General features: G+C 38.7%; 107 protein-coding genes and 3 tRNA genes (2 of these 110 cut by a window edge). 66 read left to right on the top strand and 44 right to left on the bottom strand.

The window, feature by feature from the left end; translation table 11 throughout:
* From AB657_RS08655 to AB657_RS08630, 6 genes are all read left to right on the top strand, one after another.
* On the top strand, positions 1 to 551 hold the final stretch of the coding sequence (locus tag AB657_RS08655) for a tetratricopeptide repeat-containing sensor histidine kinase (protein WP_047246130.1). The gene continues 1,453 nt to the left of window position 1, outside the view; the window shows 551 of its 2,004 coding nt (coding positions 1,454-2,004); its start codon lies off the left edge, out of view; it ends in the stop codon at positions 549 to 551.
* On the top strand, positions 541 to 1,176 hold the full coding sequence (locus tag AB657_RS08650; protein ID WP_047246129.1) for a response regulator: 636 nt from the start codon (positions 541 to 543) through the stop codon (positions 1,174 to 1,176). The genes AB657_RS08655 and AB657_RS08650 overlap by 11 nt, the downstream gene beginning before the upstream one ends.
* 298 nt (positions 1,177 to 1,474) lie before the next feature.
* Positions 1,475 to 2,560, top strand: coding sequence for an efflux RND transporter periplasmic adaptor subunit (locus AB657_RS08645; RefSeq protein ID WP_047246128.1), 1,086 nt, complete (start codon positions 1,475 to 1,477; stop codon positions 2,558 to 2,560).
* Entirely contained in the window at positions 2,557 to 3,816 is a 1,260-nt protein-coding gene (locus AB657_RS08640; RefSeq protein ID WP_047246127.1) for an ABC transporter permease, read from the top strand. Before AB657_RS08645 ends, AB657_RS08640 begins: the two co-directional genes overlap by 4 nt.
* Entirely contained in the window at positions 3,816 to 4,496 is a 681-nt protein-coding gene (locus AB657_RS08635; RefSeq protein WP_047246126.1) for an ABC transporter ATP-binding protein, read from the top strand. The genes AB657_RS08640 and AB657_RS08635 overlap by 1 nt, the downstream gene beginning before the upstream one ends.
* Before the next feature lie 318 nt (positions 4,497 to 4,814).
* Positions 4,815 to 7,436, top strand: a complete 2,622-nt coding sequence (locus AB657_RS08630) for an MGH1-like glycoside hydrolase domain-containing protein (RefSeq protein WP_047246125.1) — start codon at positions 4,815 to 4,817, stop codon at positions 7,434 to 7,436.
* Positions 7,437 to 7,466: 30 nt separating this feature from the next.
* Here the strand turns inward: AB657_RS08630 and AB657_RS08625 are convergent, their stop codons facing one another.
* Both AB657_RS08625 and AB657_RS08620 read right to left on the bottom strand, forming a co-directional pair.
* Positions 7,467 to 10,094, bottom strand: a complete 2,628-nt coding sequence (locus AB657_RS08625; RefSeq protein WP_047246124.1) for an MGH1-like glycoside hydrolase domain-containing protein — start codon at positions 10,092 to 10,094, stop codon at positions 7,467 to 7,469.
* A 60-nt stretch (positions 10,095 to 10,154) separates the two neighbouring features.
* Positions 10,155 to 10,838: a cell division ATP-binding protein FtsE gene (locus AB657_RS08620; protein WP_047246123.1), complete on the bottom strand. Its 684-nt coding sequence runs from the start codon at positions 10,836 to 10,838 to the stop codon at positions 10,155 to 10,157.
* A 159-nt stretch (positions 10,839 to 10,997) separates the two neighbouring features.
* Between AB657_RS08620 and AB657_RS08615 the strand changes: the two genes are divergently transcribed.
* The 3 genes from AB657_RS08615 to AB657_RS08605 are packed head-to-tail and all read left to right on the top strand — an operon-like array spanning position 10,998 to position 16,982.
* Positions 10,998 to 14,015, top strand: a complete 3,018-nt coding sequence (locus AB657_RS08615; RefSeq protein WP_047246122.1) for a tetratricopeptide repeat protein — start codon at positions 10,998 to 11,000, stop codon at positions 14,013 to 14,015.
* A gap of 29 nt (positions 14,016 to 14,044) precedes the next feature.
* Positions 14,045 to 15,802: a TonB-dependent receptor gene (locus AB657_RS08610; RefSeq protein ID WP_047246121.1), complete on the top strand. Its 1,758-nt coding sequence runs from the start codon at positions 14,045 to 14,047 to the stop codon at positions 15,800 to 15,802.
* 52 nt (positions 15,803 to 15,854) lie between these two features.
* Positions 15,855 to 16,982 (top strand): OmpA family protein, encoded by a 1,128-nt coding sequence (locus tag AB657_RS08605; RefSeq protein WP_232304866.1) that lies wholly within the window; start codon positions 15,855 to 15,857, stop codon positions 16,980 to 16,982.
* Position 16,983: 1 nt separating this feature from the next.
* Here AB657_RS08605 and AB657_RS08600 read toward each other — a convergent pair whose 3' ends face one another.
* Positions 16,984 to 17,772, bottom strand: a complete 789-nt coding sequence (locus tag AB657_RS08600; protein WP_047246120.1) for an NIPSNAP family protein — start codon at positions 17,770 to 17,772, stop codon at positions 16,984 to 16,986.
* Positions 17,773 to 17,957: 185 nt separating this feature from the next.
* On the opposite strand from AB657_RS08600, the gene AB657_RS08595 reads away from it, so the two are divergent.
* From AB657_RS08595 to AB657_RS08580, 4 genes are all read left to right on the top strand, one after another.
* A complete protein-coding gene (locus AB657_RS08595; RefSeq protein WP_232304865.1) occupies positions 17,958 to 19,283 on the top strand; it encodes an MFS transporter in 1,326 nt (441 codons plus the stop codon).
* A 91-nt stretch (positions 19,284 to 19,374) separates the two neighbouring features.
* The gene (locus tag AB657_RS08590; RefSeq protein WP_047246118.1) at positions 19,375 to 20,136 is read left to right on the top strand and encodes an NYN domain-containing protein; all 762 of its coding nucleotides are present in this window, start codon (positions 19,375 to 19,377) and stop codon (positions 20,134 to 20,136) included.
* 175 nt (positions 20,137 to 20,311) lie between these two features.
* On the top strand, positions 20,312 to 20,737 hold the full coding sequence (locus tag AB657_RS08585) for a hypothetical protein (protein ID WP_047246117.1): 426 nt from the start codon (positions 20,312 to 20,314) through the stop codon (positions 20,735 to 20,737).
* A gap of 70 nt (positions 20,738 to 20,807) precedes the next feature.
* Positions 20,808 to 22,436 carry an amidohydrolase gene (locus tag AB657_RS08580; RefSeq protein ID WP_047246116.1) on the top strand — a complete coding sequence of 543 codons (1,629 nt, stop codon included), beginning with the start codon at positions 20,808 to 20,810 and terminating at the stop codon, positions 22,434 to 22,436.
* A 52-nt stretch (positions 22,437 to 22,488) separates the two neighbouring features.
* Here the strand turns inward: AB657_RS08580 and AB657_RS08575 are convergent, their stop codons facing one another.
* Positions 22,489 to 23,028 carry a DUF2911 domain-containing protein gene (locus tag AB657_RS08575; protein ID WP_047246115.1) on the bottom strand — a complete coding sequence of 180 codons (540 nt, stop codon included), beginning with the start codon at positions 23,026 to 23,028 and terminating at the stop codon, positions 22,489 to 22,491.
* 244 nt (positions 23,029 to 23,272) lie between these two features.
* Between AB657_RS08575 and asnB the strand changes: the two genes are divergently transcribed.
* The 3 genes from asnB (at position 23,273) to AB657_RS08560 (ending at position 28,287) form a co-directional block, all read left to right on the top strand.
* Complete coding sequence (gene asnB / locus AB657_RS08570; protein WP_047246114.1) at positions 23,273 to 24,943, top strand: asparagine synthase B; 1,671 nt, start codon at positions 23,273 to 23,275, stop codon at positions 24,941 to 24,943.
* 315 nt (positions 24,944 to 25,258) lie between these two features.
* Positions 25,259 to 27,199: a DNA topoisomerase (ATP-hydrolyzing) subunit B gene (gene gyrB, locus AB657_RS08565; RefSeq protein WP_047246113.1), complete on the top strand. Its 1,941-nt coding sequence runs from the start codon at positions 25,259 to 25,261 to the stop codon at positions 27,197 to 27,199.
* A gap of 71 nt (positions 27,200 to 27,270) precedes the next feature.
* Positions 27,271 to 28,287: a DUF6588 family protein gene (locus AB657_RS08560; protein WP_047246112.1), complete on the top strand. Its 1,017-nt coding sequence runs from the start codon at positions 27,271 to 27,273 to the stop codon at positions 28,285 to 28,287.
* A gap of 91 nt (positions 28,288 to 28,378) precedes the next feature.
* Here the strand turns inward: AB657_RS08560 and AB657_RS08555 are convergent, their stop codons facing one another.
* Positions 28,379 to 28,753, bottom strand: a complete 375-nt coding sequence (locus tag AB657_RS08555) for a hypothetical protein (RefSeq protein ID WP_047246111.1) — start codon at positions 28,751 to 28,753, stop codon at positions 28,379 to 28,381.
* A 287-nt stretch (positions 28,754 to 29,040) separates the two neighbouring features.
* Between AB657_RS08555 and mdh the strand changes: the two genes are divergently transcribed.
* The 3 genes from mdh to secDF all read left to right on the top strand — a co-directional run bounded on the left by mdh (position 29,041) and on the right by secDF (position 33,806).
* Positions 29,041 to 29,967, top strand: coding sequence for a malate dehydrogenase (gene mdh / locus AB657_RS08550; RefSeq protein WP_047246110.1), 927 nt, complete (start codon positions 29,041 to 29,043; stop codon positions 29,965 to 29,967).
* A gap of 137 nt (positions 29,968 to 30,104) precedes the next feature.
* Positions 30,105 to 30,710, top strand: a complete 606-nt coding sequence (locus tag AB657_RS08545) for a hypothetical protein (protein WP_047246109.1) — start codon at positions 30,105 to 30,107, stop codon at positions 30,708 to 30,710.
* A gap of 126 nt (positions 30,711 to 30,836) precedes the next feature.
* Positions 30,837 to 33,806 carry a protein translocase subunit SecDF gene (secDF, locus tag AB657_RS08540; RefSeq protein WP_047246108.1) on the top strand — a complete coding sequence of 990 codons (2,970 nt, stop codon included), beginning with the start codon at positions 30,837 to 30,839 and terminating at the stop codon, positions 33,804 to 33,806.
* A gap of 74 nt (positions 33,807 to 33,880) precedes the next feature.
* On the opposite strand, the gene AB657_RS08535 is transcribed toward secDF, so the two are convergent.
* From AB657_RS08535 to exaC, 7 genes are all read right to left on the bottom strand, one after another.
* Positions 33,881 to 35,110 (bottom strand): ATP-binding cassette domain-containing protein, encoded by a 1,230-nt coding sequence (locus AB657_RS08535; RefSeq protein WP_047246107.1) that lies wholly within the window; start codon positions 35,108 to 35,110, stop codon positions 33,881 to 33,883.
* 4 nt (positions 35,111 to 35,114) lie between these two features.
* On the bottom strand, positions 35,115 to 35,633 hold the full coding sequence (locus AB657_RS08530) for a GNAT family N-acetyltransferase (RefSeq protein ID WP_047246106.1): 519 nt from the start codon (positions 35,631 to 35,633) through the stop codon (positions 35,115 to 35,117).
* Between the two features lie 4 nt (positions 35,634 to 35,637).
* Positions 35,638 to 36,129 carry a DUF192 domain-containing protein gene (locus AB657_RS08525; protein ID WP_047246105.1) on the bottom strand — a complete coding sequence of 164 codons (492 nt, stop codon included), beginning with the start codon at positions 36,127 to 36,129 and terminating at the stop codon, positions 35,638 to 35,640.
* Between the two features lie 12 nt (positions 36,130 to 36,141).
* Positions 36,142 to 37,101, bottom strand: coding sequence for a prolipoprotein diacylglyceryl transferase (lgt, locus tag AB657_RS08520; protein WP_047246104.1), 960 nt, complete (start codon positions 37,099 to 37,101; stop codon positions 36,142 to 36,144).
* 88 nt (positions 37,102 to 37,189) lie between these two features.
* Positions 37,190 to 37,423, bottom strand: coding sequence for a membrane protein insertion efficiency factor YidD (gene yidD, locus AB657_RS08515; protein ID WP_047247888.1), 234 nt, complete (start codon positions 37,421 to 37,423; stop codon positions 37,190 to 37,192).
* A gap of 107 nt (positions 37,424 to 37,530) precedes the next feature.
* The gene (locus tag AB657_RS08510) at positions 37,531 to 37,905 is read right to left on the bottom strand and encodes a DUF779 domain-containing protein (protein ID WP_047246103.1); all 375 of its coding nucleotides are present in this window, start codon (positions 37,903 to 37,905) and stop codon (positions 37,531 to 37,533) included.
* Positions 37,906 to 37,918: 13 nt separating this feature from the next.
* Positions 37,919 to 39,442 carry an acetaldehyde dehydrogenase ExaC gene (gene exaC / locus AB657_RS08505; protein ID WP_047246102.1) on the bottom strand — a complete coding sequence of 508 codons (1,524 nt, stop codon included), beginning with the start codon at positions 39,440 to 39,442 and terminating at the stop codon, positions 37,919 to 37,921.
* Positions 39,443 to 39,647: 205 nt separating this feature from the next.
* Between exaC and AB657_RS08500 the strand changes: the two genes are divergently transcribed.
* On the top strand, positions 39,648 to 40,571 hold the full coding sequence (locus tag AB657_RS08500; RefSeq protein WP_047246101.1) for an AraC family transcriptional regulator: 924 nt from the start codon (positions 39,648 to 39,650) through the stop codon (positions 40,569 to 40,571).
* Here AB657_RS08500 and cysS read toward each other — a convergent pair whose 3' ends face one another.
* Both cysS and folE read right to left on the bottom strand, forming a co-directional pair.
* Positions 40,572 to 42,050 carry a cysteine--tRNA ligase gene (gene cysS, locus AB657_RS08495; protein ID WP_047246100.1) on the bottom strand — a complete coding sequence of 493 codons (1,479 nt, stop codon included), beginning with the start codon at positions 42,048 to 42,050 and terminating at the stop codon, positions 40,572 to 40,574. It lies immediately after the preceding gene.
* A gap of 14 nt (positions 42,051 to 42,064) precedes the next feature.
* Positions 42,065 to 42,745, bottom strand: a complete 681-nt coding sequence (gene folE, locus AB657_RS08490; RefSeq protein ID WP_047246099.1) for a GTP cyclohydrolase I FolE — start codon at positions 42,743 to 42,745, stop codon at positions 42,065 to 42,067.
* Between the two features lie 135 nt (positions 42,746 to 42,880).
* Here folE and AB657_RS08485 point away from each other — a divergent pair, with 135 nt between their 5' ends.
* Both AB657_RS08485 and AB657_RS08480 read left to right on the top strand, forming a co-directional pair.
* The gene (locus AB657_RS08485; RefSeq protein WP_047246098.1) at positions 42,881 to 44,680 is read left to right on the top strand and encodes a T9SS type B sorting domain-containing protein; all 1,800 of its coding nucleotides are present in this window, start codon (positions 42,881 to 42,883) and stop codon (positions 44,678 to 44,680) included.
* A gap of 115 nt (positions 44,681 to 44,795) precedes the next feature.
* Positions 44,796 to 46,262 (top strand): T9SS type B sorting domain-containing protein, encoded by a 1,467-nt coding sequence (locus tag AB657_RS08480; RefSeq protein WP_047246097.1) that lies wholly within the window; start codon positions 44,796 to 44,798, stop codon positions 46,260 to 46,262.
* 48 nt (positions 46,263 to 46,310) lie between these two features.
* On the opposite strand, the gene AB657_RS08475 is transcribed toward AB657_RS08480, so the two are convergent.
* Positions 46,311 to 47,816: an OmpP1/FadL family transporter gene (locus tag AB657_RS08475; protein WP_047246096.1), complete on the bottom strand. Its 1,506-nt coding sequence runs from the start codon at positions 47,814 to 47,816 to the stop codon at positions 46,311 to 46,313.
* Between the two features lie 37 nt (positions 47,817 to 47,853).
* Positions 47,854 to 49,044, bottom strand: a complete 1,191-nt coding sequence (locus AB657_RS08470; RefSeq protein ID WP_047246095.1) for a hypothetical protein — start codon at positions 49,042 to 49,044, stop codon at positions 47,854 to 47,856.
* A gap of 95 nt (positions 49,045 to 49,139) precedes the next feature.
* Here AB657_RS08470 and proS point away from each other — a divergent pair, with 95 nt between their 5' ends.
* From proS to rpsT, 4 genes are all read left to right on the top strand, one after another.
* Positions 49,140 to 50,615, top strand: coding sequence for a proline--tRNA ligase (gene proS, locus AB657_RS08465; protein ID WP_047246094.1), 1,476 nt, complete (start codon positions 49,140 to 49,142; stop codon positions 50,613 to 50,615).
* Positions 50,616 to 50,695: 80 nt separating this feature from the next.
* Positions 50,696 to 50,767: transfer RNA gene (locus AB657_RS08460), tRNA-Glu, on the top strand.
* 37 nt (positions 50,768 to 50,804) lie between these two features.
* Positions 50,805 to 50,876 (top strand) — tRNA-Glu (locus tag AB657_RS08455).
* Positions 50,877 to 50,926: 50 nt separating this feature from the next.
* Positions 50,927 to 51,178: a 30S ribosomal protein S20 gene (gene rpsT / locus AB657_RS08450; RefSeq protein WP_047246093.1), complete on the top strand. Its 252-nt coding sequence runs from the start codon at positions 50,927 to 50,929 to the stop codon at positions 51,176 to 51,178.
* A 93-nt stretch (positions 51,179 to 51,271) separates the two neighbouring features.
* Here the strand turns inward: rpsT and AB657_RS08445 are convergent, their stop codons facing one another.
* The 3 genes from AB657_RS08445 to rho form a co-directional block, all read right to left on the bottom strand.
* Positions 51,272 to 51,955, bottom strand: coding sequence for a hypothetical protein (locus tag AB657_RS08445; protein ID WP_157491632.1), 684 nt, complete (start codon positions 51,953 to 51,955; stop codon positions 51,272 to 51,274).
* Between the two features lie 11 nt (positions 51,956 to 51,966).
* Positions 51,967 to 52,638: a hypothetical protein gene (locus AB657_RS08440; protein ID WP_157491630.1), complete on the bottom strand. Its 672-nt coding sequence runs from the start codon at positions 52,636 to 52,638 to the stop codon at positions 51,967 to 51,969.
* A gap of 196 nt (positions 52,639 to 52,834) precedes the next feature.
* On the bottom strand, positions 52,835 to 54,457 hold the full coding sequence (rho, locus tag AB657_RS08435; protein ID WP_047246090.1) for a transcription termination factor Rho: 1,623 nt from the start codon (positions 54,455 to 54,457) through the stop codon (positions 52,835 to 52,837).
* Between the two features lie 196 nt (positions 54,458 to 54,653).
* Between rho and AB657_RS08430 the strand changes: the two genes are divergently transcribed.
* Positions 54,654 to 55,064, top strand: a complete 411-nt coding sequence (locus AB657_RS08430) for a DUF4293 domain-containing protein (RefSeq protein ID WP_047246089.1) — start codon at positions 54,654 to 54,656, stop codon at positions 55,062 to 55,064.
* 62 nt (positions 55,065 to 55,126) lie between these two features.
* Here the strand turns inward: AB657_RS08430 and AB657_RS08425 are convergent, their stop codons facing one another.
* On the bottom strand, positions 55,127 to 55,621 hold the full coding sequence (locus tag AB657_RS08425) for a metallophosphoesterase family protein (RefSeq protein WP_047246088.1): 495 nt from the start codon (positions 55,619 to 55,621) through the stop codon (positions 55,127 to 55,129).
* 82 nt (positions 55,622 to 55,703) lie between these two features.
* On the opposite strand from AB657_RS08425, the gene truA reads away from it, so the two are divergent.
* On the top strand, positions 55,704 to 56,456 hold the full coding sequence (gene truA, locus AB657_RS08420) for a tRNA pseudouridine(38-40) synthase TruA (protein ID WP_047246087.1): 753 nt from the start codon (positions 55,704 to 55,706) through the stop codon (positions 56,454 to 56,456).
* On the top strand, positions 56,446 to 58,212 hold the full coding sequence (locus tag AB657_RS08415; RefSeq protein ID WP_047246086.1) for an ABC transporter ATP-binding protein: 1,767 nt from the start codon (positions 56,446 to 56,448) through the stop codon (positions 58,210 to 58,212). Before truA ends, AB657_RS08415 begins: the two co-directional genes overlap by 11 nt.
* Positions 58,213 to 58,218: 6 nt before the next feature.
* On the opposite strand, the gene AB657_RS08410 is transcribed toward AB657_RS08415, so the two are convergent.
* The 3 genes from AB657_RS08410 to folP are packed head-to-tail and all read right to left on the bottom strand — an operon-like array spanning position 58,219 to position 60,664.
* Positions 58,219 to 58,998, bottom strand: a complete 780-nt coding sequence (locus AB657_RS08410) for a DUF3667 domain-containing protein (RefSeq protein WP_047246085.1) — start codon at positions 58,996 to 58,998, stop codon at positions 58,219 to 58,221.
* A complete protein-coding gene (cdaA, locus tag AB657_RS08405; RefSeq protein WP_047246084.1) occupies positions 58,998 to 59,783 on the bottom strand; it encodes a diadenylate cyclase CdaA in 786 nt (261 codons plus the stop codon). The genes AB657_RS08410 and cdaA overlap by 1 nt, the downstream gene beginning before the upstream one ends.
* A gap of 56 nt (positions 59,784 to 59,839) precedes the next feature.
* Positions 59,840 to 60,664, bottom strand: a complete 825-nt coding sequence (folP, locus tag AB657_RS08400; protein WP_047246083.1) for a dihydropteroate synthase — start codon at positions 60,662 to 60,664, stop codon at positions 59,840 to 59,842.
* Positions 60,665 to 60,766: 102 nt separating this feature from the next.
* Between folP and AB657_RS08395 the strand changes: the two genes are divergently transcribed.
* The 5 genes from AB657_RS08395 to AB657_RS08375 all read left to right on the top strand — a co-directional run bounded on the left by AB657_RS08395 (position 60,767) and on the right by AB657_RS08375 (position 64,429).
* Positions 60,767 to 61,315, top strand: coding sequence for a DUF1599 domain-containing protein (locus tag AB657_RS08395; protein WP_047246082.1), 549 nt, complete (start codon positions 60,767 to 60,769; stop codon positions 61,313 to 61,315).
* Between the two features lie 6 nt (positions 61,316 to 61,321).
* Positions 61,322 to 62,419: a BT_3928 family protein gene (locus tag AB657_RS08390; RefSeq protein ID WP_047246081.1), complete on the top strand. Its 1,098-nt coding sequence runs from the start codon at positions 61,322 to 61,324 to the stop codon at positions 62,417 to 62,419.
* Between the two features lie 48 nt (positions 62,420 to 62,467).
* Positions 62,468 to 63,217 carry a triose-phosphate isomerase gene (gene tpiA, locus AB657_RS08385; protein ID WP_047246080.1) on the top strand — a complete coding sequence of 250 codons (750 nt, stop codon included), beginning with the start codon at positions 62,468 to 62,470 and terminating at the stop codon, positions 63,215 to 63,217.
* A 79-nt stretch (positions 63,218 to 63,296) separates the two neighbouring features.
* Positions 63,297 to 64,133, top strand: a complete 837-nt coding sequence (gene prmA / locus AB657_RS08380) for a 50S ribosomal protein L11 methyltransferase (RefSeq protein WP_047246079.1) — start codon at positions 63,297 to 63,299, stop codon at positions 64,131 to 64,133.
* Positions 64,134 to 64,153: 20 nt separating this feature from the next.
* Complete coding sequence (locus AB657_RS08375) at positions 64,154 to 64,429, top strand: ATP-dependent Clp protease adaptor ClpS (RefSeq protein WP_047247887.1); 276 nt, start codon at positions 64,154 to 64,156, stop codon at positions 64,427 to 64,429.
* A gap of 424 nt (positions 64,430 to 64,853) precedes the next feature.
* Here the strand turns inward: AB657_RS08375 and AB657_RS08365 are convergent, their stop codons facing one another.
* Together AB657_RS08365 and AB657_RS08360 are read right to left on the bottom strand one after the other, a co-directional pair.
* Positions 64,854 to 65,075 (bottom strand): hypothetical protein, encoded by a 222-nt coding sequence (locus tag AB657_RS08365; RefSeq protein WP_047246077.1) that lies wholly within the window; start codon positions 65,073 to 65,075, stop codon positions 64,854 to 64,856.
* 255 nt (positions 65,076 to 65,330) lie between these two features.
* Positions 65,331 to 66,023 (bottom strand): NUDIX hydrolase, encoded by a 693-nt coding sequence (locus tag AB657_RS08360; protein ID WP_047246076.1) that lies wholly within the window; start codon positions 66,021 to 66,023, stop codon positions 65,331 to 65,333.
* A 1,327-nt stretch (positions 66,024 to 67,350) separates the two neighbouring features.
* Here AB657_RS08360 and AB657_RS08355 point away from each other — a divergent pair.
* The 5 genes from AB657_RS08355 (at position 67,351) to AB657_RS08335 (ending at position 74,086) form a co-directional block, all read left to right on the top strand.
* Positions 67,351 to 69,027 (top strand): ribulokinase, encoded by a 1,677-nt coding sequence (locus AB657_RS08355; protein ID WP_047246075.1) that lies wholly within the window; start codon positions 67,351 to 67,353, stop codon positions 69,025 to 69,027.
* Between the two features lies 1 nt (position 69,028).
* Positions 69,029 to 69,739 carry an L-ribulose-5-phosphate 4-epimerase gene (locus tag AB657_RS08350; protein WP_047247886.1) on the top strand — a complete coding sequence of 237 codons (711 nt, stop codon included), beginning with the start codon at positions 69,029 to 69,031 and terminating at the stop codon, positions 69,737 to 69,739.
* A 19-nt stretch (positions 69,740 to 69,758) separates the two neighbouring features.
* A complete protein-coding gene (gene araA, locus AB657_RS08345; protein WP_047247885.1) occupies positions 69,759 to 71,258 on the top strand; it encodes an L-arabinose isomerase in 1,500 nt (499 codons plus the stop codon).
* Positions 71,259 to 71,350: 92 nt separating this feature from the next.
* Positions 71,351 to 72,457, top strand: coding sequence for an aldose epimerase family protein (locus tag AB657_RS08340; RefSeq protein WP_232304864.1), 1,107 nt, complete (start codon positions 71,351 to 71,353; stop codon positions 72,455 to 72,457).
* Between the two features lie 9 nt (positions 72,458 to 72,466).
* Positions 72,467 to 74,086: a sodium:solute symporter gene (locus AB657_RS08335; RefSeq protein WP_047246073.1), complete on the top strand. Its 1,620-nt coding sequence runs from the start codon at positions 72,467 to 72,469 to the stop codon at positions 74,084 to 74,086.
* Between the two features lie 234 nt (positions 74,087 to 74,320).
* On the opposite strand, the gene AB657_RS08330 is transcribed toward AB657_RS08335, so the two are convergent.
* A tRNA-Arg gene (locus tag AB657_RS08330) sits at positions 74,321 to 74,394 on the bottom strand.
* Between the two features lie 82 nt (positions 74,395 to 74,476).
* Between AB657_RS08330 and AB657_RS08325 the strand changes: the two genes are divergently transcribed.
* Positions 74,477 to 74,989, top strand: coding sequence for an adenine phosphoribosyltransferase (locus tag AB657_RS08325; protein WP_047246072.1), 513 nt, complete (start codon positions 74,477 to 74,479; stop codon positions 74,987 to 74,989).
* Here the strand turns inward: AB657_RS08325 and AB657_RS08320 are convergent.
* From AB657_RS08320 to AB657_RS08310, 3 genes are all read right to left on the bottom strand, one after another.
* Entirely contained in the window at positions 74,986 to 75,138 is a 153-nt protein-coding gene (locus AB657_RS08320; protein ID WP_047246071.1) for a hypothetical protein, read from the bottom strand. The two genes, AB657_RS08325 and AB657_RS08320, sit on opposite strands and share 4 nt — an antisense overlap.
* A gap of 586 nt (positions 75,139 to 75,724) precedes the next feature.
* Positions 75,725 to 77,383 (bottom strand): M56 family metallopeptidase, encoded by a 1,659-nt coding sequence (locus tag AB657_RS08315; protein WP_047246070.1) that lies wholly within the window; start codon positions 77,381 to 77,383, stop codon positions 75,725 to 75,727.
* Positions 77,384 to 77,743, bottom strand: a complete 360-nt coding sequence (locus AB657_RS08310; protein WP_047246069.1) for a BlaI/MecI/CopY family transcriptional regulator — start codon at positions 77,741 to 77,743, stop codon at positions 77,384 to 77,386.
* Positions 77,744 to 77,894: 151 nt separating this feature from the next.
* Here AB657_RS08310 and AB657_RS08305 point away from each other — a divergent pair, with 151 nt between their 5' ends.
* Positions 77,895 to 78,833, top strand: coding sequence for a calcium/sodium antiporter (locus AB657_RS08305; protein ID WP_047246068.1), 939 nt, complete (start codon positions 77,895 to 77,897; stop codon positions 78,831 to 78,833).
* Between the two features lie 77 nt (positions 78,834 to 78,910).
* Here the strand turns inward: AB657_RS08305 and AB657_RS08300 are convergent, their stop codons facing one another.
* Entirely contained in the window at positions 78,911 to 79,927 is a 1,017-nt protein-coding gene (locus AB657_RS08300) for a glutamine synthetase beta-grasp domain-containing protein (RefSeq protein ID WP_047247884.1), read from the bottom strand.
* 190 nt (positions 79,928 to 80,117) lie between these two features.
* Here AB657_RS08300 and AB657_RS08295 point away from each other — a divergent pair, with 190 nt between their 5' ends.
* The 6 genes from AB657_RS08295 (at position 80,118) to pyrF (ending at position 87,402) form a co-directional block, all read left to right on the top strand.
* Positions 80,118 to 82,304 carry a glutamine synthetase III family protein gene (locus AB657_RS08295; RefSeq protein WP_047246067.1) on the top strand — a complete coding sequence of 729 codons (2,187 nt, stop codon included), beginning with the start codon at positions 80,118 to 80,120 and terminating at the stop codon, positions 82,302 to 82,304.
* Positions 82,305 to 82,388: 84 nt separating this feature from the next.
* Positions 82,389 to 83,567: an AIR synthase related protein gene (locus AB657_RS08290; protein ID WP_047246066.1), complete on the top strand. Its 1,179-nt coding sequence runs from the start codon at positions 82,389 to 82,391 to the stop codon at positions 83,565 to 83,567.
* Between the two features lie 56 nt (positions 83,568 to 83,623).
* Positions 83,624 to 84,067, top strand: a complete 444-nt coding sequence (locus AB657_RS08285; RefSeq protein ID WP_047246065.1) for a QcrA and Rieske domain-containing protein — start codon at positions 83,624 to 83,626, stop codon at positions 84,065 to 84,067.
* Between the two features lie 152 nt (positions 84,068 to 84,219).
* Positions 84,220 to 85,218, top strand: coding sequence for an FAD:protein FMN transferase (locus tag AB657_RS08280; RefSeq protein ID WP_052958659.1), 999 nt, complete (start codon positions 84,220 to 84,222; stop codon positions 85,216 to 85,218).
* 215 nt (positions 85,219 to 85,433) lie between these two features.
* The gene (gene prfA / locus AB657_RS08275; protein WP_047246064.1) at positions 85,434 to 86,510 is read left to right on the top strand and encodes a peptide chain release factor 1; all 1,077 of its coding nucleotides are present in this window, start codon (positions 85,434 to 85,436) and stop codon (positions 86,508 to 86,510) included.
* Between the two features lie 70 nt (positions 86,511 to 86,580).
* Complete coding sequence (pyrF, locus tag AB657_RS08270; protein WP_047246063.1) at positions 86,581 to 87,402, top strand: orotidine-5'-phosphate decarboxylase; 822 nt, start codon at positions 86,581 to 86,583, stop codon at positions 87,400 to 87,402.
* A 1-nt stretch (position 87,403) separates the two neighbouring features.
* On the opposite strand, the gene AB657_RS08265 is transcribed toward pyrF, so the two are convergent.
* On the bottom strand, positions 87,404 to 87,598 hold the full coding sequence (locus AB657_RS08265; protein ID WP_047246062.1) for a hypothetical protein: 195 nt from the start codon (positions 87,596 to 87,598) through the stop codon (positions 87,404 to 87,406).
* A 230-nt stretch (positions 87,599 to 87,828) separates the two neighbouring features.
* Here AB657_RS08265 and AB657_RS08260 point away from each other — a divergent pair, with 230 nt between their 5' ends.
* The gene (locus AB657_RS08260) at positions 87,829 to 88,635 is read left to right on the top strand and encodes an alpha/beta fold hydrolase (RefSeq protein WP_047246061.1); all 807 of its coding nucleotides are present in this window, start codon (positions 87,829 to 87,831) and stop codon (positions 88,633 to 88,635) included.
* A 209-nt stretch (positions 88,636 to 88,844) separates the two neighbouring features.
* On the opposite strand, the gene AB657_RS08255 is transcribed toward AB657_RS08260, so the two are convergent.
* From AB657_RS08255 to AB657_RS18165, 3 genes are all read right to left on the bottom strand, one after another.
* Positions 88,845 to 89,549 carry a DUF4197 domain-containing protein gene (locus tag AB657_RS08255; protein ID WP_047246060.1) on the bottom strand — a complete coding sequence of 235 codons (705 nt, stop codon included), beginning with the start codon at positions 89,547 to 89,549 and terminating at the stop codon, positions 88,845 to 88,847.
* 30 nt (positions 89,550 to 89,579) lie between these two features.
* A complete protein-coding gene (gene purU / locus AB657_RS08250) occupies positions 89,580 to 90,431 on the bottom strand; it encodes a formyltetrahydrofolate deformylase (protein WP_047246059.1) in 852 nt (283 codons plus the stop codon).
* Positions 90,432 to 90,539: 108 nt separating this feature from the next.
* A complete protein-coding gene (locus tag AB657_RS18165; protein ID WP_232304863.1) occupies positions 90,540 to 90,788 on the bottom strand; it encodes a hypothetical protein in 249 nt (82 codons plus the stop codon).
* Positions 90,789 to 91,051: 263 nt separating this feature from the next.
* On the opposite strand from AB657_RS18165, the gene AB657_RS08240 reads away from it, so the two are divergent.
* The 3 genes from AB657_RS08240 (at position 91,052) to AB657_RS08230 (ending at position 93,812) form a co-directional block, all read left to right on the top strand.
* Entirely contained in the window at positions 91,052 to 91,510 is a 459-nt protein-coding gene (locus AB657_RS08240; RefSeq protein ID WP_047246057.1) for an Lrp/AsnC family transcriptional regulator, read from the top strand.
* A gap of 112 nt (positions 91,511 to 91,622) precedes the next feature.
* Positions 91,623 to 93,032 (top strand): hypothetical protein, encoded by a 1,410-nt coding sequence (locus AB657_RS08235; RefSeq protein WP_047246056.1) that lies wholly within the window; start codon positions 91,623 to 91,625, stop codon positions 93,030 to 93,032.
* A 120-nt stretch (positions 93,033 to 93,152) separates the two neighbouring features.
* The gene (locus AB657_RS08230; RefSeq protein ID WP_316933213.1) at positions 93,153 to 93,812 is read left to right on the top strand and encodes a DUF1684 domain-containing protein; all 660 of its coding nucleotides are present in this window, start codon (positions 93,153 to 93,155) and stop codon (positions 93,810 to 93,812) included.
* Between the two features lie 64 nt (positions 93,813 to 93,876).
* On the opposite strand, the gene AB657_RS08225 is transcribed toward AB657_RS08230, so the two are convergent.
* The 5 genes from AB657_RS08225 to AB657_RS17960 all read right to left on the bottom strand — a co-directional run bounded on the left by AB657_RS08225 (position 93,877) and on the right by AB657_RS17960 (position 97,566).
* On the bottom strand, positions 93,877 to 94,944 hold the full coding sequence (locus AB657_RS08225) for an outer membrane beta-barrel protein (protein WP_047246054.1): 1,068 nt from the start codon (positions 94,942 to 94,944) through the stop codon (positions 93,877 to 93,879).
* A gap of 110 nt (positions 94,945 to 95,054) precedes the next feature.
* On the bottom strand, positions 95,055 to 96,335 hold the full coding sequence (locus tag AB657_RS08220) for an ammonium transporter (protein ID WP_047246053.1): 1,281 nt from the start codon (positions 96,333 to 96,335) through the stop codon (positions 95,055 to 95,057).
* A 27-nt stretch (positions 96,336 to 96,362) separates the two neighbouring features.
* Positions 96,363 to 96,701 carry a P-II family nitrogen regulator gene (locus tag AB657_RS08215; RefSeq protein WP_047246052.1) on the bottom strand — a complete coding sequence of 113 codons (339 nt, stop codon included), beginning with the start codon at positions 96,699 to 96,701 and terminating at the stop codon, positions 96,363 to 96,365.
* A 294-nt stretch (positions 96,702 to 96,995) separates the two neighbouring features.
* Positions 96,996 to 97,367, bottom strand: coding sequence for a fluoride efflux transporter CrcB (gene crcB / locus AB657_RS08210; RefSeq protein ID WP_047246051.1), 372 nt, complete (start codon positions 97,365 to 97,367; stop codon positions 96,996 to 96,998).
* Between the two features lie 19 nt (positions 97,368 to 97,386).
* Entirely contained in the window at positions 97,387 to 97,566 is a 180-nt protein-coding gene (locus AB657_RS17960; RefSeq protein WP_047246050.1) for a hypothetical protein, read from the bottom strand.
* Between the two features lie 354 nt (positions 97,567 to 97,920).
* Here AB657_RS17960 and AB657_RS08195 point away from each other — a divergent pair, with 354 nt between their 5' ends.
* The gene (locus AB657_RS08195) at positions 97,921 to 98,307 is read left to right on the top strand and encodes a pyrophosphohydrolase domain-containing protein (RefSeq protein WP_047246048.1); all 387 of its coding nucleotides are present in this window, start codon (positions 97,921 to 97,923) and stop codon (positions 98,305 to 98,307) included.
* A gap of 28 nt (positions 98,308 to 98,335) precedes the next feature.
* On the opposite strand, the gene AB657_RS08190 is transcribed toward AB657_RS08195, so the two are convergent.
* Complete coding sequence (locus AB657_RS08190) at positions 98,336 to 99,406, bottom strand: branched-chain amino acid aminotransferase (RefSeq protein ID WP_047246047.1); 1,071 nt, start codon at positions 99,404 to 99,406, stop codon at positions 98,336 to 98,338.
* 158 nt (positions 99,407 to 99,564) lie between these two features.
* Between AB657_RS08190 and AB657_RS08185 the strand changes: the two genes are divergently transcribed.
* The 10 genes from AB657_RS08185 (at position 99,565) to AB657_RS08140 (ending at position 109,013) form a co-directional block, all read left to right on the top strand.
* On the top strand, positions 99,565 to 99,984 hold the full coding sequence (locus AB657_RS08185) for a DUF4920 domain-containing protein (RefSeq protein WP_232304862.1): 420 nt from the start codon (positions 99,565 to 99,567) through the stop codon (positions 99,982 to 99,984).
* A 1-nt stretch (position 99,985) separates the two neighbouring features.
* Positions 99,986 to 100,645: a tRNA (5-methylaminomethyl-2-thiouridine)(34)-methyltransferase MnmD gene (gene mnmD / locus AB657_RS08180; protein WP_047246045.1), complete on the top strand. Its 660-nt coding sequence runs from the start codon at positions 99,986 to 99,988 to the stop codon at positions 100,643 to 100,645.
* Between the two features lie 106 nt (positions 100,646 to 100,751).
* On the top strand, positions 100,752 to 101,708 hold the full coding sequence (locus AB657_RS08175; RefSeq protein WP_047246044.1) for a TIGR01777 family oxidoreductase: 957 nt from the start codon (positions 100,752 to 100,754) through the stop codon (positions 101,706 to 101,708).
* Between the two features lie 139 nt (positions 101,709 to 101,847).
* Positions 101,848 to 102,432 (top strand): nucleotide exchange factor GrpE, encoded by a 585-nt coding sequence (locus AB657_RS08170; protein ID WP_047246043.1) that lies wholly within the window; start codon positions 101,848 to 101,850, stop codon positions 102,430 to 102,432.
* Positions 102,433 to 102,441: 9 nt separating this feature from the next.
* Positions 102,442 to 103,557 (top strand): molecular chaperone DnaJ, encoded by a 1,116-nt coding sequence (dnaJ, locus tag AB657_RS08165; RefSeq protein WP_047246042.1) that lies wholly within the window; start codon positions 102,442 to 102,444, stop codon positions 103,555 to 103,557.
* A 218-nt stretch (positions 103,558 to 103,775) separates the two neighbouring features.
* Entirely contained in the window at positions 103,776 to 104,714 is a 939-nt protein-coding gene (locus tag AB657_RS08160; RefSeq protein ID WP_047246041.1) for an ABC transporter ATP-binding protein, read from the top strand.
* Complete coding sequence (locus AB657_RS08155; protein ID WP_047246040.1) at positions 104,707 to 106,044, top strand: ABC transporter permease; 1,338 nt, start codon at positions 104,707 to 104,709, stop codon at positions 106,042 to 106,044. The genes AB657_RS08160 and AB657_RS08155 overlap by 8 nt, the downstream gene beginning before the upstream one ends.
* A 2-nt stretch (positions 106,045 to 106,046) precedes the next feature.
* Positions 106,047 to 106,943 carry a mechanosensitive ion channel family protein gene (locus AB657_RS08150; RefSeq protein ID WP_047246039.1) on the top strand — a complete coding sequence of 299 codons (897 nt, stop codon included), beginning with the start codon at positions 106,047 to 106,049 and terminating at the stop codon, positions 106,941 to 106,943.
* 21 nt (positions 106,944 to 106,964) lie between these two features.
* The gene (locus AB657_RS08145; RefSeq protein ID WP_047246038.1) at positions 106,965 to 107,840 is read left to right on the top strand and encodes a DUF6268 family outer membrane beta-barrel protein; all 876 of its coding nucleotides are present in this window, start codon (positions 106,965 to 106,967) and stop codon (positions 107,838 to 107,840) included.
* A gap of 9 nt (positions 107,841 to 107,849) precedes the next feature.
* Positions 107,850 to 109,013 carry a sigma-54-dependent transcriptional regulator gene (locus AB657_RS08140; RefSeq protein ID WP_047246037.1) on the top strand — a complete coding sequence of 388 codons (1,164 nt, stop codon included), beginning with the start codon at positions 107,850 to 107,852 and terminating at the stop codon, positions 109,011 to 109,013.
* 18 nt (positions 109,014 to 109,031) lie between these two features.
* On the opposite strand, the gene AB657_RS08135 is transcribed toward AB657_RS08140, so the two are convergent.
* Positions 109,032 to 109,727, bottom strand: a complete 696-nt coding sequence (locus AB657_RS08135; protein ID WP_047246036.1) for a hypothetical protein — start codon at positions 109,725 to 109,727, stop codon at positions 109,032 to 109,034.
* 198 nt (positions 109,728 to 109,925) lie between these two features.
* On the opposite strand from AB657_RS08135, the gene AB657_RS08130 reads away from it, so the two are divergent.
* The 3 genes from AB657_RS08130 (at position 109,926) to AB657_RS08120 (ending at position 113,218) form a co-directional block, all read left to right on the top strand.
* Positions 109,926 to 110,813 carry a PPK2 family polyphosphate kinase gene (locus tag AB657_RS08130; RefSeq protein ID WP_047246035.1) on the top strand — a complete coding sequence of 296 codons (888 nt, stop codon included), beginning with the start codon at positions 109,926 to 109,928 and terminating at the stop codon, positions 110,811 to 110,813.
* On the top strand, positions 110,806 to 112,185 hold the full coding sequence (locus tag AB657_RS08125; RefSeq protein ID WP_047246034.1) for a M20/M25/M40 family metallo-hydrolase: 1,380 nt from the start codon (positions 110,806 to 110,808) through the stop codon (positions 112,183 to 112,185). Before AB657_RS08130 ends, AB657_RS08125 begins: the two co-directional genes overlap by 8 nt.
* Positions 112,186 to 112,285: 100 nt before the next feature.
* Positions 112,286 to 113,218 (top strand): peptidylprolyl isomerase, encoded by a 933-nt coding sequence (locus AB657_RS08120; protein WP_047246033.1) that lies wholly within the window; start codon positions 112,286 to 112,288, stop codon positions 113,216 to 113,218.
* A gap of 477 nt (positions 113,219 to 113,695) precedes the next feature.
* Here the strand turns inward: AB657_RS08120 and AB657_RS08115 are convergent, their stop codons facing one another.
* The gene (locus tag AB657_RS08115; RefSeq protein ID WP_013304911.1) at positions 113,696 to 113,890 is read right to left on the bottom strand and encodes a cold-shock protein; all 195 of its coding nucleotides are present in this window, start codon (positions 113,888 to 113,890) and stop codon (positions 113,696 to 113,698) included.
* 126 nt (positions 113,891 to 114,016) lie between these two features.
* Positions 114,017 to 114,655, bottom strand: coding sequence for a peroxiredoxin (locus tag AB657_RS08110; RefSeq protein ID WP_047246032.1), 639 nt, complete (start codon positions 114,653 to 114,655; stop codon positions 114,017 to 114,019).
* Positions 114,656 to 114,752: 97 nt separating this feature from the next.
* Here AB657_RS08110 and AB657_RS08105 point away from each other — a divergent pair, with 97 nt between their 5' ends.
* Positions 114,753 to 115,289, top strand: a complete 537-nt coding sequence (locus AB657_RS08105; protein ID WP_047246031.1) for a YfiT family bacillithiol transferase — start codon at positions 114,753 to 114,755, stop codon at positions 115,287 to 115,289.
* A gap of 1 nt (position 115,290) precedes the next feature.
* Here AB657_RS08105 and AB657_RS08100 read toward each other — a convergent pair whose 3' ends face one another.
* A protein-coding gene (locus AB657_RS08100) for a thioredoxin family protein (protein WP_047246030.1) crosses the window boundary here: on the bottom strand, positions 115,291 to 115,343 show its 3' end. The gene runs 508 nt beyond the window's last position; the window shows 53 of its 561 coding nt (coding positions 509-561); the start codon falls outside the window, past its right edge; it ends in the stop codon at positions 115,291 to 115,293.

Genomic DNA, 115,343 nt, shown 5'->3' with positions numbered 1-115,343 from the left:
TGTCCGGTATTAGTCTAAACCTCTCTAAACTAAATAAGGACGAGCCGAAAGAATACCCGAAAGCACAATTACAAAAAGTGATGAAGGATCTTGATGATTCTTTGGCAGAGCTACGCTCCATAGCTCGTAATATGATGCCGGAAACCTTGGTGAAATTTGGGTTGCAGGCAGCTCTTAAGGATTATTGTAGTAGCATGACCGGTAGTGGTACCAAAGTAACCTTACAGTTCTATGGAACGGAAGAAGGTATTAGCCTAAACCAACAAGTTACCATGTACCGCGTTATTCAGGAGTTGATCAACAACGCCGTTAAACACGCCAAAGCTTCTGAAGTATTGGTGCAATATATGAGAGATGGCAATAAGGTAGATATCACCGTAGAGGATAACGGTGTGGGCTTTAAAAAAGAAGATATTAAGGACAAGGAAGGTGGTATGGGGTTATTAAACCTTAAGACAAGGGTAGCCTATTTAAAAGGCGATCTAGAATTTCAGTCAGAAGAAAATGAAGGAACCACAGTGAATGTTCAAATTAAACTAGATGCAGCATAAACCGATACAGATATTAATAGTCGATGACCATCCTATGGTGATCGAAGGCCTAAAAACCTTGCTGGGCGATGATGACCGTGTGGCCGTCAAGTGCCATTTTATGAACGGTACCGATACACTTTCGTTTTTAGAAAAGGACACGGTCGATGTTATTTTGTTAGATGTAAACCTACCCGATATCAACGGGGTAGAAATGGTGCCCAAAATATTGAATATTAGGGCCAACATCGGCATTATAGGACTTAGTACCTATAGCGAACCCAGTATCATCAACCAGATGATAAAAAACGGGGTAAAGGGATATTTGCTAAAAAATGCCACGGCCGATGAGTTGGTAAATGCCATTTCGCATGTGCACCAAGGTAATTTCTATTTTGGGAGCGAGGTTCAAAAAATATTGGTCGATTCGGTAGCGCAAGAGGGCAACGAGCTGCCAAAGCTTACCCGAAGGGAAAAACATGTACTTACCTTAATTGCCGACGGAAAAACCACCAACAACATAGCCGAAGAACTGTTTATTAGTCCACTTACCGTAGAGACCCACAGGCGAAACCTGATGCAGAAATTGGAAGTTTCCAATGCGGCATCACTTATCAAAGTAGCTGTAGAAAAGAAATTAATATAGTGGCCGTTAGTTTTAAAAATGCCTTTGCCGATATAGGTTTTTTCTATCCCTAGGGGGGCTAAAAATACATGCTGTAATGATGTTTTAATACGGGGGAAGTAAGGTCACATACCTTCCCCCTGGGTATGATATTGGTCATTTTAAGCAACATAGTATTACGTTACATTTGATACGCTCGGTATGGCGCCATATAGGGAGTAGCTACAATAGCTAGGTGCTGTGATGCTATGTGGCGTATATTTTTATTGAAAACAGACCGTCTCTATAAGTAGAATAAATTCTATAAAACAAGACCTGAATGTATAGTAAAGTAATTTTTCCTTTATCATTATTGTTTTTTCTGCTCTTGTCCTGTAATCAAAAGGATGCATCCGTAACCCCTGAGATTAGGGATATAACCGAAAGCGTTTATGCATCGGGCTTTGTAAAGAGCAAGAACCAATATGAGGTGTTCGGCAAATACAATGGGGTTATAGAAAAGATTTTGGTAGAAGAGGGGGCACATGTGAAAAAAGGACAGGCCCTTTTTCAATTAGACAATGAGAACACTAAAATAATGACCGAAAATGCCAGGCTTTCTTCCATAGCATCCGATTTTAAGGTAAATGCCGATAAATTGGAAGAATTGGAAAACAATATTGTACTGGCAAGGCAAAAGCTTGCCAACGACTCATCGATGTATGTTCGTCAAAAAAGGTTATGGGCCAATAAAATTGGTAGTCAGGTAGATCTTGAACAAAGAGAATTAAATTATCAAAATTCGAAACTTGCCTTAAAAAATGCCAAGATCAGGTACGATGATTTAAAGCGCCAGCTGAAACTAACATCTAGCCAAAGCAAAAACAATCTACAGATAGCCAAATTACAAGAAGATGATTATGTGATACGGAGCGAAATGGATGGGGTGGTATATAAAATAGATAAAGAAGTAGGGGAGCTGGTAAATGGCCAACAGCCTATTGCGGTCATAGGTTCCGATGAATTTATTGTTGAGTTGACCGTTGATGAGTTGGATGTGGTAAAAATAAAGCAAGGACAGCAGGTTATAATTAGAATGGACAGTTACGGATCAGAGGTGTTCGAAGGTCATATTACCGCTATTGATCCCATGATGGATGAAAGAACACGTTCGTTCAATGCAGAGGCCATTTTTGATAAAAAGCCGACGGTACTATATCCCAATCTTACGGCAGAGGCCAATATCGTAGTGCAAACAAAAGAAGATGTATTGACCATACCAAGAAATTATTTGGTAAACGATAGTACCGTATTGTTAGAAAATGGGGATGTAAGAAAGGTAGAAACAGGCTTAATGGACTATAGCCTGGTGGAGATAAAAAATGGTATTGACGAGAATACCAGAATAGTGTTACCAGAGCAGTGAAAACAAGGCATATAACAGAAATTGCAGGGGCACTTTTGCTCGCTCGGTGGAAACAGACGTTGGTGGCCGCCGTGGGAGTAACCTTTAGTATTGCCCTTTTTATAACCTTGTTGGGCTTTATGGAGGGGTTGAATCAATTGTTGGACGGTCTGGTGTTGAACCGTACGCCCCATATTCGTTTGTATAATGATATTAGGCCTTCTGACCATCAACCCATTGATCTATCTGACAAATACAAAGAATATTACAACTTTGTAGGCTCTATAAAACCGACAAATTCGCGTGAAGAGATTCATAATGCACAACGGATCATCGAAAATTTAAGAAAAGATCCATTGGTATTGGGGGTAGCACCAAAGATAACGGCACAGGTTTTTTACAATCTGGGCAATGTAGATGTTAACGGTATTATCAACGGTGTGGATGTAGAACAAGAGACCAAGCTGTTTTTCTTTAGTGATTATGTAACAGAAGGTAATTATTATGACCTTAAGAACGTGGCCAATAGTATTGTTCTTGGAATAGGTGCGGCCAAGACCATGATGGCGAAGGTAGGAGACGTTATTACCGTAACCACTACCGAAGGAGAACAGTTTACACTAAAGGTGGTCGGGTTTTTTCAGTCGGGCATTTCAGAATTCGATAAGACCCAAAGCTATGCCAGTGTAGCCACCACACAGAAATTATTGGGGGAAAGCAGCAACTATATTACAGATATTCAGGTAAAACTAAAAAATATGGACCTAGCACCCTCTTTAGCGCCACAGTACAAACAGGTATATGGGGTGGATGCCGAAGATATACAAACGGCCAATGCCCAGTTTGAGACCGGTAGCAGCGTGCGTTCCATTATCTCCTATGCCGTAGGGCTTACATTGCTGATCGTATCCGGTTTTGGGATCTATAATATTCTGAACATGTTGATTTATGAAAAAATGGATACCATCGCCATTCTAAAGGCTACGGGGTTTGCAGGTTCTGACGTTAAGAAAATATTCACCGCCATATCATTAAGTATCGGTGTTTTCGGTGCATTGGCAGGGGCGGTTTTCGGATTCATCTTTTCAAAGATCATAGATGCCATTCCGTTTAATACAGATTCGTTGCCTACGGTAGAGACCTATCCCATAGATTATGGTGCACGGTATTATATAATTGCAGTGTTGTTTGCCTTGGTCACTACCTATTTGGCAGGATGGTTTCCTGCAAGAAAAGCCAGTAAAATAGATCCTGTAGAGATCATTAGAGGAAAATAATGGAGAACAATATAGTTTTAGAGGCACGTGCCATATATAAATCGTTCAACGACCCCGTTAAAATAGATGTGCTAAAAGATATTTCGTTTAATATAAAAAGGGGAGAATTTGTGTCGGTCATAGGAAAATCCGGATGCGGAAAATCTACCCTGCTTTATATTCTCTCCACAATGGATACCGACTATCAGGGAGAGCTTCTTATAGATAACATAAGTATGCACGGAAAATCTGAAAAGGAACTTGCCGCCATCAGAAATGAAAAAATAGGTTTTGTATTTCAGTTTCATTATCTGCTAAATGAATTTACGGTATTAAAGAACGTGATGCTGCCCGGTTTTAAGCTCAACAAATACAATGAGGCCGAGTTAGAAAGCAGGGCGCTCTCTTTATTGAAAGATTTGGGCATAGAGCATTTGGCTCATAAAATGGCCCATAGAATATCTGGTGGTGAAAAACAACGGGTCTCCATTGCCCGGGCCATGATAAACGATCCCCTGATAATTATGTGCGACGAGCCAACGGGTAATTTGGACAATACGAATACAGATATGGTTTTCGATATCTTCAAAGAACTAACCGAGGTGTACCATAAAACATTGTTGGTGGTGACCCATGATATGACTTTCGCCCAAAATACAAAGCGTACCATTGAAATGGAGGATGGCAGAATATTACGATAAGGTTTTGGTCTAAAAAATGGTTCGTTTTTTAAATGGTTTCTTACGGTAGATAATGGTTAAAAGGCTAGTTTTTTTAACAAAATGGGTTCATTTAGGCTGTTGGTTTGGCAATTATCAGCGTTTTTTTTGATTAAATATAAATCGATGCCTACCAATAATATCAATACGGCAATTGTATTCTTCACCTTCTTCGATTGTACGAATAAGTACTATTTTTAAATTTAGTTCTTACCCATAAAGAGGGGCTTTTAAAGGATGTGACAGAGAATATGGCACATGGGTAGAACAATTTATTTTCAATAAACAGTATTAAAATATATGTCGCATAAAAATGCTGAAGAACAGCGTTTGGCCGTTCGGGATACCTATAGAAATTGGAAAAGATGGGGAGCTTATCTTGCCGAAAGGCAGTGGGGTACCGTTCGTGAAGATTATAGTCAAGACGGAAATGCATGGGGGTTTGTAGACCATGATAAGGCGCGGAGCAATGCCTATAGGTGGGGAGAGGAAGGTATTGGTGGTTTTTGTGATTCTAGGGAAATTCTTTGTCTGGCCCCTGCCTTTTGGAACGGCAAAGACCCCATTCTAAAAGAGCGTTTGTTCGGACTAACCAATAATGAGGGAAATCACGGGGAAGATGTTAAAGAACTATATTTTCACCAAGTGTCCACACCCACACATTCCTATGCAAAGTATTTGTACAAGTATCCCCAGAAAAAATTTCCTTATGCAGATCTGGTCAGAAAAAATAGGGCCCGTGGCAGAAATGAACCGGAATATGAGATACTGGATACCAAGGCTTTTAAGAACAATGCTTATTTTGATTGTTTTATAGAGTATGCAAAGGCAGATGTTGATGATGTGCTAATGAAGGTTACCGTTGCGAACAGAGGGTCGAAAACCGCTACGATCCATGTTCTTCCACATTTGTGGTTCCGTAATTTCTGGAAACACAACAAACGGTTTGATCGCCCCAATATAAAAAGTGTTTCAGATGACTGTGTACAGTCTAGAAGTGTAAGAAACGGCAGGTATTATCTATATCACCAAAAGGGAGAGCAACTATTTTGTGAAAATGAGACGAATAATAAACGAATCTATAATGTACCCAATGAAGTACCATTTGTAAAAGATGGTATCAATAACCATGTGGTAAATGGCGAGGCTACGGTAAACCCGGATAAGAACGGTTCAAAATTTGCCGTTTGGTACAAGTTACGTGTTAAGCCCGGGGAAGAGAAATCGGTAAAAATTCGACTCAGTAAGAAAAAGTTAAACGAGCCATGGGAAGAATTCGATGCGATTTTTGAAAACAGGATCAAGGAATGCGAAGAATTTTATGAAGATATTTTGTCTAAAAAGAAATTGTCGGAGGCCCATAAAGAAGTGGCTAAAAAGGCTTTTTCAGGGTTATTATGGACAAAGCAATTTTACTACTACGATGTGTTTAAATGGCTTTTTGGAGGACCGGGAGAACCAAAACCTTATCGTACGGATGCCAGAAACTATAGTTGGCAACATTTGACAAACCGACATGTGATCTCTATGCCCGATAAATGGGAATACCCTTGGTATGCTGCATGGGACCTTGCTTTTCATATGGTCTCTTTTGTAGAAATAGACCCTTATTTTGCCAAAGAACAATTGTTATTGGTGCTTGAAGAGAGCTATATGCATCCCAATGGGCAAATACCGGCCTATGAGTGGAATTTTAGCGATGTAAATCCTCCTGTTCATTCTTGGGCGGTTTGGAATGTTTATGAGAAGGATAAACAGCGTACGGGAGTTGGTGATACCTCGTTTTTAGAAAAATCTTTCCACAAATTATTGATCAATTTTACGTGGTGGGTAAATCAGAAAGACAAAAGCGGAACAGATCTGTTCGAAGGCGGTTTTTTAGGGCTGGACAATATTGGGGTCTTTGATCGTAACCATATGCCGCCGGGCATAAACAGGATGCAACAGGCGGATGCCACCAGTTGGATGGCCATGTTTACGCTAAACATGTTACGAATGTCTTTAGAATTGGCGGATACCAACAAAGTATATGAAGAGAATGTGGCCAAGTTTTTTAGACATTTTTTGAATATAGCTTGGGCCATGCACCACATTGGCAAAAAAGATATATCGCTTTGGGACGACGATGATAATTTTTATTACGACGTGGTCGAAATGTCCAGCGGAATTACAAATCGTTTAAAGGTGAGGTCTTTGGTAGGCATTATTCCTTTGTTCGCCGTTGAGATTCTTCATAAAGATCTGTTCGAGGAATTGAAGGACTTTAGGCAACGGGCGGCCGATATTGTTAGAACAAGACCTGATCTTGCTTCTTTGATATCCAATATAGAGGAAACGAACGAAGAGGGCAATTACCTTTTTTCCATTATGCGCGGATTTAGGTTAGAGCGTTTGTTGAGGCGTATGTTGGATGAAGATGAATTTCTTTCCGATTATGGAATACGTTCATTGTCCAAATACCACGAAGAGCATCCGTTTGTATTTAAACATCACGGGCATCATCAAATACAATATGAATCTGGTGAAAGCCGGTCTAGCATGTTCGGGGGCAACTCTAATTGGCGTGGACCTATTTGGATCCCTTTAAATTATATGATCATTCAATCGTTACGAAAATATTATACTTTTTACGGGGATACCTATACCTATGAGTTTCCCACGGGATCTGGTAATAAATTAAACCTCAAGGAAATTGCCAATGAGTTAAGCAAAAGATTGATAAAACTTTTTGAAAGAAATAAAGATGGAAGGTTTCAGTACCATGCTGATACCGAGGACACACTTTTTGCTACTGACAGGCATTTTAAGGACCAACATCTTTTTTACGAATTTTTTGACGGAGACCATGGCAAAGGCCTAGGTGCATCGCACCAAACAGGCTGGACGGCCCTTATTGCCAATATAATCATGGAAATGGACTAAGAAGAGAGGATGGTCAATTCTATTTTCGGCCTAGGAGACTTCTTCTATAAGGTTGGCTACCAAAGCGGTCCATCCCGTCTGATGTGATGCTCCCAATCCACGCCCGTTTTCACCATGAAAATACTCATAGAATAAAATCAGGTCCTTAAAATGGGGATTTTGATAATACTTCTCGTACAACCTGTTTATGGGCCTGTTTCCATGTTCGTCCAGGTCAAACAATTTTATAAGACGCTTACTGAGCTCTTTGCTCACTTGCATTAAATTCAACTGGTTGTCGGTACCGGTGGGGTATTCTACGGTCATGTTGCCATTGCTATATTCATAATACTCTTGTAGCGCCTTTATAAAAAGATAGTTCATGGGCATCCACACGGGGCCTCGCCAATTAGAGTTGCCACCGAACAACGAAACGGTAGATTCGGCCGGTTCGTAATTAATGGAATAATCTACACCGTCTATTTTAATTTGATAGGGTGTTTCATGTATTTTTGACAAAGAGCGAATTCCATACGGACTTAAAAATTCTTTCTCGTCCAAAAGACTTTTTAACAAGGGTCGCATGCGGTCTTTGGGTACCAGTGAAAGTAGTAGGTCTTCACCATCGGAGTATTCTTGTATCACTACATATTTTAAATTCTCCATTCTGTATTTCTTGAACCAAAGTACGCTGGCCTTAAATTTTGGAAATTTGTTAAGGGTGCTACTCTTTAGGTTTAGAACAGCGGCAATGGATAACATGCCCACAATAGATCTAACTTTAATGGTGGTAGATCTACCGTCTTCCATGACCAACCGGTCGTAGAAGAAGCCTTCTGCATTGTCCCATGTGTTTACCTTGTCAGAATCCATTTTGTTGAGGGCCTCGGCAATAAAGACAAAATGGCCAAAATATTTGGTCGCCATGTCTTCATACGAGCCATCCTCACTGGCAATTTCCAAGCTCATTTCTAGCATGTTCAAACAATAGAGGGCCATCCAGGCGGTACCATCTACCTGCTCTAAAGTACCGCCACCGGGTACACCATGGCTACGGTCAAAGACCCCAATGTTGTCCAAGCCCAAGAATCCACCCTGAAAAACATTGTTTTGATGGCGGTCCAAACGGTTTACCCACCAAGTAAAGTTCAAGGACAGTTTGTTGAACATACGTTTTAAAAACGTAATATCTCCCTTGCCATTTTTTTTACGGTCCGTCTTAAATATTTGTAGGGCGGCCCATGCCTGTACCGGAGGGTTTACATCGCTAAAATTCCACTCATAGGCCGGTATTTGTCCGTTGGGGGCCATGTACCATTCTTTGGTGAACAATAACAATTGGTCTTTGGCGAAATCGGGGTCTATCAATGCAAAAGAAGCGCAATGAAAGGCGGAGTCCCATGCAGCGTACCAAGGGTATTCCCATTTATCGGGCATTAATAGAACATCATGGTTGCGAAGGGTTTTCCAGCTACTATTTCTGCCCGTTAAGCGTTCTTTGGGTGGTACCGATGTTTTAGAATCTCCTTTCAGCCATCTTTCCACCTCATAATTGTAATACTGTTTGCTCCAAAGAAGACCGGCAAAGGCCTGGGTTAAAATTTTACGTTGTTCAGGGGTGGCTTTTGGGGCAATATGGTTATAAAAAAGAGCGCATTCTTGCTGGCGGTCTAGTAGTGTTTTATCAAATTCAGCTCCAAAAGCATTTGTTAGATCCAGTTCCGATAAGCGCAATTTTATAGAAATAGATTCACCGCCCTTTAGTTTTCTTTTGTAGAGTGGGGCAAATTTGGTGCCTTGGTCGTTTTGTGTAGCCAAGGTATAATCGCCGGAGATGACCGCTTTATGAAATAGGTCTTTCTTAAAGGGGTGTTTGTTTTTTTGGTTATAGACCGTTTCCCTATTGGTTTCGTTTTCGGTAAATAATAGATGGTCGGCATCTTGAAAATATAAATTGTAGTAACCCGTATAAGGATGGTCTATTTGTACATACGGGCCATTGTCCTTTATTTTTTTCTTGATAACGGGTTTTTTGGACATGTCTTTAAATGTCCAATGATTTCTCATGGTCAGGGTAGGCAACAAGTGAATGTCCGCCGCAGTTTTGTTTCTGTTGGTTATGGTAACCTGAATCAATAGGTCGTTATCATCGGCTTTGGCGTATTCGGTAAATACATCAAAATAGGCATCATTGTCAAAAACACCTGTATCCAATATTTCGTATTCAAGATCGTGTCTATTGCGTTTGCCATTTTCGTCTACCAACTCATTGTACGGAAATTTGTTTTGTGGGTATTTGTACAAGTGTTTCATGTACGAATGGGTAGGCGTATTCTCTAGGTAATAATACAATTCCTTTACATCCTCCCCATGGTTTCCCTGAGGGCCCGTTAACCCAAAAAGGCGCTCTTTTAGAATAGGGTCTTTGCCGTTCCAAAGCGCAATGTTAAAACATACGTTACAGTACCGGTCAGAGATACCTGCTATACCATCTTCTCCCCATCTATAGGCCCTACTTCTGGCATGGTCGTGCGGAAAATAGTTCCATGCGTCACCATGTGCACTATAGTCTTCACGTACGGTGCCCCATTGGCGTTCGCTGAGGTATGGCCCCCATTTTAGCCAATCTTTTTCTTCATTATGGTGTTGGGCCAAACGTTCTTTTTCAATATTTTTCATAGGGGTTTCAGATTTGAAAACGAAAAGAAGAGACTTTTCCTTTTGCCCGTAAACGGTAGCTTATACGGCTCTTTGTACGACTTCAAAAACGCGATTGGCATCGCATTTAATGGTTTTTGAAGGGTACTTCAATATTAATGCGTAGTCGTGTGTGGCCATTAATATGGTTCTGCCAGATTTGTTTATTTCTTGCAGTACTTTCATTACCTCTACACTGGTTTGCGGGTCTAGATTACCGGTCGGCTCATCTGCCAAGATCAGTTCGGGATCGTTCAATAAAGCGCGAGCAATGGCAATTCTTTGTTGTTCACCGCCCGACAATTCATGGGGAAACTTAAATCCTTTTGTTTTCATGCCCACTTTTTCCAGAACTTCCAAGACTTGGGCATCCATTTTTGATTGGTCCTTCCACCCGGTCGCTTTTAGGACAAACAGCATGTTTTCGTTAATGTTTCTATCAGGTAATAACTTAAAGTCTTGAAACACGATTCCTAGTTTTCTTCGTAAGAACGGAATGTCGTTTTCTTTGAGTGTCTTTAAATTAAAATCCACAATATGGCCTTCTCCTTTTTTTAAGGGTAGGTCACCATACAAAGTTTTCATAAAGCTACTTTTTCCACTTCCCGTCTTGCCGATAAGGTAAACAAACTCACCTTTGGTGACTTGTATGGTTACATCGCTGAGTACCAGGCTTTCTTTCTGAAAAATGGAAGCGTCCTTTAATTCTAAAACTGTCTCTTGCATAGTGTATTTGTTGATATAAAAGTAATAAGTTCCTTCCGATAACAAGGAAACGTTTATTAAATTCTTTTCTTTTGTAGTCGCAATTTACATACTTAGGTACAATATTTGCCGTTATGATGTTGTAATACTACGGTAATTAAAAAATAGTCAGAGAACGCTATGTATAAAAAAATCACCGCTTTTTTACCCATGTTAATGGGGGTAGTCTGTATAGGCATTGCTCAAGAATCCAAAATTTATACACACGAACAAAAAGACTTTCAAGATGCGCTTGCACTGTACAATAATGAGCAGTACCAAGCAGCACAAACAATCTTTAATAAGGTTAAATCCAGCACAAAAAATGAGGAAATAGCAGCAAATAGTGCTTACTATGCAGCGAATGCCGCAGTGCGATTGAACCAACGAGGGGCCGATCGGCTTATGGAAGACTTTGTGGAGAAATATCCGACGTCCACCAAGCGTAATTCGGCCTATGCCGATGTTGCCGAGTATTATTTTGAAACAGGTAAATATCCATATGCCCTAAAGTGGTACAACAAAGTGGACCAAAGTGCACTGTCTCGTGGTGAGATGGACAAGTTTAATTTTAATTATGGTTACTCGCTCTTTGCCTCTAAAAAAACAAAGGAAGCGGAACGCTATTTAGAAAAGGTGACCACCTCACCGGTATATGGGTCGCAGGCAAAATACTATCTGGGGTACATTGCATACCAAGAAGATGATTATGATGCGGCCAATGAACGTTTTGACCAAATAACCGATCAAAATGTTTTAGAGGAAAAGTTGAGCTATTACCAGGCCGATATGAACTTTAAACTGGGGAAATTCGAGGAGGCCATAGCTTTGGCAAAAAAGCAATTGCCCAAATCCAACAGAACGGAAGTTTCTGAGCTGAACAAGATTATAGGGGAGAGCTATTTTAATTTAAAGCAGTATGACAATGCCATCCCTTATTTAAAGGAATACAAAGGTAAAAGGGGAAAATGGAACAATACCGATTATTACCAATTGGGATACTGTTATTACAAACAGGAAGATTACGCAAATGCCATAGCCCAGTTCAATAAAATTATAGGGGGTACAAACAGTGTTTCGCAAAACGCATACTATCACTTGGCCGAATGTTACCTTAAGCAAGATAAAAAACAAGAGGCGCTGAACGCTTTTAGAAATGCCTCGCAAATGGATTTTAATGCCGAAATTCAAAAAGACGCTTTCTTAAACTATGCTCGTTTAAGTTATGAAGTAGGAAACGCATACGAACCGGTACCACAGGTGATCACCAATTATTTGGATGCGTATCCAAATGACGAACATCAAGAGGAAATGCAAACTTTATTGGTGGATTCTTATATCACTTCCAAAAATTTTGCGGGCGCCATGGAGCTCTTGGAAAAGAATAAGAACTACGCCAGTAAAGAAACGTATCAAAAAGTGGCCTACTATAGGGGGATAGAACTTTTTATGGAGACCGATTATGACGGTGCTTCCGAGAATTTAGCGAAATCGTTGAACAGTGCCGTGAACGAGACCTTTAAGGCAAAGGCCAGTTATTGGAAGGCGGAAGCCGATTATCTGCTGAACAGGTTCGATGAAGCGGTGGCCGGATTCAAGGCCTTTAAGCAGAGTGCCGTAGCCCCTTCTTTGGCAGAGTCCAAAGATGTGGATTATGATTTGGCATATGCCTATTTTAAACAAAAAGATTACAGCAATGCCATTACCTATTTTAGTGCTTTTACCAACTCTGGCAATGTTGAGGTAGAAAAACTGCACGATGGTTATTTAAGATTGGGCGACAGTTATTTTGCGACCAGTAAGTACTGGCCGGCCATAGAAACCTATAATAAGGCATTGGCACTTACCGGACCGGAGAAGGACTATGCTTCTTACCAAAAGGCGATGAGTTATGGTTTTGTAGGTAAATCGGATAGTAAGATAGAAAGCTTGGAGAATTTTGTATCACAGTACTCTAGATCTAGTTTTAAGGACGATGCCCTGTTTGAACTGGGTAATACCTATATTTCTCTGGGACAGGAAAATAAAGGTTTACAGGCTTATGATAGATTGATAAACGAATACAGGGGTAGCTCTTTGGTGCCCCAGGCCTTGATGCGTCAAGGGCTTGTACATTACAATGCCAGTAGAAATGATGCTGCATTGGCCAAGTTTAAAACGGTCGTAAGGGATTTTCCAAAAACACAAGAGGCTATACAGGCAGTGGCAACGGCAAAACTGGTATATGTAGACCTTGGCCGTGTAAACGAATATGCCGATTGGGTAAAAGACCTTGATTTTGTACAGGTGACGGATACGGAATTGGACAACGCCAATTTTGAATCTGCCCAAAAACAAAATATGGAAGGCAAGACCGAAGCCGCCATCAAAGGGTATAAAAACTACATTGCAGAGTTTCCGAACGGACTTCATGCTCTTGATGCGAACTTTAGTCTGGCCCAGCTTTATTTCGGAAAAGGTGATAAAGATGCCGCCTTGCCATATTATAAATACGTAGCGGATAGAACCACGAGCGAATATGCCGAACAGGCATTGACCAGGGTTTGTGAAGTGTATATAGGAAAACAGGATTATGACACCGCGTTGCCCTATTTGTTAAAGTTGGAAGATCAGGCGAATATTCAACAAAACAGAACTTTTGCGCAGTCCAATTTAATGAAAGGCTATTACGGGCAAAAGAATTATTCGAAAACGCTGGAGTATGCCGATAAGGTATTGGCTACTTCGAATATAGACGATCGTATAAAAAGTGATGCGCAGATTATGATCGCAAGGTCTGCTATTGCCACGGGCGACGAATCAAAGGCCAAATCGGCCTATGCCAAAGTATTGGGCATTGCCTCCGGGGCCACCGCGGCGGAGGCACTTTACTACGATGCCTACTTTAAGAACAAGGAAGGGGATTTTGAGTCTTCCAATATTTCTGTGCAAAAATTGGCAAAAGACTACGCTACTTATAAAAAATGGGGAGGTAAAGGTTTGGTACTCATGGCGAAGAACTTCTACGCTTTGGGAGACGCCTATCAGGCTACCTATATATTAGACAGTGTTATCGCCAATTTTGAGCAATATCCTGAAATAGTGGCAGAGGCAAAAGGTGAGTTGGCCATTATCAAATCAAAAGAATCGGAAAGCAACTCTTCAGTAGATCCAAATTAAAATTAATGTACCATAGTAATAGAACACGTATGTACAAAAACATAAAATTAGTATTAACGTTAGGAGCGTTTCTCATAAGTGCACAATTTGTGGTCGCACAAGAAGAAAAGGAAGATCTGGGAACAGAAACCGTTACCGTTACAAAGGCATATACACCTACGGTTTCCGATGCCTTTAAAATTAAATCGTTGCCCAATCTTAACGACTCTATCGTATTGAAAAAAAAGAAGATTACCTATAATATTTTCTCGGTACCGGTAGCCTCTACCTTTACTCCTTCAAAAGGAACGGCATCTAAGGTAGAAAGAATTCCACCACCAGAGTTGTTCAATTCCTATGCGTCTGCAGGTCTAGGTAATTATGGGAATACCACGGCCAAGTTTTATACCACTAGAGAACTGGATAGGGACGAAAATCTGGACATTGGTTTTAACCACAATTCTTCAAGAGGCGATATTGATGGTGTTGAGCTGGACAATATTTTTTCGGATACAAAATTGGATGCATCATATAGTAAACAAGATAGAGACCTTAGCTGGGGTGCCGCGGTCGGTCTACAGCATCAACTGTACAATTGGTATGGACTTCCAGAGGGCGTGTACGATGAGACTACCGTGAACTCTATTGACGAACGTCAAAATTACTATATGGCCGAAGTGGGTGGTCACATTAATGTAGAGGAGTCTTTCTTTAAAAGGGCCGACCTTAAATATAGAAGGTTTTGGGACGCAGTAAAATCCGGGGAAAATAGGGCTGTTTTAAACACGGCACTCGAATTACCTTTGAACGATGAGGTTCTTGGAATAAAAGCGAAGGTAGATTATGTGGGCGGCGATTTTGAGAACGCCAGTGTTAATAGTACCACAAATGATCAAGGAATAAAATACAGCAATTTGCAGGTAGGTATAAATCCAAGTTTAGTAATGTTAAGAGATGACCTGTCGTTGAACCTAGGTGTAAATATTGTGTACGGAATGGATCTGGAGAATAGTGAAAGTAACTTTTATATCTATCCGGCAGTAACGGCATCTTATAGGGTTATGGATGAAACTGTGATCGCTTATGGTGGTATAGAAGGCGAGTTGCGCCAAAATTCCTATTATGATTTTGTAGAGGAAAATACGTATGTCTCCCCAACTTTGAGCATTGCTCCTACAGATAGCCAATACAATGCCTATATAGGGTTAAAGGGGCAGTTGTTGCCAAACCTTAGTTATAATATAAAAGGTTCTTACACGGCAGAAAACAATAGTCCCTTGTTTACCTTGAATCCGCAGAACAATTTCAGGGACGATGAAAAGGGATATTATTATGGCAACTCCTTTGATGTTTTTTATGATGATATAAAGACCATTGGTGTATTTGGTGAGCTCAATGTGGATGTGAACAGAAACTTTACCTTGGGGGTAAATGCTGCCGTCTATGACTATAATACGGAGACCGATAACCCTGCGTGGAACTTGCCTAACCTAACAGGTTCGCTGTTTATGGATTACCAGATCGGTGAAAAGTGGTATGCGGGTGCCAATTTGTTCTATGTGGGAGAAAGGGACGATTTTTCTTCGGTAGCGGAAGTGGGTGTTACACCTTCCGAATTTCCTGCTACCATGATTACCTTGGACGGCTACTTTGATGCCAATGCACATGTGGGGTACCGGGTGGACAATCAATTGTCTATTTTTGTAAAGGCCGCCAATATCGCTAATAACAACTACCAACGTTGGGCAAATTACCCTGTACAAGGCTTTCAGATTCTGGCGGGGGCTACCTATAAGTTTAATTTTTAAGGTCTTTGTGATTACAGGGCTATAGCGTAGGTTATATTTTATTACTTTAGGGATGATGGGCGCATCCCTTGTAATATATGGTCGTTGTTTAAACCGATTGCTGGTTCTTGGGTTCTTGTTATTGAACCATATCGGCAATGCGCAGAACCTTATTAAAAATCCAAGTTTTGAAAATTACATACAATGCCCGCAGACGTTGGGCAATCTGCAAAAAGACCTTGTGGACTGGACTGTACCTACCCTAGGTTCTACCGACTATTTTAATGGTTGTAGCCAGGCAATGGGAACACCAAAGAATTTTAATGGTGAGCAGCCTGCAGATTTTGGCGTAGGTTATGTAGGCCTCTATTTGTATGCTCCTAATGATTATAGGGAGTATTTACAGGGGGTACTTACGAACACTTTAAAAAAGGATGAGGTGTATAGGCTTTCCTTTTATGTAAGTTTGGCCGAGCGGTCAGATTTTGCCATAAGGGAATTCGGTATTTGTTTTTCTGAAAACCCCATTCGGGTGCAGACCACAAAAACATTGTCTAAGATGCACCTGTCAAAGGTGTCGGGTGATGTGTCCAATTATCTGGAGATAAAATATGACGAATTTTATTCAGATGAAAAAGAATGGGTCAAGGTAGAAATGGAGTTTGTGGCAAAAGGAACGGAAAACTACATGATTATCGGAAATTTTAAGGACAATAAAAGAACTAGAAGGTTCAAGACCAAAAAATCGGGTACAAAAGGATCTTATTATTATTTGGACATGGTTTCTTTGTATGCGCCATCGGAGGGCAATGAAGATGAGCCTGTTTCTAATGCAAAAACATTTGAACTTAACAAGGAACATACATTTAAAAATGTACTTTTCGCTTTTGATGATCATAACCTATTGCCCAGTGCCGTGGACGAGTTAGGGGAAATATTGAGGTACCTTACCGTGAACACCGACTTAAAAATTAATATATCGGGGCATACCGATACTATAGGCAATGAAGCTTATAATCTTGTCCTATCGCAAAAAAGGGCAAGAGCCGTAGCTGCTTATCTTATGGATAAAGGAGTATCAAAAGAACGGATTTCTTATGAGGGATTAGGAAGTTCGCAACCTGTATCCACCAACAAAACTGCTATAGGGCGACATGAAAATAGACGGGTGGCCTTCGTTATTAGGGCTCAATTACATTAATTTAATAATCGGAATATGAAGTTGGGTACAGAAGAAAGATATCTGCTTTGTTCATGTTGTTTTTATAGTGCTCGTCATTTTTTAATTCCGTCCATTTTTCAGAAGCAAAAAACTTTTCCCATAAGGCATCTCGCTGTGCCATATCGGCATAGGTGGTCATATACATTAAATTAGGCATTTGTGAACCGGAAATAACTTCTGCGTAAAAAACGGCATTGGCACCAATACTTTCGAACAAGTCTACTTCGCCCCCTTCATTAAACATAGCTACTTTGTTTTTATAAGTAGCCTCGGTAGGCGATTCATAACTTCTTAGCTCGTAAACCCGTTCGGATCTAGGGGTAGATACTTGGCTGGGTCTCATATGGGGCATTCCTGAAAACGCTCGCATTAAGGTAGAACTTATTCTTTGGTAAGGCGGATCATTGTACTTTGCCGTTATATAATCTTTGCCGGAAGAGAGGTGTTCTTTGTCCACGGCAATGGAGGCTTCCAGTTTTTCGAACTGATCTAAAGAGGCAAATGGAATAAGTATATATATTTTATCTGCTTTTGTAAACTTGTTTGGTCGTACCTTAAAAACACCTATGTTCTTAATGCCTTGTCTTTTTAATGCCGGCAAATAGGCATTTTTTAGGTAATGGTCGACCCTGTTTTCTTGGTCTTCATTTTTTATGAGGTAGGTTTTTAATTCGTAAAATTCCCTTTTCGTTTCTTGGGCGTGGCCAATGCAGGTAAATAAGACGGTTACTATAATCAGTGCTCTGGTAAAGTTAAATGGCGTATTCATAAGACGGTTGGTTTTTAAAAAGAAAGAGGTAAGGTAACGATTCTTAATGAGCTTTCTCAACGAGCAAAATACATTTGTTCAAATATAGTATTAGGCCTGTTTTTCTATTATTTTTAAGATAAGATCAAGACTTTTGGAAAAAATGGAAGCTCTATTTTTTTAGGGCCGTTGGTTAAAACGTACTTTTGCAACTAGCGCATACCACAATGTCCAAACCTTCCGGTTATCATATTATAGATCCCGCAAAAAGTCCTATTTTTTATGGTTACGTTATTCTTGTAATAGGTACCATAGGTATTTACTTTAGTATTCCAGGGCAGACGATTGGGGTGTCGGTCTTTACGGATCCGGTAAAAGATGCCCTTGGTCTTTCTAGAAATCAATTTAGCAATGCCTATATGATAGGTACCATAGTTAGTTCTTTGGTCATAGGGCGTGCGGGTATTTGGTTTGATAGATATGGGGCCAGATATGTAGCTTTTTTTGCGGCCTTGGGGCTTGGGATCACTTTGTTTCTTTGCTCATGGTCGGCACACATGAGCGATTATATAAAAAGACTGTTATCGGTTGATACCTGGGTGGTTCCTTTTTCTGTAATGACCCTATTGTTTTTTATGCTGCGTTTTGCTGGGCAGGGGGTTTTGACCATGGCCTCTAGAAACGTAATCATGATTTGGTTCGATAAGAATAGGGGCAAGGTGAATGCCATTAGTAGTGTGGCCCTTTCTTTTGGTTTTTCATCCTCGCCCTTGTGGGTAAATGCATTGATAGACAATAATGGATGGCAGCGGACATGGCAGTATCTCGGCATTGGACTGTTGGTATTTAGTGTGTTTGTTTTTCTTTTTTATAAGATTTCTCCAGAGTCGCATGGTCTTTTGCCCGATGGGGCAAAAGCGGTTTCCTCAAAAGAGAAAAGTAAAAAAGAGGTTCGTAAACAGTTTACACTAAAGGAAGCAAAACGTACTAGGGCATTTTGGATGTACGGACTTACATTGGCTTTTAACAGTTTTTTTATAACAGGTCTGACCTTTCATGTGGTTTCGGTTTTCAAAAGCGAAGGTTTTCCTAAAGAAGATGCTATTTCTATTTTTCTTCCTGGTTCTGTAGTGGCCGTTACGGTATCTACGGTCTTTAATTTTTTAAGCGATTACCTGCCATTAAAATTGTACCTGTATTTAATGTTGCTCGGAGGGTTTTCTGCTTCCTTGGGTTTTTTGTTGTTATCCACGAGTGCAGGGGTGCCCATGCTTATCACGGGTTTTGGGGTTTTGGGAGGTTTTTTTGCCGTGTTGAACGCCGTAGCCTGGCCCCGTTTTTATGGTAGAAGACATTTGGGCAGTATTACAGGGAAGATCATGAGTTTTTTGATATTGGCAAGCGCATTGGCCCCAAGTGTCTTTAGTTTCTGTTTGTCAACCTTCGGTTCGTATAGGTTGGTAGGGTATATAGGATTGGTCTTCTTGTTGTTTTTGGCCATAGGCGCCATTAAAGCCGATAATCCCCAATAATATCAGGGGAGGTAAAATAGGGGTTTTAGATAATAAAAGGATTAAGTATATTTAAAAAATAGAAACAGGCTACCTTTACAAAAAAGATGTAATGGACTTAAATTTAGCGGTATTGATAGATGGAGATAATATTCCATCCGCGTATGTAAAAGAAATGATGGAGGAGATTGCAAAGTACGGCAATCCGACAATAAAACGTATTTATGGCGATTGGACCAATCCGAGATTGGGCAAATGGAAGAATGTGTTATTGGAAAATGCCATAACCCCTATTCAGCAATACGGATATACACAAGGTAAGAACGCTACCGACTCGGCAATGATCATTGATGCTATGGATATTTTGTATTCAGGTAAGGTAAATGGCTTTTGTCTTGTGAGCAGTGATAGCGACTTTACACGTTTGGCAACAAGGCTACGTGAGGCGGGTATGCAGGTATTTGGTATTGGGGAGCGCAAAACCCCCAATCCGTTTATTGTGGCCTGCGATAAGTTTATATATATAGAGATCTTAAAAAGCCAATCAGAAGAGGAAACCACGAGTAATAATGCTAATGTTGGTAATGCCAAGAACCAAGTAGACAAGATAACCCCAAAGGATATAAAATTTATAGCTACTACCATCGAAGATGTTGCCGATGATGACGGATGGGCATTTTTGGGCGATGTAGGTAGCCTCTTGCAAAAGAAACAACCGAATTTCGATGCACGTAATTACGGGTTCCAGAAATTAACGCCTTTGATCAATTCTATCCCCAATTTTGAAATCGATAGAAGGGAAGATTCTAAAGGAAGAAATAAATTGATCTATGTAAGAATCAAGGAAAAGAAAAATCATAAATCAAAAAAATAAAGGATTTATATTTTTCCGTCGGTCAATAAAGAACAGAGGTAAAGCTTTGTACGGCTACTTCTTTTTTTATGTAAGAACCAGCTGTTTAATGAAGTGCAATGTTGCGAATATCAAAGTTTTGGAACATTGTATATTCCGTATTTTTCTATCTTGTACGACAAAGCTAACCATTGTTATGAAAAAGAATCTTGTAAAAATTGTATGTGCACTAATACTGTTCTTGCCGATTTTTAATATTCGTGCGTCAGTAGAAATTGAAGCATTTTGTTTTATCGATAATTTTACGCAGTTAGGGCAAGGCCCAGTGGGTGTATGGGTCTATACCGTTTCTAATGCGGATCCAGAGTATAGTAACGGTGTGCTTTACATAGAGGAAAAAGAAAAAGGAATGTATACCGTTTCGGTACAATTAAAGAACGGAACTTTAACCGGGCAAGATGTGGAAGTGGATGGTAATACCATCAAATTCGGCATGAATATAGAAGGTGTAGAGCGTGTCTTGGTTGAGTTGAAGGTAGATGGAAACCTTATAAAAGGAGAGGTTTATACTTCTCAAGGGCCTTTAAAAATAGAAGGAAATAGAAAGTTACCCCCCAAATAGAAGTACAAGAACCCTCTAGAAAAATAATTAGTTTCCCAAGATCATTGTGTTTAAACTAAAATGTATTGTTTTGAAAAAATTACTTTTTTTATCCCTTATTTTATTGTGCAGTTGTGAGCTTTTTAAAGAAGAGGCAGATTTGATCGTTATAAATGCTACGGTGTATACGGTAGATGAAAATTTCTCGACAGCGGAAGCATTTGCGGTCAAGGACGGTAAGTTTTTGGCGGTTGGTACCACCGATGATATAAGAAGCACCTATACCGCAGATCAAATAATAGATGCGGACAAAAGAGCTATTACCCCGGGGTTGATAGATGCCCATTGTCACTTCTACGGTCTAGGGCTCAACCAGCAAGAGGTAGATTTGGTAGGTACCAAAAGTTTTGATGAGGTCTTGCAAAGGGTTATAGATTTTCAGGCCACTACCCCAAAACAATTTATTACAGGTAGAGGATGGGATCAGAACGATTGGGAAGTAAAAGAGTTTCCTACCAAATACGAATTGGATTCTTTGTTTCCCAATACCCCTGTAGTTTTACAACGTATAGACGGTCATGCCTATTTGGTAAACCAGAAAGCACTGGATATGGCGGGTATAGATTGGAAAACAACGGTTGATGGAGGAGAGATTGTTAAGCAATGGGGAGGGAAAATTAATGGTATTACGGGTGTTTTGGTAGATAATCCGATGTCTTTAATAGATAAAATAATACCCGTGCCGACCAAAGAGGAAAAAATTGCCGCCCTAAAATTGGCCGAACGTATCTGTTTAAACCATGGGTTGACCACTGTAAACGATGCCGGAATAGATCGTGAGACCATAGAGCTGATCGATAGCTTGCAGCAGGCAGGTGAATTGTCCATACGTATATACGCCATGGTAAGCAATAACCCGGAAGACGTAGATTACTTTATTGAAAAGGGGCCTATAAAAACAGAAAAATTAAACGTACGGTCTATAAAGGTTTATGGAGATGGAGCCCTTGGATCCAGAGGGGCTGCGTTAAAAGAACCTTACTCGGATAAAGCGGACCATTATGGAGCTATGGTAACACCGATTTCGGAAATTATGGCCTTGGCGCAAAAACTGGCCGAATCGGAGTATCAAATGAATACACATGCCATTGGAGATTCTGCCAATGCGGTCGTTTTACGTGTTTACCACGATGTGCTACAAAACAAGCCCGATAGAAGATGGAAAGTGGAACATGCGCAAGTCATAGATCATCCCGATTTTGATTATTTTGAAGAAGGTATTATCCCGTCTGTACAACCCACCCATGCAACAAGTGATATGTATTGGGCCGCCGATAGATTGGGCGAAGAAAGGGTAAAGGATGCTTATGCCTACAAGACCTTGTTGAACAAGGCCGGTATCGTGGCTTTGGGAACCGATTTTCCCGTAGAGCAAGTAAGTCCGTTCCTTACTTTTTACGCAGCGGTAGCAAGAAAGGATACCAAAGGTTTTCCCGAGGGGGGCTTTCAAATGGACGATGTGCTCAGTCGAGAGGAAGCTTTGAAAGGAATGACTATTTGGGCGGCATATTCTAATTTTGAAGAGGATGAGAAAGGTAGTATTGAAGTTGGTAAATATGCAGATTTTACCATTTACGATAAAGATATGATGAAAGTGCCTTTAGAAGAGATTCCTAAGATCAAGGCGCAACAGACATTTGTAAACGGCGAAGTGCGTTAAATAAAAAACCCCGGCCTAGGCCGGGGTCTTCATATAAAAATATCGTTGGTAGTTAAAAAGTAATAGGAACTGCAACTCTTGTTTTGTCCCAGCCCATTACCATTTCTGTACCACCATCTATCTCTTTAAAGGCAATGGAAAATTCTTCCAAAGAAGAACTATCGGATCCACTTGGTACGGTTACACGTACTACATCTGCATCTTCTTCGTAAAAATAAGAACCCCATTGGTTCAGATTCTTGTTAAGTATAACGGTCCATTTTTCTTTTCCAGGAATGGTGAACATGGCATAGGTGCCAGCTTTAATGTCTTCGCCGCCAAAATTAACATCCTTGTAAAAAGTGATTTCAGGTGCTTCGTTGGCTCCTGTTCTCCACACTTGGCCAACGGGGGCAAGTTCTGCCAAAGAACGGTTTTTAAGTTGTGGGCGGCCATAGATTACACGAACTACCTTGTCCGATATTTTGTAATCTGTAGGATAAGAGGCCATATCCATAGGGCTTTTGTCAAGACCCGAAAATTTTTGCGCATTTACGTTCGTAGTAACGGTCAATGCTGTAAATAAGATGGTAAGTGCAAGTAAATTTTTCATAAATCGATTTTAGTTTAAAGTGTTCCAAAGCTAAGTAGTTAGCCCAGTTTATTTTGATAAAAAGTCGTTAAATTTTTTAACCCTTACAGAATGCTCGATAATTTTTAAAAAACACACAAAAAAATTTCGGTTATTACTTAAAATTCAAATTTTTGTTATTAATTGAAATCATAAAGTGTATTTGTGTTTTATATATGAAACTATAAATGCATATTTGTATTAAAATTGATATAAATATAAAATTATGTGTGGAATCGTATGTGCATTTGATGTCAAGGAAAGTACAGAAGTATTAAGACCTCAATTGCTGGAAATGTCTAAAAAAATAAGACATAGGGGACCGGATTGGAGTGGAATATACGCCGATGAAAAGGCCATTTTGGCTCATGAGCGTTTGGCTATAGTTGACCCGGCGTCGGGTAAACAACCTTTATTGAACACTGAAGGAAATTTGGTGTTGGCGGCAAACGGTGAAATATATAATCATAGAGAGTTACGCAAACAGTTTGAGGGTACATATGATTTTAAAACAGAATCTGACTGTGAAGTAATTTTGGCGCTATACCAAGAAAAGGGTGTCGACTTTTTGGATGAGATGAACGGTATTTTTGGTTTTACCATTTACGATGCCGCGAAGGACGAATATTTTGTTGCAAGGGATCATATGGGCATTATTCCATTATATATGGGATGGGACCAAAACGGAACCTTTTATGTCGCATCTGAGCTAAAGGCTTTGGAAGGTACATGTACAAAAATAGAGCTGTTTCCCCCAGGGCATTATTTGCATAGTTCAGATGGTGAGTTGAAAAGATGGTATACCCGGGATTGGATGGAGTATGACGCCGTAAAGGAAAATGAGACGAGTATTCAAGAGGTTAAAGAGGCATTGGAAGCTGCAGTGCACCGTCAATTAATGTCAGATGTGCCTTATGGTGTTCTTTTATCGGGAGGTTTAGATTCTTCCGTTACCTCTGCCATAGCAAAAAAATATGCCCAAAAGAGAATTGAGTCCGGTGATACCAAAGATGCTTGGTGGCCACAATTGCATTCTTTCTCTGTAGGCTTGGAAGGTTCGCCCGATTTGGCGGCCGCACAAAAAGTTGCCGACCATATTGGTACGGTACACCATGAGATCAAATTCACTATTCAAGAAGGTCTGGATGCCATAAGGGATGTGATTTATAACTTAGAGACGTACGATATTACTACGATCCGTGCATCTACGCCAATGTATTTAATGGCAAGGGTCATTAAATCTATGGGAATTAAAATGGTATTGTCTGGAGAAGGGGCCGATGAGCTTTTTGGAGGGTACCTATACTTTCACAAAGCACCAAGTCCAAAAGATTTTCATGAAGAAACCGTGCGTAAACTCGATAAGTTGCATATGTACGACTGTTTAAGGGCGAACAAGTCTTTGGCGGCATGGGGAATAGAAGGTCGTGTGCCGTTTTTGGACAAAGAGTTTATGGATGTTGCCATGAGGATCAACCCCAAGGATAAAATGATCAATGGAGAAAGAATGGAAAAATGGGTGGTTCGTAAGGCTTTTGAGGATATGTTGCCAGAAAGTGTGGCATGGAGGCAAAAAGAACAATTTTCCGATGGTGTGGGCTATAGTTGGATAGATACGTTAAAAGAGTTGGTAGAGGAAGAAGTGACCGATGAGCAATTGGCCAATGCCAAATTTAGGTTTCCGTTGCAAACACCGACAACCAAAGAAGAATTTTATTATCGCTCTATATTTGAACAACATTTTCCTTCAGATGCCGCAGCATTGTGTGTTCCGCAAGAACCTTCAGTGGCATGTAGCACTAAGATAGCTTTGGAATGGGACGAAGCGTTCAAGAATATGAACGATCCATCTGGTAGGGCGGTAGCCAATGTACATGACGACGCTTATGTGAAGTAGCATCCTTCACCGTATGCAGATTCTGTTTTCCTGTTTTAAAAGTAACAGGGCAGTTTTTATTTTTTAATTAGTCCTAAAGAGGCGTCAAATACTTGGCGCCTCTTGTGCATTGTGTCATCTAGATCTTTGTTGGCAACAATGAATACCACCGCCTGTAAAAAGTGCCATGATTTATATAAAGAGAAGGATATCTGTAATTTTCCACAATTATTGTTGATAACTTGATGGTGCTCAAAGCGTAGAAACAGCAGATTCTATGGGGTATTCCGTATATTTGTAAGATTGCAAAATTTGAAGTTAAAACAACCTTAATTTATGAGCGAAGAAGCAAATAAAAAGCAATATTCAGCGGATAGTATACAGGCGTTGGAGGGAATGGAGCATGTGCGCATGCGACCATCTATGTATATTGGAGATGTAGGTGTCCGTGGATTGCATCACTTGGTTTATGAAGTGGTGGATAACTCCATAGATGAAGCTATGGGAGGGCACTGTGATACTATCAGTGTAATAATCAATGAGGATAATTCCATAACTACCAGAGATAACGGAAGGGGTATTCCTGTAGACCTTCATAAAAAAGAGGGTGTTTCCGCTTTAGAGGTGGTAATGACGAAAATAGGGGCCGGTGGTAAATTTGATAAGGATTCTTATAAAGTTTCAGGTGGTCTTCATGGGGTCGGTGTATCTTGTGTAAATGCCTTGTCCGATCATTTGACCGCTACAGTTTACAGAGACGGTGTTATTTGGCAACAAGAATATGAAAGGGGAAAGGCGCTATATCCTGTTAAAAGAATAGGGGAAACTACCGAAAGGGGTACCGAGGTGACCTTTCATCCGGACAATACCATTTTTACCCAGACGATCGAGTATAGTTATGAAACTTTGTCGAATAGGATGCGTGAGCTTTCTTTCTTGAACAAAGGGGTTAAGATAACTATAACCGATAAGCGTCAGAAAGATGAAAAAGGGGAGTATGTTGGTGAAACCTTTTTCTCTAACGAAGGTCTTAAGGAATTTGTTCGATTCTTGGACGGTAACCGAGAGTCTTTGATACAGAACGTAATCTCTATGGAGGGTGAAAAAAACAACATTCCAGTAGAGGTTGCCATGATTTACAATACTAGTTACACAGAGAATTTGCATTCTTATGTGAACAATATTAATACCCATGAAGGTGGAACGCACTTATCAGGGTTTAGAAGAGGACTTACTACCACCTTGAAGAAATATGCCGATGCAAGCGGTATGTTGGACAAATTGAAATTTGAGATTCAAGGAGATGATTTTCGCGAGGGATTAACGGCCATAGTTTCTGTAAAGGTGGCGGAACCTCAGTTCGAGGGGCAGACCAAGACCAAATTAGGGAACAGAGAGGTTTCCTCGGCTGTGAGCCAGGCGGTGTCCGAGATGCTTACCGATTACTTGGAAGAACACCCGGATGATGCCAAGGTAATAGTGCAGAAGGTAATATTGGCCGCCCAGGCCAGACATGCGGCTACCAAGGCAAGGGAAATGGTACAGCGTAAGACAGTGATGAGCGTAGGTGGCCTGCCCGGAAAATTGTCCGACTGCTCAGAACAAGATCCAGCGTTATGTGAAGTGTTTCTTGTAGAGGGTGATTCGGCAGGTGGAACTGCAAAACAGGGACGAGATAGAAATTTTCAGGCAATTTTGCCTTTACGAGGTAAAATTTTGAACGTTGAAAAGGCCATGCAACATAAGGTCTTTGAAAATGAGGAAATAAAGAATATCTATACCGCTCTGGGGGTAACCATTGGTACAGAGGACGATAGCAAGGCATTGAACCTTGAAAAATTACGTTACCATAAAGTGGTTATCATGTGTGATGCCGATGTCGATGGTAGCCATATAGAAACGCTTATTCTTACGTTCTTCTTTAGATATATGAGAGAATTGATAGAGGGAGGACATGTGTATATTGCCACGCCACCTTTATACTTGGTTAAAAAAGGGCAGAAAAAACAATATGCCTGGACCGACGAGGAAAGGGATGCCATAGCGGATTCATATAACGGGAGTGTAAGTATCCAACGATACAAAGGTCTTGGAGAAATGAATGCAGAGCAGTTGTGGGATACTACTATGAATCCAGAACACAGGACTTTACGCCAAATAACTATTGAAAATGCTACAGAAACGGATCGGGTATTTTCTATGTTAATGGGTGATGAAGTGCCTCCAAGAAGAGAATTTATAGAGAAAAATGCTGTCTATGCCAATATTGACACATAAAAACCACTACTTATACAACAAAAACCTGCGTTCAAAGCGCAGGTTTTTTAGTTTTGGGTAAAACGTAGAATATGAGAGGTTTATGTACCCTAGTTTTATCATGTAGTTTTTCGGTAATGTTCGCTCAGGCAGATTTTAACGATGTGTTCGCTGCAGGTGTAGAAGATGCAGAGCAATTTGCAACCGATTATACGGCCCCACTTTCAGAAAGTGTAGTATATAATTTTGCTACGGGTTGGTATAACACAGCAGATGCCAAACCCCTGGGCGGATTTGAAATTTCTTTGATCGGTAACATTACTGGTTTTAAAAATAAAGAGGATAAAAGAACCTTTTTGTTGGACCCCAACGATTACGAAAATTTAGATTTTGTAGATAACCCCGGAGTTGCTAGAAACGTTTCTTCAGCTTTGGGAGATATTAATGGAGTAGAGGTTTTTGTCGAGGGGCAAGTAGCAGGTTTAAACGTAAGGGAAGAGTTTGAGTTGCCTTCCGGGCTTTCGGGCGAGGGTATAGATTTTGTTCCTTCCGGATATCTACAGGGTAGTGTAGGGCTCATTAAGGGAACGGAAATTAAAGCGCGTTTTCTTCCAAAGTTGGAGTATGAAGGTGCCAGGGTAGGCCTGTTAGGTTTTGGGTTGCAGCACGATTTTACAAAACTTCTTCCGGCAGATAAATTGTTGCCCGTGGCCATATCGGCGGTGATAGGATATACTGCCGTGAACGGTGACTATGATTTTTCCGACGCAGATCTTATAGAGGGAGAAGATCAGCGTATAGAGGCAAAGATCAATACCTGGGCTTTTAATGCCGTGGTGTCGACCAGGCTTCCCGTAATCAATTTTTATGGTGGCCTAGGGTATGTTACCGGTAAGTCCACTATGGATGTTCTGGGTACCTATGTGGTCACCAGCGGTCCGTTTACTTCGGAAACCTATGTGGATCCTTTTTCCATTACAAAAAAAGTGAATGGGGTCACAGGAAATATTGGTGCCAAATTGAAACTTGGTTTTTTTAGGATCAATGCCGATTATACCCTTGGTGAGTTCAATACATTTAACTTTGGGCTAAACTTCGGGTTTAGGTAAAAGCGTAATTTTAAAGAAAGGTAGTCTAAACATGAAGAGCCCGCCCAGATTGCTCCGAACAGACTCTTTCCCATGGCCCTGTAAAAATTGTTTATTCCCTAATGGCTATATCGTCACCATCAATTTGTTTTAGTAGAATATTTTCGTCAGATGTTACAATTTTAAAGGTTTGATGGGGAGTGTTTTCCAGTCCTCTATATTCTATGGTGTAAGCATCACCTTCCTTAGACCAGGCGAAATCCGTCTGTAAGGTTATTTCGTTTCCGTTTATTTCGTGGTATCTACCTAAATAAACATCGTTGAAGATCCATTCTTTGCGAATGGTGGTTTTGGCTGCATTGCTGGTAGATTCGGTCTTCGCTTGGGACCATATGCCTATAATAGGGTCGTTGTTCTGTTCTATTCGAGAACAGTTGGCCGTAAAAATAATGGCACAGATAGCCATTAATGAAAGGAACTTTTTCATTGTTAAGTAGGTTTTGTTTGGATTTGGGGTCCACAGTTACTAACGGAGTCTATTATTTGTTATTATTAAAAATCGATGTATGGTCGTTATTTTTCTGTTTCTTCGTTGAACTGCTTCTTTTTTTAACGAATAGTAAGTTTTTGTCATTTTTATAAAAGCATATTATCACATTTTATTAGCATATTGAGATAAGAAAATTTGTTAATAATTGAGTATTTTTGAAGAGCTAAACATTTAACATAAGATCATTCATCTTATATAGAATTAATTCATAAAAAAATAGATACATGAAAGTTACAGTAGTTGGTGCAGGAGCAGTAGGAGCAAGTTGTGCGGAATACATCGCCATTAAAAATTTTGCATCTGAGGTGGTAATATTGGACATTAAGGAAGGGTACGCCGAAGGGAAGGCCATGGACTTGATGCAAACCGCTTCTCTTAACGGTTTTGACACCAAAATTACAGGTAGTACCAGTGATTATTCAAAAACGGCAAATAGCGATATTGCGGTAATTACTTCTGGTATACCAAGAAAACCGGGTATGACAAGGGAAGAGTTGATCGGTATTAATGCCGGTATTGTTAAGACTGTTTCCAGTAGCCTTATAGAGCATTCGCCCAATGTTATTATAATTGTGGTAAGTAACCCTATGGATACAATGACATATTTGGTTCATAAAACTACCAGCTTGCCAAAAAATAGAATCATAGGTATGGGAGGTGCCTTGGATAGTGCACGTTTTAAATACCGATTGGCAGAGGCGATGGAAGCACCGATTTCAGACATTGATGGAATGGTTATTGGTGGCCATAGTGATACGGGAATGGTTCCTTTGACTTCCCATGCGACCAGAAATAGTATTCGTGTTTCCGAGTTTTTATCTGAAGAAAGATTGCAACAGGTTGCCGAAGATACCAAAGTAGGAGGTGCAACATTGACCAAATTATTGGGAACCAGTGCTTGGTACGCTCCAGGGGCGGCAGTTTCGGCGTTGGTGCAAGCTATTGCTTGTGACCAAAAGAAAATGTTCCCTTGTTCTACTTTATTGGAAGGTGAATATGGTTTAAACGATATTTGTATAGGTGTTCCTGTTATTTTGGGTAAAAACGGAATTGAGCAAATCGTAGATATACCATTGAGCGATGCCGAAAAGAATAAAATGCAAGAAAGTGCCGCTGGGGTTAGTAAAACCAATGGTCTTTTAGAGTTATAACCTATCTGTCACATAGATATAAGAAACCCTTTATGGCCCGGCTATAGAGGGTTTCTTCTTTTTAATAGGATATGCTTCAGGTATATATATTGTAAAAAATATACTACCTAGCATATTTTTCTTTTTATATTTGCCGCATGAATGCAAAATGGTGCGTAAGTACGCTATTTATTATTCTGGCCTTACTTGGGCTAAGTCAAGGGCAAAAGAAAGCTTCTAATCAACAAATTTCATTAGAATTTGCAGACGTAGAAATAGCTTCGGAAACTGCCCATGAAGAGGTCTTGGCTGTAATAACAAAAAAATTACAGGTCTTAGGTGTCGATGCTATTGAGGTAGTTGAAAATGATGGCAGACAATTAAGTATTCGCTATTACAGCGATTTGGATGCGGATAGTGTTAAGAAGTTTCTCTCGGATGAAAACCAACTTGTCTTATCCAATGAAGACGAATCCCCTTCAGATCATCCAAAAAAGAAATTTCCAGAAAAGTATAGTATAGTAGTATCCGACCTGCAACAGCAAGCCGATCATGGTATGGTTTTGAACGGCACCTTGGTTTCGGTACAAAAGCAGGACAATAACAGAATTTCCAATCCGATAGTTTTACCGTTTAACGGTATATTGGTTTTTGAACAAAATGCTATTGTAGATTTAGCCTTTAAGATACATACAGATATTGCAATAGCAATAGATAACACTTCACAAACAATTCCTGAAGTACGAGCAGGGCCTTATGTGTAGAGGAATTGCTAATTCCAAATAAAGAACTTTACTAAGGGAACAACGTATTTACTTTTTGTAAAAATTATTGCCTTGGTTTTTAAATGCATATAATCGTAATCAACATAAATTAAATAAACTAGTAAAATGCAAAATAAAGGACTTATAAAGCTTTTTGCTTTATTATTCGGGTTAGTTAGTATCTACCAGCTATCCTATACTTTTATTACCAATAAAGTTGAAAAAGAGGCGGCCTTGTTTGCCGCAAGCCGTATTTCTGAATCTGAGGAGAACTACGTATCCAAAAGGGAAGAAATGGAAGCCAGTTATTTAGATTCCATTGGGGCGAATCCTATTTTGGGTTATACCACTTATAACGAGGCTAAAAAGAAGGAACTGAACAAAGGTCTTGACCTTAAGGGAGGTATTAACGTAACACTACAGATATCTGTAAAAGATATATTGAAAGGCTTGGCGAACAATACCAAGAATCCTGTTTTTAACAAAGCCTTGGCCGATGCGGATTCTGCTTCTAAAAACAGTGATGATACCTATATAGAGCTTTTCTTTGAGGCATTTGATAAAATTAAAGGTGATACCAAGTTGGCTTCTCCAGATATTTTTGCGAATAAAGGACTGAGCGACGAGATTAATTTTCAAATGTCCGATGATGAGGTGAAGCCTATTATCAGAAGAAAGATAGACGAGTCCGTTGTTTCTGCATTCGAAGTACTTAGAGAGCGTATCGATGGTTTTGGGGTAACCCAACCAAACATTCAAAGAGAAGGTAATTCTGGACGTATATTGGTAGAATTACCGGGAGCTAGAGATATTGCCCGTGCGCAAGACTTACTTTCAAGTACAGCACAATTAGAGTTTTGGGAAACCTATAAACAGAGTAATCCTAGTTTTAGCACCTTTTTGATCCAAGCGAACGAAAAATTAAAAGAGATCGTTAAGGTCGATAAACCTGAACAGGTAAAAGAAGAATCCGAACTCGATTCTTTATTGTCCGATGTTTCTGCGGATTCTTTGGAGATGGCAACACAGGTGAACCCATTATATGAGTTGTTGATTCCTGCAAACCCTGGAACACATGCCATGTTCCGTGCGGCAATAAAAGATACCGCAACAATCGGCTCTTATTTGAGAATGCCAGAGATTAGAAGGTTGTTACCTGCCGATATTCAGTTTACAAAATTTGTTTGGGAGCGCCCAGCTACCGAAGATACAGAAGTAGTAGATCTATATGCGTTAAAATCCAATAGAGACGGCATACCACGAATTAGTGGAGATGTTGTTAGTGATGCGCGTGCAGACTTTGATCAGTTCGGTAAGCCAGCGGTGTCTATGACGATGAATGCCAAAGGTGCTAAGGAATGGGAAAAACTTACAGGTGATGCCTATAATAACCAAACGGGAATTGCCATTGTATTGGATAATAAAGTATACACGGCTCCGGGAGTATCTTCAGGACCTATATCTGGAGGTCGTTCAGAAATAACAGGAAACTTTACGGTAAACGAGACAAAGGATATTTCCAATGTTCTTAGGGCTGGTAAGTTACCTGCATCCGCAGAAATCATTCAGTCAGAGATAGTTGGGCCTTCATTGGGGCAAGAAGCAATCGACAGTGGCTTTATGTCATTTGCCATTGCCATGGGTATCGTCTTGTTGTGGATGATATTCTATTATGGTAAGGCAGGTGCTTTTGCAGATGTAGCGCTTTTGTTGAACATTCTTTTGATTTTTGGAGTGTTAACAAGTTTAAATGCCGTGCTAACGCTACCTGGTATAGCGGGTATCGTACTTACCATTGGTATGTCTGTGGATGCCAACGTACTTATATTTGAGCGTATCAAAGAAGAATTGGCAAAAGGAAAGGGTAAGAGTCAGGCCGTTGCAGATGGTTTTGGAAACGCACTCTCCTCTATATTGGATGCCAACATAACCACAGGTTTAACTGCAATAATTTTGTTCATATTTGGATCCGGACCTATAAAAGGTTTTGCCACTACCTTGTTAATAGGTATTATAACCTCATTATTTACCGCAATTTTTATTACTAGGTTATTGGTAGATTGGTATATAGATGGTAAAGGAAGAACTTTGGACTTCAGTACTGGTATTACTAAAGGGCTGTTCCAAAACCTTGATATCGATTTCTTGGTAAAAAGAAAAATTGCCTATGTGCTTTCCAGTATCCTAGTGATTGTTGGAATAGTCTCGTTGTTTTTTGGACCAGGCTTGCAACAAGGTGTAGATTTCATAGGTGGACGTTCTTATACAGTACGTTTTGAGAAGGCCGTAAATCCATCTGAAATTGCATCGGAATTAAATACCGTGTTCGGTAGCGGTACCAATGTTAAGACTTTTGGCGAGGCGAACCAAATTAAGATTACAACTCCGTATAAGGTAGATGTTGAAGGTATAGAAGTGGATACCGAGATCCAGGATAAACTATATACCACCTTGCAAAAATATCTTCCAGACGGGCTTTCTAAAGAAGAATTTACTGTTGGAAGCAGTGATAAGTCCATCGGAATTTTACAATCAATAAAAGTAGGGCCTACAATAGCCGATGATATTAAGAACAATGCATTTTTGGCAATTCTTGGCTCTTTGGCGGTAGTATTCCTTTATATATTGTTCAGATTCCGTAGATGGCAATTCTCTTTAGGTGCCGTTGTCGCAGTTTTCCATGATGTTATGATCGTATTGGGAGTATTCTCTCTTTTAGGAAAAATAATGCCTTTTAATATGGAAATAGATCAGGCATTCATTGCGGCTATATTAACCGTAATTGGTTATTCGTTGAACGATACCGTGGTTGTGTTCGACCGTATTCGTGAGATTATCGCGGAGCGCGGATGGAAAGGTGGAGAAAACATCAACTCTGCCATCAATAGTACTTTAGGAAGAACGTTAAATACCTCTCTTACTACCTTGGTAGTATTATTGGCAATCTTCATTTTTGGAGGTGAGTCGTTAAGAGGATTTATGTTTGCAATGATCGTAGGTGTGGTTATAGGTACTTATTCTTCTGTGTTTATTGCAACACCGGTTATGTACGATGCCTTGAGTAAAAAAATAACAAAAGAAGGTACTTCGAATTAATTAGGAATACAACTAACACTCAACAAAAAACGGCGTTCTTATGGACGCCGTTTTTTTTGTTACAAAAGTTTGTTTTAGGTTATAAGAACGGTTCCTGTAGAACCATTATCAGATTTGGTTAACTGAAATATCTTTGTAGGTTTAAGGCCTGCTTCTTCACGGTGGCTTACAAAAACGATAGTGGTATTTGATTCGTTCGCCATTTTATTGACAAGGTTGACCAGAATTTTAGCCGAATAATCGTCCATGCCACTTGTAGGTTCGTCCAATATAAGTAATGGAGGATGCTTTACCATGGCCCGTACTGTCATGATCAACCGCTGTTCCCCTAAAGAAAGTTCATTGAACAGTACATTGCGCCTATCCCATAGGTTTAAAAGAACAAGCCATTGCTTTATGATTCTTTTTTGTACCTCTGTAGGAGTAGTGTAAAGGCCAATAGAGTCCGTTAGACCAGAAATTAACATGTTTTCTATAGAATGCCTTCCCGAAAACTTATCGGTCATTGCAGGTGAGAAATATCCAATCTTTTGTTTTATCTCCCATACACTTTCGCCAGACCCTTTTTTGTTTCCGAACAAATAAATATTTTGACCGAATGCTTTAGGGTTGTCACCCGTTATCATGGATAACAGTGTTGTCTTGCCGGATCCATTTTTACCTATAAGTTGCCAAAATTCCCCTTTATTGATTTTCCAATCAATGTTCTTGATAATCGTTTTGTCTCCATAGGAGACGGTAACATCGGTGAACTTGATTAAGTTGTTGCCCTCTATGGAAATAATATCGATAGGAGGGGGTATGCTGCCTTTGAATATGTCGGGGTCCAAATCCGATTCTTTTACGATATCATTGTTTATTATGGTAAAATTGTTTTTATCCAATTTGCCATACTTGGTTATAAATGGAAGCATATCCGATTTTCGGCTTGCCAGTTGTATAAAACCTATATTTTTTGAATGGTTGGTTAAAAGATGTTTTAGCTCTTCTTGAAAATCGGTATCTAGATTATCAAACGGATTGTCGAGTATGATATAGTCAGGAGACGTCTTTAAGATATGGGAAAGAAGCGCTTTTTTTTGCTCTCCGCTAGACATCGATTTTAATGATTGGCCGCTATTTGATATAAGTTTGGCGTCGTGCCTTTCCTCTTCGTCTATAAACCGTTTTAACGCTATAGGAGAGAACAAGGCCCCTTTTAAAGTTTTGTAACTCTGAAAAACTTCTAACTCGTTATTATGCACAGCATTTATGAACTGCGATTTATTTGATTGATTGTCTATAAAAATACCCCAGTGTTCCATATTGTTATCTGTCCACCCTGTATATATGAACAGGATTGTTTTTGTAGGTGATCGTTTTTTCTATTTGCATTCCAATTTTTAAGGCTACTTTTTGAGAGGCAATATTGTCTATATGGATAATGGAAATTAAATGTGTGGCCCATTTATTTTTAAAGGCAACCTCTTTGCATTTTTTTGCGGCTTCGTATGCATAACCGCGTCTCCAATGTTCGGGTAAAATAGAATAGCCTATTTCCAATTCGCTAACACCGTCTACCTCTTGTATCAATAGTCCGCACATACCTATTAAGGCATGGCTGTTGCTGTCCACTAGGGCGTTCATTGCTCCTTGGTTGTTGTCGTATCTTTCAAAAATACCTTTAAACTGTTGTTTGCAGGCTATATCGGGCTCTTTTGGCACACCCGACCAAAATTGAGAAGACGCCTTGTTTTGGTGAAAGGGTAGCCAGGCGGCATAATCAAGAGGGGTAAATTTTCTAAATGTTAACCTTTGGGTCCTTTCGCCTTCCAAAAGAAACTTCATTGTCCTAACTTCGAGTGTAATCAATTTTATCCCCGATCTTAATTTTCCATGTATCGGAAAGACCGGCGTTGATTTCTAGCACGTATTGTACTGGTACCTGAGAAGAAATGCCATCTTCGTTTAGCGGTTTTGCGTTCTTGTGTATGCTTGCTACTTTTAGGTTTTCGTCTATATAGATTATATCTAGTGGAAATTCAGTATTTTTCATATAGAACGAATGCATGGCAACATCGGGGAAAATGAAGAGCATTCCTTGATCGGTTTCCATTCCTTTACGGTACATGAGGCCTGTTTGGGTTTCGTAGTCGGTCTCGGCAATTTCAATGTCCATATGTATTAAAAGCGAATCTGTTTCGGCTCTGTAAATAGTTAGCTCACCTTCTTTTGTAAAACTGATGGGCTCGGTCTTTATCACTTTTTTCTCTTCTTGTTTACAAGAAACAAAAGATGTGATACAAACAGCTGTTACGATAAGTAAAAAATAATAGGGTCTCATAAAAGCCGGGGGTTAGTTTTTAGCTGGTCTGAACATTAGGTAAAGACCGATCAAAATAAATGGAATACTCAACCATTGCCCTGTAGATAAAAGACCTAAAGACTCTTCGAACCCGCCTTGGCTCTTCTTAACAAATTCTACAAAGAAGCGTACGGTCCAAAGCAATACCAGGAATACACCTAGTAAATAGCCTAATTTATTCTTTTTGTCTGTTTTCCAATAAAGGTAATAGAGAAGTATAAACACAAAAATGTAGCACACACCTTCGTAAAGCTGGGCAGGGTGCCTATAGGGTATTTCGGCCAAATATTGTGAAAACTTAGGGTTGTTCTCAATGGCATCGTATGCAGCGTTCAATGTTTTTTCTTTTGTAATGGCCAAGGCTTTAGAGGGGTGTAGGTCATCGGAATCACGTATGAACCTTGTAGCGAAAATAAAAGACTCGTCTACTACCTTTCCATTAATTTCCGAATTAAAAAAGTTCCCCAATCGAACGCAGAATGCACCTATGGAAAAGGGAACCACCATACGGTCAAGAATCCATAACAAATTAAATTCAGGGTACTTTCTGGTATATAGCCACATACCTAGAATAACTCCTATTGTAGCCCCATGGCTGGCCAAACCGGTAAAACCGGTAAACTCATAGCCGTCAATGAGTCCAAAAAGTAAGCTTCCGGTTTCACTTTCCCTAATAGGCAGCAGAATTTCCACCAAGTGATTTTTGTAATAGGGCCAATCGTAGAATATTACGTGACCCAATCTGGCCCCTAGCATGGTTCCGAGAACGGTATGTATAAAAAGTGAATCTAATTGTTCTACCGACTTTTTTTCATTGGCGAATATCTTTTTCATAAGATACCATCCCAAAGCGAAAGCTATAATCCACAACAAATTATAATACTTTATTTGAATGAAGCCAATATTAAATAGGGTTTCATTAGGATTCCAGGTAATTCCCAAAAAATTCATATTAATTATTTTGAGGAGCTAAGATACGTAAATACGATAGATTAAATTATACGAAACAACACTCCATCACTGCCATTTGCACAAAATTTCAGGGGACGGGGTCGTAACCTTTTCCTCCCCAAGGGTTGCAACTAAGAATTCTTTTGATGGCCAACCATCCGCCTTTAAAAAGGCCATGTTTTTTTAAGGCCTCTAAAGTATACTGCGAACAAGTGGGAGAATACCTGCACGTAGCCGGTGTATAGGGAGATATAGCCAATTGGTAAAATCTGACCAATAGAACAAAAGGGGCGATCAATATTTTTTTTAGGGAAAATTTCAATGCAAATATTTGGGGTACTAAGTTAATGTAAAATAATGGGGCTTTAAAAACAAAAAACCCGCATGCTACCATGCGGGTTTTAGGCAAATTAAATGTAACAACCAAAATTACACGCCAATCCTGATAGGCTCCAATTGCTTGGCCTCTTCAGGTGTATAAAGTCTTGACTTTACAATAAAACGTAAGCCTAAGGGAATTTCCAACGAAAAACTGGCTCCTCTGCCAGGAGTTACATCAACTGTCAACTGGGTGTGTTTCCAGTATTCGAATTGATCCTGTGAAATATAAAATTCACAGCCTTCAATAGTGCCCAGCCAAACATCGTTGTCATCGATCATTAATTCTCCCTTTTCAAAGCACATTGGGGATGATCCATCGCAACATCCTCCGCTTTGATGAAACATTAACTCTCCGTGTTCCTCTTTTAGGCTTCTGATGACTTCGGCCGCTTCATCGCTTACAAGTACTCTTTTTACTTTCATTTATGGTTTTTGATTAAAAGAATCCCATGGCTTTTTTATCGTAAGAGATAAGCATGTTTTTGGTCTGGCGGTAATGGGCAAGCATCATTTTGTGGTTTTCCCTACCGATACCAGACTTCTTATATCCTCCAAAAGGTGCGTGGGCAGGGTATAGGTGATAACAATTGACCCAAACTCTACCAGCTTTGATAGCTCTAGGTATCATGTACGCCTGGTGATTGTCTCTTGTCCATACACCGGCACCAAGACCATAAAGGGTATCGTTGGCAATTTCAATAGCCTCGGCTTCGTCCTTAAAGGTGGTAACACATAGTACGGGGCCAAATATTTCCTCTTGGAAAACGCGCATTTTGTTATTTCCCTTAAGGATGGTGGGCTGTATGTAATATCCTCCTTCCAAACCTTCGTTATATGCTTGGGCTCCTCCGGTCAACACTTCGCAACCCTCTTCTTTTCCAATTTCGATATAGCTTAGTATTTTTTCGAATTGGTCGCTAGAGGCTTGTGCGCCCATCATAGTATTGGGATCTAGTGGGTGTCCCATTTTTATAGCTTTGGTTCTTTCTATGACCCTTTCTATAAAGGCATCATAAATACTTTCTTGAACAAGCATTCGAGAAGGGCACGTACATATTTCACCTTGGTTAAGAGCGAACATATTGGCACCTTCTATGCACTTGTCGAAAAATTCGTCATCGGCATCCATGATACTCTCAAAGAATATGTTTGGAGATTTGCCTCCTAACTCTAGTGTTACCGGTGTAATATTTTTTGAGGCATATTGCATGATCAATTGCCCTGTTGTTGTTTCGCCGGTAAATGCAACTTTGTTTATGCGTGGGCTAGAGGCTAGTGGTTTACCTGCTTCTGCACCGAAACCGTTAACTATGTTAAGAACACCGGCAGGTAGTATATTTTCTATAAGTTCCATTAAAACCAATATACTAACAGGGGTTTGCTCGGCGGGTTTTAAGACAACACAGTTACCTGCGGCCAATGCGGGAGCCAATTTCCAAACCGCCATAAGAATAGGAAAGTTCCAAGGTATTATTTGGCCTACCACACCAAGTGGTTCGGTAACGTTCAAGGCTACTGTACTGCTGTCCAATTCACTGACAGAGCCTTCTTCGGCCCTTATGACACCTGCGAAGTAACGAAAATGATCAATAGCCAATGGTAGGTCCGCTGCTCTAGTTTCTCTAATCGCTTTTCCGTTGTCCCAAGTTTCTGCCCTTGCAAGTATCTCTAGATTTTGTTCCATAATATCGGCAATCTTCAATAACAGATTACTGCGTTTTGTGGCCGATGAATTGTTCCATGAAGGGGCGGCTTCCCATGCTGCATCTATAGCTTTTTCAATGTCTTCTGCCGTTGATCTTGGGATCTTTGTGAATGCTTTTCCGTCTACGGGAGAAGTATTTTCGAAATATTCGCCTTTTACCGGAGATGTCCATTTACCTCCAATAAAGTTCTCGTACTGGTTTTTAAACTGTGGTTTTTGTAGCACATCTTGCGCCACTGTTGCTGTATTGCTCATATCTAATTAAGGATTTAAAAGTTAACATTTAGATTTGTATACCAATAGATAATTTTTGGTTTTCCTAAAAGTACATTAGCATATTTTGAATAAATTGAAGAATTCTATTAATAATGTGAACAATTCTATCATTACTTATTATTATGATTTTTTTAAGGGTATTTTTTTGTAAATTTCATAATCATTAAATAATTAAAGTTAGATAATGCTAAAGCTGTCAGATAGTTTTTTTAAAGAAAGAAGGCTAGAGAATATGGTAGAAAACCAGACTTCTTTTACTTTAAAAAATGCCGCAATGCATGTTTTTGAGACCCACAAAGAGGCAGAACGGGTACTTTTACAGTTTGATCAACCGGTTTTGACCAGTATGATAGAAGGTAAAAAGGTAATGCACCTTAGAGATTATGAGTCTTTTGATTACTTGCCCGGAGAGTCTTTGATCTTACCTGCAAATGAAACTATGTATATAGATTTTCCGGAGGCGAAATCTAAAAAACCCACCCGTTGCTTGGCAATCGCTATTTCTGAAGAGAAAATCAAGAATGTCTTACGGTTTATGAACGAAAGTATGGCTAAGGACGATAAGAAGGAGTGGAGCCTAATGGATTATAATTTTCATTTTGTAAACGACCAAGGTATATATCAAATACTACAGCGACTCCTTTTTCTTTTTTCAGAAAACCATCCTTCAAAAGATTTCTTTGTTGACAATATGTTACGTGAACTGATTATTAGAATATTACAGACAAATGAGCGTAAGATATATACAACTTCTCAAATGTCGATCAATAGGGAGAATAGGTTGTCACATGTAATTAGGTACATAAGAGAACATTTGTACGAGCCTTTACATGTAGATGACCTAAGTAAAATGGCATATATGAGTCCATCTCATTTTTACAGGGTATTTAAAACAGAGCTGGGCGTATCACCTATCGAGTTTATAAATAACGAACGCATTAAATTGGCCGTAGGCCTATTGCAAAACCCTGACCTATCTATTAAAGATGTGTACATGCAGTGTGGGTTTGAGAGCAGATCTTATTTTAATAGGGTTTTTAAAAACAGACAGCAACAGTCACCTGGTGAATACCAGGCGACTATCAAAAAAATAAAATATCAAATATAATTATAGACTATAGGTAGTTCCCTCTTTTCCGTCTTTTAACTGAATACCCAGATCGGCCAATTGGTCCCTTATTTTATCGGAGGTAGCGAAATCTTTATTTTCCCTAGCTTCTTTACGTAGTTCTATCAAGAGCTCTACCACACCACTAAGTTTTTCTGAATCAACATTGGAACTTTGTTTGTTTTCCAGCCCTAGTATATCAAAGGTAAAGTCGTGCATTGTTTGCATGAGCAATTCCTTGTCGCTGGCAGTGATGGTTTCAGAGCCTTCTTTTATTAGGTTGATGTGTTTTACGGCATCGAACAGTTTGGCGATTAAGATGGGAGTGTTAAAATCATCGTTCATGGCATCATAACATGCCTGTTTCCATTCTGTTACATTAAAATCAGTCGTTTTTCCTTCTGGTAAAGATTTTATGGAGCCGATGGCTTCCATAAGCTTGTTGAATCCTTTCTCCGATGCCAATAAGGCATCATTGCTAATATCCAAGATACTAGTGTAGTGTGCCTGCATCATAAAGAATCGCACCATAGATGGGGAAAAGGGCTTACTTAGAATATCGTTCTCACCTGAGAATATTTCTCCCGGCAGTATGCTGTTGCCTGTAGACTTGGCCATCTTTTTACCGTTCAGGGTAAGCATATTGGCATGCATCCAGTACCTAACGGGAGAATGGCCGTTGCAAGCTTCTGCTTGGGCGATCTCACATTCGTGATGCGGAAATTTTAGATCCATACCACCGCCATGTATATCGAATGTTTCTCCCAAGTATTTTGTACTCATAGCGGTACATTCTAGGTGCCACCCAGGGAAGCCATCACCCCAAGGTGAGGGCCATCTCATTATATGTTGTGGTTCGGCATTTTTCCAAAGGGCAAAATCTTGAGGGCTTTTTTTATCGTCCTGAGCGGCCAATTCGCGAGTATTGGCAATCATATCCTCTAATTTTCTACCGCTAAGCTTACCATACTCATGGCTTTCGTTGAATTTGACAACATCAAAATACACAGAACCATTTCTTTCATAAGCGAAACCTTTTTCAAGAATTTCTTTTATAATTTCTATTTGCTCTATAATATGGCCGGTCGCCGTAGGCTCGATACTTGGTGGTAGAAAGTTGAATTTCTCTAAAATATTATGAAAGTCCACAGTGTATCGCTGTACCACTTCCATAGGTTCTAATTGTTCTAAGCGTGCTTTTTTTGCAATCTTGTCCTCTCCTTCTTCTGCATCGTCTACCAAATGCCCTGCATCCGTAATGTTACGTACATAACGAACATTGTACCCCAGGTGTTTGAAATACCTAAAAATCATATCAAAGGACATGAAGGTTCGGCAATTGCCTAAATGGACGTTGCTGTAAACCGTTGGTCCACAAACATACATTCCAATATGTCCTTCGTTTAAGGGAACGAATACTTCTTTTTTGCCGGTAAGTGAATTGTGTATTTTGATCGTTTGCTGTTGGTACAGATGCATTGTCGTGGAAAGGATTAAAACTTAGTTTCCATGTTAATATATTCAAGGAACTCGTTTCTTACGGCTTCCTCTTTAAATTTACCTCCATATTCGGCAGTAACGGTACTACTTTCTATATCACGGATTCCCCTAGAGTTTACACAAAGATGCTTTGCATCTATGACACAGGCCACATCTTCTGTTCCCAAGACCTCTTGTAGCTCTCTAACAATTTGTATGTTAAGGCGTTCTTGAACTTGGGGTCTTTTAGCATAATAGTCAACGATCCTGTTCATTTTTGAAAGACCTACCACTGAGCCTTTTGATATATAGGCCACATGTGCACGACCAACAATTGGTAATAGGTGATGCTCGCAGGTAGAATACAAGGTGATGTTCTTTTCTACCAACATTTCGCCATATTTATACTTATTATCAAAAGTGGACGATTTTGGTTTTTTAACCGGATTTAATCCGCCAAAAATTTCTTTGACATACATCTTCGCTACCCTGTGAGGGGTTCCTTTTAAGCTGTCATCGTCTAAATCCATGCCGAGGGTCAAAAGAATGTCTCGAACACTATTTTCGATTCTTTCCATTTTCTCGTCATCACTAAGGATAAATGCATCCTTTCTTAACGGAGTATCTTCAGATGAAGAAATATGATCTTCTCCCATCTGTTCAAACTGTTCTTCCAATGTACCCTCTATTTTCATTTGAAATAAACTTTAACAAGGGGCAAAGATATACATTATATCGCACTTTATAATACTACCTAGGTGTTACACAACATAAATTAGTGTTAAGGTCAAGTGGCCATTATTTTTGCGTTTATCAATCATACATCCTTTATGACACGTTTTAGTGTTGCTTTTTTAATTACATTCTTTTTTGGTATTTATATCGGTGTGGCCCAGGTTTCTGCCGATTGTGCCAATGCTATTCCTATATGTAATAATACCCCTATAAATGAGGGTACAGATGGGTATGGTGTAGATGATTTTAACGGAGCCTCTATATCTGGCTGTATAAAACAGGGGTCCGGAACCATAGAATCCAATTCTGCTTGGTATCGTTTTAAGACAGGTGAGAGTGGTGAATTGGGGATCAATATAGGTTTTGATGTTTCTGAGGATTGGGATTTTGCCCTTTACAAAACCGATGACTGCAATAATTTAGGGGAGCCCGTGCGTTGCAATTATTTTGATAATTCGGACAATAACACTTATACCGGTTTTGGGGAAGACCCTACGGGGGTCGATAATTTTCAATATGATGATTACCTACAAGTGGAGTCTGGTGAAGAATATTATTTGTTCATCAATAATTACAGTAACAACAATTCAGGATTCTCTATACAGTTTTCCGGTAATATTTTTGTCGAGTTTCCGTATACTGCCTTAGACTGCTCTATCATAAATAATCTACTTGGGGCACCAATGGCCGTATGTGAAGGGGAAGCGGTAGAACTTAATGCTGCTACAACGGATGCTATTGGTTACGAATGGTATATGGATACGGGTAGTGGCTATCAGCGTCTTCTTTCGGAAAATGGCCCAACTATACAACCTACGGTTTCTGCCCTGTATAGAGTGGTGGTAATGGTACCGTCCGGTTTTAATATTGTTAGCGATGTTCAGGTAGCTTTTTCCAAAATGCCGGTTACCGAAGCTGTGAGTGATGAATGGGTATGTTTGGATGATAGCGTTTTTGATTTATCAATAAAGAAAAAGGAAGCGTTGGGGAGCCAGAATGCCGATGATTTTAGGGTTACATTTCATAAAACTATGTCCGATGCCATAAACGGTATTGATCCTTTGCCCGATAACTATGTGCCCAATACGGCTTTGCAGACGATTTATATTAGAACCGCTTCTGTTGAAAACACAAACTGTTTTGATGTTTCGGATTCATTTACGATTCATGGGATAGAAACTCCCCAATTAGATTTTTCTGCCGAAATTTATATATGTGAAGATGCTCCTTTTGCGACTATAGGACAAGAAAATTCAAATAGTGCATATGAATATATGTGGAGTACAGGGGATACCTCTTCTCAAATAACCGTTGATCAAGAAGGTGTCTACTCTTTAATGGCTATCAATACTCAAGGTGGTGTCAGTTGTATGACGGAGCGTTCGGTGACGGTGGTCTTTTCCAAACCTCCGGTTATATTAGATATAGAAACTCAATATATGGATGATGATAATACCGTTATCATATTGACGGAAGAAAACGGACATTACGAATATCAATTGGATGATGGCATGCCACAGGGGCAACCTGTGTTCTATAATTTGCTTCCAGGCGTACATACTGTATCGGTTGCCGATTTAAATGGATGTGGTATAGATATGGAGGAGTTGGTAATTGTTGGTTTTTCCAAGTTTTTTACTCCAAACGGAGATGGTGCAAATGATACATGGAAGGTGGAAGGTCTTAGCGTTATAGAAAATCCGGTGGTTACCATTTATGATAGGTACGGTAAATTATTATATCAAATGAGAGGAGATGGCCCTGGTTGGGACGGTACATTTAATGGGGTGCCCATGCCGTCTACAGATTATTGGTTTAAACTTTCATATACCGACGCCAGTGGTCTAACAAAAATAGCGAAACATATCAATAGTCATTTCAGTATCAAGCGATAAAGGCAGTGTAGGTATGTTGTTTGTCGATTAAGTGCATAAAAATCCGTTGTAAGATACTAAACTGACGCTAATAAAGTTATTATATACGTTAAAGTATAAATAGCCCCACTTAATTATGCGAACACTTTTTTGTGTAACCTGCTGTCTGTTCCTGTTTTTATGGGACGCTAATGCTCAAAATTCTCCAGATTGTAGAACTGCTATACCTGTTTGTGCAGATCAGCCTATAATGGGCTTGGCCGATGGAGGAGGGGATATTGAGGATTTTGATCCTGAGGTTATTACCCAATCAGGGTGTTTAGAAAAGGGAAGCATCAGTTCTGCCAACATAGAAAATAACACGGCTTGGTATGTTTTTAGGGCCGGTACCGGGGGGCAGGTCGGTTTTGATATAGAGGCACTGCCGTCCGGGGGCAATAGTACGCCTACCGCTGAATGGGATTTTGCAGTTTATGGCCCCTATGATGAAACTAGTGGAGAAAATTTCTGCTCTATCATTGGGGACGGAACATCGGAGCCCATACGTTGTAATTATGAGGTAAACGATACCAACTTTACAGGAATAGGGGTGAATCCGGAAAGCGGACAAGAAGGCGCGCCTTTCTTGATCGGAAGTCAAAATACCTATGATGAGTGGCTTTATGTACAACCGGGTGAAATCTATTTTATCCTAATAAATAATTTCAATACTAATTTTGATGATGAGGCAGAACCTTTTATGTTGACCTTTACAGGGAGTTCTGTTGATGAGGATCAAAACTCGGCCTTGGACTGTTCTTTACGGGATGAGTTTTTAGGTTTTGATATTGCTGCTTGTGAGGGTGACCCCGATATTACGCTCAGTGCACTGAACTCTCCTGTAGGCAATGATATTGCCAGTGTAGAGTGGACGGTAGATTATGACGATGATGGGGTTATAGACGATACCTTGGTTGGTTCTGGTCCGTATGGTGCAGAACTAGTTGTGGCGAGCCCTAATTCGGGCAGGTATTTTGCTACGATAACCACAGGGCTTGGTTCTCCACCGACCGTTGCCGATGAAGGGGGTATTCTAATCACATTTTATGGTGTTCCCGAATTGGATCCGACCAACCCTGTTACAATTTTAGATACAAATTTATCGGTGGACCCCGATAGAAACGATATTGAGTTCAATGTTGTGGGTAACGGTGATTATGAATATGCTATCAATGGAGGTGTATTTCAGGACGACCCCGTATTTAGAGATGTTCCACCAGGTATTAATACGGTAATTATAAATGATAAAAACGGTTGTGGTACTACCGAACCTATAGAATTCTTGGTAGTCGCTTATCCAAAGTTTTTTACACCGAATGCAGATGGAGTTAATGATGAATGGAATGTAAGGGGAATTGAAACTTTGGCAGATCCGGTCGTTTATATTTTTGATCGTTACGGAAAATTGTTGAAACAATTGGGGGCTACCGAAGGTTGGGACGGCACCTATAATGGCAAGCAAATGCCGTCTACCGATTACTGGTTCCGTTTTGAGTATCAAGAAGAGGAAGCAGGTGTGTTGGTCGCCAAAACACGAAAGACACATTTTGCATTAAAGAGATAAAAAAAGGGGCGTTGAACAACGCCCCTTTTTTTGCAATTCTTTTTTCTTTTAAAAGTTTATGGTGTAGCTAAGTGTGGCATTCGTATTTACCCTATTGACCATTGCTGGGGTGGTAATGCCGGTGTTGAACAGGCTTTCGTTTACATCTTGTTCGGTTCTGTTAATGGCAAGGTCCAATCTACTGCCGCCAAAATTAAAACCAACTCCTGTTGATATTCCGTTAAGGTCATCAATCGTGGTTCCGTTGGCATATGGGCTTTGTTCAAATATGTAGCCACCTCTAAGGCTAAACATGCCAATTCTGTATTCACCTCCCAATCTAAAGGTAGAAACGGCACTTAATTCACTGGACACTTGATCGTTTACACTTTGAAAATTAGCATCGTTTTTTGGGCGCAATTCAGCTTGTGAAAAGTCTTGATAACCATAATCAAAACTAAGAAGTCCGTTTTTGCCAAAAACAAAGGCTAAGCTTCCTGTTACCTTTGCAGGTGTTTTGATCGTATAGGTGTCAAAAAGGTTTACGACATTAAAATTGATAAAACCTATATCTTCATCCGCCAAATCCGAGTTGATCCTTTGAGAGAAATCATCCGTTAATCGATACCAGGTAGGAGATTGGTAACTTCCTCCCAAACGCACATATTCGTTTAGTTTTGCTATGGCTCCTATGCTGAACGAGAAGCCATTTCCTTCGGAGTGTAAAAAGTTGTCAAAGGTGGTGCGTTGTATTGCAGAGCCAGAATCGTAACCATTTTCGGTAAACTCGTCATATTGATCGTAGACAATACTGTGAAAGTTTAAAGAAGCTCCTATGTAAAGGTTATCCTTATACTGCGAAGCGGCATTTAAGGTAAATTTACTATTGTATCCGGTAGTATTTCTTAAAAATTGCTGGTTTACCGTAGTGTAACTGGCATTACTTACGTAATCTGTGTTGGCGTCATCTGCTGCAAGAGGGTCTATGATACCTCCATAATAGCCTAAGAAAGCTTGTTGGTCCCCAAAACCTTGGGTGGCTCCAATATCTAAATAGGCATTCTCTATATATTCGCCTTCTTGTCTTAAGATGGCTCCAAAAGGTACACCTTGTGCATAATTAAGAAAATAGTTGTCTATACCTTGGTTGCTGTTGCCCGAGACGTAAAATTCATCGTCGAAATTCTCTACAACATCATAATTAAAGGCAAGAGTGAATTTTTTCCAATCAGAATTGTCGTTGGTGTTCTTAAAAACAAAGGCTCCCCCAATTTGGTTGATATCAAGATCGTTTACCGTGGTATTGTTAAGTCTGTCAAAATACACGGCATCGTTGTCCCTGTAATAATTGGTGGCAGATATTGTAATTAAACTATTGTTGAATACGGCAGATCCGGCCGGGTTAATGTTAAGGGATGATAAGTCTCCTCCCAGTGCTCCAAAAGCACCTCCCATAGCCTGAAACCGAGCAGTCCCCTGAAGGCTTTCCGTTCCGTACCTAAGAATGTCGTTTATATTTTGGGCGTTGCCTATAAGACATAGGGATAACATGATGAAAGTGAAATATCTTTTCATTAGTCTTTTCTTTAATCTTTAATAAATTCTAGAATGATTAATTGCTTCGCCCACGGCTTCCAGAGGAAGAGGATCTTGAGCTACTACTTGAACTTCTTACACTACCGCTAGAGCCCCTTGAGCTGCTAGAGCTGCGTCCAGAACTATAACTTCTACCGCTAGAACTGCGTCCAGAGCTATAACTTCTACTGCTAGAGCTACGTCCAGAACTATTATAAGTGTTACCTTTTGTGCTGCTTGAGCTTCGGTAGGTAGAGGTTCTTGGTATTACCGTTCTACTTGTTCTGCCGGTTGTGGTAGACGATCCACTTCTGTACGAATTTGATCTTGAAGAACTGTAGTATCTAGGGGTTGTTCTGGTACTTCTGCTTGTCCTATATGCCTTGTTCTGGTCAACGCCAACTGTTCTTCTATAGGTTGTAGAGTTGCTACGGGCCGAAGTAGAACGGGTGTTTGTAGAGGTACGTGCAGTCGTACTTCTGTATCGAGGCGAATTGCCTCTAGTTGATACATTAGATCTTCCTCTTAAGGCAGTGGCAATACCACTGTTGTTGGAGGTTATGCGGTTGCTGTAATAGCCACGGCGAGTTCTATTGTGTGAATATGCATAGTTACGGCCATAATAGGGGTAGCCCCATCCGTAGGATGGATACCAAATATTGCCATAGTATCCTACATAACCATAATAGCCAGACCAGCCCCAATTGTTCCATCGGTTCCATCTCCATGGGTTGTTCCATCCCCATCCGTAACCATAGTATGGGGTGTTCCATCCCCATCCCCATCCGTAATATCCACCCCAGTTGTTCCAACCATTGTTGTAAATATTGATGCTTACATCGGTAGTGTTGTCTCCCCAACCTCCATAACCCTCATAGTCGTTTGGGTTATCGTAATAATCTGTCAATTGATCTTGAGGAATACTATCGTTTTGGTAATTACTGGAATAAGAGTCTACATCCGTAAAAATTTCGCTATCCAATATTTCATCATATTGATTGGCCTTTTGGCCAAAATACTCTGAGTAGGTATTGGATTCATCCTGTATTTGCGTGTTGTTTTGCCTTTGTGGGTTACGTTCAACAATTCTTGTGGGGCCATCGGAATAAATACCGTCGTTATCGTAATAGGAAACGGGTTGATAAGAACCGCAAGAAACCACCAATAACGCCAATATGGCAACCACTGAAGGGTAAAAATACTTTTTGTGGGGTATAGAATATATCATCGGTCTAAAATTATATTGTTGAACATACTAAAAATAACTAGTTTTACCGAATTATTTTCTTTAATAAGCACAAGTTTTGTGCCAAACTCCGTACAATGGGTAAAAAATTAACGAAACGAAGCGAAGACTATTCTAAGTGGTATAACGAGCTGGTGGTAAAGGCAGATCTGGCCGAGAATTCTGGTGTAAGAGGTTGCATGGTAATTAAACCCTATGGTTTTGCCATATGGGAGAAGATGCAGGCCGGATTGGATAAAATGTTCAAGGAAACAGGGCATGAGAATGCTTACTTTCCTCTTTTTATACCTAAATCATATTTAAGTAAAGAGGCAAGTCATGTAGAGGGGTTTGCCAAAGAATGTGCTGTGGTGACCCACTATAGGTTAAAGAATGCAGAAGATGGTAGCGGAATAATCGTGGATCCCGAGGCAAAATTGGAAGAAGAGCTAATTGTAAGGCCTACCTCTGAAACCATTATTTGGGATACTTACAGAAAATGGGTGCAATCGTATAGAGATTTACCTTTATTAATAAACCAATGGGCCAATGTTGTGCGTTGGGAAATGCGTACAAGGTTGTTTTTAAGAACTGCCGAATTCCTATGGCAAGAAGGACATACGGCCCATGCTACGGAAAAAGAAGCCATAGCGGAGGCGGAACAAATGATGAACGTATATGCTGATTTTGCCCAGAATCACATGGCCGTGCCGGTAATTAAAGGGGTTAAGACCGAAAGCGAACGTTTTGCAGGAGCGGTAGAAACCTATTGTATAGAGGCATTGATGCAAGATGGGAAAGCTTTGCAAGCGGGTACGTCACATTTTTTAGGACAAAATTTCGCGAAAGCCTTTGATGTGAAATTTGCAAACAAAGAAGGTCAAAAAGAATATGTGTGGGCAACCTCATGGGGAGTTTCCACTAGGTTGATGGGGGCACTGGTAATGACCCATAGTGATGACAATGGTTTGGTGTTGCCTCCAAAATTGGCGCCAATACAGGTGGTAATAGTTCCTATTTATAAAGGATTGGAACAGTTGGAGACCATCTCTGAAAAAGTTATGCCTTTTGTAAAAGAACTTAGGGAGAAAGGTATTTCTGTCAAATATGATGATAGGGACACGCAAAAACCTGGTTTTAAGTTTAACGAATATGAGCTCAAGGGGGTACCTATAAGGTTGGCTATAGGTAAAAGAGATATGGAAAATGGCACTTTTGAAGTCGCTAGAAGAGATACTTTGGAGAAAACAACGGTACCAATGGACGATGTTATCTCTAAAATAGAATTTTTATTGGAAGATATTCAAAAGAATATCTATCAAAAAGCATTGGACTATAGAAAAGAGCACATTACCGAAGTTGAAACATACGATGAGTTTAAAAAAGTTTTAGAGGAAAAGGGAGGTTTTATTTCTGCCCATTGGGATGGGACACCAGAAACCGAAGAGCTTATTAAACAAGAGACAAAGGCCACAATTAGGTGCATTCCGCTAGATTCTAGAGATGAGGAAGGTAAGTGTATCGTAACGGGAAAAAGCTCTTCAAAAAGGGTGCTTTTTGCCAAGGCGTATTAAAAGATTTCAAAAAAAAATAAATGGGTGTTGCGATAGTGAAAAATAATTGTATTTTTGCATCCGCAATTACGTAAAGTAATGGCCCGTTCGTCTAGGGGTTAGGACGCCAGGTTTTCATCCTGGTAACAGGGGTTCGATTCCCCTACGGGCTACTGGAATAAGGAATATAGTATTCCGAATTGGTTTAATGGCCCGTTCGTCTAGGGGTTAGGACGCCAGGTTTTCATCCTGGTAACAGGGGTTCGATTCCCCTACGGGCTACTTGAGTAAATGGGTTAATAGGGCCCCATAAAAATATAATAAGTTAAAAGATGGCAAATCACAAGTCGGCATTAAAAAGAATTAGAAGAAACGAAGCGGTACGTTTACGTAACAGATATCAGCACAAAACTACACGTAACGCTATTAAAAAGTTGCGCGCAGAGGAGAACAAGAAAGATGCAGAGGCTCTTTTGCCAAGTGTTGTTAGTATGATCGATCGTTTGGCTAAAAGAAACATTATTCATAACAACAAAGCTGCTAACTTAAAAAGTAAGCTTACTAAACACGTAGCTTCGTTGTAGTAGCTGGGTGTTGTAAAATAAAAAAAGCCTTCCTTTTTTAGGAAGGCTTTTTTTATTGCTTCTCTTTTCTTATTAATATGGTTATTAGAATTCTTATCTAAATGCCATTCTTCTTCCTTTTAAAAACCCGATTATGAACAGGGTGTACATAATTACGATAAACACTTTTAACACTGATTTTAATTCATATTTGGCCCATATATCATAATTGGTGTAACCGATTACAAAAAGTACTGGAAATACTAGATGAAAAATAAAGAGGGCAATGCTGACCCAGAACATTAGGTTGTATGCTTGGTAAAACTTATGGCCCTGTCGAAGCATATTTTTAAAGTATAATACGGTGCATAAAACCAAAACCCAGGCACTGAGTGCTATAGCGTAAAAAAGGTTGGTTTCTATAGGGTTTTGATACAATAGGCTTATCGCGTATGCCAAAAAGGCAATTACGGCTCCGGTAACTATCCATTTTTTGTACTTTTTGTTATCGATGATAAACCAATACACCTGAAAGAAAAAACCAAAAAATATTATGGCGTATATGTTGTAGATAACTTCGTTTACATTGCTGTATTTTAAATTTTTAAAGAAAGAAATATCGTCATAGTTTCTGACCAGAAATCCTAAGACTTCATTAAAAAAGGTATATGTGATGATTATAGGAAAGTACTTCAGGGCCGTGTCATAATATTTTCTGTATGTGGCAAGCGATATCAATAAAGTTATCGCATACCCGATCATGAAGTAGTTCTCCTTTATAAAAGTCCATGAAACCATATTGTAGGTAATTAAAAGTCTGTTTTTGGAGGCGGACCACTCTGACCAAAATTAAGGGCTAGACTTTTAGAGGTTTGTAGATTTGAATTTAAAGAAAAACCCGCATAGGCTTTTTGATCTTTGTTGTACGAGGTTCCCAACCCTTCTTCGGAATCGTCTTTCCAGTCTTTTATTAATGCTGCTTTGCCATTGTTTCCAATATAAAATCCATAATTGGTTCCTTGCATTTCCAAGGTAGGAACTATGAAGATCGAATTTTGTCTTTGGTGGATTACCTTTTTGCCGTTCGGAAATTTTTCTTGATCAGGGTAATTGGCGTAATACAGTCGTAATTTGGTAATTTCTTTCACTCCTGCCTTTTTAGCTTCTTGTTCTACGTAATCGATATATTGTTTAATCGTCTCATAGTCAAAATCCACATAACGCGATGGTTCAAATTCTTTTTCTGGTGCTCTTTCTTTAGTTTCGTATTCTGCTATAGGGACGGCCCTGTGTTTGGAGTAGTTTTCGTAAATAACGTTTGCTTCCTTTAGCGAGATAATATTGCTAGGCGCTTCAACTTCGGGTGGAGCAGGGGAATCGTCATTGTGCTCTTTTTTTTGAGGTTGGTTACAGCTTGTAAGAAGTAGGACGACTAGGCTGATGCTTGTCGCTGTGGTCAAAGTAGATAATGATTTTTTCATTTTTCTTTGTTTTTTTTGATTGGTTGTTAAAGAAAATAGTATCAAAGAGTTGGGGAAGAATCTTTGATGTTATAAAGATATTAAATAAAAGGCAGTGTTTTGAAACAGTTTTCTGAATGTCAAAAAGTTATGGGAGGGCAAAAAAAATCCCGATTCTATAAAGAATCGGGACTTTTTTTTAATAAATAAATATTGTTTATTGGTTCATGGTCATTAAGAACTCTTCGTTGTTTTTTGTTTGTTTAAAGCGTTGCTCTATAAATTCCATGGCTTCCACAGGGTTCATGTCCGCAAGATACTTGCGCATGATCCACATACGTTGTAATGTACTTTCGTCCAATAACAGATCGTCACGTCTTGTACTGGAAGAAGTAAGGTCTATTGCCGGGAATATTCTTCTGTTGGCAATTTTACGGTCTAATTGAAGCTCCATATTACCGGTACCTTTAAATTCTTCAAAGATTACCTCGTCCATTTTAGAGCCTGTTTCTGTAAGTGCAGTGGCGATAATCGATAGGGAACCACCGTTCTCGATATTACGGGCAGCACCAAAGAACCTCTTGGGTTTGTGAAGCGCGTTGGCATCAACACCACCACTTAGAACCTTGCCAGAGGCTGGTTGTACGGTATTGTATGCTCTGGCCAACCTTGTAATGGAATCTAGTAATATGACTACATCATGGCCGCATTCTACCAATCTTTTGGCTTTTTCCAAAACTATGTTGGCAACCCTTACGTGCTCTGTAGCTTCTTTGTCGAAAGTGGAAGCAACTACTTCTCCTCGAACATTGCGCTGCATGTCGGTTACCTCCTCTGGTCTTTCATCTATCAGTAATATAATCTGATAAACTTCTGGGTGGTTGGCGGCAATTCCGTTGGCAATGTCTTTTAAAAGCATTGTTTTACCGGTCTTGGGCTGAGAAACGATCATACCTCTTTGGCCTTTGCCAATAGGGGAAAACAAGTCTATAATTCTTGTGGATATAGTGCTCTGTCTTTCTGCAAGGTTGAATTTTTCTTTTGGAAAAAGAGGGGTAAGGTGCTCAAATGAGACTCTGTCCCTAACTACTTGAGGGTCTATTCCGTTAATTTTGTTGACCTTGATCAAAGGGAAATACTTTTCTCCTTCTTTTGGGGGTCTTACATTTCCTAAAACGGTATCCCCTGTTTTAAGTCCAAACAATCTAATCTGTGATTGTGATACGTAAATGTCATCGGGTGATGATAAATAGTTGTAATCCGATGAACGCAAGAAACCATAACCGTCTTGCATAATATCCAAAACACCTTCACTTGCAATAATACTGTCGAATTCGTATTCAGGTTCTTTATACCTGTTTTTTAAATCCTTGTCAAAATTACTTTTGTCGTAATTGTTGTTACGGGAGTGGTTTTGTTTTCTGTTGTTCTGGTTTTGGTTCTGGTTTTTATTTTGTGGAGAACTTTTTGGGTGGTCTCTTTTGCTGTTGTCGTTGTCGTTGGCTCTTGGTCTAGGACGAGGTTTTCTAGGTTCGCTAGTTTCGGCCTTAGGTTCTTCTGAGCTGGCAGGTTCTGCTTTTTTTACACTTTTCTCCGCTTCGTCCTCTTTTTTAACGACCTTTCGTTTTGTTCGGGCTTTTGGTTTCGGCTTGGCAGTGCTTTCGGTTTCCGCTGCTGATACAACCGTTTCCGTAGCCTTCGGATTTGCGGCCTGTAGGTCTAAAATTTGGTACACCAAATCTAATTTTTTTAGACTCTTGAATTTGGGAACATTAAGTTCTTTTGCTATTTCCTGAAGTTCAGGAAGCTTTTTTGATTTTAAATCTGAAATCTCAAACATTAAATATGTAAATAAGTTATATGTATTTTAGAAATGATAAGAAGTAATCTAAATTAATGGATATTCAGTAAGGAAAGATTTTCCTTATGGTAAGTGTTCGTCATTACAACGACACAATAATACAAATTATTTTCAAAAATAGGTGGATAAATTTTAAAAAGACCTGTATTTTTGCCTAACAGAGCATAAAAAGAGTATGATTCAAAGAATACAGACCGTATATTTAGTATTGGTAGCCCTTATATCGGGTATCTTGCCGTTCTTTGTGAATCTATGGTCAGACGCAAGGGGAGAGGAGATTTATGCAAAGAATGAAGTATTGGTGTCCATAATATTTTATGTGATTGGAGCGTTGGCATTATGGACGGTATTTTTATATAAGAAGAGAAAAAACCAGTTTGTGATAAACCGGTTGAATATAATATTGAACCTTTTTTTATTAGGACTTTTCGTTTATCGGTCGCTAAATTTATCCGGAGAAACCTCGGTTTCTGAGAAGGGTATTGGGATGTTGATTCCTGTATTTTCTATCGTTTTTTTAACCCTTGCCAATAGGGCAATAAAGAAGGATGAAGATCTTGTAAAATCTGTTGACCGTTTACGTTAAACCTAACATCTTAGTAGTATTAGTGCGTAAAACCCGGGGTAGTTTCCGGGTTTTTTTTGTTTTTAGCGTTTTCCTAGTTCGATCACTTCCAAGTTCTTTATTTCTGCCCCATCGATTACAAATCGTAACATGGTCCTTATCTGGTGAAATCCGTGTTTTCCGCAGGCACCAGGATTCATGTGTAGAACACCTAGTTTCTTGTCCCACATAACCTTGAGTATATGCGAGTGTCCGCAAATAAATAGCTTCGGTGGGTTCTTTTGAATTTCTGGTCTGGTTGTGCTGTTGTACTTTGGCGGGTAGCCCCCTATATGGGTAATCCAGACATCAACATCTTCACACATAAACCTATTGTTCAAAGGAAATTCTTTTTTAATAATATGGTTGTCTATGTTGCCGTACACGGCCCTTAACGGTTTTAAGGCCGACAATGTGTCCGTAACCTCGAGGGATCCAATATCACCTGCATGCCATATTTCATCGGCCTGTTTTGCGTATTTTAAAATAGCATCGTCAATATATGAGTGTGTGTCCGATAGGAGCAGTATTTTTGTCATATGGCAAATGTGATCAATTAGGAAAATGCGCTCCTAATTTTGCTTTTAATATCTTTGTGATCCACAAAACTAATGTATCCTTTTGAGATATTTTATTCAATTTTCATACTTCGGTAAATGCTATCATGGGTGGCAAAAGCAGCCAAATGCGTTAACGGTACAAGAAGTTCTAGAGGGCGTTTTTACCAAATTGTTGAGGCAAAAAATAGATTTGGTAGGTGCGGGCCGTACAGATACCGGGGTACATGCCAAAGAAATGTATGCGCATTTTGACATTGACCAAATTACCGATATACCCAACTTAATTTATAGGGCCAATGCTTTTTTGCCTGATGATATTGCCGTGTCGGATATTTTTCCTGTACGTTCAAAAGCCCATGCCAGGTTTGATGCCGAAGAAAGGTCATACGAATATTTGATCAGTCCCAGAAAAGACCCTTTTTATAAGGATAGTGCACATTACATAAGGTTTCCTTTAGATTTGGACCAAATGAACAGTGCTGCCGAATTGCTTTTTGGGAGACAGGATTTTGAGTGTTTTTCTAAATCTAAAACAGATGTAAGAACATATTTCTGTGATGTTAAGACGGCTATTTGGACAAGGGAAGAGGGAATCGTTGTTTTCAGGATTACCGCAGATCGATTTTTAAGAAATATGGTAAGGGCCGTGGTCGGAACACTCTTGGATGTAGGAACTGGTAAATATCCTGCAGACTATGTTAAGTCCATCTTAAAAAGTAAAGATCGCTCCAAAGCCGGAGTTTCTGTCCCTGCAAAAGGATTATATTTGACGTCTGTAAAGTATCCCAATACGATTTTTAATAATGAACAGTAACTCAGGTAAAGCTTTTGATACGCGTCTTTTTAAGCGTTTAATGGCGCATACACGCCCTTATCGACTTACCTTTTACGGGGTGGCTCTAGCAGCTATTTTACTATCTGCTTTTGCCGTGTTGACCCCTGTGATTTTAAAGAAAATAGTTGATGAGGCCATTAAGGGCGGTAATGGTGAGAAGTTGTTATACCTTACCATTGCCATGCTGGTTGTGTTAATAGGCCAAGTTATAAGTCAGTTATGTTTTAATTATTATGCAAACTGGTTGGGTGAATCGGTTATTAGGGATGTAAGGATAAACCTGTTTAAGAAGATGCTAGGGTTTCGAATGAAATACTTTGATAACTCTTCTTTGGGTGTATTGGTTACCAGGGCCGTGGCAGATATGCAGCGTATTGGTGAGATATTCAGTCAAGGTTTTTTTGTGATAGTGGCCGATTTATTGAAAATGTTGGTGGCTGCAGGTGTCATGGTGTACATAAACTGGAAATTGGCCTTGATTGTTTTTGCTGTCTTACCAATTATTCTTTACGCCACCAGATTGTTTCAAAAGGCAATGAAAGTCGCTTTTACAGAGGTAAGGGCAGAGGTATCTAACTTAAATTCATTTGTACAGGAACGAATTACGGGAATGAAGATAGTACAGCTCTTTACCCGTGAAAAAATAGAAAGTGAAAAGTTTAGAAAAATTAATGAAAAGCACCAAAATGCTTGGTTAAAAACGGTTTGGTACAACTCTATTTTCTTTCCAATAGCCGAAATCGTTTCTTCGATTACGGTTGGTTTGGTCGTATGGTACGGCGGATTGGAAAACGTTGCCAATATTTCTGATGATGTTGCGGGTACTGTTTTTGCTTTTATAATGTTGATAGATCTGTTGTTTAGGCCTTTGCGACAAATTGCCGATAAATTTAACACCTTGCAAATGGGTATGGTGGCGGCCAATAGGGTTTTTAAAATTTTGGATACGGACAGTTCTATTGATGATTTGGGTACTGTGGAGAAAGAAGAAGTAAAGGGAAGTATTGAATTTAAAGATGTTCGGTTTGGTTATTTAGAGGACGAAGAAGTGTTGCACGGGATCTCGTTTAGTGTAAACGCTGGGGAAACAGTGGCAATAGTAGGGGCTACCGGAGCCGGTAAATCCACAATAATAAACTTGTTGAACAGATTTTATGAAATTAATTCAGGTACCATATTGGTAGATGGTATTGATATAAAAGACTATAAGTTGGCTTCTTTAAGGGCTCACATAGCAGTAGTGTTGCAAGATGTTTTTCTTTTTGCGGACACTATTGCCAATAATATCTCACTGAAAAATCCGTCCGTATCCGTCTTAGATATAGAACGAGCGGCCAAAGCTATTGGCGTAGACGAGTTTATCGCCAGTTTACCCGATGGTTACGATTATAACGTAAAAGAACGTGGTACTATGTTGTCTAGTGGGCAAAGGCAGCTGATCGCATTTTTACGTGCCTACGTGAGTAAGCCCAGTATTTTGGTGTTGGACGAAGCTACCTCGTCTATAGACACCTATTCTGAACAATTGATACAGAGGGCTACCGAAAAAATTACGGAAGGTAGAACATCAATAGTCATTGCACATAGGTTGGCTACCATTAAGAAGGCGGATAAGATTATAGTGATGGATGCCGGTAAAATAGTGGAGATTGGTACGCACCAAGAGCTTCTGAAAAAAGATGGCTACTATCGCGGTTTGTACGAAGCCCAATTTTTGGCAGAAGAGGTCGCTTAACGGTTCTTAGATTTTCCTAGGCCTAAAATCTTCAAGGTTGATCGTTCCAAGAATCAACATAATAATGGGTATTACTATTGATAGGCTAAAGTACATAATGGTAAAAAGTGTCCAAAAAATAAATACTTTGGACCAAAGCTCTATCCCTTTTTCCTTTGACACTCTTTTTATAACAAATGCCGTGTACAAATACATGAACAACAGGGCGGTCAGACCAAAAATACCATACGCTTCAGGGTTGAACAAAATTATGATACAAGAAGGAATGAAAATTGAGAGGGAATAATGCGCCAATGAATAAATAAATATGATGGACCTTTCAGAAAAATTATACTTCTTTTCCCTAAAGCATAACCATCCGGCCATTGACATCATTGGTATGTATAGTATAAACAGAAGAGCTTGATAGTCGTATATGGTGTCCATTAATTTTTCTTGGGCTATGCTGGTAGTGCCCATACCCCAAAAATCAACATTAATGTTTAGTCCAACTTTTTTTATCAGAAATACCAAAAAACCGGAAAGTGTTATAGATATACCTAAATAACTTATTGGGTTAAGGTATTTTCTGCGAATCCCTTTTATGTAGCCTTCCGTTACCACTTCTGGCTTTGTAAATAGGTGTATAAATGTTTTTAGAAAAGTATTATCAAGATTAAAATAGCGTTCTATGATATCTCCCCATAAACTTTTTACGGTAAGTCGGTTGCGTATTACTTTAGCACCGCAATTGGGACAGTAAGAATAATCTGTTCGTAAGTTATCGTTACAATTCTTACATTCCATTAGGTCAAATCCTTTTTTATCATGGCAGCCAATTCGTTTAAAGAATTGTATTTTATAAACTCTCCGTGTTTAATATAGGAAATTAAACCTGTTTCTTCACTTACCACCAAACATAGGGCATCTGTTTTTTCAGAAATACCAATGGCGGCCCTATGTCTTAACCCAAACCTTAAAGGAATGTTACGTTCGTTGGATACAGGTAAGATGACCCGTGTGGCTACGATAAAATTGTCGACTATAACGGCTGCGCCGTCATGTAAGGGGCTGTTTTTGTAGAAGATACTCTCGATAATTGGTTGTGAAATTTCAATATTCATGTGATCTCCCGTATTTTTTACGAAATCCAATGAATTACCTCTTTCTATTACCAAAAGGGCACCTGTTTTGGAAGAGGCCATTTTTTCACAAGCTCTTAGAATGGCATCAACATCGGTATTGGTGGTTTCACCTTCTGGTTTTAAAAATTTGAAGTGTTTTATAAAGTTTCTTTTATTGGCAAAATTGGTGGATCCGATCATTAAAAGGAATTTTCTGATTTCTTGTTGAAAAACAATGATCAGTGCAATAAGGCCAACTTGCATAAAGGCACCAACGATACTGCTTATCATCTCCATGCCCAAAAGTTCTGTAAGCTTCCAGAAGGCCCAGACGATGACAATTCCTATAAAAATATTGATAGCGACCGAACCACGTACCAACTTGTACACGTAGTAGAGAAGTACGGCCACTAAAACGATATCAAGTATATCGGTAATCTTAAAGTCGATAAAATTCAAAAAATCCAAGTAAAGCCGTTTGTGTAAAATTAACAAAAATAGACACACAAAAAACCACTTACATATTAAGCGGTTAATTGATCATAAATTTTTACGCATTCCATAGCTTCCTTAACATCGTGAACACGCAGAATATTGGCACCTTTTTCCAAGGCCAGCATATTTAGTGCCGTAGTACCGTTTAGCGCGTTTTGGGGGTCTGTACCCAATAATTTGTAAATCATCGACTTTCTGCTAATACCGACCAATATAGGTTTGTCGGTAATTTTTAAAAGATTTAATTTGTTTAAGAGCTCATAGTTTTGTTGTAATGTTTTAGAAAATCCAAAACCGGGATCTACTATAATATCTTTTATGCCCAGTGATGTGGCTTTGTTTGTTTGTTGTGAAAAGAAAAAGAGCATATCGGTGATCAGATTTTCATAATCGGTATATTGCTGCATTGTTTTTGGGGTTCCGCGCATGTGCATCATTATGTACGGAACATTGTATTTGGCAATTACGGTCAACATACCTTCGTCCAAAAGACCAGAAGAAATATCATTGATGATAGCTGCTCCCACTTGTATCGCTTCTTCGGCAACTTTGCCTTTAAAAGTGTCTATGGATAATAAAATATCAGGAAATTCTTTTAAAATTAAATGTAAGACCGGCAGTAATCTTTTTAGTTCTTCGGAGGTAGAAACTTCTGTGGCGCCAGGTCTGCTACTGTATGCCCCTATATCTATAAATGTTGCTCCGTTCACGAGCATATTCTCTACCTGCCTTAAAATGCTAGCATCATCTTTGTGTTTGCCACCATCGTAGAAAGAATCTGGGGTGATGTTTACTATGCCCATAACTTTGGGGCTGTTCAAATCTATAAGTTTTCCCTTGCAATTAATGGTCATCTGTTCTATGTTGCTTAATAGATTATTACTTTTAAGTTTAAAGCGTCAACTTTGATGGTTACAAAATTTTAAGCGAAATTTACACAAATTAGAAAGAATCACATGCAAAAAACCGGAGAGCAGTATGATGCTGTAATAAAAGTCTGCCGAGAGTTATATGAGAAAAAGATGCGAGATTATGGTTGTGCATGGCGCATTTTAAGGTTACCTTCTCTCACGGATCAAATATTTATAAAGGCTCAAAGAATACGCAGTCTTCAAGAAAATGAGGTAAGAAAGGTAGATGAAGGGGAGATATCCGAATTTATAGGTATTGTCAATTACTCGGTAATGGCTTTGATCCAGTTAGAACTAGGAGTGGCCGACCAACCCGATCTTAGCCCTGAAGAGGCGATTGAACTATATAAAAAGCACATTGCTGTTACAAAGGAATTAATGCTGAACAAGAATCATGATTACGGTGAGGCGTGGAGAGATATGCGGGTAAGTTCCCTGACCGATTTGATACTTCAGAAGCTGTTAAGGGTCAAACAAATAGAGGACAATAAAGGAAAAACATTGGTAAGCGAAGGCATAGATGCAAATTATCAGGATATGATAAATTACGCTGTTTTTGCCTTGATACATTTAAATTTAGGAATAAAATCATAAGCTTTTATGAAGTATATATTAGGTGTAGTCAGAATTTTTGTAGGTGTATTATTTATTATCAGTGGTTATATTAAACTGAACGATCCTGTCGGGTTTTCATTTAAACTGGAAGAATACTTTAGTCAAGGGGTGTTGAATCTTCCCTTTTTTGAGCCTTACGCTTTGGCGATTTCTATTTTTGTGGTTATTCTAGAAGTGCTGTTGGGGGTATTGTTGATTGTAGGTTATAAACCAAAATTTACACTGTGGAGCCTTCTGGGCATGATCGTTTTCTTTACCTTTTTAACTTTTTACTCCGCGTACTTCAATAAAGTGACGGATTGTGGGTGCTTTGGTGATGCCATCAAATTAACACCATGGGAGTCTTTTACTAAAGATGTGGTTTTGTTGGTGCTTATATTACTATTGTTCTTTGGTGGAAAATATATAAAACCCTTGTTCAGGCCATTTACCACAAAGGTGATCGTAGCACTTTCGTTAGTCGCCTGTGTTGTATATGCCTATTATGTATTAAATCATTTACCGGTAATAGATTTTAGACCATATGAAATCGGGAAAAATATAGAGGAAGGCATGGGTATACCGGAAGGAGCCCCAAAGCCTGTATACGAATATGCATGGAAGTTTAATGTGAACGGTACAGAAGAGGTAATAGTTACCAACGGAGATTATCCAACGGTAGATGGAGAATTTATTGGTGTAGAGACCGAAGAGATCCAGAAGGGGTACGAACCTCCCGTACATGATTTTACCATAGAGCAAAATGGAGAGGATTTTGCCGCTGGTTTATTGCAAGAACCCAAATTGGTAATGGTAATCGCATATGATCTGCGCAAGGCTAACCTAGATATGTTCAGTCAAATAAAGAAGGTTTCCGATCAAGCATCCAATAAAGGATATAAAGTAATAGGAATGTCTGCCTCTTCTTCTGACCAAACTAATGAATTGGTTAAAAAATATGACTTGAATTTTGAGTTCTATTTTACGGATGAGACAACTTTAAAAACAATCGTGAGATCTAACCCAGGGGTGCTTGTCTTAGAGAAAGGTACTATAAAACAAAAAGTACATTATAATGATTTGGACGAGTTGGTGTTCGATTGATAGTGTACCGCAAAAACGAATTTAAATTTAGAAACAAACAATAAGATAATGAGAAGTAAAATAGTTGCAGGAAATTGGAAAATGAACAAGAATTTGGAGGAAACGGAAACTTTATTGACAGAATTGTCAGGTAAGTTGCCAGATTCTGAAGCAGAGGTTATGGTGGCACCCACTTTTGTAAATTTATCTGCAGCGGTTCGTAATCTTGAAAATTCCAGTATTCAGGTCATTGCACAGAATATGCATTTTGCCGAAAGTGGTGCCTATACAGGTGAAATTTCTGCCGATATGCTTTTGAATATAGGTGTTGATACCTGTATCATTGGCCATTCGGAAAGAAGAGCTTATTTTGGGGAGACCGACGAAATCTTGGCCAAGAAAATAAAAACAGCCTTAAAAAATGGTATTAGGGTAATGTTCTGTTTTGGCGAAGAGTTAGAGGACCGTAAATCGGGAAATCACTTTAAAGTAGTCGAAAGTCAATTAAAGAATGCCCTGTTTTCTTTGGATAAGGATGCATGGAGCAAAATTATTTTGGCATACGAACCCGTTTGGGCCATTGGCACGGGGGAAACGGCTTCTCCTGAGCAAGCACAGGAAATGCATGCCTTTATCAGAAAAACAATTGCCGAAGCCTTTGATGCATCTGTTGCCGATAATGTTTCCATACTATACGGTGGTAGTGTAAAGCCCGGAAATGCAGCCGAGATTTTTTCTAAACCGGATGTAGATGGTGGACTTATTGGTGGTGCTTCTTTGGTGGCGAACGATTTTATAGATATTATCAAAGCAATATAAGTACAGAACAAAGGAAAATTTATTTTTTCAATTATATGAACAAAGGGTATCTTCGATACCCTTTTTTAAATTGTTTTAAATGAGTAACACTATTTATATAGAATACCGGTTTAAAGTGGCACCGTTACAACCTGCTTCCGATATTCTTATTGCCGAATTGGGAGAACTTGGTTTTGAAAGTTTTGTTGAGGAAGAAACAGGTATTTTGGCATATATTCAAAAAGAAGATTGGGAGAAAGAAATGCTTCAAAATCTAGAGATACTCAAAAACCCGAATTTTAAGATAGAGTTTGTAGTAAAAGAAATAGAGCAAGAGAATTGGAATGCTACTTGGGAACAAAATTTTCAACCCATATTGGTAGAGGATATATGTATGATCAGAGCACCCTTTCATGAAAAGAAAGATGTGAAGTATGATATTGTCATAGAGCCTAAAATGAGTTTTGGCACCGGACACCATGAAACCACGCATATGATGCTACAACACCTGCTGTTATTAGATTTGAAAGGTAAAAGTGTTCTTGATATGGGTTGCGGTACGGGGGTCTTGGCAATTTTATCGGCAAAACTTGGGGGTAACCCCATAGATGCCATAGATATCGACAATTGGTGCTATTTAAATGCAAAAGAGAACGTTGAGAGAAACAATGTAGGTTTTATTCAGGTCTATGAAGGTGATGCAAGTCTTTTAGGGGATAAAAAGTACGATGTTATTATTGCGAACATCAATAGAAATATACTCCTATCGGACATACCCGACTATAGAGCTTGCTTAAAAGAAAATGGAATTCTTTTGTTAAGCGGTTTTTACACCGAAGATTTAAAATTGATTACCGATAAGTGTTCGGAAATAGGTTTGAAGTTCGAAAAAAATATTGAAAAGAATAATTGGGTTGCGGCAAAATATGTAATTTAGAGATAATTAAACAGAAAATGATGGGCACTAAAGAAAAAATTTCCGAAGAGCTCCTTTTAGAGGAAGAAACGGTAAAACAAAATGAAATTGTACTGTTTAATGATGATGTGAATACCTTTGATCATGTCATTGATACATTGATCGCCATATGTGATCATACCCCAGAGCAGGCCGAGCAATGTGCTTTAATAGTACATTACAAAGGCAAGTGTACGGTTAAAACTGGGGAGTATAGTGATCTGGAACCACGTTGTTCGGCATTGTTGAACGCTGGTTTAAGTGCCGAGATAGTTTAGGTGGCTGTTGTTGACCACTACTTCTTTTCTAGTTCACAACTATTTTTTACTCCAGTAGGATTATGGTTCTATATTACATGTATATACATAAATATAAAGGCCATCGTAAAACAAAGGAAAACTAAAAAGATAAAAAAGTTTCGAAAGATAAAACTAAATAGTTCATTTAGTTTTTTGACTAATTTTTGGGTATGCACAATAGTTGGTTTTGGTAGGGGTAAAGATGAATTTTTTAAACAAGGCAGTGCAAAAAAAATGGGTAAAAAGATAAATATAAAGGATAAGGAACAATAGGCTATTGAGGCAACTATCCGATGTAAAAAAGCAAGGCACCTTATTTTAAAATAAGGGGCCTTGCTTTTTTATAGATTGTATGTGCTACTATAATTTTCAGCACTAATTAAGAACAAGAATCGATAAAGGTTTAAACCAGTGGAACACCGTTTAAACGTTTTTCAATTTTTTTCTTTTTCTCTGTTAGACGCTTCATAACATCCATAAGGTTAGCATCTTTTGTTTCTTTGTAAACTTCGTTGATACTCAATATTAAAGCTTTTGCTTCCCTGGATGCCTCCACTCGGTCACTGGTGGACATATTGCTCATTTTTCGACTTTCAAATTCCTGAGCTTTTTCAAGTAAATCCATTAATGTTTTTTTTCAAAGTTAACATAAATATCAAATTACGCAATTCTTTCTTAATTGGAAGCAATTATAGTACTATTTATATAACATATTTATGATGATTTTAACTAAAAATAGTTATAAATAGGGGGAAATATTTCTTGATAAGGTCAAGGATTTTATGAATCAAGTAAAATTGGTCAACAATAGATATTGTTAGGGTAGAGTTTGTGCGATGATTTCTGCTTTAAAACCATGTCTAATAGTAGTGGATAAGGGTTAAATTTTAAATATAAAACCGTCTTCCACCTTTCTACGGTATTTTTCTTCATCAAATTTAAATAGAAAAGCACCTTTTTTGGAAGATGACATATCTTTTTCATTTAGTTTGATCAATATATCCAAAGAATTGAATTTATTGATGAAGTTACGTTTATCCAATTTTTTGTCCAAAATGGCCTCGTATAGTTTTTGAAGTTGGCGCATGGTAAATTTTGGAGGCAATAGCTCAAAACCTATAGGCTTGGTAAGTGCCCTTCTTCTTAAACGAGATATTGCCTTCTCTACCATAAGGTGGTGATCAAATATTAATTTTGGCGCTTCCTTTAAACTGAACCACTGTACGGGATTCTGTTTTAAGAGTGCCTTATCGTGGGTGGCAATATCTATCAAAGCATAATAAGCGACCGATATGGTTCTTTCCGCAGGGTCACGATCAACCTTTGAGAAAGTATATAGTTGCTCCATGTAAATATTGTTAAGCCCTGTCAAATAGCGCAGTATCCTAGTAGCAGCTTCATCTAAATTTTCTTCTTTTTTAAGAAAACCACCTATCAGGGACCATTTGCCTTTTTCTGGTTCAAAGTCTCTTTTTACCAATAATATTTTTAACTCTTCTTGATCAAAACCGAAAATTATACAGTCTAAGGCGAGTAAGACCTTGTCTTCATTTTTGTAACTGCTAAGAACCATTTATTTTTTTGTATGTGGACAAATTAACAATAAATATAAATTTATGAAAGCTTGCTCTACGATAATTTAATTTGAAGGGAAAGGCGTTTGCGAAGAATAAGTGTTAAAATTACGCTTTTATATTTATTTTATAGCTCAAGGAGTTATTTTTAGTGATTTACATGGCATTATAGAAGATACTTTTGAGAAAATATCAAAATTAAAGTTTAATTGTGAATATGAGGTTGGTCAAAAGTTATAAGCTATTGTTGGGTAATAGGAGTTTTTTCTTTTTTTGCTGATTTGATTTTAGGAGGTTACATGTCCCTCATTTGGGTACTATGAAGAATTATTTCGTTACTAGCGGAAGTAATCGATGCTTTCTTTTGAAATGTTAGGAGTCGTGATTTGGTGCTAAAATCGTATGGAAAGTTGTACTACCTGCTTAGTTTAATGGAAAAAATACGATCCTTATTCCAAAGCCATATTTGGTGTATAGTCTGTTTTTTGAGATACCTGAGGCTATTTTCGATAGTAAACGTCATTCAATTCAATAATATATGAATGGGTATGTGTTTTAATAGTTTATTTGACTGTGCAGTAAGGTTTAATGTAAATCATTAATCTATTGTCATGAATATTTTATATACAAATGTTAGGCTTGTTTTAAAAGAACTTAACTACGATAGTAGAAATAGTTCAAATTCATCGTAATTGGGTTTCATATCAACTTTTAGTATATGTATTATAAACTCTAAATAGAGTTTTAGCATGTAGTTTTTTACGGATTATATAGTTTTTTTTCTTTTAGTGTCAAAAATACACGTAATGTAATTTGTTTATGTAAATATTATTCTCTTTATTTACATGTGTAAAAAATACATTTAATAAGTTTTGATGTATTTTCTTATGAGTTCAAAATGAAGTATTGAGAAATGTAAAGTGTAAATTGAAGAGTATTAAAATGTTCGCAAGTACTTTTATTTCTTCTTCAATACAAGAAAAGATATAGTCTTCTCTTCGGATGTTTTTAGGTTAGTTGAGTAGGGTGGAAGATAGTTTGTTGAGTTAGTTAGATAGGGGGCATTTCAGAACTTTATGTTGTGTCCCTTTTTGTTTTATGTTGATGAAGAATAGGTAGTATAATTATAAAAATGAAATTAAGAGGTGAGTTATGAACTATAAAAATCATGTTTAAAACAATGGAGTGTAATTTTTTAGTAGGAGATGCTGTGTTGTTGGGTAGGCGGTTTTGTTATTGCCTCTCGCCTTGTAAACAAATATATGTTCATAAAGTTTTTTAGCACTTTATAATCTTGTGTTTACTTCGTAAAAATTGAATTATAGTATGAAAAGGTTTGTTATTGGCTTGGATTATGGTTCAGATTCCGTTAGGGCCGTACTAATTGATTCGGAGAACGGTAAAGAAATCGCTTCTGAGGTTCATTGGTACAGGAGGTGGAAAGAAAAGAAATACTGTGATCCGTCCATTAATCAATTTAGACAACATCCTCTTGATCATATAGAGGGGTTGGAGTTTACTATAAAATCCGTCATGGATAAGAGTAAGGTAGACTCAAAAGATGTTAAGGGCATATGCATAGATACTACGGGATCTTCTCCCATACCGGTAACCAAAGATGGCACTCCCTTGGCCTTGGTGGATGGTTTTCAAGAGAATCCGAATGCCATGATGGTACTTTGGAAAGACCATACCGCTATTAATGAAGCCGAACGTATCAATCAATTAGCGGAAAGTTGGGGGGGAGAGAACTTTACAAAATACGTAGGTGGTATCTATTCTTCTGAATGGTTTTGGGCGAAGATAGCCCATGTTGTCAAAGAAGATGTGAAGGTGAAGAACAAAGCATATACTTGGATGGAGCATTGTGATCTAATGACCTACCTTCTTATAGAAAATAAAGACTTACGGTCTTTTAAAAGAAGTAGATGTGCTGCAGGTCATAAAGCAATGTGGCACGAGAGCTGGGGAGGATTGCCTCCTAAAGAATTTTTAGCGTTGTTGGATCCATATTTAGCGGATTTAAGAGATAATTTGTACGATGAGACCTATACCTCAGATGAGGTCGCTGGTAATTTGAGCAAAGATTGGGCGGATAAATTAGGTCTGACCACAGATACGGCTATAGCGGTCGGTACGTTTGATGCCCATTCAGGGGCGGTCGGTGCCAGAATAACTGAAAATGCCCTTGTTAGGGTCATGGGTACTTCTACTTGCGATATTATTGTGGCAGATGCAAAGGCTGTTGATGGTAAAACCATTAAAGGTATTTGTGGTCAGGTAAACGGTTCTGTTATACCCGATATGATCGGATTAGAGGCAGGGCAGTCCGCTTTTGGCGATTTACTGGCTTGGTTTAAAGAGCTGCTTGCCTGGCCTATAGATAATTTGGTGATGACCTCTGAAATTTTGTCCGGTCAACAAAAGGAGAATTTAAAGAATGAACTCGAAAGCAAATTCATTGCCGAACTTTCGATTGCGGCCGAGGCTATTCCATTGTCGGAGAGTATACCAATAGCACTGGACTGGATCAATGGTAGAAGAACCCCGGATGCGGACCAAAATCTTAAAAGTGCAATTTCAAACTTGTCACTGGGTAGTAGGGCTCCGCATATTTTCAAAGCCTTGGTCAATGCCATTTGTTTCGGTTCAAAAAAGATAGCGGACCGTTTTCAAGAAGAAGGGGTTAAAATAGATACGGTTATCGGTATTGGAGGAGTAGCTAGAAAATCACCCTATATTATGCAAACCTTGGCAAATGTTATGAACATGCCCATAAAAGTTGCTGCCTCGGATCAGGCTCCTGCTTTGGGCGCTGCTATCTATGCAGCTGTAGCTTCTGGTATTTATTCTAATGTAGTAGAGGCAAGCGCACAAATGGGAAGTGAATTCGAGGCCGAGTATCGCCCACAAAAAGAAACCATAGCTATATACCAACAATTAATGGACTTATATACGGATTTGGGCGATTTTGTTGAAAGTTCAATTAAAAAAACTAAATAATATGGGGGCAAAATATAAAGAACTTAAAGAAGAATGTTTTGAGGCTAATATTGAGCTTAACGATCTAGGCTTGGTTATTTATACTTTTGGTAATGTCAGTTCCGTAGATAGAAATAGTGGTGTGTTTGCAATTAAACCAAGCGGTGTGCCCTATGAGAAGCTTAGACCGGAAGATATTGTGGTATTGGATTATAACAATACTATTGTAGAGGGTACGATGAGACCATCTTCTGATACTAAAACTCATGCGTTTCTTTATAAAAATTGGGGCCATATTGGAGGTATAGCCCATACACATGCAACTTATTCGGTGGCCTGGGCGCAAGCACAGAAAGATATTCCTGTTTTTGGGACAACACATGCCGATCATTTAACGGCAGATATACCTTGTGCCGAACCAATGAAAGATAGTCTTATAGAAGGAAACTATGAGCATAATACGGCAATACAGATTATTGATTGTTTCAAGGAAAGAGGATTATCCCCCCAAGAAGTAGAAATGGTGCTATTGGGCAACCATGGCCCCTTTACTTGGGGAAAGACTGCTGCGAAAGCTGTGTATAACAGTAAGGTTTTGGAGACCGTCGCGCAAATGGCGTACCTAACACTTCAGATAAATCCTAACGCGCCAAGATTAAAAGAAGGATTAATAAAAAAACACTATGAGCGTAAGCATGGCAAGAACGCCTATTACGGTCAACAAGAACAATAATAAATATACGAAATCGACTATGGTTGAAAAAGAAGTATGGTTTGTCACGGGTAGCCAGCATTTATATGGTCCTGAAACACTTAAGCAAGTAGCTGAAAATTCACAAGAAATTGTCAAAGGCTTTAATGTTTCCAATAATATTCCGATAAAAATTGTTTATAAACCCACCGTTAAAACTCCTGCTGAAATAACGGATATCTGTCTTTTGGCAAGTTCAACAAAAAACTGTATCGGTATAATTGCTTGGATGCATACTTTCTCGCCTGCAAAAATGTGGATAAAAGGGTTGAGTTTGTTGAGTAAACCGCTATGTCATCTACATACACAATTTAATGCTGAGGTGCCTTGGGAATCTATAGATATGGATTTTATGAATCTAAACCAGTCTGCCCATGGTGATAGGGAATTTGGCCATATGATGACCAGAATGCGCAAGGACAGGAAAATTATTGTTGGGCATTGGAAAGAGGAAAAACTTCAAAAAAAACTTGGTAACTGGGCTCGTGTGGCCTTGGGGTGGAATGAATTTCAGCATCTAAAGGTAGCAAGGTTGGGGGACAATATGAGAGAGGTTGCTGTAACGGATGGCGACAAGGTAGAGGCCCAATTGAGATTTGGTTTTTCGGTGAACGGGTATGATTCCTCTGATGTGGTAGATCATATAAAAAAGGTAACACAAGTAGAAGTGGATGCTCTGTTGGAAGAGTATGACAATTTGTATGAATTAAGTAACGATTTACAAATAGGAGGAGCAAAAAGACAGTCTTTGGTAGATGCGGCAAAAATTGAACTGGGTTTAAGGGCTTTCTTGGATCAAGGTAGCTTTAAGGCATTTACGGATACTTTTGAGAATCTTGGCGAATTGAAACAATTACCGGGTATTGCTGTTCAAAGGTTAATGGCGGACGGTTATGGTTTTGGAGGTGAGGGAGATTGGAAAACTTCTGCCTTACTAAGGGCTATGAAAGTAATGGCCAGGGATCTTAATGGAGGAACATCTTTTATGGAGGATTATACGTATCATTTTACTCCAGAAAAATCGTATGTAATGGGGTCTCATATGTTGGAAATATGCCCTTCGATCGCTGATGCAAAACCTTCTTGTGAAGTACACCCCTTAGGAATTGGAGGGAAAGAGGACCCGGTTCGCTTGGTTTTCAACGCCCCTGCCGGTCCGGCCATTAACGTATCTCTGGTAGATCTAGGAAATCGTTTTAGGTTGGTGGTCAATGAGGTAGAAGCAGTGAACCCCATGGGTAAATTACCTAATTTACCCGTTGCACGGGTATTGTGGGACCCCAAACCCGATTTAGAGATTGCCGCTACGTCTTGGATCTTGGCGGGTGGGGCTCATCATACAGTGTATACGCAGGCTTTGACCACTGAGTTTATCGAAGATTTTGCGGAAATGGCAGGAATTGAGTTGGTGGTGATAGATAAAAATACAACTGTCAGAGATTTAAAAAATCAGTTAAATGCCAATGAGGCATATTATCATTTGTTCAAAAATAATTTGTAATACATCTAATTATGAAACCATTCTTTAAATTGGGTAATTCAATTATCCTGTTGGGTATATTTGTTTTTAACGTTAATTGTAAACAGAAGACCATGAATAAAACTAGTGACGAAGCGTCGGTACCGAAAACAAAGTCTGTGAATATTGAAAAAAGTGATTTTGGGGTCACACAAGAAGGCGAAAAGGTGGCGTTGTTTACTTTAAACAATGAAGGGGGCATTTCAGTGGATGTTATTACTTATGGGGGGCGTATCACTTCTTTAAAGGCTCCCGATAAAAATGGAAAGGTTGAAAATGTTGTTCTAGGTTTTGATAATTTGGAGCAGTATGAAAAAGAAAATCCATTTTTTGGAGCTTTGGTTGGGAGATATGGCAACCGAATTGCAAAAGGAAAATTCAATTTAAATGGTACCGAATATACCTTGGCGAAGAATAATGGAGAGAATAGCCTGCACGGTGGAATCAAAGGCTTTGACAAAGTTGTATGGCAGGTAGAAGGTATAGAGGAATCCGATTCCTATGCTTCTTTAAAATTAAGTTACCTAAGTAAGGATATGGAAGAAGGTTTTCCAGGAAATCTGGCAACCGTTGTCACCTATACGTTGAACAAGGATAATAGTTTAGATGTTTTATATGAGGCTACCACTGACAAGACTACTGTGGTAAACCTTACCCAGCATTCGTATTTTAATCTTTCCGGTAATTTTTCGCGACCAATTTTGGACCATGAATTGCAAATTGCGGCCGATACATATGTTCCGGTCGATGGCGGGTTGATTCCTACGGGAGATTTGGCCTCTGTTGAAGGAACTCCTTTCGACTTTAGGGAACCGAAGTTGATAGGCAAAGATATTGATGCTAACGACGAACAGATAAAGTTGGGCGGAGGTTTTGATCACTGTTGGGTTCTTAAGGAGGCTGAAAAAGGTTATCGTTCGGTAGCAAAGGCTTACCATTCAGGTACTGGGCGTACGCTGGAAGTTTTAACGACAGAACCGGGAATACAATTTTATTCGGGTAATTTTTTGGATGGAACACTACCCGCTCCAAATGGGGGGACTTATGCTAAAAGAAGTGGCTTTTGTTTAGAGACCCAACATTATCCGGATTCGCCCAACCAACCTGGGTTTCCTTCCGTAGTTCTAGAGCCGGGCAAAAAATATAGGACTAAAACAACCTTTAAACTAGCAACCAAATAACCAATTATTATGAAACAATTAGATACATGGGACTGGGTAAGTATATCGTTATACTTTCTACTTCTGGTGGGTATAGCCATTTGGGTTATCCGTAAGAAGAAGGCAAATACAGAAGACTATTTTCTGGCAGGAAGAAATGTGGGATGGTTTGTAGTAGGGGCTTCTATATTCGCGTCCAATATTGGTTCTGAACATGTTGTGGGCTTGGCAGGTACAGGGGCAAGTAATAAGTTGCCTTTGTTAATTTATGAGGTACAGGCTTGGGTGGTCTTGATCTTGGGCTGGGTGTTTTTACCCTTTTATGCCCGTAGTGGGGTGTTTACCATGCCCGAGTTTTTAGAGAAGCGGTTTGATGCGCGCTCTAGATGGGTGCTCTCAATCTTTTCTATTGTGGCCTATGTGCTTACTAAAATATCGGTAACCATTTATGCTGGTGGCGTAGTGGTCTCCGCATTGCTTGGCATAGATTTTTGGACGGGTGCCATTGCCACCGTATTGTTAACAGGGGTGTATACCGTTTTGGGTGGTATGCGTGCTGTTGTGTATACAGAGACTTTGCAGGCCGTTCTTTTGATTATCGGGGCAGCTGTGCTAACTTTTATAGGTTTAGATAAAGTTGGTGGTTGGGGCAGTATGGTAGATACCTTGGGTCCTGAATATTTTAATATGTGGAGACCGGCAACTGATCCAGATTTTCCATGGCCTTCATTGTTGATTACAAGTACCATTGTGGGTATTTGGTATTGGTGTACAGATCAATATATAGTACAACGGGCATTGACAGCGCAAAACATTAAAGAAGGCAGAAGGGGAACCATTTTTGGGGCCTTGCTTAAACTTTTGCCTGTGTTCCTATTCTTGATACCGGGGGTGATCGCTCTTACCTTGAAAATGAGGGGAGAGTTACATTGGGAAAATGCAGATGAAGCGTTTCCTGTATTGATGAGCAATTTGTTGCCCTCAGGCTTAAGGGGATTGGTAGCGGCAGGTTTATTGGCGGCCTTGATGAGTTCGCTTGCCTCGGTCTTTAATTCATGCTCTACATTGTTTACTGTGGATATTTATAAAAAGCTAAAACCGAATGCCCCCGAGAAAAAATTGGTCAGAACCGGACAGATAGCGACGGTTTTTGTTGTGATTATCGGGATTATTTGGATTCCTATCATGGCAAATATTTCTGGGGTTCTTTATGAATACCTGCAAAGTGTACAGTCTTATATAGCCCCTCCGATTACGGCAGTCTTCTTATTGGGTATTTTCTATAAGAGAATTAATGCCACCGGTGCTTTTGCTACATTGATCATGGGTATCGTTGTAGCGTTTTTAAGAATTACTTTAGAGCTTACCAAAGGTAATTTTGATACGGATAGTTTTCTGTATCAATTGGGCGATATGAATTTTTTAAGCTTTGGAGCGTGGTTCTTCCTGTTCTGTATCCTATTTATTATAGTCGTAAGTCATTTAACAAAAGCACCGGATAGGGAACAGATCGTTAATTTAACTTTTGGGACCATCACGGAAGAAGAAAAGAAAAATAATAAGAGTAGTTACTCTTGGGTAGATATCGCTATTTCTGTAATCGTGGTTATTATCGTAATAGGGGTAATGATTTTCTTTAATGGGAAATAAAAAAATAAAAACGATTTTTATGAATAGATAAAAAGGTAGCTTATTAAGCTCCTCATGATTTAATTGAGGAAAATGAATATAAAGAAAAACCCCAGTATGCACTGGGGTTTTTGCTTTATAAGTAGTGACTTCGACAGGATTGTTTCACATCCTTAACGCTCCGCGCTGAAAATCAAAAAGGCACAAAATCAAAAAAGCAAGCTTTAAGATTTTGCTTGCTTTTCGATTTATTAGTGACCTCGACAGGATTCAAACCTGTAACCTTCTGAGCCGTAATCAGATGCGCTATTCAGTTGCGCCACGAGGCCATTTTTTAGCTATTTTAGCAATAGCGGGGTGCAAATATATTTCTTTTTACATTTACCACAAAATTAAGACCCTTTATAATACATGGATTTTAAAAGCTATATAAGAGATGTGCCCGATTTTCCTAAAAAAGGTATTGTTTTTAAAGACATAACTCCCTTACTTCAAGACTATAAGGCTTTAAAAGCTGCGTCGGAACATTTGGTAGATGGTCTACTTGAAACTAAAATAGATAAAGTAGTGGGTATGGAAAGTAGGGGGTTTCTTTTTGGGCCTATGCTGGCCGAACGATTGCAGGCCGGTTTTGTTCCCATTAGAAAACCTGGCAAATTGCCCTATAAAACGTTAAGCGAAGCGTATGATCTGGAATATGGTACCGATACCTTGGAGATTCATATAGACGGTATAGAAAAGGGAGAGAAAGTGCTAATTCACGATGATGTGCTGGCCACTGGCGGAACAGCAATGGCCGCAGGTAAATTGGTGGAGAAATTAGGAGGCGAAATTGTTCAATTTAGCTTTTTGATAGAACTTTCTTTTCTGAACGGAAGAGAAAAGATAAAATCGCATCCGGTTAATTCCTTGATAACATATTAGGATATAGCTTTGGTGGTAACAAAATACCGCCAGCCAATAATGGCCAATTGAAATTTACTGGCCTTTGACAAATCTATCCCTCTTTTTGAGTAGGAGGGAAGCAGTGCCTTGTTCAATTTTGCCAAAATCTTGAAGAATGTCTTTTTCAAAGAAAATGATTTTCACAAACATACAAAATTGTAAGCGATCACGTTACTTGGTCAGGACCTTGAAATTTAATGCTGGGGAAACCAGCTATTCTCATTTAGCTTTGTTTAAGGTTGTTGCTAGGGTTAAACGGACTGTTTTAATCGGTTTTATAGGTAGTGTACAACAAGCGTTATGAGTAGTAAAATAATAATTTTTAATAAGGTAATCATCTGTGTGGTTTTAGGTTGATTAAATTATTGTTCTAATATAAGTTTCGGTAAGATATATAAGTTGAATACTTCTGTACAAGAGATTTTGGATAAAATAATATTATTGCATACAATAATGTAAGTAAAATAATGTATTTTATTATGAATTTTATTTTTATACTTTGAATGATGTTTTAGAATGTAATATAAAATAGAGTATATTGTTTATTTTTTATATGTGTGAAGGGGGTATTTTGGGTTGTTTTCTATTTTGTAGAGCCGTTTCATTAAAAAAAATGCTTTTTTTGGTTACATTTCGTTCTTTGTACAAATAAAGAAGCCGCTACTTTATGTGCAGCGGCTCGTTACAAAAAGCAATCCTTTTAGAGCTGACAGATTATTTTTTGGTGGTTATTTCCACGACCCCATTTTTAGCTTTTTTGCCATATATTTTGATGGCGTATGCTCCTTTTAAAACATTCATCGAGGCAATTTTATTAGGGTCAAGTTGGTTTGCTTTTTTAGATGAGCTCTTTTTTCCGTCTATAAAATACAGTGGCTCTTTTCCGTTTATAGATATTGAATTTACAAAGGCCGAGTCGTTTTCTCTAATCTCGGTTATTTCTATAGTATGCTCTTCTTTATTTGTGTCAATGTCCTTTTTTGTGGTTATTTCCACAACACCATTTTTGGCCTTTTTCCCATATTTATTAGTAGCGTTATTGCCTTTTAAGACATTCATGGATGCAATTTTATCTGGATTAAGATTATTTACGTCTTTAGAGTTGGTCTCTTTTCCGTCAATGAAGAACATTGGTTGCTTGTTATCTTGCGATTTATATTTAAAAGAACTATTCTCCGTGGTCTCGGTAGTTTCTTCAACCTCGTTTTTTTTGTTTCCTATAAAAACACTGTTGTTTTCTGGATCTATCACAATATATGTTGGTGAAATAGTGTCGGTGTCTACGTTGGTGGAAAAGCTATTGTTGAACTCATTGGCACTATTTTTTCCTCCTGAGATGTCTAGGGACAACGCCGAGATTTCCCCATTCTTGTTTCTTGCCGTCGTGTAAGAGAAATCTATTTTCTCTTTTGCCAGGTCGTTTTTAATTTTGATAAGTTCTTGGTCGGTCGTGGTCTTGGTAATGACTATCTCAATACTTTTTTCAGTGCTGTTATAAGTAGTAAGGTTTTCAAATTTGTAGTCGTTTTTAATATTGAAACTTAAAAGGAACAACGCTAAAAAAGGCATAATAATAAGGCTTTTTAATGCTCTTGATTTTTTTGAAGGATGTTGATTGATCATGACAATTCGTTTTTTGATTAATGAATTAAAAAATGGATTTACTATAGATATATTGCCTTGGCCCATTACCTGTTTCAAAAGGATATATTGATATTCTTTTTTGTTGATATGCGATTTGCAGGTGGTGGCGTCCGCTAGAAATTCTAAATTTTCTTTTATGGATTTTCTGTACAGCCAAGCAATTGGGTTGAACCATTGTAATGCCAAAAACAGCTCCATTAATATGATATCGACAGAATGGTATTGGTTGGCGTGTACCTTTTCATGGTCTAGTATGGTGGCCAATTCTTTTTTCGAATGAAGGTTTGGGTTGTAAACAATCCATCTGAAAAATGAAAATGGTGAAATATTTTTAGCACTGCTAATATACAGGGTGTTATTATCGGCTTTTTTGGTCCCAGAGATAATAAGTTCTCGAAGATGCCGCATTTCCTTAATCAATCTATAGAAGAATAGAAGGGCTCCACAAATATATATGAAGGTAATACTGGAATAGAGGTAGTTAAGGTTCCAACTTTGATCTACTGTGGCCCTGGCAAAATTTATTGAGGAATGTTGGGAAGCTAGTTTTAAGATTACCGTTTTTGTAACATAGATCAGCGGTAATATTGTAGAAATAATGATTCCGGTAAATAGGAATAGCCTGTTGAAAAAGAAAAAGGTTTCCTTTTTTAATAAGAGTTGATAAACACCATAAAACAGTGTTAGTATACCGGCACATTTTAAAAGGTAGATTAAAAACGATTCCATTTATTTACGTTTTTCGATTAGCTCTATTATTTCTTGAAGTTCTTCAATCGATATTTTTTCCTCCTTAGCAAAGAACGATACCAAGTTTTTGTATGAGTTGTCAAAATAATCCACTATACTAGCGTTCACGAATTTTTTACGATAACTCTCTTTAGAAATTATGGGGTAGTATCTATGGGTTTTGCCAAAGGCTTCATGAGCCACATAATTTTTGTCCTCTAAATTTCTTACAATGGTAGAAAGTGTGTTGTAGTGTGGTTTTTCACCTTCTATCTCTGACATTATTTCCTTTACAAAGGCCTTTTTTAAGCGCCAGAGTATTTTCATTACCTCTTCTTCCTTGTTTGTTAATTTCTGCATTGTTGAAAAATGTTTTCTCAAAATTAAACTATTTTTTTAGTTATACAACTATTAAAATAGTTATTTAACTACTTTTTTAGTTGTGAATGCTTTTTTTTGTAGAAGAGATAAACCAAGACTGTTCCGTTATATTTGTAATCAAATAATTGTTATGCATAATTTTCTTTTTGTAGTGGCCGGTTTGGTATTGCTGATAGCAGGTGGTAACTGGTTGCTGAAATCGGCGGTAGATCTATCGTTAAAATTGAGTATACCAAAAATTGTAGTGGGTATGACCGTGGTGTCTTTTGCAACTTCGGCACCAGAGTTAATTGTAAGTGTAAATGCGGCCCTAGATGGTTTTCCCGATTTGGCCCTGGGTAATGTGGTAGGGTCTAATATTGCTAATTTAGGACTCGTCTTGGCGGTTACCATACTTTTAAGTCCTATTAATGTAAGTAGAAGTTTTTATACTACAGATTGGCCTGTGATGATGTTGGCTTCTGTGCTTTTCTTTTTCTTTATATATTTTGATGGCGTTCTGGCAAAGTATGAAGGTATTGTAATGGTCGCTTTTCTTTTTCTGTTCTTGGTATACCTACTTCGTTTTCAGAAGCCGGCTGTTATAGATCTTGAAGATGAGCCGGATGTAATGTTACCTACCTATAAAACGGTACTTTTTCTTGGATTGGGAGGTGTTTCGTTATGGGGAGGTTCAGAATTATTGATAAATGGCGCGGTGGGCCTTGCTACGGCTTTTGGTGTAAGCGAACGAGTAATTGCCATTACCATAGTATCGGTCGGTACCAGTATACCTGAGCTGGCGGCCTCTGTGATTGCCGTTATAAAGAAGGAAAAGGCTATCTCTTTGGGTAATTTGATAGGATCCAACATTTTTAATCTATTGGCCGTTTTGGGCATTACCTCTATAATAACCCCTATAAAAGTAGTAGATCAAGGTTTGTTGTCCAGTGATATTTTTTGGATGCTCGGAATTTCTTTTCTTATTCTACCTTTGGTCTTTTTTCCAAAAGGCCTTCGTTTGGGGTGGCGAGATGGTTTGTTACTTATAGGTATTTATTTGGGCTTTGTATATAGCACTATTGGTTAGTTAAATGAATATTTGGGTATAAAAAAAAGCACCTTGGAAACTCCAAGGTGCTTTTTATTATCAACAATTAATTAAAACTATATGTTTGCAGATTTAACTGTCTTAACAATTCTACCTGCAATTTTATATGGGTCTCCATTTGAAGCTGGTCTTCTGTCTTCCAACCATCCTTTCCAACCGCTTTCAACAGTTGCGATAGGAATACGAATAGAAGCTCCACGGTCAGATATTCCGTAGCTAAAGTCCGTTATGGCCGCAGTTTCGTGAAGTCCGGTCAAACGTTGGTCGTTAAACTCACCGTAAACCTCGATGTGTTCTTTGACAACTGGTCTAAAAGCTTCGCAAATTTTCTCGTATACAGCACGGTCTCCACAAGTTCTTAACGTAGAGTTAGAGAAGTTGGCGTGCATTCCAGATCCGTTCCAGTCCATATCCTTACCTAGTGGTTTTGGGTGGTACTCAATGTAGTAACCATAAGATTCTGTTAATCTATCCAATAGATATCGTGCAACCCACAACTCGTCTCCGGCTAATTTAGCACCTTTGGCGAACAACTGGAATTCCCATTGTCCACAGGCAACTTCTTGGTTTATTCCTTCAAAATTGATACCGGCCGCTATACAAAGATCTGCGTGCTCTTCAACAATATGTCTTCCGTGTGTATTTTTTCCGCCAACAGAACAATAGTACATTCCCTGTGGAGCTGGGTAACCACCTCTTGGAAAACCCAAAGGAAGTTCTGTAGCGCTATCCATTATAAAATATTCTTGTTCAAAACCGAACCAGAAATCGTTATCGTCATCATCGATCGTAGCTCTACCATTAGATACATGTGGTGTTCCGTCCGCATTAAGAACTTCGGTCATTACCAAGTAACCGTTTTTTCTTGCTGGATCTGGGAACAATGCAACAGGCTTTAATATACAGTCAGAAGAACCACCTTCGGCTTGTCTTGTGGAACTGCCATCAAAAGACCACATGGGACAGTCTTCTAATTTTCCGCCAAAGTCGTTCACCACTTTGGTTTTACTCCTCATGTTTTGGGTTGGGTAATATCCATCTAACCAGATGTATTCTAATTTTGTTTTGCTCATAATGTGATCGTTATGTTTAAATGAAAAAATGACAAACAAAAATACCTTTTTTGTGGTATTATATTCATTTTTTAGGGGGTAAATCACTAAAAAATGTAATAATTGTGTTTTACCCCCATTTTTTAGTGGGTATTTTGTCAAATATTTATTTTTGCAACGTAATTTTGACAAATTAATAATACAAAATACTATGTCCATACCCAGATTTGATGCAATTGCTCAAAGTTTTCAGAGAGAAACTATTTCTGTAGAGGAAAAAGGAAGGCGTTCAGAAATTTTTGGCGTCAACGTTTTTAACGAAGCAAAAATGCTTCAATATTTAACCAAAGACGCCTATGAGAGTTTAAAAGGGGCAGTTTTCTCAGGATCTAAGATCGATCGTAAAATAGCGGATCAAGTAGCGGAGGCAATAAAAGGATGGGCCATATCAATGGGGGCTACCCACTATACCCATTGGTTTCAGCCATTAACGGGTACTACGGCAGAGAAGCACGATGCATTTTTTGATCTTACCGTTGATGGTATAGCATTAGAAAAATTTGGGGGAGGACAGTTGGTGCAACAAGAGCCCGATGCTTCCAGTTTTCCTAACGGTGGTATCAGAAACACGTTTGAAGCTAGGGGGTATACCGCTTGGGACCCTACTTCACCGGCTTTTATATATGGTACAACATTATGTATACCTACCATATTTGTTTCGTACACAGGGGAGGCGTTAGATAACAAAGCACCATTGTTAAGGGCGTTGAGCGCTATAGATGAAGCGGCTACCAACGTTGCAAAATATTTTGATAAAAACGTTGCCAAGGTAAACGCGACCTTGGGGTGGGAGCAAGAATATTTTTTGGTCGATAAGGCATTGGCGCATTCGCGTCCTGATATTATTTTAACCGGTAGAACCTTGTTGGGCGAGGCCGCTGCAAAGGGACAGCAATTGGATGATCACTATTTTGGTGTGATTCCAAGACGAGTACTCAGTTTTATGAGTGATTTAGAAAAGGAGTGTACAAAATTGGGTATTCCCGTTAAAACTAGGCATAACGAAGTGGCTCCGAACCAATTTGAGTTGGCCCCTGTATTTGAAGAGGCAAACCTTGCGGTAGACCATAATCTTTTATTGATGGATGTAATGGACAAAATTGCAGACCGCCATCATTTAAAAGTACTTTTTCACGAAAAGCCCTTTTTAGGGGTCAACGGTTCGGGCAAGCACAATAACTGGTCATTATCTACAGACACAGGGGTTAATCTGTTGAGCCCTGGTTCTACACCTATGAAGAACCTGCAGTTTCTTACCTTTTTTGTGAATACCATAAAGGCGGTTGATACGTACGAAGAGTTGTTAAGGTCCTCCATTGCCTCTGCGGGTAATGACCATAGGTTAGGGGCCAATGAAGCTCCACCTGCAATTCTGTCAATTTTCATAGGTACGCAACTTAGCAATGTACTTGATGAATTGGAGGGTGTTTCCAAGGGTAAACTGTCACCTGAGGAAAAGACAGAATTGAAGTTGAACGTAGTGGGTAAAATCCCAGAAATTCTTTTGGACAACACCGATCGTAACCGTACTTCTCCTTTCGCATTTACCGGTAATAAGTTTGAGATGAGAGGGGTCGGCTCTAAGACCAATTGCGCCAAGCCTATGACCGTTCTTAATACAATTGTAGCAAAGCAGTTAAAGGATTTTAAGAAGGAGGTAGATGTGTTGATAGATAAAAAGGGACTGAAAAAGGATGAAGCCATTTTTAATGTATTGCGAGAGTATATCAAAACCTCTAAGAGAATTAGGTTCGATGGTGACGGATATAGCAAAGAATGGGAAAATGAAGCGCTAAAAAGAAAGTTGAGCCATAACAGGAACACCCCCGACGCTTTAAAGGTATTGTCTTCAAGTGATAGCATCAATCTCTTTAAGTCTATGAAGGTGATGAGCGAAGTGGAGTTGATGGCAAGAAAGGAAGTGGAGCTAGAGACCTATGTCATGAATCTACAGATCGAAGGTAGAATGTATGCAGAACTAGTGTATAACAGTGTGGTTCCGGCGGCGATAGCGTATCAGAACAAGTTGATAAAAAATGTTACCGGCCTAAAAGAAATATATGGTGCGGCGCATAAGAATTTTACGGTTATACAGTTGGCAATGATAGAGGAGATAGGAGAGCATTTGACAGCATTGAAAAAAATGACCGATGCTCTGACAGATGCCCAGAAAAAGGCCAATGCAATAACCGATACAGAAAAAAAGGCTATGGCTTACTGTAATAATGTTAAACCTTATTTCGACGAAATTAGAAAGTATTCAGATAAACTAGAAAAATTGGTGGAAGATAAGTTATGGCCACTTACAAAATATAGCGAGCTTCTTTTCATCAAATAAAGAGGGACGGACTTTTTTGCCCTAAGGTAGCTTTGGGCTTGGAGTTTCGTACAATTACCATATTTTTGCCACAAATACCAATTTATGTCCTCATCCCATAGCGAAAGATATAACCAGCGAGGCGTCTCGGCCTCAAAAGAAGATGTGCACAATGCCATTAAGAATATAGATAAAGGTCTGTTTCCGAAGGCTTTTTGTAAGATTGTCCCAGATTATTTAACAGGTGACGAGGACTATTGTTTGGTAATGCATGCCGATGGCGCAGGTACCAAATCATCACTTGCGTATATGTACTGGAAAGAAACTGGTGATTTATCGGTTTGGAAAGGCATTGCCCAAGATGCATTGATCATGAATATTGATGACCTGATTTGCGTAGGCGCTACGGACAATATTATGCTTTCATCTACTATAGGTCGAAATAAAAACAAAATTCCAGGAGAGGTTTTGTCGGCAATCATTAATGGTTCCGAAGAACTTATTAAAGAGTTGGAAGCTTATGGTATCACCATAAAGTCTACCGGTGGTGAAACTGCCGATGTTGGAGACTTGGTAAGAACAATAATTGTAGATTCTACGGTAACCGCTAGACTAAAAAGGGAAGATGTAATAGATAACGCAAATATTGGAGAAGGAGATGTGATCGTAGGGTTTGCTTCTTATGGCCAAGCGGATTACGAAAGTGAGTATAATGGTGGTATGGGCAGTAATGGACTTACATCTGCCCGGCATGATGTTTTTGCCAAATATCTGGCCGAAAAGTATCCGGAGAGCTACGATGCCGAAGTGCCGGCAGAATTGGTGTATTCGGGTAATGTAAAATTAACCGACACGGTCGAAGGTTCGCCATTGAATGCCGGTAAGCTGGTGTTATCACCTACTAGAACGTATGCGCCTATCGTAAAAAAGATTTTGTCAAAATACGACAAAAAAGATATTCATGGTATGGTTCATTGTAGTGGTGGTGCACAGACAAAAATTCTTCATTTTGTAGACGGGGTGCATATTATTAAAAATAACCTTTTTGAGGTGCCGCCTTTGTTTAAATTAATTCAAGAACAATCTGGTACGGATTGGAAAGAAATGTATCAAGTTTTTAATTGCGGCCATCGTCTAGAAATCTATACCAACCAAGATACTGCCCAAGATTTAATATCTATAGCCAATAGCTTCGGCGTAGAGGCCAAAATAATTGGAAAAGTAGAAGCGTCCCCGGCAAAAAAGCTGACCATAGAAAGCGAATACGGAATCTTTGAATATTAGGGTATACGAATTGCCCGATAACTGCGTTCTTTTATTATAAATATCGATGTCTTGCTATGGAAAGAAAACAGTTTTTAAAAAGTCTCGGTGCCGGTGCCGCTTTTGCCGTAACTTTTCCTTGTTTGGGGAGTTGTTCAAAAGATGATGGGGTAGAAGGTGATATTGTCGAAGAGCCCACAGGTGTGGATTTTACAATAGACCTAACTTCGCCCGAGGCAGCTAATTTAGCTGAAAATGGCGGGTTTATTTTAAAGAATTTGGTGGTAGTGGTAAGAAACTTGGAAGGTAATTTTGTAGCCGCAAGTCAGGTTTGTAGCCATGAAAGCTATGATGAAGTTAGGTTTGTAGATCAAGATGGCGGATTCTTTTATTGTGATGTTCATGGTTCACGGTTCGCTCAAGATGGTAGTAACCTGAACCAAGTGGACAGTAAAACGCCGAAACCGTTAAAAATTTATCAGACAGAGCTGGAGGGCGATATTCTCCGTGTATTCGAATAACCATGATTTTAGTTCCCAAATCTAAAAACCTTGAAACAAAAGTTTCTTTACTGTAATAATGCTGTTGATTTTATGGGCTTAAGTGCTTGGGGTATCATGTATGCCACCATGGTTGTACTTGGGCAGAATGTTTCACTTTTAAATATGGGTAAGTGAAACGACAATTAGTTACATTTTTTATATTCTGGACATTCTGTGTCTTTGGGCAAGAGAAGAATTACTTGACCGTAAAACAGTCAGTGTCATTAATGGGCGGGTCAATTGAAATTACCGTCGTTTCCGAGAACGAAGATCTAGGATATATAAATATTCAAGAAGCCGCAGGTGAGATTGGAAGAATAGAAAAGCTTATATCTTCATGGAACCCCGATTCTGAAACCTCATTGATCAATAAGAATGCGGGAATAAAACCGGTTTCGGTAAGTTTAGAGCTTTTTAAGCTTATAGAAAGGTGTAAACAAATTTCTGAAATTACCAATGGGGCTTTTGATATTACATATTCATCTTTGAACGATGTTTGGAAGTTTGATGGTTCAATGACATCAATGCCTACAAAGGACGAGATTAACAAGGCCATGTCAAAAGTGGGGTATCGCAATATAATTTTAGACGCTGGTAATAATAGTGTTTACCTAAACAAAAAGGGGATGAAAATTTCTTTTGGTGCGGTAGGAAAAGGATATGCGGTAGATAAGGCCAAAGAACTGTTGGTCTCGAAACAGGTAATAGCAGGGGTTATAAATGCATCCGGTGACATTACGACTTGGGGTACAAAGGCAAGTGGTGAAAAATGGTTGTTGGGTATTGCCAACCCAAATAATAAGAAAAGAATATTTACTTGGTTGCCCCTTTTGGAGTCTTCGGTGGCGACAACAGGGAATTCTGAAAAATTCATAAAGATAAACGGGGTAAAGTATAAAGATATTTTGGATCCTAGAACAGGTTATCCCATTAAGAAGGGCATTCAGAATGTGACCGTCTTTTCAAAAAGTGCAGAACTATGTGATGCTTTGGCGACGGCCATAATGGTCATGGGCAAAGATGAAGGTCTGTCATTAATAAACCAGCTGGGCGGTACAGATGTAATAATCGTAGACTCTAGCAATACCTTGTACAAAAGTGATGGTCTTCTGTTAGATAAAATACCATAGAATTCGCAGATCAAATCTTTTGGTTTTATAAGCGGACAAGCTATATTAAATAGCCTTTTCAAGTAATTTTTGGGTCTCTTTGATAAAACTGCATAGGCGAATTAACTCATTCGATTTAAGGTTTTGAACATGTGTAAAAATCAAAACAACATTTATTTCAAATTAATGTGATCAACAAATTTGTCGTAATTTCGCAAGACAAGTGAAGTAAGTACATGATAGATAAATTAAATATTGTAAAACAACGTTTTGATGAGGTTTCTGACCTTATTATTCAACCCGATGTTATTTCGGATCAGGTTCGTTATGTGAAATTGACCAAAGAATATAAAGATCTAAAAGATCTAATGGCAAAACGTGATGAATATTTGGAATTGACCAATAATATTGCCGAAGCGGAAGAGATCATTTCAGATGGTAGTGATGAAGAAATGCTAGAGATGGCCAAAATGCAGTTGGAAGAGGCCAAGGAAAAACTCCCAGCACTAGAAGACGAAATTAAGTTAATGTTGATCCCTAAAGATCCAGAAGATGCTAAAGACGTGGTTATGGAAATTAGGGCAGGAACCGGTGGTGACGAGGCCAGTATTTTTGCCGGAGATCTTTTTAGAATGTATACAAAATACTGTGAAAGCAAAGGCTGGAAAACCAATGTTATCGACCTTAGCGAAGGTACAAGTGGGGGTTACAAGGAAATACAGTTCGAGGTAACGGGCGAAGATGTTTATGGAACCTTGAAATTTGAAGCCGGGGTGCATAGGGTGCAAAGGGTGCCACAGACAGAAACCCAAGGAAGGGTGCATACAAGTGCGGCAACGGTAATGGTCTTGCCCGAAGCGGAGGATTTTGATGTTCAAATAGACCCCAAAGATGTTAGGATCGATTTTTTCTGTTCTTCTGGTCCAGGTGGGCAGTCGGTAAACACGACGTATTCGGCAGTGCGCTTGACCCACATTCCTACAGGTCTTGTAGCACAATGTCAAGATCAGAAATCACAACATAAGAACAAGGACAAGGCTTTTCGTGTGTTGAGGTCAAGATTATATGATTTGGAGCTGGCCAAGAAGCAAGAGGAGGATGCAGCAAAAAGAAACTCGCAGGTCAGCAGTGGAGACCGCTCGGCAAAAATTAGAACATACAACTACCCTCAAGGTAGGGTTACCGATCACAGAATAGGACTTACCCTTTATGATCTTTCCAATATTATTGATGGGGATATTCAAAAAATTATCGACGAGCTAAGTTTGGTAGAAAACACCGAGAAATTAAAAGAAGCTTCCGATATATTTTAATTATATCTTCTAAAAAAAACAAAACAGCCTTTATGGTTGCTCAATTTGGAAGGGGGTTATATAAAACACTATGACGACGCAAGATTTAATAGAACAGATACATAAAAAGAAATCTTTTTTGTGTATTGGCCTTGATACGGATTTAGACAAGATACCGTCTCATTTATTGAACGAAGAAGATCCTATCTTTTCCTTTAATAAAGCTATAATAGATGCAACCCATCATTTGTGCGTTGCTTATAAGCCAAATATCGCATTTTATGAGGCGTATGGTATAAAGGGATGGCAAGCTTTGGAAAAGACCATCGATTATCTTAACAAGCATTATCCTGAACAATTTACCATTGCCGATGCCAAGCGTGGAGATATCGGTAATACTTCGGCAAGATATGCCAAGGCCTTTTTTGAGGATTTGGCTTTTGATTCTATTACAATCGCCCCATATATGGGAAAAGATTCGGTAGAACCATTTTTGTCGTTTAAGAATAAGCATACCATTCTTTTGGCCTTAACATCCAATGTTGGTGCTTTTGATTTTCAGACAAAGAAAGTTGGAGGGAACGAACTTTATAAAGAGGTCCTAGAGGTTTCAAAAACATATGAAGGGGCAGAAAACCTTATGTATGTAGTGGGGGCAACGAAAGCTGAATACTTATCGGAAATTCGAGAAATAGTGCCCAAAAGTTTTCTTTTGGTTCCTGGGGTAGGAGCACAAGGGGGCAGTCTAAAAGAGGTATGTAAATATGGCATGACCAAAGAGGTAGGTCTATTGGTGAACTCTTCGAGAGGTATAATTTATGCCTCTGACGGAAAAGAGTTCGCTATTGCCGCCCAAAAGAAAGCCGAAGAACTGCAAATGCAGATGCAAGAGGAGCTCAACAATTTAAAATAGCTTATACCAGACTCTCTAAAGCCTTTTGAAGTTTCTTGGCCTTTTGTTCAAAAAAATCGCCCAATTTTGTGTTGGTGTACTCAATGTTAGAGGCCTTGTCCAAAAAATTTTGGTATTGATATTCCAACATGGTTACGGTATCTGCCTTGGCTGTAATTGGGGTAACCGATCCTACTCTACAATATTGCTTTTCCATAATAATAATTTGTTCTTACAAATATACGGGCAGAACAAGGTTTTGGATGTTGACAGGTAGTGTTATACATCTAATAATGGTGCAATTTGTCTTTTTTTTAACATTAACCTCATATTATCATTAAAAAGAAGGCTGTTAGCATATAATTATGACATTGGCAGGTTTACATTAAGAAAAGAATCTATACATTGTAGGCTGCATTAAATTTAAGGTAGGTAAGAGTACATACATTGTTAAATTATACTAAGTACATACATAGGGAATCTAGTACGTGGGTTACGTTTGTTCATGGAGCTGGCGGAAGTTCTTCCATATGGTACAAACAAGTGCGGGAGTTCAAAAGGTACTATAATGTGTTGTTGTTGGATTTAAGGGGGCATGGCGGTTCGCAAGCAAAGCCCAAAGACCCTTTGGAGCCGGACTATACCTTTAATGACGTTACCGACGATATATTAAGGGTGATCGATCATGAGTCTATAGATAAATCCCATTTTATAGGTATTTCTTTAGGTACTATATTGATAAGAAACCTTGCGGAGCATCACCCGCATAGGGTAGAGAGTTTGGTAATGGGAGGGGCCATTATGAAACTAGATCTGAGATCTCGTTTTCTAATTCGTTTAGCTACCATAATTAAGCCGCTAGTGCCTTATTTATGGCTATATAAGCTTTTTGCATTTATTATGATGCCACATAGAAACCATAAAGAATCACGAATGTTGTTTGTTAATGAGGCAAAGAAACTTTGTCAGGACGAGTTTGATAGATGGTTTAAACTTACGGCAGATGTACGACCTCTTTTAGAGGTTTTTAGACGTAAGGATATTGGGGTACCTACTTTGTATATCATGGGAGAGGAAGATTATCTCTTTTTGCCCACCATAAAAAAAATTTCAGCCGAACAAGAGAATACAAATCTTTTTATTATCCAAGATTGCGGACATGTAGTAAATGTTGAACAACCAGAACTTTTTAATAGAATGGTCATCGGGTATTTTGTTGGAATGGAAAACCATATGGAAAGTCTATTGGTGTAATACAAGCCCATATGGCCAAAAAAGGTCCTAAAAAGAAAAAACCGATGCTCCCATCGGTTTTTTAACTAACTAACTCAAAAAATACTAACTCAAAAAACTGAAAATAAGAATTTTGCTCACTTAAAGGTATCTGGCTAATAAATGGCTGATACTTAAAAATTTAACGCATTACGGACAGATATATTGTGGTAAATGTTAAAAAAATATTTTTAGTCCTGTAAAGCGAAGACTTTACGCAGTAAATCAGTTGTTCTGGACGATGCTTTGGTCCTTATTTCTTGCTCTTCTATTGCTATCATTGTAAATACCCCATCAAGTGCCTCGTTGGTAACATAATCCGTTAAATCGGGGTTTACATCATTTGTTAAGGGAATAGAATTGTATTTACTGATCAGGTTGCTCCATATTTGGTCGGCACCTACTTTTTCAAAAGACGATTTTATAACGGGGTTAAATTTGTTATAAAGCTCGGTTTGTGTTTTTTCCATTAAATACGTAGTGGCCGCTTTGTCGTCACCAAGTAATATGGATTTGGCATCGTTGAACGACATTTCCTTGACGGCATTCACGAAAATTGGGGTCGCTTCCGAAACGGCATCTTCGGCAGCCCTGTTTAGAACTTTTAACCCTTCATCGGCCAAATTACCTAAACCGATATCCCTCAAAGTTTTATCTACTTTGGCAAGTTCGTCGGGCAATAGGATTTTTACCAGTTCATTTTTGTAGAATCCGTCGGTTTTGGTCAATTTACTTACCTGTTCGGTAATGCCCTTGTCCAAGGCCGCTTTTAATCCATTGGCAATTTCTTCGTTCCCAAGAGTGGTGCCCGAAGGTAATTGGTTTACTACTTGTTGTAACTCGGTACAGGAAACCATCATAAGAATGGTAAAGGCGAAACTTAATTTTTTAATCATGTTCTTTAAATTATTGTATGCTAAATAGGGTTACGAGAAAATTATCGTTTTATTGTTGTAGACCATCGTTTTTCTTAAAACATGTAGTTTAACCGCTCTTGAAAGCACTATTTTTTCAAGGTCGCGCCCCTTGCTTATAAAGTCTGAAATGGTATGGGTGTGCGATACGGTGGTGACATCTTGTTCTATGATCGGTCCGGCATCTAGCTCTTCTGTTACATAATGGCTTGTTGCCCCGATGATTTTAACTCCTCTTTTAAATGCTGCATGGTAAGGTTTTGCTCCTGCAAATGCGGGTAAAAAAGAGTGGTGGATGTTTATAATTTTATTGGGGTACTCATTTATTAATGTACTGCTTACTATTTGCATATATCTTGCAAGTACAATAAAATCTACCTTGTATTTCTTTAATAGGCTTAATTGCTCCGCTTCACCTTCTTCCCTGTTTTCCTTTGAAAAAGGAACGTGGAAATAGGGAATGTTAAACTGGTCGGCAACGTATTTTAAATCGGGGTGGTTACTTAAAATGAATGGGATTTCAACAGAAAGTTCACCAGAATTAAACCTGCTCAACAAATCATAAAGACAATGATTGTATTTGGATACAAATAATGCCATTTTTGGTTTTGACGAATCTGTATGTATACTCCATTCCATCTTATAATTGACAGCCAACTCTTTTTGAAAATTTTTCTTTAAGAGTTCTAGGTTAAATCCATCACCGTCAAAATCGCTTTCTAGCCTCATAAAAAATACATCGGCAGATTTGTCTACGTGTTGGTCTAGGTAAATAATGTTGCCATTGTTGGCGTGTATAAAACCGGTAACAGAACTGATGATTCCCTTTTGATCAGGACAATTAATGAGTATGACTACTTTCAAATCTTGAGTTTTAGACTTCAAAAATAACTCATAATGTCATATAATATTGTAAGAAGCCCCATTACAAGCTTAAGTGTCCAAAAATATTGATAAGCCGTACAACCGTATTTATCGTAAGGATCTTTTCCATTTACGATAGTGCTTTCTAAAGCTTTTTATCTCTGATCGTAAAAGATTAAGGTATTCTATTTCTTTGACCCCATCTTTTTCAAGGCCCATGCAGTAAGAGTTTATATTTCTGATCATAATGTTAATGAACGAAATATTTTTTAAACGCTCGGAACTGCACTTTGAGGCTTCGACAAGTGCAATTTTTTGAGGTATTAAGATGCTATCCGTTAGTATAGAATTTGCCATAATGTCCCTTAGGCTATTAGATTCGTAAAGTCTAAGTAGATCTTTGTTAAATGTGACGTAAGAAGCTATCTCCCTACTAATTTTACAAAGTTCAAGGGCTTTTTTGTATACGGGAATATGTCTTAAATTTTTGTTTGACACGTTCGGTTCTATTTAAAGAATGATTACATAAAATTACCACAGAATAATCATATTATACTTTTGATTACAAAGCTATTTTGTAATTTTACTTTTGATACGAAATATTATTTTTAATTTAGGGTGTGAGTGTAAAGATAGATGAGTTAAATTGGAGAATACTTCAAAAACTACAGAGCAATGCTAGGGAATCCTTTGCCAATATTGGTCGGGCAATTGGATTAACGGCACCAGCGGTTGGCGAACGTGTAAAAAAAATGGAGGATATAGGTGTTATTAAAGGGTATCATGCAGAGGTATCCCATTCTCTTACCGGGCATCAATTGCAGGCGATCGTAACTTTAAGGGCTTTTATGGGGAAGCTAAAACCTTTTTTGGCTCTAGTGCATACCTTTGATGAAGTCGTGAATTGTTATAGGATCACGGGAAATGAAAACATTGTCATGGAAGTAGTGCTAAAGGATCAATTTCATTTAGAAAGATTTATAGATAAGCTAATTCAATACGGAGAAACAAGGACCAATATTGTTCTTTCGCAAGTAATTTCCAATGCCCCGATACTCAAGGTTAAGACCGATTTATAGAGGTCATGAAAATTGACGAGAGTTTAATTGACCGATCTAGTAAATTTATAACTCGATAAATGGCTACTTTTAGCCGTAAGATTTTGGCTAGATTTTTGATGTTCTCAATTATATGAAAAAATACTTATTTATATTTTCGGTATTGTTGCCCATACTTACTTTTTCGCAACAATTAAAACTTGCTAAAGGAGCTGTTAACGACAGTTTGGTAGTGAATGGTACAGATGAAACCTTTGCCCTTTATCTTCCAACTTACTTTGAAATGACAAAAACATGGCCAGTGTTGTTTGTAATGGATATGAAGGGTAGAGGAAAACAAAGTCTTTCTATGTTTAGGGAAGCAGCTGAAGAAGAGGGGTATATTTTGGCAGGTTCAAATAGTACGAACGACACCTTGAGCCTTTCAGAAAATGTACTTGTGGCCAATAGAATGTTAAACGCAGTTTATCAAATGATCCCTATACACAAAGAACGTAATTATGTTGCAGGTATAGGTGATGGTGGAAGGTTTGCTTCTTTGTTGCCAACTTTTATAAAAGATGTTAACGGGGTTATTACCTGCGGGGCGTCTATGGCAAATGTAGAAGTGCTCAGTTCTAAGAATCCGTTCTATTTTATAGGTATAGTTGGTAGGGGAGATTACAATTATCGAGAGGTTATAGAAACAAAACGGGTATTGGATAGGTTGAAATTTTCCAATCTGGCCATGATTTTTGAAGGTGATCAACAGTGGCCTCCAAATAGTGAGGTTTCACGGGCCTTAAGAATCTTCACTTTGTCTGAAATGGCAAAAGGGCATCTTAAAAAGAATGATAGTGTTATCCGTGATTTTTACACAAGCTCTTTGGTTAAGGCAAACAATTTATTTTCTGAAGGAAACCCTTTATTGGCCGATAACGTTTTAAAAAATACGATTCAGGTGTATCATCCCTTTGGTAATCTTGACTCTCTTAAGACTACCCAAAAATTATTGCGCCGAAGCAAGGTTTATAAGGACGGGAAAAGGGATCAAAACAATTATTTTTTAAAGGAATCTTTAATAAAGGAAGATTATAATTATTACCTCGAAGAAGATATAATTACCTATAATTATAATAATCTAGGGTGGTGGAACTTTCAGATGGAAGAACTGGATAAGATGAAAGAAAGTGCCAATATGTTCGAAAAGAGAATGGGTAGTAGGTTAAGGGGATATATAAATGCCTTAATTTCAGATAATATTAATATGATAGCTGGTGATGAGGAGGTCGATGTAGAAGCATTGAATTTTTTGTATATGCTTAAGACGATTACAGAACCTAAAGATCCTGAAGGTTACTTAAAAGTTATATCTCTTAGCTCTAAGATTGAAGATTTTGGTACGGCCTTGTTTTATTTGGAAGAGTTGTTAAAAACAGGGTATAATGACAAACAAACACTTTATACGTTGGAGGATACGGCCTTGTTGAGAATTACCCCAGAGTTTAACGAGTTGGTACACAAGTATCTTAAAGATGCTAGGTACGATGTAATAGAGGAGTAGGCGGGTCTGTTTACAGGTGGTGCAGAAATAGATTAACAATAACTGGCTTGACCTTGTTTGTTTATTGGGGGCCTTTATTAATGTTAAACATGCAGATTGTGTAATTTTGTTATAAATATCATGATGATGAGAATACATATATTGCGAACCGTTTTTCTGGTTTCATTTTTGATAAGCTGCAAGGGTGAAAAAAAATATCACGATCAGCAACAAGATGATCTAGTAGAGGTTGCAACGGATAAAATTGCCGATATACTTAAGTTTCAACATCAACTTAACGAAGATTTTAAGAATCCCGACAAGTCCCCTTTGCCCGATAGGTACCGTAAAGACTTCGAGGGTCTTGACTTTTTTGCCCCGGATACGAACTATGTTGTACAGGCTCGTTTAGTCAGAACGCCCAGTGCCCTTCCTTTTTTAATGTCCACTACTGGCGGCGAAAAATCTAAAGAAATGGTATACGGAGTGTTGAAATTTGTCTTGAACGGGAAAAATTTTGAACTTCAAGTTTATCAAAATGAAGAACTTATGTTGGAAGAGGGGTATGAGGATTATCTTTTTCTGCCATTTTCAGATCTTACCAATGGTAATGAAACTTATGAGGGAGGACGTTATCTAGATTTAAGAATACCTGAGGGAGATGAGATTATACTCGATTTTAATAAGGCTTATAATCCTTACTGTGTGTATAACAAGAAGTATTCTTGTCCTATTGTTCCGCCGGTAAATAATTTGGATACCAAGATTTTGGCTGGAGTAAAAAAATTTGATAAAAAGTAAAAAACCCGACATAAAGTCGGGTTTTTTCATGCTAAAAACTATAAAATCAATTGTGTATAAATTCTTAGAAAGAATAAACAGCGGCCAAAACAAAGGAAGATAAGCTGCTCATGGCTTCTCCGTCTCCATTTACGAATGTTGTATCCTCTGAAGTACTGTCCAATCTTAATTCTGGCTTAATTATTAGGTTACCGATTGTTGCACTACCTGTTAATGTTACGGCAAATACACTGGCATCACCGTCAGCATCGGAAGCGCCGATGGCCCCAAAGAAATCGGTTTCGGTAAAGTACTCGCCTCTCAACCCTATGGTAAAGGTGTCGGATGTGGCCAATTGTGGGTATACCGCAACACCTGCAAAACTACCTATATTGTCATCTTCGTCTCCACTAAAATAAGCAGCGTTCAATCCAAGGAAAAAAGAATCGGATAAATCAAATCCACCTGTGTAGTCTATTTCATAAGAACCATTGTCTATCAAAAGGTTTGCATATTGTCCGCTGTACCCTAATTGTACACCGTAAGCATACTGGCCGGTAGGGTTAAACTCGGTCAGGTCGGTCGGGTTCATAACCGCCAACATTAAGCTGAAATCATCAGATATTGCAAAATCTGCTTTTAGACCTGTATGCGAGAATGGTCCCCAAGAGAATAGATAAGAAGTACTGTAGTTAAAGTTGGCTACTGGAGAAATTACTTCGTATCCTAAGAAGGTATTGAAGTTACCAAAAGTAAGCGTTACCGCGTCGCTTACATTCCAGTAAGCATACAGCTGGTTTACAATATCACCTGTAGAGGAGTACATGGGTGAAGCAAATATGGCATCGGTTCCTCTTGGGCCAAATACCAGGTCAGCTACAAATCCAACTTTTTCCCCTTCATAGGTCGCTACTACATTGGCCATGCCCAAGGCAAAACCAGGTAAGTTTGCAAAGGCACTACCGGGTGCCTGTGCATCTACTCCATTGCCAGCATTCAAGTTTGCCCTGTAATAGGCATCTATAGATCCGCTTAAACTGAATTTTGGAGAGGTTTCTTCTTCTTCCTGTGCTACAACTGTTGCAATAGAAAAAATAAAAATTGTGCTAAAGATTAAATTTTTTACGAATTTTGTATTTATAATCATTTTCATAAGTTTAAATTTTGAATCCTGGGAGGGATTGTATTTAGAAAAATTGTTTAGAATCTTTGAAAAGGTTATGGTACGGAGCGTTCTGCAAAACGCTCCGTTTTTATTTCCTTTTATTTATCGTTTGATATATGCTCAGGGTAACATTCTGTACCGTGTTCTGTGATGTCCAATCCTTCGATTTCGTCGTTTTTAGAAACCCTAAGACCTATTGTTTTCTTTAAGATTATCAACACTACGAAAGTGCCGAAAGCGGCCCAGAGAATATAGGCTAACGATCCGTAGGTCTGTACCCAAAGAAGACTGGCTCCACCGCCGTAAAAAAGACCTCCGTCCAAAGCAAATAAACCAACGAGTACGGTGCCTATAAATCCGCATGTTCCGTGAACCGAGATGGCTCCAACAGGGTCATCTATCTTTAATTTTTTGTCCAAAAACTCAATGGAGATTACTACAGCCAATCCACAAATAAGTCCTATTGCCAAAGCTCCGTATGCATTTACGGCGCCACAACCTGCGGTTATACCCACTAAGCCTGCAAGAGCACCGTTAAGCGTCATCGATAAATCGGGTTTGCCATATCTTAGCCAAGTAAGTACCAATGCCGAAATTGCACCGATCGCAGCAGCCAAGTTGGTGTTGATAATAACGCTTCCCGCGGCAATGGTGTCGTCTCCGCCCCATGCCAATTGAGATCCTCCATTAAATCCGAACCATCCTAACCAGAGTATAAATACACCGAGAGAACCATACATCATATTGTGTCCGGGAAGAACTTTAACCTCGCCATCTACATATTTTCCTATTCTAGGCCCCACCATAATAGCGGCAACCAAAGCGGCACCACCGCCAACGGCGTGTACTACGGAAGATCCCGCAAAATCAACAAAACCAGCAGTGTTTAACCATGCATCGTCGTCAAATGGCCAGTACCAACTACCGGAAATAGGGTAGATCAAGGTGGTCAATACTGCGGATAGAATTAAATAAGTGGAAAATTTTGTTCTTTCTGCTACGGCACCCGATACGATTGTGGCTGCGGTTGCACAGAAAACAGTTTGAAAAAACAAGTTGTACCAATCTGTGGCACTAAAGAAGAAATAGCCTTGGTCAGATGGGCTGGATCTGAATAAACCGCCCAATACCAAGTCACTGCCATACATTATACCGTAACCTACGGCCCAAAACATGATAGAACCTACCGCTAGGTCCATAATATTTTTCATAATTATATTACCGGAATTTTTACTTCTGGTAAAACCAACTTCTACAAGGGTAAACCCAGCTTGCATAAAGAAAACCAAAACGGCGGCGATCGTTATCCACAACGCTCCCATATCTCCGTTTATAGCCTCCAGTGCTTTATCCATCGATTCTTGTGTTACTTCAGTCATAATAAATTTTTTTAGTTAGTTGATTGGTTAATTGATTCCTGCTTGACCGCTTTCTTTGGTTCTGATACGATAGGCTTCAATAACATCTGAAACGAATATCTTACCATCTCCTACATTGCCGGAGTAAGCTGCTTCTAAAATAGTATCAACCGTTTTTTGGGAGAATTCATCAGATACGACTATAGAAAGGTATCTTCTTTGAATATCTGTAGTGCTATACGATATACCACGATATACGTGGCCTTGTTTTTCATTTCCAACTCCTGTTACGTCCCAGTAACTAAAGAAATTGACTTCGATTTGATGCAATGCCGCCTTGACCTCATCAAACTTGGATTTTCTGATAATTGCCTCGATTTTTTTCATTGTTCTATATTGTTTTTGATCGCTCAAATGTATGTTAAAAAAATTAACACCCTATTTTTTTAGGGGTCTATGGCGTAATTTTTACACATATGTTAATATATACCCTATAAAATTATAGGTATAAGTGTTTATTTGTTGTTATTTTGAGAATGTGTAGCTGTAAAATTTTATAAATAGGGGTAAAAATTGATAATTATGTAGTGATATGTAATAAATGTTTGATAAATGTGTAATAAATGGGTAAAAAGAGGGTAAACTCTTTAATTTTAAAGAAGAAGTATTGAAATGTTATGATTATAACATTTTGCTGATCCATAGCCCTGCAGAAATGGCCAAGATTCCTAAAACTACACTAAGCCCAACATAAAGTGACATGTATAGTATAGAATGTTCTTTTAAGAGTAAGTTGCTCTCAAGGGCAAAAGTGGAAAAGGTTGTAAAGCCTCCGCAAAACCCTGTGGCCAACAATAGGGTTTGATTCTCGGATAGATAATTGTTCTTTAATGAAAGGCCTATTAAAATACCGATAACTAAACAGCCAATTATATTTACTAGAAAAGTTCCTAAATAAAAATTATGGTAATAGGTGTTTAGGGATTTGGATATAACATATCGAAGAAAACTGCCTATACCCCCACCTATAAAAATTAGTAAAAACTGTTTCATACCTTGTAAAGGTAAAAAACTATACAGCTTTCTTGTAGCTGGATGTAATTAAATCTATAGGGTAAATAACGGTATTTGTGCTTTCTGGAATATTGGCTGTAGGTTTTTTCATCTTTTTGCTTACACTTTTCATGCTTGCGATGACCATAGCCACATTTAATCCTATTAATACCAGTAAAATTGTAAAGAATGTCATCATAACTATAAGCCCCTTTATAGATGCATAACGCAAAATTACGCTATTTGTTATATTATACGAGGAAATCCTTTTTTTTGTTGTGAAAGCCTTAAGATTTGTTGTGAACGTAAAATATTGGCTATTTCTTAATAAAATACTTAATACAAAAGAGAGTTATTATGAATATTATAAAGAATATTCCTACCCACTTAACACCTTTGTAATTTTTTTTGTGAAGTTTTAGGTCTTTTTTGTAAGTAAAGACAATAATAAAGAAAAAAGAAACTGTAAAAAGGATGGCAAAAACAATTTGTCCGGTGCTGAACATATTTTATATTTTTACGCAAAGCTAATCTATAAACTAGAATTACGTAAATGAAAAATAAAATCAATGCTGTTCAATTGTTTCATGAATCTTTTGGATTGGGAATTTCACATGAAATGAAGGCGGATTTGGGAGAGGCAAAAAATAAATTGCGATTTAACCTGATGGATGAGGAGAACAAAGAATATCTAGAGGCAGCTACCAATAACGATATGGTAGAGGTTGCCGATGCCTTGGGGGATATGCTGTATATATTATGTGGTACCATTTTGGAACATGGCATGCAATATAAGATAGAAGAGGTCTTTAACGAGATTCAAAGAAGTAATATGAGCAAATTGGGGGCGGACGGTAAACCTATTTATAGGGAAGACGGGAAGGTTTTAAAAGGTCCCAACTATTTTAAACCGGATATTGCCGGTATTTTAGAAAAATAATAAAAAAGGGCCTCGTCGAGGCCCTTTTTTATTCTGTTACTTTAAAGCGCCAGCCGTATGGGTCTTCAGATTTATTGTACTGTATGTCAGTAATCAATTTCTTTAGTTTTGTGGCGTAGCTATCGGTTAACTCTGGTAGGTCAAAATCTGTTTCGTTATACCCAAAACCTGCAATCGGCGATATAACCGCTGCCGTACCTGCACCGAACATTTCCTTCAGGGTTCCGTTTTTGGCGGCATCCACAACTTCGGCGACCGTAATTTTCCTTACTTCGGTAGGTATACCGTTGTCTTTGGCTATTTCCAAGATACTTTTTCTGGTAATCCCGTCCAGAATTCTATCGCTTGTAGGGCCGGTAATCAGAGTATCGTTGATACGTATGAATATGTTCATGGCGCCGGCTTCTTCAATATATTTATGATCGGTATCGTCGGTCCATATAACCTGGTTGTATCCTTTGTCTATTGCTAATTGGGTGGGGTAAAATTGCCCCGCGTAATTACCTCCGGCTTTTGCGTAACCAACCCCTCCGTTCGCGGATCTTGAGTAGGTCTGCTCTATCAATACTTTTACCTTTCCAGAGAAATAAGAACCAGAAGGGGCACATGCAATAATAAATTTGTATTCATCTGCAGGCGACGCATGAAAACCATTTCCAGATGCAAAAATAAAAGGTCTAATGTAAAGCGACGATCCGTCATTGGTAGGAATAAAATCGTGGTCCAATTTTAACAGCGTGGTAAGTCCTTCCATAAAATAGTCCTCGGGAAGTTCTGGAATGGCCATCCTTTTAGCTGAAATATTCAATCTCTTATAATTGTCCAAAGGTCTAAACAAGAAAATATCCCCTTGATCGTCTTTATAGGCCTTCATACCTTCGAAGATAGATTGGCCGTAATGAAATATTTTAGATGATGGGTCCAGGGTTATTGGTTGGTACGGTACAATTTTTGGTGTTTGCCAAGAGCCGTTTTTATAATCACAGACCAACATATGATCTGTAAATACAGAGCCAAATTTAAGGTTGTCAAAGTCAACTTGGTCAATTTTAGAGGTTTTTGCCTTCTCTACTATAATGTTATTGATCTCGGTACTCATCTAAATTGGAATTTAATTGATTAAAATTAATCAATTATCCTAATTGCTACTTCTTTTTTAGTTTAAAAATGACCAGTTTTGTAGTTCTAACTTAATTTTTATGCAATATGAAAGGTTTTAACATTTTAATTGTGTTTTTTATGATAAGTTTTGCCTGTATGGGGCAGAAAGTAGCCGCAACCAACTCTTTTGGTGAGCAGATAAATGAAAAGAATGCCATTAGCTCTGCAGCGATGAAAGAAAAATACACGGCAATGTCCGTAACAGATACTTTGAACACTAAGTTTACTGGCAAGGTACAAGAGGTTTGTAAGGTAAAAGGGTGCTGGATGAAATTGCAACTGGAAGATGGTGAAGAAACCATGGTTAGGTTCAAGGATTATGGTTTTTTTATGCCAAAGGATATTGAAGGAAAAAAAGTAGTTGTAGAGGGCAAGGCCTATGTAGAGGAAATGAGCGTTGCCGACCAAAAACATTTTGCCAAAGATGGCGGTGCTTCGGAAGCTGAGATAGCAAAAATTTTAAAACCGAAAAAAACATACGGTTTTGAGGCCAATGGTGTTTTGATATTGCAGTAGTTTGGAAAGGGAAATTATCACTACCGCAGACGGTTCTAAAACAATCCACATAAAAGATTGGGACGAACAGTACCATTCTAAACATGGTGCCGTGCAAGAGGCTTATCATGTTTTTATCAAAAAAGGTTTGGATTTATACAAAAACCAAGAACTTCGAATTTTAGAAATAGGTTTTGGTACGGGGCTAAATGCTTTTATTACCTTGTTAGAGACGGAGGCAAGAAAATTGACCATTAGCTATACAGGGGTGGAGGCGTACCCGGTATCCAAAGAGGAAATTCTAGAATTGGATTATGTGAAAAAACTGGAAGCAACGGCCCATAGTGGAGAATTTGAACTGTTGCATAGCGTGCCATGGAACGAAGAGGTAGAGATCAATAATTGTTTTTCGCTGAAGAAAGAAAAGAAATTTTTTGACCAAATAGAGAATATAGAGGATTTTGACCTTATCTACTTTGATGCTTTTGGGGCAAGGGTGCAACCAGAATTATGGACAGTGCAAATTTTTGATAAAATGTATAAGTCTCTAAAGCAAGGCGGAGTATTGGTCACGTATTCCGCAAAAGGAAGCGTAAGGCGGGCTATGCAAGAGGTAGGTTTTACCGTTGAGAGATTGCCGGGGCCTCCGGGAAAAAGAGAAATGTTACGTGCCCGTAAGTAGTTGCCGTGTAGTTGTTTAAGGTTAAATTTTCTTAAAAATCAATTAGCACTGTTAAATCGGCATTAAACATGCTCTGTGCCTTCCCATAAACCGATATCTTTGTTGTATGAAGATATTGATAACTGGGGCGACAGGAATGGTTGGGCAAGAATTGGTATCCCAATGTCATGAAAAAGGATACGACGTCAATTTTTTGACCACAAGCAAAAATAAATTGGTTTCAGAACCAAATTATAAGGGATTTTATTGGAATCCCGAAAAAAAAGAAATTGACCTAAGGTCCTTTGAGGGGGTTTCGGCAATTATAAATTTGGCGGGTTCCAGTATCTCAAAACGTTGGACCCAACAGTACAAGAAACAGATTCTTGCCAGCAGGGTCGATTCTTTGGATACTTTGTTGTTGGGGATATATCAACTTCAAAGACACAACATTAAAATTATTGCTACGGCATCGGCAACAGGTATTTATCCAAATTCACTTTCCAATTACTATACAGAAGAGGAGAGCAGTGTAGACGATGGCTTTTTGGGCATGGTGGTTAAGAAATGGGAAGAAAAGGCGGATGAGTTTAAAAACATTGGGCTCACGGTCTCCAAAGTAAGAATCGGATTGGTACTTTCGGATAAAGGTGGGGCTCTGCCAGAAATGGCGAGACCCGTTAAGAATTATGTAGGGGCCGCTTTTGGTTCTGGGCTTCAATGGCAGTCATGGATACACTTGTCCGATTTGGCAAGAATTTTTTTATTTGTTGTAGACAATGAAATAGGTGGTGTTTTCAACGGGGTGTCGCCAAACCCTGTAACCAATAGTAGATTGGTGAAAGAGATTGCCAAGGTGATGGGGCGCCCATTGATTCTGCCAAATATTCCGAGATTTGCTATGAAAGCTATTTTAGGGGAGATGTCCGAGTTGTTATATACCAGTCAAAGGGTCAGTAGTAAGGCTATAGAGGAAGAAGGTTTTTTGTTTCGCTATCAGAACGTGTGTTCAGCCTTAGAAAATATATACGGCAATCGTAGCAATGAGAGGTCGCATAATACGACCAAAGATTATGTTTCTTGATTTTGCTGTAAGAATAGTTTCTTATCGAAGAATCCGCTTTTGGCGGATTTTTTTATAAACTTTGGTGACATTTTGACATTTTTAGAGATTTGGCAGTACTTTTGCCGACTCAGATTCGGAGATCATTAAAGTAAAAGAAATGAGCGATAAAGATAAAATCGAAAAAATAGAAGAGGAAGAATTAGAGCAAGAACAAGAACTAGGACAAGAAGAATTAGAGCAAAAAGATAAGGAAATAAATGAAGAAGAAGACGCTCAAGAAGAAAATGAAATGACAGAAGAAGAGCGTTTACGAGAAGAAGTCGGAAAGGAAAAAGATAAGTTTTTAAGGCTTTTTGCAGAATTCGAAAACTATAAAAAACGAACATCAAAAGAGCGAATGGAATTGTTTAAGACGGCAGGGCAAGAGGTAATTGTGTCTCTTCTGCCTGTTTTGGACGATTTTGATAGAGCCTTAAAAGAACTTTCCAAGTCTAAGGACAAGGAAATGTTCAAGGGTGTTGAACTGATTAGGGGTAAATTTAGAGAAACACTTAAGTCCAAGGGGTTAGAAGATGTTGAAGTTAAGGCAGGAGATGTCTTTGATGCGGATATTCACGAGGCCATTACCCAAATTCCGGCTCCTGAAGAAAAAATGAAAGGTAAGGTAGTGGATGTTATCGAAAAAGGCTTCAAGTTGGGAGATAGAATCATAAGACACCCAAAAGTTGTAGTAGGAAACTAAAAAAGCAATATGAAGGAAGATTTTTATGAAATTCTGGGTGTAAGCAAAAATGCATCTGCGGCAGAAATAAAAAAGGCCTATAGAAAAAAGGCCTTGCAATACCACCCGGATAAAAACCCGGGAGATGCCAAAGCTGAAGAGATGTTCAAAAAATCTGCAGAGGCTTATGAGGTTTTAAGCGACCCTGATAAAAAAGCCAAATACGACCAGTTTGGCCATGCTGCTTTTGAAGGTGGAGGCTTTGGTGGTGGAGGTATGAACATGGATGACATTTTCAGCCAGTTCGGCGACATATTCGGAAGTGCCTTTGGCGGTGGAGGCTTTGGTGGTTTCGGCGGTTTTGGCGGTGGACAACGTAGGGTAAAAGGAAGTAATTTGCGAATTAGGGTGAAGCTTACCTTAGATGAAATTGCCAATGGTGTTGAGAAAAAGGTCAAGGTAAAAAGAAAAATACAGGCAGAGGGCGTTACCTATAAAACGTGTGCAACTTGCAACGGACGAGGGCAGGTAACCAAGATTCAAAATACAATATTGGGAAGAATGCAAACCTCTGCTACATGTAGTACGTGTGGTGGAAGTGGACAAATCCTCGATGGTAGGCCAAGTGGTTCCGATGCTCAGGGCTTAAAGATTGTGGAAGAAACGGTTTCCATAAATATTCCGGCCGGAGTAGAGGAAGGTATGCAGCTAAAAGTGCCAGGTAAAGGTAACGATGCCCCTGGTAATGGAGTGCCCGGAGATTTATTGGTCGCTATAGAGACCCAAGAGCACCCTACGCTTAAAAGAGAAGGTGATAACCTGCACTACGATCTGTACATTAGTATTTCAGAAGCTATTTTGGGTACTTCTAAAGAGATTGATGCTGTAGGAGGTAAAGTGAGGATTAAGTTAGAACCTGGAATACAGTCAGGTAAGATATTAAGGTTGCGCGGTAAAGGTGTCTCTAGCTTAAATGGATATGGTAGCGGCGATTTGTTGGTGCACGTGAACGTATGGACGCCCAAAGAACTTAATAAAGAACAGCGAGATTTCTTTGAGCGTATGCAGGGGAACGAAAACTTTGAACCCAAACCGGAGAAATCCGATAAATCGTTTTTTGAAAAAGTAAAGGATATGTTCTCTTGATTTTCAGTAACTTATATTTTTAAATAAAAAACGTATATTTGAGATAATATTGGGAGACCGATATTAATTTTCTTTTTCATAGCAATTTTTTTTCCCATCCTTGATTCTTTGTTAAGGGTGGGTTTTGTTTTTAAACCTATTCAAATAAGTTTTGCCAAAAAATTAGGGCTTCGAAAATCCTTTGAAAACAATTCAATATCTTTGAACAAATTGCTTACATGAATAATATTTTGGTCGCGAACAAGGTCACCAAAAAGTATGGTGATCATACTGCTCTTCAAAATGTTTCTATAGAAATTCCAAAGAACAGCATATACGGTTTATTGGGCCCCAATGGCGCAGGTAAGACAACGTTGATACGGATTATAAATCAAATTACATATCCGGACCAAGGAGAAGTTTTGTTTGAAGGAGAACCTTTAAAACCCGAACATATAGCTAAAATTGGATATCTGCCAGAGGAACGTGGACTTTATAAAAGTATGAAGGTTGGTGAGCAAGCCCTGTATTTGGCTCAATTGAAGGGATTGTCCAAAAATGACGCTAAGCAAAAATTAAAATATTGGTTCGATCGATTGGAGATTGGGGATTGGTGGAACAAAAAAATCCAGGAACTTTCAAAGGGAATGGCACAAAAAATACAGTTTATCGTCACCGTTTTACACGAACCGAAACTGCTTATTTTCGATGAACCGTTTAGTGGTTTTGACCCAATTAACGCCAATATCATAAAGGACGAGATCTTAAGGTTAAAAGATGGTGGAACTTCTATCATATTTTCTACCCATAGAATGGAATCGGTAGAAGAATTATGTGAGTATATAGCCTTGATTCATAGGTCTGAGAAAATATTGGACGGTAGGTTGTCCGATATTAAGAAAGCATACAAGAACAATATATTTGAAGTGGGCATAAAAACAACGGAAACAGACAATTTATTGTTGGAACTAAAAGATAAATTTAATGTGCTTTCCTCCAATGTGGATACAGAAGAGGATCAATTGAATTTTTCGGTGCAGTTACCTTCAGGTGACTCTGGGGCTCTACTTAATTTGTTAGGTGCCAAAGGAAACATCAATAGCTTTATAGAGACTATTCCTTCCACAAATGAAATTTTTATAAGAACCGTAGAAAACAAAGGTATTGCACATGAGTAAGCTACCATTGATCATTAAACGTGAATATTTGGCGAAAGTTAGGAACAAGTCTTTTGTGATAATGACCTTTCTAAGCCCTATTCTTATGGTGGGTATGATCGTTCTTATTGCTTATTTGACCGAATTAAACGATAATGAGAAGAGAATCATAGCGGTATTGAACGAAAGTGATTATTTCTCCAATGAATTTTTAACTTCAGAAACAACATCTTTTGTAAAGTATAAAGATATCTCGTTAGAGGAGGCCAAAGATTCTACAATGAACATGGGGTATTACGGCTTGGTCTATATACCCAATGAGGACAACTTGCAAAAAGTGGCACAACGATCGTTCTTCTATAGTAAAGAGTCGCCGAGTACTACCGTGCTGGAAAAGCTTGAAAGAATATTTAAAGAGCGCCTAAGACAAGAACGCTTACGGGAGTTTGGGATATCTGCACGTGATTATGCCGAAATGGATAGTAAATATGAGTTGAACATTTCAACTTTTGATGGCGAGCATAATCTAAAGGGACTTAACGAGATCAAAGCGATAATTGGTGGGGGCTTCGGATATTTGATCATGATGTTCATCATTATTTACGGAGGCTTTGTAATGCGAAGTGTCATTGAGGAAAAAACAAGTAGAATTATAGAGGTGATCATTTCTTCTGTAAAACCCTTTCAGTTAATGTTGGGTAAAATTATAGGCACTTCTTTGGCCGGTATAACCCAGTTTGCCATATGGATCGTTAGTGGAGGTATATTGTTGTTTGTGGCAATGGCCATTTTTGATATAGAGCCATCCACTCTTACGGATAGTAGCGTGAGCGCTGGTATAGGAAACGGGGCCAATCCTATTTTGTCATCTGCCGATACCACCATGCAATTGTATGCTCAAGAGATCTTTGATATTCCATGGGCCATGTTGCTGTTCTTTTTTATGGTTTATTTTGTTCTAGGTTACTTGATCTACAGTTCAATTTATGCGGCTATTGGAGCGGCCGTGGACAACGAAACAGATACGCAACAATTTATTTTTCCGATAATATTACCTTTGATGTTGGCTATTTATGTGGGCTTTTTCTCGGTATTTAGTAACCCGCACGGCCCCATTGCGGTAGGGTTTTCCCTTTTTCCGTTGACATCGCCTATTGTTATGTTAATGAGGCTTCCCGGAGGGATCGGTGAAGGTGGTGTTCCTATCTGGCAATTGGTATCTTCAATTTTGATTTTAATAGCTACCTTTATTGGTATAGTTTGGTTGGCTGCAAAAATTTATAGGGTGGGTATACTTATGTATGGCAAAAAACCTAGTTATAAAGAATTGCTTAAATGGCTTAAGTACTAAATATGGCTCAAGAAGAAGCTGGTAAAATCAAGGAAATTATAGAAGACAATATCTGGGGCTCCATTAAGGAGTTTTTAGAGCTTGGATTTAAGTTTACCAATGGTGATAAATCCATCAACATTACTGTTGGTTTGCTTTTGCTATTGGTAGTGGCCTTTGTGGTAAGCAATTTTTTAATGGGGTTGATCCGCAAGTTCTTCACGAGAAAAATGGAGAACGATGATAAGTTGAAGTTTATTAGTGTCTTCAAGTTTATCAAGTATGTGGTCTATATAGTTGTGGTACTTATTACCATGAGTGCGGCAGGTATAGATATTACCATTCTTATAACCGCTTCCGCTGCTTTGTTCGTAGGTCTTGGTCTGGCCTTGCAAGAATTGTTTCAAGATATCATAGGGGGTATTTTTATAATTATAGATAAATCTTTACGAGTTGGCGATATTATAGAGATAAACGGCAAGGTGGGTAAAGTTTTTGAAATTAAACTTAGAACCACAAGGGCAATAACCAGAGATGATAAAGTTATTATTATTCCGAACCATCATTTTATAAGCGATATAATATATAACTATACCCAAAACCATAAAACTACTCGCGAGAATATAAAAATAGGGGTGGCCTATGGCAGCGATGTGCAGTTGGTGACAGAGATTTTAGAGAAAACGATAAAGGGGCACAGAGGTGTTTTAAACAGCCCCAAGCCTTTTGTTACCTTTGATGATTTTGGAGATTCCGCTTTACTATTTTCTTTAAACTTCTATATAGAGGACAGTTTTTCCGACCCAAGAATAAAAAGTGAACTGCGTTATAAAATAGATGCCGAGTTTAGAAAAAATAATATTAGCATACCTTTTCCGCAAAGAGATGTACATATCTACCAAAATAAATCTTCTCAGTGATGATGAAAACAATGATTGTGAATGAGAAATAAAGGAAAGCTACTGCTTTATTCGCTTTTTATGGCATGTTATTTAGGTATTTCCCAAACACCCGATGTTTTTAGGGCAGAATATATGTTGATGCCACGCAACAGTTCTGATGTTGAAACATCTAGAATTAAACTATTGGCCAATTTACCTATTCCGGTAAGGAATAAAAAAGACTTTATTATCGTAGGTAGCGAATATAATAGGTACAACTTTGAGGTGCCCGAAGGCTTGTTCGAAAATTCGGATGACCTAAAAAAACTTCATGTATTGGATATTAATCTGGGCTATGTATATAAAATGACGGAAGAATGGAGGTTGGTCGGCGTGGTCACCCCTAGGTGGTCATCAAATTTTGTAGAGGACCTGCAAGAAGAAGATTTCAATATGAACTATACGGCCGGGGCATATCAGGATAAAAAAAATGTAGAAAAACCGTATAAATTGGTCTTGGGAATATCCTATAACTCCAGCTCGCCCATTCAGGTACCATTGCCTTTTTTGTATTATGAAAAAAGATTTCATCCAGATTGGTCGTATGTTTTAGGAGTTCCAAAATCGGGACTTAAGTACTTTACACCAAAGGGACATTTTTTTCAGGCCGAGTTGTTCGTAGATGGTTATTATGTGAATATCCAAAACGATATTTTGCTTTCGGGAAACAATTTGTCGACAGATATTTCACAAACGGCATTATTATTGGCACTAGGTTATCAGTATAAAATAACAAAAGATATGTCGTTGTATTTTGTAGGGGGGTACACTCTTTTTCAGAATGGGGCTTTAAGGGACGATGAAAGAAAGGATATTTTTACCTTGAACGATGAGGCCGGATTGTATTTTAGAACAGGTTTTCGAATAGGAATTTAAAGATAAGTTATGTCAAAGATTTTAGTAATAGAGGATGAAGCTGCTATTAGAAGGGTTTTGGTTAAAATCCTTTCAGAAGAAAATAACGGTTATACCCTAGAAGAGGCCGAGGACGGACTTAAGGGCCTAGAAGCTATAAAGGGCAATGATTATGATCTTGTGCTATGCGATATTAAAATGCCAAAAATGGATGGTGTGGAAGTATTGGAGGCGGCCAGAAAAATAAAGCCCGAAATTCCGTTTATTATGATTTCTGGTCATGGAGATTTGGATACCGCCGTAAATACGATGCGTTTAGGTGCCTTTGACTATATATCAAAACCGCCCGATTTAAATAGATTGTTGACTACAGTACGAAATGCCTTGGATAGAAAGAGTTTGGTGGTTGAGAATAAAAATCTAAAAAAGAAGGTAAGCAAGAACTATGAAATGATCGGTGAAAGTGAGGAGATTACCATAATCAAGGACATGATCGAGAAGGTAGCGCCAACAGATGCCCGTGTATTGATCACAGGTTCTAACGGAACAGGAAAAGAACTCGTCGCACATTGGATTCATGAAAAAAGTGGACGTAGCAAAGGGCCTTTTATAGAGGTAAACTGTGCGGCAATTCCGTCAGAATTAATAGAAAGTGAACTCTTTGGTCATGTAAAGGGTGCTTTTACCTCTGCCGTAAAAGATAGGGCCGGAAAATTTGAGGCCGCCAATAAGGGAACTATTTTTTTGGATGAAATAGGGGATATGAGTCTTTCGGCACAAGCCAAGGTACTACGGGCCTTGCAAGAAAGTAAGATATCAAGGGTAGGTACCGATAAAGATATAAAAGTAGATGTGCGTGTGGTAGCTGCCACGAATAAGGACCTTAAAAAGGAAATTGAAGACGGTAAGTTTAGAGAAGACCTTTACCATAGATTGGCCGTAATTCTTATAAAAGTACCTTCATTGAACGACAGGCGGGATGATATTCCCCTTTTGATAGAACATTTCTCAAAAAAAATAGCTGCAGAACAAGGCGTAGCTATTAAAACTTTTTCTGATAAGGCGGTAGAATTGCTAAAAACCTACGATTGGACAGGCAATATCAGAGAACTGAGAAACGTAGTGGAGCGACTTATAATTTTAGGAGGTAAAGAAGTGTCGGAAGATGACGTAAAGCTTTTTGCCAGTAAATAATACTAATTTTAAGGGCAATTATTCGGTCTCGCAAGTACCTATTTTGGTAAGTGCTTTGGTCGTAATTTCTTTTGTTCTTAGGTAATAATATTTTTTCCCTTCGGACAGGTCGTCTCTAAGAAGCTCATTTTGGCATTGGTCGATAATATCCACTACAAAGGCTTTTGCTTCCTTACAATTTACCGTTTCCACTACTTTGTTGAGCGAGTTTTTGTATTTGGCCAAAGAGCTGTCGATTTTATTGTAAATAGTAGGGGTAGGTTTTCTTTTTATTAGTGTAGCTTCATTGTTAGTGCCCGTAGTGTTTATAGCTATTAAATCGTTCTTTTCTTTGTTTTCATGTAAGTGGTGGTCTTCAAGGGCATTCAAGCTTCCCATAATGTCCTCTAAAGATCTTAAAAGTAAAATTCGTGTGCTGTCCAAATCGGTGGCCTTAGTGGCCAGTTTTAGGTTTGCCAAACTTTTTTTCAAATCTTGTATGGCATATTCACAGCCACAAACAGCCAATTTTTCCTGTGTTTTTTCGATAGCGTTTATGGCTTTATAAGTGTGGTAACGTACAATGTTGATATCGGCAATATCAAGGGCTTTTTCGGTTTGATTCTTGGCAAAGTCGATATTGGCACCTGCGTATTGGCACTCACTACCAGTCTTAAAAGACGAGAAAAGGATGATAGAAAAAAAACAGCATAAGACTATGTAGGACTTGTTCATCTGTATTGTAGGTTAAAATGTAAAATATGGGACTTTTACAGTGGTAAAATTAATAATAGATCCATTTAAGGAACAACTTTTTCGATATGTCACATTGAAGAGTCGTTTATTGGGATAAAAGGCAAGTTTCTTAGGTTCAACTGTTATTTTTTTAACATTTAAGATGTAGTTCAACGATATAAATTTTATATTCCCTTTATGGATTATATTAAAACAGATAAATATAGGGTCGTAGAAAGTGTTAAAATTTCTGAAGTACCTACATATGAGGATTTCGGGAAATCTGAAAAACGACTAAAAAAAGATTTGAGCAAAATAAGACGAGAGCTGGGTGAGTTTCAAGATACACTCTATGCACATAATAAGTATAGTGTGCTAATATGTTTGCAGGGTATGGATACAGCAGGTAAGGATAGTCTTATACGAGAAGTCTTTAAAGATTTTAATGTACGAGGGGTGCAGGTTCATAGTTTTAAGGTGCCAACAGAACTAGAGTTGGACCATAACTATCTTTGGCGCCATTATTTGGCATTACCTGCAAAAGGTAAATTTGGAGTCTTCAATAGAACTCACTATGAGAATGTTTTGGTGACCAGGGTGCACCCAGAATATATTTTAAACGAGAGAATACCAGGAATACATCAGGTCGATGATATTGACCAAAAATTCTGGGATAAACGTTTTGAACAGATCAATAACTTTGAAAGGCACCTACATGAAAACGGTACTATAATCTTTAAATTTTTTCTTCATTTGTCAAAAGAAGAGCAGCGTCAAAGGTTGTTACGAAGGTTGGCCGTAAAAGAGAAGCATTGGAAGTTTTCTCCCGGAGATTTAAAAGAAAGAGAATTATGGGGCCAGTATAGAACTTGTTACGAAGAGGCCATCAATAATACGACCAAAGAGCATGCTCCGTGGTATGTTGTACCGGCAGATAGCAAAAAAGCGGCTAGGGTTATTGTAGCTTCGATACTCCTTAAAAGGTTAAAAAAATACAAAGATATTAAAGAGCCTATGTTGGAAGATGAAATATTGGCTAATTTAGTTGACTATGAAAACCAATTACAGACCGAGAAGAATGATTAGATTAGTTGTATTGTGCATATTGCTTGTTCAGTTAGGATATTCTCAAAGTACCGACGAAGAGCAGCTAGGTAAAATATATAAAACGGCACTTACGCAAGGCAAATCATACGATTGGTTAAATTACCTATCTAATCAGATAGGGGGCAGGTTGTCTGGATCCATACAGGCACAACAGGCCGTTGATTATACCAAGCAAGAATTGGATTCGCTAGGTTTGGATCGTGTGTGGTTGCAACCGGTAATGGTACCCAAATGGGTGCGGGGCACACCAGAGTTTGCTTATTTTGAAACTTCTCCCGGTGTTACTACCGATGTGCCTATCGTAGCTTTGGGCGGTTCCGTTGCTACTCCCCCAAAAGGGATCAAGGCTGAGGTTGTAGAGGTAAAGAGTATAGAAGAATTGGCCAAGTTGGGTACAGAGAAGATACAAGGAAAGATAGTTTTTTTCAATAGACCTATGGATCCTACCCAGATAAATACGTTTGCAGCCTATTCGGGTTGTGTGGACCAAAGATATGCAGGGGCCAAGGAAGCATTTAAATACGGAGCCTTAGGGGTAATTGTAAGGTCAATGAACCTCCGTTTGGACGATTATCCGCATACCGGTTCCATGTCGTATGGAGATTTGCCGGTCAGCGAGAGAATACCTGCGGCCGCCATTAGTACAAATTCGGCAGAGCTTTTGAGTACCGCCCTTAAACTAAATCCAAAGATTCAGTTTTATTTTAAGCAAAACTGTAAACAGTTCGACGATGTTAAGTCATACAATGTTATAGGGGAAATAAAGGGGAGTACCCACCCCGATGAAATTATTGTTGTAGGCGGGCACCTAGATTCTTGGGATCTTGGAGATGGCTCCCATGACGATGGTGCAGGTTGTGTTCAGAGTATGGAGGTTCTGCATTTGTTCAAGAAGTTGAACTATAAGCCTAAAAGAACCATCAGGGTAGTCTTGTTCATGAACGAAGAGAACGGACTAAGGGGCGGTAAAGAGTACGCAAAAGTAGCGAAGAACAATCAAGAGAAACATATTTTTGGTTTGGAGAGTGACGCAGGAGGCTTTACGCCTAGAGGCTTTTCTTTTGATGGGCCAGATGCCGCTTTTGACCAGATACTGGGCTGGAGAGAGCTTTTTGAACCTTATTTGGTACATATGTTCGAGAAAGGCGGTAGTGGTGCGGATATTGGTCCCCTTAAGAACGATGAGGTAATGTTGGCCGGTCTTAGACCTGATTCACAGCGTTATTTTGATTATCATCATGCGGAGAACGATACGTTTGAACATGTAAACAAAAGGGAGTTGGAGCTAGGTGCGGCAACGATGACAGCATTGGTTTATCTTGTCGATAAATATGGGGTGCCCGCCCAATAGATGGGTGTAGTGTGGATGTTGCAGTAGTTTTACGGAGAACAAGGTACAATGTAAACTCCCAACTTTTCCATACCTTTGCCCCTCATTTAAAAACAGTAAAATGGAAGACGGAATTTATGCGAAGTTCAATACCACCAAAGGTGAGATATTGGTAAAACTTACTTATGATAAAACACCAGGTACAGTCGGTAATTTTGTAGCCTTGGCCGAAGGTAAAAGAGAGAATTCGGCCAAACCTATGGGAGAGCCATATTACAATGGCTTAAAGTTTCATAGGGTAATACCAGATTTTATGATTCAGGGCGGCTGTCCTTTAGGAACCGGAACTGGAGATGCAGGATACAAGTTTGATGATGAGTTTCACCCCGAATTAAAGCATGATGCACCAGGAGTTTTGTCTATGGCCAATGCCGGTCCTGGGACCAACGGAAGTCAGTTTTTCATAACTCATGTGCCTACACCTTGGCTAGATGGTAAACATACCGTTTTCGGTCATGTTGCTGCCGGACAAGAGGTGGTAGATGCAATTGAACAAGGTGATGAAATAGAATCTTTAGAGATAGTAAGGATAGGGGAAGAAGCCCAGCAATGGGATGCAATGAAGGCGTTTGAAAAGTTTGCTTCCTCAAGAGAGGAGCGTTTGGCGGCGGCTAAAGCTGCGCAGGAAGAGGCGTTGAACAAAGTAGCTGCCGGTTTTGAAAAAACAGCATCTGGTCTTCGTTATAAGATGATTCAAAAAGGGGATGGAGCAAAAGCAGAAAAAGGTAAAAAGGTATCTGTACACTACGAAGGATCTCTTTTGGATGGTCAGGTTTTTGACTCTTCGTACAAAAGAAATTCGCCCATAGATTTTCAGTTAGGGGTCGGTCAAGTAATTCCTGGATGGGATGAGGGTATAGGTTTATTACAGGTAGGGGATAAGGCCCGTTTTGTGATTCCTTCCGATTTGGCATATGGTAGTGCCGGTGCAGGTGGGGTAATTCCTCCGGATGCCACTTTGATTTTTGATGTAGAACTAATGAACGTAGGTTAGGTCCTAGTTTTTCTAACAGCAATAAACAACACCCTGATAAGAAAATTATCAGGGTGTTGTTTATTTGGCCTTGTTTAAACTAAAGAGCAACAAAGCGACATTTAGAACAACCAGTAACAAAATGATAAATAGAAAAATAGTCATAAAAGTAGATTAAGGTTATAACCTGTTTTTTATAGAAACAGCCAAACCCCAAAAAACCCTACTTTTTAACAAAAGAATTAGTGCTTTTTACGAATAATACTGGCGGCTAACATGGCAACGTTCAATAACACAAGAAAAAGTAGAACTCCGATAAATGTATTCATAGGTCATTTGAATTAATTAGATGGGGGAAGTCTATGTTTATGATAAAGATTCAGAACCTACAAAAGGTTGCGTAGAAAGTTTAAAAAAATATGAATCGGATTTTTTTCAATAAAAAACCCGGACATATATGCCCGGGTTTTGAGAACTATAAAAAAGTTAAATCGTTACCTAGTCAACAACTTTCACATTAACGGCGTTTAATCCTTTTTTACCTTGTTGTAGTTCAAATTCTACAACATCACCTTCTCGAACTTCATCGATTAAGCCAGAAATGTGTACAAAATGATCTTCGTTTGAACCATCTTCAGTGATAAAACCATAACCTTTGGAATCATTGAAGAATTTTACTGTTCCTTTACTCATAATAAAAAAATTATATATTAATTAAAGCGCGAAGATAGTGTTTAAATATTTAATAGATAGTATTTTATACAGTTATATTATGAGGTAAACGATTTGTTAATGACCATTATTTCAAACTTTTAGCATTTATGCAGTAGGGTCAGGGGTCATTCTTAGGTATGGTTTTATCTCATCCACTCCCTTTGTGAACATTTCCTTGGCTTCTTCGGTGGGTATGGCAGGGCTTACCACCACATCTTTACCATGTTCCCAATTCGCAGGTGTAGCCACTTTATGATAAGCGGTTAATTGTAAAGAATCTATCACCCTTAACAGCTCGTAAAAATTACGGCCGGTAGAGGCAGGGTAGGTAAGAATCAACTTTACGGTCTTGTCCGGGGCTATAATAAATACCGAACGCACTGTTAAATTGTTGTCGGCGTTGGGGTGTATCATATCATAAAGGGTAGATACTTTTTTGTCCTCATCGGCAATTATTGGAAAATTGACCGTTGTGTTTTGCACTTCGTTGATGTCTTTTATCCATTCATTGTGCGAAGCTGCTCCATCAACACTCAATGCTAACATTTTAACGTTCCTTTTGTCGAATTCGGGCTTAAAGTTTGCGGCCGTTCCCAATTCGGTAGTACATACAGGGGTAAAGTCTGCAGGATGCGAAAATAAAATACCCCATGAATCCCCTAAGTAATCATATAGGTTAATAGTACCCATAGAACTGTCTGCTGTAAAATCCGGTGCTTTGTCACCTAATCGTATTGTTGCCATCTTATTTAAAATTTAATTACCCTACAAATTTAGTAGATTATTGTGGATGTTATTTGTTTCTATGGTTAAAAGTCTATTAAAGTTTTAAATTTGAAGAATGGAAGAACAAGAACATTTACGCTATCCTATCGGACGTTTTGAATGCCCAAATCCGATAACAGAAAATGATATTAACGGTTGGGTCATGGATATGGAAGCCTTGCCGAGTAAACTTCGTACATTGGTTACGGGCCTAACCGATGAGCAGTTAGACACTTCTTATCGGCCAGGTGGTTGGACTGTGCGGCAAGTGGTACACCATATAGCCGACAGCCATCATCATAGTTACACCCGTTTTAAATGGGCCTTGACCGAGAACGAACCGTTGATTAAAGTATATAGGGAGAAAGAGTGGAGCTCTTTGCATGATGGCAAGACTGCACCTGTAGAATTGTCTTTGAATTACTTGGTCGCCTTGCATGCAAAACTTGTGTTCTTGTTAAGAAACCTGACGCAAGAGCAGTTAGAAAAAGTGTATTGCCACCCTGAGGGAAACACTAGAATTTCTGTAGCACAAAACATTGGCAAGTACGCATGGCATGGTAACCATCATATGGCACATATTGGTAATCTAATAAAGAGGAAAGGTTGGTAGTTTAAGAAGTCTTCCATTTAATATTACAACCAATACTTGGTTTTTGTACTTCAT

The organism is Maribacter thermophilus, assembly GCF_001020565.1.
GTDB lineage: Bacteria > Bacteroidota > Bacteroidia > Flavobacteriales > Flavobacteriaceae > Maribacter > Maribacter thermophilus.
Note: the sequence above shows the minus strand (reverse complement) of the source record. Positions and strands in the feature narration are given on the sequence as shown.

Bases quoted from the DNA above. Each gene is read 5' to 3' on its own strand.
- AB657_RS08610 (WP_047246121.1), top strand. From the start codon at position 14,045: ATGTACAAAAACATAAAATTAGTATTAACGTTAGGAGCGTTTCTCATA.
- gyrB (WP_047246113.1), top strand. From the start codon at position 25,259: ATGAGCGAAGAAGCAAATAAAAAGCAATATTCAGCGGATAGTATACAG.
- AB657_RS08485 (WP_047246098.1), top strand. From the start codon at position 42,881: ATGACACGTTTTAGTGTTGCTTTTTTAATTACATTCTTTTTTGGTATT.
- AB657_RS08650 (WP_047246129.1), top strand. From the start codon at position 541: ATGCAGCATAAACCGATACAGATATTAATAGTCGATGACCATCCTATG.
- AB657_RS08350 (WP_047247886.1), top strand. From the start codon at position 69,029: ATGGGGGCAAAATATAAAGAACTTAAAGAAGAATGTTTTGAGGCTAAT.
- AB657_RS08110 (WP_047246032.1), bottom strand. From the start codon at position 114,655: ATGGCAACAATACGATTAGGTGACAAAGCACCGGATTTTACAGCAGAC.
- AB657_RS18165 (WP_232304863.1), bottom strand. From the start codon at position 90,788: ATGGCAAATTCTATACTAACGGATAGCATCTTAATACCTCAAAAAATT.
- AB657_RS08185 (WP_232304862.1), top strand. From the start codon at position 99,565: ATGGGGCAGAAAGTAGCCGCAACCAACTCTTTTGGTGAGCAGATAAAT.
- AB657_RS08375 (WP_047247887.1), top strand. From the start codon at position 64,154: ATGGGCACTAAAGAAAAAATTTCCGAAGAGCTCCTTTTAGAGGAAGAA.
- prmA (WP_047246079.1), top strand. From the start codon at position 63,297: ATGAGTAACACTATTTATATAGAATACCGGTTTAAAGTGGCACCGTTA.
- AB657_RS08510 (WP_047246103.1), bottom strand. From the start codon at position 37,905: ATGAAAGTAAAAAGAGTACTTGTAAGCGATGAAGCGGCCGAAGTCATC.
- AB657_RS08625 (WP_047246124.1), bottom strand. From the start codon at position 10,094: ATGAAAAATATTGAAAAAGAACGTTTGGCCCAACACCATAATGAAGAA.
- AB657_RS08130 (WP_047246035.1), top strand. From the start codon at position 109,926: ATGGATTATATTAAAACAGATAAATATAGGGTCGTAGAAAGTGTTAAA.
- AB657_RS08440 (WP_157491630.1), bottom strand. From the start codon at position 52,638: ATGAAAAAATCATTATCTACTTTGACCACAGCGACAAGCATCAGCCTA.
- AB657_RS08295 (WP_047246067.1), top strand. From the start codon at position 80,118: ATGTCCATACCCAGATTTGATGCAATTGCTCAAAGTTTTCAGAGAGAA.
- AB657_RS08635 (WP_047246126.1), top strand. From the start codon at position 3,816: ATGGAGAACAATATAGTTTTAGAGGCACGTGCCATATATAAATCGTTC.
- AB657_RS08300 (WP_047247884.1), bottom strand. From the start codon at position 79,927: ATGAGCAAAACAAAATTAGAATACATCTGGTTAGATGGATATTACCCA.
- rho (WP_047246090.1), bottom strand. From the start codon at position 54,457: ATGTTTGAGATTTCAGATTTAAAATCAAAAAAGCTTCCTGAACTTCAG.
- folP (WP_047246083.1), bottom strand. From the start codon at position 60,664: ATGACCATTAATTGCAAGGGAAAACTTATAGATTTGAACAGCCCCAAA.
- AB657_RS08145 (WP_047246038.1), top strand. From the start codon at position 106,965: ATGAGAAATAAAGGAAAGCTACTGCTTTATTCGCTTTTTATGGCATGT.
- AB657_RS08105 (WP_047246031.1), top strand. From the start codon at position 114,753: ATGGAAGAACAAGAACATTTACGCTATCCTATCGGACGTTTTGAATGC.
- exaC (WP_047246102.1), bottom strand. From the start codon at position 39,442: ATGAGCAATACAGCAACAGTGGCGCAAGATGTGCTACAAAAACCACAG.
- AB657_RS17960 (WP_047246050.1), bottom strand. From the start codon at position 97,566: ATGATGACATTCTTTACAATTTTACTGGTATTAATAGGATTAAATGTG.
- AB657_RS08355 (WP_047246075.1), top strand. From the start codon at position 67,351: ATGAAAAGGTTTGTTATTGGCTTGGATTATGGTTCAGATTCCGTTAGG.
- AB657_RS08615 (WP_047246122.1), top strand. From the start codon at position 10,998: ATGTATAAAAAAATCACCGCTTTTTTACCCATGTTAATGGGGGTAGTC.
- AB657_RS08140 (WP_047246037.1), top strand. From the start codon at position 107,850: ATGTCAAAGATTTTAGTAATAGAGGATGAAGCTGCTATTAGAAGGGTT.
- AB657_RS08235 (WP_047246056.1), top strand. From the start codon at position 91,623: ATGAAAAAATACTTATTTATATTTTCGGTATTGTTGCCCATACTTACT.
- AB657_RS08195 (WP_047246048.1), top strand. From the start codon at position 97,921: ATGAAAAATAAAATCAATGCTGTTCAATTGTTTCATGAATCTTTTGGA.
- AB657_RS08120 (WP_047246033.1), top strand. From the start codon at position 112,286: ATGGAAGACGGAATTTATGCGAAGTTCAATACCACCAAAGGTGAGATA.
- pyrF (WP_047246063.1), top strand. From the start codon at position 86,581: ATGACGACGCAAGATTTAATAGAACAGATACATAAAAAGAAATCTTTT.
- rpsT (WP_047246093.1), top strand. From the start codon at position 50,927: ATGGCAAATCACAAGTCGGCATTAAAAAGAATTAGAAGAAACGAAGCG.
- AB657_RS08555 (WP_047246111.1), bottom strand. From the start codon at position 28,753: ATGAAAAAGTTCCTTTCATTAATGGCTATCTGTGCCATTATTTTTACG.
- prfA (WP_047246064.1), top strand. From the start codon at position 85,434: ATGATAGATAAATTAAATATTGTAAAACAACGTTTTGATGAGGTTTCT.
- AB657_RS08620 (WP_047246123.1), bottom strand. From the start codon at position 10,838: ATGCAAGAGACAGTTTTAGAATTAAAGGACGCTTCCATTTTTCAGAAA.
- AB657_RS08315 (WP_047246070.1), bottom strand. From the start codon at position 77,383: ATGGAATCGTTTTTAATCTACCTTTTAAAATGTGCCGGTATACTAACA.
- AB657_RS08410 (WP_047246085.1), bottom strand. From the start codon at position 58,998: ATGGAATGTAAGAATTGTAACGATAACTTACGAACAGATTATTCTTAC.
- AB657_RS08605 (WP_232304866.1), top strand. From the start codon at position 15,855: ATGATGGGCGCATCCCTTGTAATATATGGTCGTTGTTTAAACCGATTG.
- araA (WP_047247885.1), top strand. From the start codon at position 69,759: ATGGTTGAAAAAGAAGTATGGTTTGTCACGGGTAGCCAGCATTTATAT.
- AB657_RS08535 (WP_047246107.1), bottom strand. From the start codon at position 35,110: ATGGAACACTGGGGTATTTTTATAGACAATCAATCAAATAAATCGCAG.
- AB657_RS08360 (WP_047246076.1), bottom strand. From the start codon at position 66,023: ATGGTTCTTAGCAGTTACAAAAATGAAGACAAGGTCTTACTCGCCTTA.
- AB657_RS08500 (WP_047246101.1), top strand. From the start codon at position 39,648: ATGCTAAAGCTGTCAGATAGTTTTTTTAAAGAAAGAAGGCTAGAGAAT.
- AB657_RS08395 (WP_047246082.1), top strand. From the start codon at position 60,767: ATGCAAAAAACCGGAGAGCAGTATGATGCTGTAATAAAAGTCTGCCGA.
- crcB (WP_047246051.1), bottom strand. From the start codon at position 97,367: ATGAAACAGTTTTTACTAATTTTTATAGGTGGGGGTATAGGCAGTTTT.
- AB657_RS08335 (WP_047246073.1), top strand. From the start codon at position 72,467: ATGAAACAATTAGATACATGGGACTGGGTAAGTATATCGTTATACTTT.
- AB657_RS08530 (WP_047246106.1), bottom strand. From the start codon at position 35,633: ATGAAGTTTCTTTTGGAAGGCGAAAGGACCCAAAGGTTAACATTTAGA.
- AB657_RS08600 (WP_047246120.1), bottom strand. From the start codon at position 17,772: ATGAATACGCCATTTAACTTTACCAGAGCACTGATTATAGTAACCGTC.
- AB657_RS08255 (WP_047246060.1), bottom strand. From the start codon at position 89,549: ATGATTAAAAAATTAAGTTTCGCCTTTACCATTCTTATGATGGTTTCC.
- AB657_RS08310 (WP_047246069.1), bottom strand. From the start codon at position 77,743: ATGCAGAAATTAACAAACAAGGAAGAAGAGGTAATGAAAATACTCTGG.
- AB657_RS08135 (WP_047246036.1), bottom strand. From the start codon at position 109,727: ATGAACAAGTCCTACATAGTCTTATGCTGTTTTTTTTCTATCATCCTT.
- AB657_RS08285 (WP_047246065.1), top strand. From the start codon at position 83,624: ATGGAAAGAAAACAGTTTTTAAAAAGTCTCGGTGCCGGTGCCGCTTTT.
- AB657_RS08225 (WP_047246054.1), bottom strand. From the start codon at position 94,944: ATGAAAATGATTATAAATACAAAATTCGTAAAAAATTTAATCTTTAGC.
- AB657_RS08445 (WP_157491632.1), bottom strand. From the start codon at position 51,955: ATGGTTTCATGGACTTTTATAAAGGAGAACTACTTCATGATCGGGTAT.
- asnB (WP_047246114.1), top strand. From the start codon at position 23,273: ATGTGTGGAATCGTATGTGCATTTGATGTCAAGGAAAGTACAGAAGTA.
- AB657_RS08575 (WP_047246115.1), bottom strand. From the start codon at position 23,028: ATGAAAAATTTACTTGCACTTACCATCTTATTTACAGCATTGACCGTT.
- AB657_RS08230 (WP_316933213.1), top strand. From the start codon at position 93,153: ATGATGATGAGAATACATATATTGCGAACCGTTTTTCTGGTTTCATTT.
- AB657_RS08290 (WP_047246066.1), top strand. From the start codon at position 82,389: ATGTCCTCATCCCATAGCGAAAGATATAACCAGCGAGGCGTCTCGGCC.
- AB657_RS08340 (WP_232304864.1), top strand. From the start codon at position 71,351: ATGAATAAAACTAGTGACGAAGCGTCGGTACCGAAAACAAAGTCTGTG.
- AB657_RS08215 (WP_047246052.1), bottom strand. From the start codon at position 96,701: ATGAAAAAAATCGAGGCAATTATCAGAAAATCCAAGTTTGATGAGGTC.
- AB657_RS08170 (WP_047246043.1), top strand. From the start codon at position 101,848: ATGAGCGATAAAGATAAAATCGAAAAAATAGAAGAGGAAGAATTAGAG.
- secDF (WP_047246108.1), top strand. From the start codon at position 30,837: ATGCAAAATAAAGGACTTATAAAGCTTTTTGCTTTATTATTCGGGTTA.
- AB657_RS08325 (WP_047246072.1), top strand. From the start codon at position 74,477: ATGGATTTTAAAAGCTATATAAGAGATGTGCCCGATTTTCCTAAAAAA.
- mdh (WP_047246110.1), top strand. From the start codon at position 29,041: ATGAAAGTTACAGTAGTTGGTGCAGGAGCAGTAGGAGCAAGTTGTGCG.
- AB657_RS08525 (WP_047246105.1), bottom strand. From the start codon at position 36,129: ATGAGACCCTATTATTTTTTACTTATCGTAACAGCTGTTTGTATCACA.
- AB657_RS08390 (WP_047246081.1), top strand. From the start codon at position 61,322: ATGAAGTATATATTAGGTGTAGTCAGAATTTTTGTAGGTGTATTATTT.
- AB657_RS08415 (WP_047246086.1), top strand. From the start codon at position 56,446: ATGAACAGTAACTCAGGTAAAGCTTTTGATACGCGTCTTTTTAAGCGT.
- AB657_RS08115 (WP_013304911.1), bottom strand. From the start codon at position 113,890: ATGAGTAAAGGAACAGTAAAATTCTTCAATGATTCCAAAGGTTATGGT.
- AB657_RS08160 (WP_047246041.1), top strand. From the start codon at position 103,776: ATGAATAATATTTTGGTCGCGAACAAGGTCACCAAAAAGTATGGTGAT.
- AB657_RS08560 (WP_047246112.1), top strand. From the start codon at position 27,271: ATGAGAGGTTTATGTACCCTAGTTTTATCATGTAGTTTTTCGGTAATG.
- AB657_RS08430 (WP_047246089.1), top strand. From the start codon at position 54,654: ATGATTCAAAGAATACAGACCGTATATTTAGTATTGGTAGCCCTTATA.
- AB657_RS08480 (WP_047246097.1), top strand. From the start codon at position 44,796: ATGCGAACACTTTTTTGTGTAACCTGCTGTCTGTTCCTGTTTTTATGG.
- lgt (WP_047246104.1), bottom strand. From the start codon at position 37,101: ATGAATTTTTTGGGAATTACCTGGAATCCTAATGAAACCCTATTTAAT.
- AB657_RS08125 (WP_047246034.1), top strand. From the start codon at position 110,806: ATGATTAGATTAGTTGTATTGTGCATATTGCTTGTTCAGTTAGGATAT.
- AB657_RS08190 (WP_047246047.1), bottom strand. From the start codon at position 99,406: ATGAGTACCGAGATCAATAACATTATAGTAGAGAAGGCAAAAACCTCT.
- AB657_RS08475 (WP_047246096.1), bottom strand. From the start codon at position 47,816: ATGAAAAGATATTTCACTTTCATCATGTTATCCCTATGTCTTATAGGC.
- AB657_RS08425 (WP_047246088.1), bottom strand. From the start codon at position 55,621: ATGACAAAAATACTGCTCCTATCGGACACACACTCATATATTGACGAT.
- AB657_RS08545 (WP_047246109.1), top strand. From the start codon at position 30,105: ATGAATGCAAAATGGTGCGTAAGTACGCTATTTATTATTCTGGCCTTA.
- AB657_RS08630 (WP_047246125.1), top strand. From the start codon at position 4,815: ATGTCGCATAAAAATGCTGAAGAACAGCGTTTGGCCGTTCGGGATACC.
- AB657_RS08305 (WP_047246068.1), top strand. From the start codon at position 77,895: ATGCATAATTTTCTTTTTGTAGTGGCCGGTTTGGTATTGCTGATAGCA.
- dnaJ (WP_047246042.1), top strand. From the start codon at position 102,442: ATGAAGGAAGATTTTTATGAAATTCTGGGTGTAAGCAAAAATGCATCT.
- AB657_RS08265 (WP_047246062.1), bottom strand. From the start codon at position 87,598: ATGGAAAAGCAATATTGTAGAGTAGGATCGGTTACCCCAATTACAGCC.
- AB657_RS08645 (WP_047246128.1), top strand. From the start codon at position 1,475: ATGTATAGTAAAGTAATTTTTCCTTTATCATTATTGTTTTTTCTGCTC.
- AB657_RS08155 (WP_047246040.1), top strand. From the start codon at position 104,707: ATGAGTAAGCTACCATTGATCATTAAACGTGAATATTTGGCGAAAGTT.
- folE (WP_047246099.1), bottom strand. From the start codon at position 42,745: ATGAAAATAGAGGGTACATTGGAAGAACAGTTTGAACAGATGGGAGAA.
- cysS (WP_047246100.1), bottom strand. From the start codon at position 42,050: ATGCATCTGTACCAACAGCAAACGATCAAAATACACAATTCACTTACC.
- AB657_RS08470 (WP_047246095.1), bottom strand. From the start codon at position 49,044: ATGATATATTCTATACCCCACAAAAAGTATTTTTACCCTTCAGTGGTT.
- AB657_RS08220 (WP_047246053.1), bottom strand. From the start codon at position 96,335: ATGACTGAAGTAACACAAGAATCGATGGATAAAGCACTGGAGGCTATA.
- AB657_RS08585 (WP_047246117.1), top strand. From the start codon at position 20,312: ATGAAAAAGAATCTTGTAAAAATTGTATGTGCACTAATACTGTTCTTG.
- proS (WP_047246094.1), top strand. From the start codon at position 49,140: ATGGGTAAAAAATTAACGAAACGAAGCGAAGACTATTCTAAGTGGTAT.
- tpiA (WP_047246080.1), top strand. From the start codon at position 62,468: ATGAGAAGTAAAATAGTTGCAGGAAATTGGAAAATGAACAAGAATTTG.
- AB657_RS08590 (WP_047246118.1), top strand. From the start codon at position 19,375: ATGGACTTAAATTTAGCGGTATTGATAGATGGAGATAATATTCCATCC.
- AB657_RS08150 (WP_047246039.1), top strand. From the start codon at position 106,047: ATGGCTCAAGAAGAAGCTGGTAAAATCAAGGAAATTATAGAAGACAAT.
- AB657_RS08365 (WP_047246077.1), bottom strand. From the start codon at position 65,075: ATGGATTTACTTGAAAAAGCTCAGGAATTTGAAAGTCGAAAAATGAGC.
- AB657_RS08175 (WP_047246044.1), top strand. From the start codon at position 100,752: ATGAAGATATTGATAACTGGGGCGACAGGAATGGTTGGGCAAGAATTG.